78 protein-coding genes (1 of these 78 running past the window's edge) are annotated in these 103194 nt (G+C 53.3%); 38 read left to right on the forward strand and 40 right to left on the reverse strand.

What is annotated here, in order from left to right; translation table 11 throughout:
- The 8 genes from ilvC to MKJ04_RS05090 all read right to left on the reverse strand — a co-directional run.
- Positions 1-259, reverse strand: partial view of a ketol-acid reductoisomerase gene (gene ilvC, locus MKJ04_RS05055; RefSeq protein ID WP_241639891.1) — the 5' end (the start) only. It extends 788 nt beyond the left edge of the window; the window shows 259 of its 1047 coding nt (coding positions 1-259); the start codon lies at positions 257-259; its stop codon lies off the left edge, out of view.
- Positions 260-377: 118 nt separating this feature from the next.
- Positions 378-986, reverse strand: coding sequence for an acetolactate synthase small subunit (gene ilvN / locus MKJ04_RS05060; protein ID WP_241639893.1), 609 nt, complete (start codon positions 984-986; stop codon positions 378-380).
- A 17-nt stretch (positions 987-1003) separates the two neighbouring features.
- Positions 1004-2737, reverse strand: coding sequence for a biosynthetic-type acetolactate synthase large subunit (gene ilvB / locus MKJ04_RS05065; RefSeq protein ID WP_241639895.1), 1734 nt, complete (start codon positions 2735-2737; stop codon positions 1004-1006).
- Positions 2700-4418 carry a dihydroxy-acid dehydratase gene (gene ilvD, locus MKJ04_RS05070; protein ID WP_241639897.1) on the reverse strand — a complete coding sequence of 573 codons (1719 nt, stop codon included), beginning with the start codon at positions 4416-4418 and terminating at the stop codon, positions 2700-2702. Before ilvD ends, ilvB begins: the two co-directional genes overlap by 38 nt.
- Positions 4419-4867: 449 nt before the next feature.
- A complete protein-coding gene (gene leuB / locus MKJ04_RS05075) occupies positions 4868-5986 on the reverse strand; it encodes a 3-isopropylmalate dehydrogenase (protein ID WP_241639899.1) in 1119 nt (372 codons plus the stop codon).
- On the reverse strand, positions 5974-6570 hold the full coding sequence (gene leuD, locus MKJ04_RS05080) for a 3-isopropylmalate dehydratase small subunit (protein ID WP_241639901.1): 597 nt from the start codon (positions 6568-6570) through the stop codon (positions 5974-5976). The genes leuB and leuD overlap by 13 nt, the downstream gene beginning before the upstream one ends.
- Positions 6570-7961: a 3-isopropylmalate dehydratase large subunit gene (gene leuC / locus MKJ04_RS05085; RefSeq protein ID WP_241639903.1), complete on the reverse strand. Its 1392-nt coding sequence runs from the start codon at positions 7959-7961 to the stop codon at positions 6570-6572. Before leuC ends, leuD begins: the two co-directional genes overlap by 1 nt.
- A 1-nt stretch (position 7962) precedes the next feature.
- The gene (locus MKJ04_RS05090) at positions 7963-9129 is read right to left on the reverse strand and encodes a 2-isopropylmalate synthase (RefSeq protein ID WP_241639905.1); all 1167 of its coding nucleotides are present in this window, start codon (positions 9127-9129) and stop codon (positions 7963-7965) included.
- Between the two features lie 166 nt (positions 9130-9295).
- Here MKJ04_RS05090 and MKJ04_RS05095 point away from each other — a divergent pair, with 166 nt between their 5' ends.
- From MKJ04_RS05095 to MKJ04_RS05150, 12 genes are all read left to right on the forward strand, one after another.
- Positions 9296-10840, forward strand: coding sequence for a hypothetical protein (locus MKJ04_RS05095; protein WP_241639907.1), 1545 nt, complete (start codon positions 9296-9298; stop codon positions 10838-10840).
- A gap of 1356 nt (positions 10841-12196) precedes the next feature.
- The gene (locus MKJ04_RS05100) at positions 12197-12436 is read left to right on the forward strand and encodes a hypothetical protein (protein WP_241639908.1); all 240 of its coding nucleotides are present in this window, start codon (positions 12197-12199) and stop codon (positions 12434-12436) included.
- A complete protein-coding gene (locus MKJ04_RS05105; protein WP_241639909.1) occupies positions 12420-12695 on the forward strand; it encodes a DUF5676 family membrane protein in 276 nt (91 codons plus the stop codon). The genes MKJ04_RS05100 and MKJ04_RS05105 overlap by 17 nt, the downstream gene beginning before the upstream one ends.
- Before the next feature lie 6 nt (positions 12696-12701).
- Positions 12702-13979: a multicopper oxidase family protein gene (locus tag MKJ04_RS05110; protein ID WP_241639910.1), complete on the forward strand. Its 1278-nt coding sequence runs from the start codon at positions 12702-12704 to the stop codon at positions 13977-13979.
- 25 nt (positions 13980-14004) lie between these two features.
- Positions 14005-15219 carry a hypothetical protein gene (locus MKJ04_RS05115; RefSeq protein WP_241639911.1) on the forward strand — a complete coding sequence of 405 codons (1215 nt, stop codon included), beginning with the start codon at positions 14005-14007 and terminating at the stop codon, positions 15217-15219.
- Positions 15220-15236: 17 nt separating this feature from the next.
- Positions 15237-15704 carry a universal stress protein gene (locus MKJ04_RS05120; RefSeq protein ID WP_241639912.1) on the forward strand — a complete coding sequence of 156 codons (468 nt, stop codon included), beginning with the start codon at positions 15237-15239 and terminating at the stop codon, positions 15702-15704.
- Positions 15705-15777: 73 nt separating this feature from the next.
- On the forward strand, positions 15778-17055 hold the full coding sequence (locus tag MKJ04_RS05125; protein WP_241639913.1) for an MFS transporter: 1278 nt from the start codon (positions 15778-15780) through the stop codon (positions 17053-17055).
- A gap of 406 nt (positions 17056-17461) precedes the next feature.
- On the forward strand, positions 17462-18481 hold the full coding sequence (locus MKJ04_RS05130; RefSeq protein ID WP_241639914.1) for a type II glyceraldehyde-3-phosphate dehydrogenase: 1020 nt from the start codon (positions 17462-17464) through the stop codon (positions 18479-18481).
- Between the two features lie 934 nt (positions 18482-19415).
- Positions 19416-20078, forward strand: coding sequence for a hypothetical protein (locus MKJ04_RS05135; protein ID WP_241639916.1), 663 nt, complete (start codon positions 19416-19418; stop codon positions 20076-20078).
- A gap of 65 nt (positions 20079-20143) precedes the next feature.
- Complete coding sequence (locus MKJ04_RS05140) at positions 20144-20356, forward strand: heavy-metal-associated domain-containing protein (protein WP_241639918.1); 213 nt, start codon at positions 20144-20146, stop codon at positions 20354-20356.
- Positions 20357-20430: 74 nt separating this feature from the next.
- Entirely contained in the window at positions 20431-20607 is a 177-nt protein-coding gene (locus MKJ04_RS05145; RefSeq protein ID WP_241640010.1) for an SHOCT domain-containing protein, read from the forward strand.
- A gap of 324 nt (positions 20608-20931) precedes the next feature.
- Positions 20932-22938 (forward strand): copper-translocating P-type ATPase, encoded by a 2007-nt coding sequence (locus tag MKJ04_RS05150; RefSeq protein WP_241640012.1) that lies wholly within the window; start codon positions 20932-20934, stop codon positions 22936-22938.
- A 362-nt stretch (positions 22939-23300) separates the two neighbouring features.
- Here the strand turns inward: MKJ04_RS05150 and MKJ04_RS05155 are convergent, their stop codons facing one another.
- Together MKJ04_RS05155 and MKJ04_RS05160 are read right to left on the reverse strand one after the other, a co-directional pair.
- Positions 23301-23927 carry a YdcF family protein gene (locus MKJ04_RS05155; RefSeq protein WP_241639920.1) on the reverse strand — a complete coding sequence of 209 codons (627 nt, stop codon included), beginning with the start codon at positions 23925-23927 and terminating at the stop codon, positions 23301-23303.
- Positions 23928-24077: 150 nt separating this feature from the next.
- Positions 24078-25199 (reverse strand): Gfo/Idh/MocA family protein, encoded by a 1122-nt coding sequence (locus MKJ04_RS05160; protein WP_241639922.1) that lies wholly within the window; start codon positions 25197-25199, stop codon positions 24078-24080.
- Between the two features lie 536 nt (positions 25200-25735).
- Here MKJ04_RS05160 and MKJ04_RS05165 point away from each other — a divergent pair.
- Together MKJ04_RS05165 and MKJ04_RS05170 are read left to right on the forward strand one after the other, a co-directional pair.
- Entirely contained in the window at positions 25736-28312 is a 2577-nt protein-coding gene (locus tag MKJ04_RS05165; RefSeq protein ID WP_241639924.1) for a phosphoenolpyruvate carboxylase, read from the forward strand.
- A 112-nt stretch (positions 28313-28424) separates the two neighbouring features.
- On the forward strand, positions 28425-29309 hold the full coding sequence (locus tag MKJ04_RS05170) for an urease accessory protein UreD (protein ID WP_241639926.1): 885 nt from the start codon (positions 28425-28427) through the stop codon (positions 29307-29309).
- A 32-nt stretch (positions 29310-29341) separates the two neighbouring features.
- On the opposite strand, the gene ureG is transcribed toward MKJ04_RS05170, so the two are convergent.
- The 5 genes from ureG to MKJ04_RS05195 form a co-directional block, all read right to left on the reverse strand.
- Positions 29342-30094: an urease accessory protein UreG gene (gene ureG, locus MKJ04_RS05175; RefSeq protein WP_241639928.1), complete on the reverse strand. Its 753-nt coding sequence runs from the start codon at positions 30092-30094 to the stop codon at positions 29342-29344.
- 101 nt (positions 30095-30195) lie between these two features.
- Positions 30196-30873 carry an urease accessory protein UreF gene (locus tag MKJ04_RS05180; protein ID WP_241639930.1) on the reverse strand — a complete coding sequence of 226 codons (678 nt, stop codon included), beginning with the start codon at positions 30871-30873 and terminating at the stop codon, positions 30196-30198.
- Positions 30874-30905: 32 nt separating this feature from the next.
- Positions 30906-32627 carry an urease subunit alpha gene (ureC, locus tag MKJ04_RS05185; protein WP_241639932.1) on the reverse strand — a complete coding sequence of 574 codons (1722 nt, stop codon included), beginning with the start codon at positions 32625-32627 and terminating at the stop codon, positions 30906-30908.
- 205 nt (positions 32628-32832) lie between these two features.
- Positions 32833-33585 (reverse strand): urease subunit beta, encoded by a 753-nt coding sequence (locus MKJ04_RS05190; protein ID WP_241639934.1) that lies wholly within the window; start codon positions 33583-33585, stop codon positions 32833-32835.
- A 39-nt stretch (positions 33586-33624) separates the two neighbouring features.
- Positions 33625-34230, reverse strand: coding sequence for a HupE/UreJ family protein (locus MKJ04_RS05195; RefSeq protein ID WP_241639935.1), 606 nt, complete (start codon positions 34228-34230; stop codon positions 33625-33627).
- A gap of 495 nt (positions 34231-34725) precedes the next feature.
- Here MKJ04_RS05195 and gltB point away from each other — a divergent pair, with 495 nt between their 5' ends.
- Together gltB and MKJ04_RS05205 are read left to right on the forward strand one after the other, a co-directional pair.
- Positions 34726-39228, forward strand: a complete 4503-nt coding sequence (gene gltB, locus MKJ04_RS05200) for a glutamate synthase large subunit (RefSeq protein ID WP_241639936.1) — start codon at positions 34726-34728, stop codon at positions 39226-39228.
- Positions 39228-40685 carry a glutamate synthase subunit beta gene (locus MKJ04_RS05205; RefSeq protein ID WP_241639937.1) on the forward strand — a complete coding sequence of 486 codons (1458 nt, stop codon included), beginning with the start codon at positions 39228-39230 and terminating at the stop codon, positions 40683-40685. The genes gltB and MKJ04_RS05205 overlap by 1 nt, the downstream gene beginning before the upstream one ends.
- An 84-nt stretch (positions 40686-40769) precedes the next feature.
- On the opposite strand, the gene MKJ04_RS05210 is transcribed toward MKJ04_RS05205, so the two are convergent.
- Positions 40770-41114: a hypothetical protein gene (locus tag MKJ04_RS05210; RefSeq protein ID WP_241639938.1), complete on the reverse strand. Its 345-nt coding sequence runs from the start codon at positions 41112-41114 to the stop codon at positions 40770-40772.
- Between the two features lie 358 nt (positions 41115-41472).
- Between MKJ04_RS05210 and cphA the strand changes: the two genes are divergently transcribed.
- The gene (gene cphA, locus MKJ04_RS05215; protein ID WP_241639939.1) at positions 41473-44109 is read left to right on the forward strand and encodes a cyanophycin synthetase; all 2637 of its coding nucleotides are present in this window, start codon (positions 41473-41475) and stop codon (positions 44107-44109) included.
- Positions 44110-44222: 113 nt separating this feature from the next.
- On the opposite strand, the gene MKJ04_RS05220 is transcribed toward cphA, so the two are convergent.
- From MKJ04_RS05220 to MKJ04_RS05230, 3 genes are all read right to left on the reverse strand, one after another.
- Complete coding sequence (locus MKJ04_RS05220) at positions 44223-44789, reverse strand: T9SS type A sorting domain-containing protein (protein WP_241639940.1); 567 nt, start codon at positions 44787-44789, stop codon at positions 44223-44225.
- Between the two features lie 204 nt (positions 44790-44993).
- A complete protein-coding gene (locus MKJ04_RS05225; protein ID WP_317246704.1) occupies positions 44994-45617 on the reverse strand; it encodes a hypothetical protein in 624 nt (207 codons plus the stop codon).
- 218 nt (positions 45618-45835) lie between these two features.
- Positions 45836-47083 (reverse strand): Ig-like domain-containing protein, encoded by a 1248-nt coding sequence (locus tag MKJ04_RS05230; RefSeq protein WP_241639942.1) that lies wholly within the window; start codon positions 47081-47083, stop codon positions 45836-45838.
- Positions 47084-47883: 800 nt separating this feature from the next.
- Between MKJ04_RS05230 and MKJ04_RS05235 the strand changes: the two genes are divergently transcribed.
- On the forward strand, positions 47884-49341 hold the full coding sequence (locus MKJ04_RS05235) for an aldehyde dehydrogenase family protein (RefSeq protein WP_241639944.1): 1458 nt from the start codon (positions 47884-47886) through the stop codon (positions 49339-49341).
- Positions 49342-49544: 203 nt separating this feature from the next.
- On the opposite strand, the gene MKJ04_RS05240 is transcribed toward MKJ04_RS05235, so the two are convergent.
- The 5 genes from MKJ04_RS05240 to MKJ04_RS05260 form a co-directional block, all read right to left on the reverse strand.
- Entirely contained in the window at positions 49545-49721 is a 177-nt protein-coding gene (locus MKJ04_RS05240; protein WP_241639945.1) for a hypothetical protein, read from the reverse strand.
- Between the two features lie 161 nt (positions 49722-49882).
- Complete coding sequence (locus tag MKJ04_RS05245) at positions 49883-51655, reverse strand: arylsulfatase (RefSeq protein ID WP_241639947.1); 1773 nt, start codon at positions 51653-51655, stop codon at positions 49883-49885.
- A gap of 130 nt (positions 51656-51785) precedes the next feature.
- Positions 51786-53120: an NAD(P)/FAD-dependent oxidoreductase gene (locus MKJ04_RS05250; protein WP_241639949.1), complete on the reverse strand. Its 1335-nt coding sequence runs from the start codon at positions 53118-53120 to the stop codon at positions 51786-51788.
- Positions 53121-53333: 213 nt separating this feature from the next.
- Entirely contained in the window at positions 53334-53669 is a 336-nt protein-coding gene (locus MKJ04_RS05255; protein WP_241639950.1) for a hypothetical protein, read from the reverse strand.
- A gap of 98 nt (positions 53670-53767) precedes the next feature.
- A complete protein-coding gene (locus tag MKJ04_RS05260; protein ID WP_241639951.1) occupies positions 53768-54055 on the reverse strand; it encodes a hypothetical protein in 288 nt (95 codons plus the stop codon).
- 217 nt (positions 54056-54272) lie between these two features.
- On the opposite strand from MKJ04_RS05260, the gene MKJ04_RS05265 reads away from it, so the two are divergent.
- Complete coding sequence (locus tag MKJ04_RS05265) at positions 54273-55769, forward strand: hypothetical protein (RefSeq protein ID WP_241639952.1); 1497 nt, start codon at positions 54273-54275, stop codon at positions 55767-55769.
- 294 nt (positions 55770-56063) lie between these two features.
- Here MKJ04_RS05265 and MKJ04_RS05270 read toward each other — a convergent pair whose 3' ends face one another.
- On the reverse strand, positions 56064-56975 hold the full coding sequence (locus tag MKJ04_RS05270) for a Gfo/Idh/MocA family protein (protein WP_241639953.1): 912 nt from the start codon (positions 56973-56975) through the stop codon (positions 56064-56066).
- 637 nt (positions 56976-57612) lie between these two features.
- On the opposite strand from MKJ04_RS05270, the gene MKJ04_RS05275 reads away from it, so the two are divergent.
- From MKJ04_RS05275 to MKJ04_RS05290, 4 genes are all read left to right on the forward strand, one after another.
- Positions 57613-58098, forward strand: coding sequence for a DinB family protein (locus MKJ04_RS05275; RefSeq protein WP_241639954.1), 486 nt, complete (start codon positions 57613-57615; stop codon positions 58096-58098).
- A 29-nt stretch (positions 58099-58127) separates the two neighbouring features.
- Positions 58128-58478: a YciI family protein gene (locus tag MKJ04_RS05280; RefSeq protein WP_241639955.1), complete on the forward strand. Its 351-nt coding sequence runs from the start codon at positions 58128-58130 to the stop codon at positions 58476-58478.
- A 15-nt stretch (positions 58479-58493) separates the two neighbouring features.
- Entirely contained in the window at positions 58494-58919 is a 426-nt protein-coding gene (locus MKJ04_RS05285; protein ID WP_317246706.1) for an SRPBCC family protein, read from the forward strand.
- Between the two features lie 197 nt (positions 58920-59116).
- Positions 59117-60397, forward strand: a complete 1281-nt coding sequence (locus MKJ04_RS05290) for an RNA polymerase sigma factor (protein ID WP_241639956.1) — start codon at positions 59117-59119, stop codon at positions 60395-60397.
- 491 nt (positions 60398-60888) lie between these two features.
- Here MKJ04_RS05290 and MKJ04_RS05295 read toward each other — a convergent pair whose 3' ends face one another.
- From MKJ04_RS05295 to MKJ04_RS05345, 11 genes are all read right to left on the reverse strand, one after another.
- On the reverse strand, positions 60889-61998 hold the full coding sequence (locus MKJ04_RS05295; protein WP_241639957.1) for a SusE domain-containing protein: 1110 nt from the start codon (positions 61996-61998) through the stop codon (positions 60889-60891).
- Positions 61999-62063: 65 nt separating this feature from the next.
- Positions 62064-63656, reverse strand: coding sequence for a RagB/SusD family nutrient uptake outer membrane protein (locus MKJ04_RS05300; protein WP_241639959.1), 1593 nt, complete (start codon positions 63654-63656; stop codon positions 62064-62066).
- Positions 63657-63668: 12 nt separating this feature from the next.
- Positions 63669-66986, reverse strand: coding sequence for a SusC/RagA family TonB-linked outer membrane protein (locus tag MKJ04_RS05305; protein ID WP_241639961.1), 3318 nt, complete (start codon positions 66984-66986; stop codon positions 63669-63671).
- An 11-nt stretch (positions 66987-66997) separates the two neighbouring features.
- The gene (locus MKJ04_RS05310; protein ID WP_241639963.1) at positions 66998-68029 is read right to left on the reverse strand and encodes a FecR family protein; all 1032 of its coding nucleotides are present in this window, start codon (positions 68027-68029) and stop codon (positions 66998-67000) included.
- 168 nt (positions 68030-68197) lie between these two features.
- Positions 68198-68779 (reverse strand): RNA polymerase sigma factor, encoded by a 582-nt coding sequence (locus MKJ04_RS05315; RefSeq protein WP_241639965.1) that lies wholly within the window; start codon positions 68777-68779, stop codon positions 68198-68200.
- Positions 68780-69323: 544 nt separating this feature from the next.
- Positions 69324-70349: a UDP-glucose--hexose-1-phosphate uridylyltransferase gene (locus MKJ04_RS05320; RefSeq protein WP_241639967.1), complete on the reverse strand. Its 1026-nt coding sequence runs from the start codon at positions 70347-70349 to the stop codon at positions 69324-69326.
- Between the two features lie 54 nt (positions 70350-70403).
- On the reverse strand, positions 70404-71552 hold the full coding sequence (locus MKJ04_RS05325; RefSeq protein ID WP_241639969.1) for a galactokinase: 1149 nt from the start codon (positions 71550-71552) through the stop codon (positions 70404-70406).
- A gap of 324 nt (positions 71553-71876) precedes the next feature.
- Entirely contained in the window at positions 71877-73475 is a 1599-nt protein-coding gene (locus tag MKJ04_RS05330) for an alpha-amylase family glycosyl hydrolase (RefSeq protein WP_241639971.1), read from the reverse strand.
- Positions 73476-73543: 68 nt separating this feature from the next.
- A complete protein-coding gene (locus MKJ04_RS05335; RefSeq protein WP_241639973.1) occupies positions 73544-75937 on the reverse strand; it encodes a glycoside hydrolase family 2 protein in 2394 nt (797 codons plus the stop codon).
- 50 nt (positions 75938-75987) lie between these two features.
- Positions 75988-78582: a cellulase family glycosylhydrolase gene (locus MKJ04_RS05340; protein ID WP_241639975.1), complete on the reverse strand. Its 2595-nt coding sequence runs from the start codon at positions 78580-78582 to the stop codon at positions 75988-75990.
- 124 nt (positions 78583-78706) lie between these two features.
- Positions 78707-81535: an alpha-amylase family glycosyl hydrolase gene (locus MKJ04_RS05345; RefSeq protein ID WP_241639977.1), complete on the reverse strand. Its 2829-nt coding sequence runs from the start codon at positions 81533-81535 to the stop codon at positions 78707-78709.
- A 392-nt stretch (positions 81536-81927) separates the two neighbouring features.
- On the opposite strand from MKJ04_RS05345, the gene MKJ04_RS05350 reads away from it, so the two are divergent.
- The 6 genes from MKJ04_RS05350 to MKJ04_RS05375 all read left to right on the forward strand — a co-directional run bounded on the left by MKJ04_RS05350 (position 81928) and on the right by MKJ04_RS05375 (position 88907).
- Positions 81928-84195, forward strand: coding sequence for a PAS domain-containing sensor histidine kinase (locus MKJ04_RS05350; RefSeq protein ID WP_245402605.1), 2268 nt, complete (start codon positions 81928-81930; stop codon positions 84193-84195).
- Positions 84188-84586 (forward strand): response regulator, encoded by a 399-nt coding sequence (locus MKJ04_RS05355; protein WP_241639980.1) that lies wholly within the window; start codon positions 84188-84190, stop codon positions 84584-84586. The genes MKJ04_RS05350 and MKJ04_RS05355 overlap by 8 nt, the downstream gene beginning before the upstream one ends.
- Positions 84587-84664: 78 nt before the next feature.
- On the forward strand, positions 84665-84949 hold the full coding sequence (locus tag MKJ04_RS05360) for a GNAT family N-acetyltransferase (RefSeq protein ID WP_241639981.1): 285 nt from the start codon (positions 84665-84667) through the stop codon (positions 84947-84949).
- Positions 84950-85189: 240 nt separating this feature from the next.
- Positions 85190-86854, forward strand: coding sequence for a M1 family metallopeptidase (locus MKJ04_RS05365; RefSeq protein WP_410896808.1), 1665 nt, complete (start codon positions 85190-85192; stop codon positions 86852-86854).
- A 272-nt stretch (positions 86855-87126) separates the two neighbouring features.
- The gene (locus MKJ04_RS05370; RefSeq protein WP_241639982.1) at positions 87127-87528 is read left to right on the forward strand and encodes an STAS domain-containing protein; all 402 of its coding nucleotides are present in this window, start codon (positions 87127-87129) and stop codon (positions 87526-87528) included.
- Between the two features lie 110 nt (positions 87529-87638).
- Positions 87639-88907 carry a metal-dependent hydrolase family protein gene (locus tag MKJ04_RS05375; protein ID WP_241639983.1) on the forward strand — a complete coding sequence of 423 codons (1269 nt, stop codon included), beginning with the start codon at positions 87639-87641 and terminating at the stop codon, positions 88905-88907.
- Between the two features lie 399 nt (positions 88908-89306).
- On the opposite strand, the gene MKJ04_RS05380 is transcribed toward MKJ04_RS05375, so the two are convergent.
- Complete coding sequence (locus MKJ04_RS05380; protein ID WP_241639984.1) at positions 89307-90227, reverse strand: mechanosensitive ion channel family protein; 921 nt, start codon at positions 90225-90227, stop codon at positions 89307-89309.
- Between the two features lie 446 nt (positions 90228-90673).
- Here MKJ04_RS05380 and MKJ04_RS05385 point away from each other — a divergent pair, with 446 nt between their 5' ends.
- The 5 genes from MKJ04_RS05385 to MKJ04_RS05405 all read left to right on the forward strand — a co-directional run bounded on the left by MKJ04_RS05385 (position 90674) and on the right by MKJ04_RS05405 (position 97688).
- On the forward strand, positions 90674-92086 hold the full coding sequence (locus MKJ04_RS05385) for a sugar MFS transporter (RefSeq protein WP_241639985.1): 1413 nt from the start codon (positions 90674-90676) through the stop codon (positions 92084-92086).
- Positions 92087-92561: 475 nt separating this feature from the next.
- Positions 92562-94094, forward strand: a complete 1533-nt coding sequence (locus MKJ04_RS05390) for a S8 family serine peptidase (protein WP_241639987.1) — start codon at positions 92562-92564, stop codon at positions 94092-94094.
- Positions 94095-94329: 235 nt separating this feature from the next.
- The gene (locus tag MKJ04_RS05395; RefSeq protein WP_241639989.1) at positions 94330-94953 is read left to right on the forward strand and encodes a DUF1684 domain-containing protein; all 624 of its coding nucleotides are present in this window, start codon (positions 94330-94332) and stop codon (positions 94951-94953) included.
- Positions 94954-95052: 99 nt separating this feature from the next.
- Positions 95053-95916, forward strand: a complete 864-nt coding sequence (locus tag MKJ04_RS05400) for an alpha/beta hydrolase family protein (RefSeq protein ID WP_241639991.1) — start codon at positions 95053-95055, stop codon at positions 95914-95916.
- Between the two features lie 401 nt (positions 95917-96317).
- On the forward strand, positions 96318-97688 hold the full coding sequence (locus MKJ04_RS05405; protein WP_241639993.1) for an ammonium transporter: 1371 nt from the start codon (positions 96318-96320) through the stop codon (positions 97686-97688).
- 141 nt (positions 97689-97829) lie between these two features.
- Here MKJ04_RS05405 and MKJ04_RS05410 read toward each other — a convergent pair whose 3' ends face one another.
- A complete protein-coding gene (locus MKJ04_RS05410) occupies positions 97830-98408 on the reverse strand; it encodes an AraC family transcriptional regulator (protein WP_241639995.1) in 579 nt (192 codons plus the stop codon).
- 151 nt (positions 98409-98559) lie between these two features.
- Between MKJ04_RS05410 and MKJ04_RS05415 the strand changes: the two genes are divergently transcribed.
- Positions 98560-98961: a hypothetical protein gene (locus MKJ04_RS05415; protein ID WP_241639997.1), complete on the forward strand. Its 402-nt coding sequence runs from the start codon at positions 98560-98562 to the stop codon at positions 98959-98961.
- 8 nt (positions 98962-98969) lie between these two features.
- Here the strand turns inward: MKJ04_RS05415 and MKJ04_RS05420 are convergent, their stop codons facing one another.
- Positions 98970-99839, reverse strand: a complete 870-nt coding sequence (locus MKJ04_RS05420; protein WP_241640000.1) for a pirin family protein — start codon at positions 99837-99839, stop codon at positions 98970-98972.
- A gap of 147 nt (positions 99840-99986) precedes the next feature.
- Between MKJ04_RS05420 and MKJ04_RS05425 the strand changes: the two genes are divergently transcribed.
- Positions 99987-100547: a fasciclin domain-containing protein gene (locus MKJ04_RS05425; RefSeq protein WP_241640002.1), complete on the forward strand. Its 561-nt coding sequence runs from the start codon at positions 99987-99989 to the stop codon at positions 100545-100547.
- Between the two features lie 183 nt (positions 100548-100730).
- Here MKJ04_RS05425 and MKJ04_RS05430 read toward each other — a convergent pair whose 3' ends face one another.
- Positions 100731-101432 carry a hypothetical protein gene (locus tag MKJ04_RS05430; protein ID WP_241640004.1) on the reverse strand — a complete coding sequence of 234 codons (702 nt, stop codon included), beginning with the start codon at positions 101430-101432 and terminating at the stop codon, positions 100731-100733.
- A gap of 385 nt (positions 101433-101817) precedes the next feature.
- On the opposite strand from MKJ04_RS05430, the gene MKJ04_RS05435 reads away from it, so the two are divergent.
- Together MKJ04_RS05435 and MKJ04_RS05440 are read left to right on the forward strand one after the other, a co-directional pair.
- Entirely contained in the window at positions 101818-102432 is a 615-nt protein-coding gene (locus MKJ04_RS05435) for a hypothetical protein (protein WP_317246705.1), read from the forward strand.
- A gap of 283 nt (positions 102433-102715) precedes the next feature.
- Positions 102716-103120, forward strand: a complete 405-nt coding sequence (locus MKJ04_RS05440) for a hypothetical protein (protein ID WP_241640008.1) — start codon at positions 102716-102718, stop codon at positions 103118-103120.
- The last annotated feature ends 74 nt before the right edge of the window (positions 103121-103194 follow it).

Raw genomic sequence — 103194 nt, forward strand, 5'->3', positions numbered from 1 at the left:
CTTCCTCTATCGAGAAAAGGGTCTCGCCCTCTACCCAACCGTCTTCCAGCGCTTTTTCCCAAGATGGAGAGTCTTTGCGCTGGCCAACGATCACGTTAAATCCGTTATCCTTCATGTTCAGTGCCTGGCCGGGGCCTTGTACACCATATCCGATCACGGCGATCACTTCGTCCTTCAGTACATCCAATGCTTTCGAAAGTGGGAATTCCTCGCGCGTTACTACTGTTTCGTCTACTCCTCCAAAATTGATAGTTGCCATTTTGATTTAGCTGGTTATAGGTTTATGATTCTTTTACTTTTTTAAGTCGGGGTATGGGCGGGCGGCTACACAGCGGCTTGCCCATACCTCCAGCCAGAGGCATCCCCCTGGGTTTGGGTTACATCGTGAAGATGCTCTCCCCGGTATTCAGGTACTCGTTTTCTTTTACCTCGTCGCTCGGCTCGGCCACCTCAAACTCGCGCAGCTTTCTGTTAAAGCCCTCGCTCCCTTTGATGATGGCGATGCGCGCACTGCGCACAAACTCGATCAGTCCGTAGGGCTGGAGCACCTTGATGAGGTTGTCCGTCTCCTCACGGTGACCGGTTGTTTCGAACACGGTATAGTCTTTCCGGATCACCACGGCGCGGGCACCGTTCTCGCGCAGCAGCCGCTCTACCAGCGCCTTCTCGGCAATCACGTCGGTGGGCACTTTGTAGAGCGCCATTTCCTGCCAGATCACGTCCTCGTTGGTATGGTAGTATACTTTCAGGACCTCCACCTGCTTCTCGATCTGCCGCGTCAGCTTCCGGATCACCTCCTCCGTCTCGTTGATCACGATGTTGAAGCGGTGGATGCCCTCGATCTCTGACGGCGACGTGTTCAGGCTTTCGATGTTCATTTTACGGCGCGAGAAAATAGTCGCGATCCGGTTCAGCAGCCCCACATGGTGCTCGGTGTATACCGTGATGTTAAACTCCTGCCTGTCTATATGATTCTGATTGCTCATACTGTTTCTGCTTCCGCTTATTTCAACCTGATTTCGCTTACACTGCATCCCTGTGGCACCATCGGGAACACGTTGTTCTCCTTGGTCACCATCACCTCCAGCAGATAAGAGCCCTTGTGCGCCAGCATTTCCTGCAGTGCGCCTCTCAGGTTCTCCCGCTCAGAGATCTTCCTGCCCGCAATGCCATACCCTTCGGCCACCTTGATGTAATCCGGGCTGGTGATGTCTACAAACGAGTAGCGCCGCTCGTGGAAGAGCTGCTGCCACTGCCGTACCATCCCCAGAAACTGGTTGTTCACGATGATGATCTTCACATCCACGTTGCTCTGCATGATGGTGCCCAGCTCCTGTATCGTCATCTGGATACCGCCGTCGCCTGCAAAGGCCACCACGGTGCGGTCGGGTGCCCCGAATTTGGCCCCGATGGCGGCAGGCAGGGCAAAGCCCATGGTGCCCAGGCCGCCGCTGGTAATGTTGCTGCGGGTATGGTTGAGTTTGGCGTAGCGGCAGGCCACCATCTGGTTCTGGCCCACGTCGCTCACAATAATGGCGTCGCCGTTGGTGAGCTCGTTTAGCTGCTGCATCACCTCCCCCATCGTCATCTCGCCGGATGTCGGGAAAAGCTCGTCCTGAATGACCTGCTCTACTTCCTGGGCGGTATAGTCCTTAAACTTCTGGAGCCACTCCTCATGCTTTTTCGCGTCCACGAGCTGTGTCAGGAGCGGCAGGGTCTCTTTGCAGTCGCCCCATACCGGCACGGTGGCCTTCACGTTCTTGTCTATTTCAGAGGGATCAATGTCGAGGTGCACCACCTGGGCCTGCTTGGCATACTTGTCGAGGCGCCCGGTTACCCGGTCGTCGAAGCGCATCCCGATGGCAATGAGCACGTCGCATTCGTTTGTGAGCACGTTCGGGCCATAGTTGCCGTGCATGCCCAGCATGCCCACGTTCAGCTCATGGTCGCTGGGCAGCGCGCCTGCGCCCATTATCGTCCAGGCGGCCGGTATACCGCTTTTCTCGATAAAGGCCTTAAACTCCTGCTCCGCTGAACCCAGCATCACGCCCTGGCCCCACAGCACGAATGGCTTCTTAGCCTGGTTGATCAGCGCCGCAGCCTCTTCAATGTACTCCCTGCGCACAATCGGCGTGGGCCGGTAGCTCCGGATATGGCTGCAGGGGGTATGGCCCGTAAAGTTGAACTGCTGCAACTGCGCGTTCTTCGTGATGTCGAGCACCACGGGGCCGGGGCGGCCGCTTTTAGCTATATAAAAGGCTTTCGCCAAAGCGGCGGGTATTTCATTGGCATCGGTCACCTGGTAGTTCCACTTGGTGACTGGCGCGGAGATGCTGATCACATCCGCCTCCTGGAAGGCGTCTGTGCCCAAAAGATGCGCGAAAACCTGTCCGGTTATACATACCAGCGGCGTGCTGTCGATCATGGCATCGGCCAGGCCGGTGATCAGGTTGGTGGCCCCGGGGCCGCTGGTGGCAAACACCACCCCTACCTTGCCGGAGGCCCGGGCATAGCCCTGGCCTGCGTGTATACCGCCTTGCTCGTGGCGCACCAGCACGTGGTTCAGCGCCTCTCTGTAGTCGTACAAAGAATCGTATATCGGCATGATGGCACCGCCCGGATAGCCGAAGATAGTGTCAACGCCCTCCTGCAGCAGCCCCAGGATAAGGGCCTCGCCACCTGATATTGTCTTCTCCTCTTTAGTTAATTCTGGAGCGTGTTTCTCTTGCGTCAACATAAGCTTCTTCTAAATCTGTTATACATCCGTTGCTTGCGTCGCTCACGGTTCTGATATATTTCTGCAGTACCCCGCGCTTCACCCGGGGCTCCGGGGCCACCCACTTGTCGCGGCGCAGCGAGAGCAGAGCGTCATCCACGTTCAGGTGAATGGTGTTGCTGGATGCGTCGAGGGTGATGATGTCGCCGTCTTCCACCAGAGCAATCGTGCCACCGTCAAAGGCCTCGGGGCAGACGTGGCCGATCACAAAGCCATGGGTTCCGCCCGAGAAGCGGCCGTCGGTGATCAGGGCCACTTTGTCGCCCAGCCCGGCCCCCATAATGGCTGAGGTTGGCTTGAGCATCTCCGGCATGCCGGGCCCGCCTTTCGGCCCCACGTAGCGGATCACCACCACGTCGCCTGCCTTTACTTTATTTACTTTCAGTCCTTCGTTCAGTTCTTCTTCGGAGTTGAAGACCACAGCGGGGCCTTCGTATTTCAACCCTTCTTTGCCACTGATTTTGGCCACGCCGCCTTTGGTGGCCAGGTTGCCATACAGAATCTGGATATGGCCGTCGGCTTTGATGGGATTGGAGACCGGGCGTAAGAGGTCCTGCTCCTCGCCCAGCGGCTTCACATCGGCCAGGTTCTCCGCCACCGTCTTGCCGGTCACGGTCAGCAGGTCGCCGTTGATGAGGCCCTCGTTGAGGAGCGTCTTCATCACGGCCGGCACACCGCCCAAGGCGCAAAGGTCCTCCATCAGGTACTTGCCGCTTGGCTTCATGTCGCCGAGCACCGGGATGCGGTTGCTCACCGCCTGGAAATCATCCAGGGTCAGTTTCACGCCTGCGGCGCTGGCAATCGCAATCAAATGGATCACCGCGTTGGTAGACCCGCCGAGCACCGTGATGACCACCATGGCGTTCTCGAAGGCCTCGCGCACCAGGATGTCGCTTGGCTTGATGTCTTTCTCCAACAGGTTTAACAGATAGTGCCCGGTATGCAGGCACTCGTCTTTTTTCATCTGGCTAACCGCTGGCGAAGAGGAGGTATATGGTATGGCCATACCCAAGGCCTCGGCTGCGGAAGCCATAGTGTTGGCGGTATACATGCCGCCGCAGGCACCCGGACCGGGACATGCATTGCGGATGATGCCTCGGTAATCTTCCTCAGAGATATTGTTGTTGAGCTTCTTGCCATAGGCCTCGAAGCACGACACGATGTTCAGTTTCTCGCCTTTAAAGTCGCCGCCCTTTATTGTGCCGCCATATACCATCAGCGACGGTCGGTTCAGGCGGGCCATCGCGATCAGCGAGCCGGGCATGTTCTTGTCGCAGCCCACCACGCAGGCCAGGGCATCGTAGTTGTGCGCCCCCGTGATCGTCTCGATAGAGTCAGCGATCACTTCCCGCGAAACCAGCGAGTAGCGCATGCCCTCGGTGCCGTTGGTGATGCCGTCGCTCACGCCGATGGTATTGAAACGCAGGCCTACCATACCCAACTGGTTCACGCCCTTCTTCACCTCGTCGGCCAGGCCGTCCAGGTGCATGTTGCAGGTGTTGCCCTCAAAGCCCGTGGAACAAACGCCCACGAAAGGCTTGAGCAGGTCTTCCTCCGACAATCCGGAGCCGATTAACATCGCTTGTGAAGCCGGCAGGCTATCGTCTTGTGTGTATATGCGGCTGTATTTGTTTAAGGCCATGGAGCGTGTGTCTGGTTTATGATGTGCGGCAGGCGCTGCGAGCCTTTTTAGTGCCACTCCATCGTTTGTTCTGATGTATGAATGTCTTGTAAGTGATTTACGGTATCCAATTTCCGCCATTCGGTTCTATTGTTCAAACGACCCTTGCAAAACCTTACTATTTCTAAAACCTTAACTAAAGTTGATAACTATCTTATTATCATACGTTTACATTTAGCGGCCATACATTATCTAAAAGAAAAACTGTTCTTAATTTTAAGCTAACTCTACCAGAAATTCCTGCCATACCCCTGCCGTAGCCTCCTGTTTCGTCAATTGGATGCCCTGCCAGCGGGTATACCAACACAGCCGGCAAGCTCCGGTGGTTCTGGGCGGAGGAGTTAAAAAAAACAGCCATCCCGATGTAGAGATGGCTGCATGATCTGTATGCCCTGTTGGGTCAACTGCGTTTAGATGATCGTGCTGAGCCCTACCTCCATGTTGTACTTGTAGGGGCCTGTTTCGGCCCCGTCCAGCACGCAATAGGAGATAAAGGTACCTACCTGCTCAGTGGTATAGGGCGAATGCGCGTTCAGCTCGGGCGTCAGCACTTTCTTCTCCAGGGCATACTGCACGGCATCCTTCACCACAGTGGCTTCCTGCTGCAGGTCGAAGTGCTCCAGCATCATGGCCACGGAGAGGATGGCGGCAATCGGGTTGGCGATGCCCTTTCCTTTGGCCTGCGGGTATGAACCATGTATGGGCTCAAATAAGGAGACCACGTTGCCCACCGAAGCAGACGGCAAAAGCCCCAGCGAACCGGCGATAACAGACGCCTCATCCGAAAGGATGTCGCCGAACATGTTTTCCGTCAGGATCACGTCGAACTGCTTGGGGTTAAGAATAAGTTGCATGGCGGCATTGTCCACGAAAAGGTAGTCTACGGCCACATCGGGGTAGCCTTTGGCGATGCCCTGCACCACCTCGCGCCACAAACGCGACGTCTCCAGCACGTTGGCCTTGTCCACCAGCGTCAGTTTTTTGCGGCGCGTTGCAGCTGCCTGAAACGCCAGATGCGCGATGCGCTCAATTTCCTCGCGGCTGTAAGTGCAGTTGTCATAGGCAGTATCCGCGGTGCGTCCTTTCTCACCGAAATAAACACCCCCGGTCAGTTCCCGGAAAATCAGCATATCGGCCCCGGCAATGCGGTCGTTCTTCAGCGGCGAATGCTCCAACAGCACGTTATATGCCGTAACTGGCCGGATGTTGGCGAAGAGCCCCAGCGACTTGCGCAAGCGCAGCAACCCCTGCTCCGGGCGCACTTTGGCCGAAGGGTCGTTGTCGTACTTCGGATCGCCGATGGCGCCGAGCAGGATGGCATCCGCCTCCAGGCAGGCTTGCAGTGTCTCGTCCGGCAGCGGGTCGCCGGTCTCGTCGATGGCGCAGGCCCCCATCAGGTACTTGTCAAACGCAAACTTGTGGCCGAACCTCTCGGCCACGGCCTCCAGCACCCGGATGGCCTCGTTACAAACTTCAGGGCCAATGCCATCGCCTGGCAACACTGCTATCTTCTTATTTAATACGCCCATGCTCTTGTGCTTTCGTATACTTCTATGGCCTCTTTCTGGCTCACTAAAAAATCTATGTCGTCGTAGCCGTTAATCAGGCACTCCTTCTTGTAAGGATCAATCTCAAACGAAACGCTTTCGTTCCAGGCAGGTATAAAAAGTTCCTGCTTTACCAGATCCACTACAAACTGCGTTTGCGGCTCCTGTTCTACCTGCTCCAAAAGGCGGTGCAGCAGCTCATCCGAAACCTGCACAGGCAGCAGGCCATTGTTCAGGGCATTGCCTCGGAAGATATCCGCAAAATAGCTGGAGATCACCACCCGGAAACCGGCGTCGTGTATGGCCCAGGCGGCGTGCTCGCGGCTGGAACCGCACCCGAAGTTCTTGCCGGCAACCAGTATCTGGCCGCTGTAGCGCGGGTTGTTCAGGGCAAAGCCCATCTTCGGGTTGCCATCGCCATCGTAGCGCCAGTCCCGGAACAGGTTCTCGCCGAAGCCCTCTCTGGAAGTGGCCTTCAGGAACCGCGCCGGGATGATCTGGTCGGTGTCTATGTTTTCTATCGGTAACGGAACTGCGCCCGACTGTATAATCTCGAACTTTTCCATTAATTCAGGTATTTTGTCACGTCAACAATCTTTCCTTCCACGGCGGTGATGGCCGCTACCAACGGGCTGGCCAGCAAAGTTCTGGAGCCGGGGCCCTGGCGGCCCTCAAAGTTGCGGTTGGAGGTGGACACGCAATACGCGCCCGCCGGGATCTTGTCCTCGTTCATGGCCAGGCAGGCACTGCAGCCCGGCTCGCGCAGCTCAAAGCCCGCTTCCGCCAGCAACACGTCGATGCCCTCGGCTATGGCCTGCTGCTCCACGTGCTTCGAGCCCGGCACGATGATCGCCTCCACGTGGCTTGCCTTGTGGCGGCCCTTCACAAACTCCGCCACTACCCGCAGGTCTTCGATGCGGGAGTTGGTGCAGCTGCCGATGAACACGTAATTGACCTCTTTGCCCAGCAGCGATTCGCCGGGCGCAAAACCCATGTACTCCAGCGACTTGTCGAAGCTGGCTGTTTCGCCTGCCGGCACCGTTGTTGGTATGGCTCCCGTTAAGGCAATGCCCATTCCCGGGTTGGTGCCGTAGGTGATCATCGGGGAAATTTCCTCCGCGCTGAAGAAGTACTCCTTATCAAAGGTAGCGCCTTCCTCAGAGTACAGGGTTTTCCAGTAGGCCAAGGCCTGCTCCCAGCGCTCTCCTTTCGGGGCGTGCTCGCGGCCATTCACGTAAGCGAACGTGGTCTCGTCTGGGGCAATCATACCACCCCGGGCGCCCATCTCAATGCTCATATTGCAGACTGTCATGCGGCCTTCCATGCTCAGCGAGCGCACGGCGCTGCCGGCATACTCCACAAAATAGCCCGTGGCGCCACCGGTGCCCAGCTTGGAGATCACGTACAGGATCAGGTCTTTGGCAGACACGCCGCGGCCCAGTTCGCCGTCCACGGTGATGCGCATTTTCTTGGGCCGGCTGATAAGCAGGCATTGCGAGGCCATTACCTGCGCCACCTGGCTGGTGCCGATCCCGAAGGCAATCGCGCCAAACGCGCCGTGCGTGGAGGTATGGCTGTCGCCGCACACAATCGTCATGCCCGGCTGGGTGATGCCCAGTTCCGGCCCGATCACGTGCACGATGCCTTGGTTCTGATGCCCCAGCCCGAACAGTTCTACGCCGTGCTTGGCGCAGTTTTCGGTCAGTTTGTCCACCTGCATGCGCGAGAGCGGCTCCTGAATAGGCAGGTGCTGGTTCACGGTAGGCACATTGTGGTCGGCGGTGGCCACAATCTGGTTTTTGCGGTATAAAGGCAGGTTCCGCGCAGAAATCTCGTCGAAGGCCTGCGGGCTCGTTACCTCATGTATCAGGTGCTTGTCGATGTAAAAAACATCCAGCCCGCCCATTGAGCGGACGACATGCGCCTCCCATATCTTGTCGAATAATGTCTTTTTCATATTAGCTGGCGGCAACCAGGTTTTCTTGTTCCACTAAGGTATGCAAATCGGTGTCCACTACTTCCTTGGTGCGGTCCGCAACCTGCAGGAAAGAGGCATAGGCCCTGTCCAGCGTCGACTTGTCGAAATTGTAACCGATCTTCTGCAGGCGGTACGCCAGCGCGGCACGGCCAGAGCGGGCCGTCAGGACGATGGAGGAATCCGACACCCCGACATCGCGCGGGTCGATGATCTCATACGTCTCGCGGTGCTTGATCACGCCATCCTGGTGGATGCCGCTGGAATGCGAGAAGGCGTTGGAGCCCACGATCGCCTTGTTTGGCTGCACCGGCATGCGCATCATATGCGAAACCATGGACGAAGTCTCGGCCAGTAGTTTGGTGTTCACGTTCGTGTCGAGGTTCAGGTAAGGGTGCTGGCGCAAAATCATCACCACTTCCTCTAAGGCCGTGTTACCGGCGCGCTCCCCTACCCCGTTGATGGTGCATTCTATCTGTCGGGCACCGTTCACCACACCCGCAATCGAGTTGGCCGTGGCCAAACCCAGGTCGTTGTGGCAGTGCGTGGAGAGGCGCACGCGGTCGATGCCTTTCACATTCTCATACAGGTACTTTATCTTCGCGCCATACTCTTCAGGCAGGCAATAGCCCGTCGTGTCCGGGATGTTAAGCACGGTGGCACCGGCCTTCACAGCGGCCTCGCACACTTTGGCCAGAAACTCATTCTCTGTCCGGCCGGCGTCTTCAGCATAAAACTCCACGTCTTCCACAAAGCTCTTGGCCAGGGTCACGGCCGCGATGGCACGCTCCAGCACTTTGTCCTGGGTGCTGCGCAGCTTAAAGTTGATGTGCGAGTCGGAAGTGCCGATACCGGTATGGATGCGGGGGCGGCGTGCTCCCATGAGCGCGTCAGCCGCCACGCGGATATCCTCTTCCACAGCCCTGGACAGGCCGCAGACAGTCGCTTCCTTTGTTTGGCTGGCGATGGCTTTCACCGCCTCAAAATCACCTGGGCTCGATACAGGAAACCCTGCTTCAATCACGTCCACTCCCAGTAGTTCGAGCTGCCTTGCAATTACCAGTTTCTCATCCATGTTCAGTTTGCAACCGGGCACTTGCTCGCCATCCCGCAGGGTGGTGTCAAAGATTTGTATTTTTTGAGCCGACATAGTTAATTTGATCTTGATTCCAGAAATTAATTCAGTACTTAGAGGGCAAGTAATACGAAAAACAGCAGCCACAAAAACTATTTTCAGATAGGCCTGTTATTTCTAATCGCAGAATATACATTCATAACTGACTGACTTGATGCGATTTAACTAATAAAACTATACAATGTCTAACGAAACCACGGATCCTGTTTTTCAGTTAGTTAAATCACTCACCAAAACCGAAAAAAGGCACTTCCGCCTGTTCGCCAAGCGGCAGGGCTCCACGGAGGGGCTTAAATTTTTGCAGTTATTCGACGCCATGGACGGGCAGGCCCTGTATGAGGAGGAGAAGGTGCTGGAAAACGCGCCTGCCGTGAAGAAGACGCAGCTCCCCAACATGAAGGCCAACCTATACAGGCAGCTGCTCTCCAGCCTCCGCCTCTACCATGCCAGCCAGAACACGGACATACAGCTGCACGAGCAGATGGATTATGCGCGCGTGCTGTACAACAAGGGCTTCTACCAGCAAAGCCTGAAGATGCTGGAGAAGGTGAAAGTAAGCGCGCAGCAGGCCGAGATGCCCCATATCGCCCTGATGGCCATTGACTTCGAGAAGCTGATCGAGTCGCAGTACATCACGCGAAGCCTGGAGGGAAGGGCCGAGTCGCTCTCAGCTGAGGCCATTGACACGGCGCAGCACGTTTCGCAAATCCATGCCCTCTCCAATGCCGCCCTGCGCCTGTATGGGCTCTATATCCGGATGGGGCACTCCCGCAATGTGGAGGACTATAACCATACCACGGACTTCTTTAAGGCGAACATGCCGGAAGTAGACTTGACGAGGGCCGGATTTTACGAGAAACTCTACTACTACCAGGCACACGTCTGGTACCATTACATCAACCAGAACTTCAAGTCGTGCTACCGCTATGCCCAGAAGTGGGTGGATTTGTTTGAGCTATACCCTGAGATGAAGTACAAGCAGGACACCCTGTATATAAAAGGCCTGCACAACCTGCTCCTGTCGCTATATAACATGCTTTATTACAGCAGGTTCGTGGAGGTCTTGAAGAAACTCGAGGACTTTTCCGCTGACCCCGACCGGCGTCCCACCCCTAACTCGGAAGTGCTGCTGTTCCTGTTCATTTATACCAACAAGATTAACAGCTTCTTTTTGAAAGGGGAGTTTACGGAGGGATTGCAGATTATACCCGAGCTGCTCGAGAACCTGAACCGCTACCGGTCGCACCTGGATCCGCACCGCATGCTCACGTTCTACTACAAGATTGCCAGCCTCTACTTTGGCAGCGGCGACAACTACAAGGCCATTGAGTACCTCAACAAGATCATCCAGTACAAAGACACCAGCCTGCGGGAAGACCTGCAATGCTTTGCCCGTATCCTGAACCTGATTGCCCACTACGAGGCCGGGGAGGACGAAGGGCTGGAGTATCAGATCCGGTCGGTGTACCGTTTCCTGGGCAAGATGAACGATCAGCAGGAGATGCAGGTCGAGATTTTCCGGTTTCTGCGCAACCTGGGCGACGTGTCGCCAAACGAGCTGAAGGAAGCGTTCATCAACTTAAAGGAAAAGCTGCTGCTGATTTCGGCTGACCCCTACGAAAAGCGGCCATTCCTATACCTGGATATCATCTCGTGGCTCGAGAGCAAGATTGAGAACGTGCCGGTGCAGGATATTGTGAAGCGCAAATACAGACACCTGAAATAACGTCAACCGGTCATTAGCAGCAAGCCGCCAGACTACGCCTTGGAGCAGAAGAGCTATATGTGGTTTCCGGGTGCGCTACACCACTCGCAGGGCCAGATATAGAGGCCACTGGAGAACTTGTCTTTGCCAACACGGTTGAAGACGCTTTGATCGCGTTATGGGCGATAATGCCTTGCGAGGTGCAGAGACTGTCGAAGAAGCGCCTCTTTCTGCCTTATGTGGCGATGTCCTCAAAATCCTCCGCCCGCTCAAAACTACTCAGCCTGTGGAGCCTGTTGCACTCTGCCCGAAAATCAGGTGCTTCTTGCAAATAATGCTCCCTCTACACGCATGCTTCACACTACCTAAGCTGTGAATGATCACTATAAAACCTGATGCGTTTACCTGGGTTTTCAAGCCCATTTTACTCCCCACTCAAAAAGCATGTACTGTCCTTTTTAATGTTTTTACCCAAAAACACTCCTACAAGATTGGTAGCTGCGCTATTTGCTTCAAAGCTATACCTTCGATATAGTTATACCCATATATAATCCAAGTTATACACTTTAAAAAAATATAGAAATGGATTTTTAAAACTTTAGCTTTCTACTTCTAGGACTTTTTTAAGGTATAAAACAAAGAACAGACAAGAATGTCGGGTATCACTTATTAGAAGAATTCCGGGCTAAGTCAAAAGGGAAAGATCATTTTTAAATATGATCAGCGTCACTTTTTAAGAGATGATTACTTTTCATATTTGCCTAACTGTTGCAGCAATTACGCCGCTTAACGAGTAACAGGGTTTAGGGTGTAGTAAAGTAGATAAAGCGAATATGGATTTACACACGCGTTATCTGCTAAGCAGTTTTGGTAAGACGACGGTCACGGGGATAAGCAGCTTGGTTGACAAGGCAGTTGCCCCGCTGCCTCTCTGGGCTGGAGCTAGGCAACCAGGGGTTGTGGAGGCGGGCGGAGAAACCGTGGCCTGCAGAAGAGGGCAGCTTGCTGGTCTATAGATGACTCTAGCATCGGACAACCCACACCAAGGAGCACGTGCTGCTCACGTCCCCCAGCACGATCTCAGCAAGGACAGCTACGTGAGAGGCCACAACCTGATGCCCCCCTGCTCGTGTCGGTCGGCATCTGACTGGAGCGGTGAAGGCTTACATGGAGGTGTTCCGTCCGTTCAGGCCAAGTAGGCTGGGAAGTTTGTCAAGTCTAATCGGCTGCTGGGCCTGAGGCAGGTTTACGTCAGGCAGTGGGTAGCATCACAAAGACATCTCCATAAACGGGGACGCAAGCCCCTTTCAAGTAACTAGCGCTTCTTGAGCCTGATCTTGTATAATGTCAGTCAATAATTTAACTAAAAAATATAAAATGAAAAAGCATATAATCTGGATGATTATCGGCTGTGCCCTTCCGTTACTGCTGATATTTCTCGCTCCGGCCCTGGGGTTAGGCTCGGACACCTCTCTTTTCATCTTCATTGTGGCCATGTTTGCCTGCCACTTGCTGATGCCGATGCATCAGCATGGAGGGCATGAACATACTACTAAACATGATTCGCAATCAGATTCAAAAACTCTAAAAAAAGAAAAGCATGCACACCAGCATTAACATCAGAAAATTTGGATTTGCTGTAGGCCTTACCGGGGCTTTGCTTTATCTGGGCTGCATACTGGTAATGGCAACGGCTGGCCCCGGAGGCACAGTGCAGTTCTTTAACAGCCTGCTGCATGGCCTGGATGTTTCGGCTATCCTCCGGATGGATGTACCCTTGTGGGAAGCAGGCATTGGCCTGGTAGAAACATTTGTGCTTGGCTGGCTGATTGGCGCCTGCATAGCGGGTATTTATAGTGTTTCAGTCAAAAAATAATTTAAAATGGACAGACGTGATTTTTTAGCAACCGGGGCAATGAGTACTGCGGGTGTGGTATTTTTCCCTGGTGATCTTTTAGCAAAGGAAGCAAGGATAAACGCGCCTTCAAAATTCCCTAATCCCATACCATTTAAAAAAGTGGGGGAATGGAAAGAGTTTGATCTCTACCTGGATATTAAAGTTCATGAGCCCGCCCCCGGATTTCAATACCATACACTCGCGTTTAATGATATGATTCCGGGTCCGGAAATCAGGGTGCAATATGGAGATAAGGTGAGGGTGAAGTTTAACAATAAAACAGGCCTGAACCATACCATACACTGGCATGGCCTGCACGTGCCTTGGCGTATGGATGGCGTGCCTTTTGTCACCCAGCTCCCGGTGATGCCCCAAACCGAATTTGTATATGAATTCGAGGCGAAGCCTGTAGGCACGCATTTTTACCACTGCCATTGGGGTACCCTGATGCATATGCAGGCAGGGATGTATGGCAGCATAATCATAGAAGACCCCAGTGATCCAATCAAAAAGCAGTTTAACTATGAAAGGGAATATACATTGGTTTATTCCTCTCATGATGTGAATTTCATCAGGACAGAGATGAACCGGATGCTTAACCGCATGAAAGAAAGGAGCTACCTGATGAAAGAAGGCCGCTTTGACCATGAACGCTGGGCCGTTTTTGATAACCGGAAGCAGTTGGAAGAATCCATGAAAAACGGATATAAGCCTCCCTATACCTTATCTCGCAGGGCTCCCGCCGATCTACCTGAATCCAATTGGTTTACAGTGAACGGCAAGTCTTATCCTGACACACCCTATTTGTTTATCAAGTCAGGAGAAAAAATCAGGGTAAGACTAATCAATGCAGGGGCGGTAGATCATCATCTTCACCTCCATGGACATGATTTCTGGATGGTAGCCGATGATGGGATTCCCTTGCCACAGCCATGGCAACGAAATACTGTTGCGCTTACCCCTGGTAAAACCTACGACATTATTATAGAAGGCAATAACAGGGGCATCTGGACATTCCATGATCATGACACCAGAAAGGTAACCAACAATGGCCTTTATCCGGGTGGAAATCTACTGGCACTGGTATATGAAGATTTACCGGCAGAAGAACTCATCATCTCTACATATAGCGGCAACGAGATGTTTAAGGGTGTGAATAACATGGCCGGTCATGAAGGAATGGGGATAGAAAATAAAGATATGGATATGAAAAAAATGATGTTCGGCGAAGATAAACTCCCAAAAATAGCTTTAGACCAATAAAATTTCAGAAATATAACTTAAAAGCATGAAAACAATATTTTTTATATCGATGGTGGTATTACTTACCTCCCCTTTCGCCGCAAGGGCACAAAGTGAGGGGGAAGAAGTTTTACCGCAGATAGAAATCGGCTTTAAGACCATCACCACAGGAAACTATTACAGCAACAAAGGCAGGGCATCACTGGATATACCCGTTTTGAACGAAGGAGACCAGGTATTAACAGATTTCTCTGATTCGTACCTGATGCTAGGCGTCAGCCAGAAATTGTACCATGGCTGGCGAGGCCAAATGGTGCTCGGCTTCACATTTCCCGACGTAAACTCTGGTTTAGGCCAGGTGTTCTATAACCAGATCATGTTACAGGTGGATAATCAGAAGAATATGATTAAACTGGGCAGAAGCACTTCTCAAACCACCCTTACGGAGTTTTCCACCTTCAGGGATGATGACGCAGTCCTGTATAACTATGTACTTAATCCTTTTTCAGGAGGCATCAACTCTCAGGATAACCAATATGCGAATGTGCTGGAATATACCCGGATCCTCGGGCAAAGGTTCTATCTCACGTTTCACGGGGAGAACTACATGGATTTCCAAAACCCCAATCAGCTTGATATAAACGGCTTAGGCGGGTCGGTGGTGTACCGGGTGCCCGGAAGTCAGGTATGGAACCGGAATGTGTTGCAGCAGGTCGGTTTTAGCGTGAACAACTTTATCGATACACCCACAGACCAAGATAATGGCAATAAAAAAACGCTCACTAATTTGATAGGGACTGCCACCTTCAATCTTTTACCAGACCCCATAAACTTTATTGATTTTAAAACGCAGATAATCAACAATATCGGATTAAATGAGGTAAAAGATATTACCGATTATACCAGTTACAGCCGCACCAAGAGCACTGCTGTTTTTGGGATGCTGCGCTACCTGAACCGCAAACTGGAAAGGCCGAGATACCAGCTGTCTGCTGGTTTTGGATACAAGACCTTCTCTGATGTGGGGAAAGACACCAAACAATGGATGCTGATCTCCAATTTATTTTACCGGGTTGGCAATAACTTCGATCTGTTATTTCAATATAAATACAATCAGAACGAAGGGGCATTAAGGCCATTATTAGGAAACAACCAGCAGCGTTTCCAGATGGGCATAGCTTATACATTCAGTAAAATATTTAATAACCAGTTTGACGACAGGAATTCCATTCTCAACCTTGAACATGGCTATATCAGATAAAAACAATTCTTAAAATCATGAAAATATTATTAGCGACTGATGGGTCTAAATACAGTAAAACAGCAACCGAAGAAATAGCCGGCAGGACTTTTCCAGCAAATTCAGAATTAAGAATCATTTCTGTTGTCGAAAGCTCTCCAGACTATATGTATAGCCCGTTCATTGGTGGCATGGAAGGTTACTATCAGGAAGCTGATTCAATAGCACAAAAGGCTGCGAAAGAAGTAGTTGAAACAGCAGCTGAGTTAGTAAGAGAGAAAAACTCAAGCCTCTTAATATCCACTGCGGTAATAAAGGGTCCTCCAAAACAAGTTATTATAGAAGATGCGGACTCCTTTGTTGCCGATTTGATTGTGGTAGGATCACATGGCCGGAGAGGGTTAGAAAAGTTTTTGCTTGGATCGGTCTCCCAGTCGGTGGCTTTACATGCCAATTGCTCTGTAGAAATTGTGCGCACAAGAAGGTTAAAACCCGAGGATCAGTAGCGTGGATTCTGCCCAAACAAATAGGGAAGCATCACAAATACTGGTAAGAATTTTTGATCAAATCAAGAACCGGATGAAAAAGATCAATAGCAATTTACTGATTTCAATGCTATGCCTTTTTGTGGTGATGATAGGTTATGGCGTCCTGATGCCCGTACTGCCCTTTTTTATTGAAAGGTTGATGACCGGGGTTGCTGTGAGGGAAAACATTGCTTTCCATTTCGGCATATTGACTGCTATCTATCCGGTGGCCCTAGTTTTTACCGCCCCTTTCTGGGGAAGGATTGCTGACCGAACGGGCCCAAAGATGCCCATCATTTTGGGATTAGGCGGTTTTACTTTGATGCAGGTCATCATCTCATTTAGCACAACGCTGACCATGCTGTATGTTGCAAGAATTTTGGGAAGTCTGTTTTCTTCATTCTTAGTTCCAGTGATCATTGCTAACATCACCGCGATCACCCAAAAAGCCGACCGCACAAAGGCAATGGCCTGGGCAGGGACAGCAGTGAGTGCCGGTGTGGTGATAGGCCCCGGAATAAGTGGTCTACTGACACAAAGTGATCTTCATCTCAGATTACAGACAATCCATATAATGTTCAACCGCTTCAATGTTCCCTTTCTGACACTTGCAATTTTGGGGGCACTCACACTGGCTGTAGCTCTCGTGTTTCTAAAAAACAAAAAACAAAGCGTGGTTGAACTAACAAGCAGTAAAGGCCATGTTCTTTTTCCACCGGGCAAATGGCAGCTCTTCAGGGAAATACTCTTGTTATCCCTTGTTATTCAATTGGGTATCACCTCCTTTGAAAGTGTTTTTCCCCTGTTCATTAAAGATGGCGGAAGTTTCTCCGTAGCATTTGTTGGAGCAAGTTTACTAGTCTGTGGTTTAGTGATGGCCATCCTGCAACCCGTTGTCGCTAAATGGGGAACCGTAATTATTCCAAATCCCGAAAAACAGATTGCTGCCGGCTTACTGATCGCTGGGCTGACACTGCCCTTATTTGTATTGAGTGAATCGAAAATAGCCCTCTTTCTGTTAATAGGCATTTTTGGATTAGGGGCTTCTTTGGTCATCCCTAATCTATTAGCTCGCGTGTCTTTAAAAGACGAGAGTTCATCAGGATGGGCAATAGGTATGCAGTCTTCATTTGGGGGGATAGGTCAAATAGTTGGACCTGTAACCGGTACAGCGTTATACATGCTCAGCCCATCCGTTCCGTTTTTTGTTACGGGGGGCTTGCTTATTGCGACCTCCTGTGTTGAATTCTATGGTTTTTCGGGAAAAAGCTTCAGCGTATTTGACCACTTAATCAAAAAAAGAAAGATCCACTTAAAAGCAAAACATTGAACACTGTGTCCCAAGATGTGTAAATCAAAAATTGGCCAATCCCTCTGGCGGCATTTGAGTGAACAGGTACGTCATTCCGTTGATCAGCTTGCTTTGATAGCGCCAGTGTATGCTTGTCTGGTGCAGGTTCCCTGATCATCTTTTCGAAGGCCGCTGATTTAACTGTTTTAACTGAGCAGACACAGGTTATTTTGAGGGGGCTGAAATGGCTGGCAATTTAATTTCCTGCAAAACTATATCAGTATACCTGTTCCAATATGGGCACATTCGCATGAACTGGCTTTGGAGATGTGGTTCCTGTAGTCATACCGACAAGGATAGTGGTCATTTTGTAAATGGGAAGAGGTTTTGTGAAGGTGGCCTTTTGGCTTTCTACTATGTATACTTCAATTAAAAAATAAAAAATATGAAAAAGAAAATCGCATTAATCGGATATGGGGTAATTGGCAAAAGGGTGGCAGATGCCATTGCTTTACAGGATGATATGGAACTAAGCGGAGTTTGTGATGTCATCAGCGACTGGCGCATTCAAACCGCGGCAAATAAAGGATATTCCATTTATGCTGCTACAGCGGATGCTCAGGCACAGATGAGAGAGGCGAACATCCCAGTCGAAGGAAGCATGAGTGATCTTTTGGGTGAAGTGGATCTGGTAGTGGACTGCACACCTAAAAAGATAGCTGTTCAAAATGTGGCTTTGTACAAGGAGCGTAACATCAAATTTATTCTGCAGGGAGGTGAAAAGCACGAAACAACTGGCCATTCATTTAGTGCAGAAAACAATTATATCTCAGCTTTAAACCGGCAGAGCACACGGGTGGTATCCTGTAACACCACTTCTATCATCAGAACGCTTTCGGCTTTAAAAAGGGCCGATCTGCTTGAAAGTGCCCGGGGAACCTTGTTGCGCAGGGCTACAGACCCATGGGAAAGTCACCTGGGTGGTATTATGAATACCCTTCTGCCAGAAAAAGACATTCCCAGCCACCAGGGGCCTGATGCCCAGAGTGTAGATCCGGAACTAAATGTCATTACCATGGCAGTGAAAGTACCGGAAACACTAAGTCACCTGCACTTCTGGAACGTCAAACTTAACCATAAAACTTCTAAAGAAGAGGTGCTGGAGGCATTTAAGACCTCTACCCGCATAACTCTACTCAATTACGCAGATGGCTTGGTATCCAATAATACCATCAAAGAAAAATACCTTGACATGGGCAGGCCATGGGGAGATATGTATGAAGTAGCCCTTTGGCAGGATATGCTGAAAGTAGAAGGAGACGAGCTTTTTTATGCTTATGTGGTGGATAACCAAGCTATAGTGATACCAGAAACCATAGATGCCATAAGGGCACTCACGGGACTGGAGGAAACTGCTGTAAACTCAATTCTCAAAACAAATACAAGCATGGGCATCCAGAAGTGATTGAAAGGGCGCTATGCAGTTTGGCAACTTTAAACAGATACCTCTTAATTACGCAAATGATAAGCATAGTATAAATATGAATTATACTATGCCCATTCAGAATTATTTTGAAAACAATGGGGTATTAAATCCGGAGATTTAACAGAAGGGAAACGATATACATGTAGTTTTCCGCGCTGTAAATGATGGAAATTTTTCTGCCCTAGGATACGCAAAGACGGGTGGCCCAACCGATATTATCGAAAGGCATCGGAAACCGCTTATTACAATCGAGTTTGACTATGAACGGTATGGGGCGGAGGGTCAGTGAGATCTTCCCTCCCATCTAGTTTTAGATCCAAAGGATGATTTTGAAGTGAAACATTAAGCAGCAGGATGCCCCCTTGGAAACCCAAGTGGTATGATTGGTGATTTATCACGGGCCCAGCGAAGCTACATTTTGGGAAACTTACTATGCTGCCGCCCCATTGTTACGATTGGATAAACCCAAAATTTAAAATTTAAGACTGCCTGTTTTTAATTACTTGTAAACTGCAGATCACTAACTGTGGCGGAAAACCCACAAACATATTAAACAGGGCTTTCGCATCTAATCGAAACACGGAGCGAAAGCAGCCTGCCGTTATTGTGTGTTCTCACCAACAACTTGTTGGTCAAAAGACGCAACGAGGGCAGCTTTGCGAAAGTCCTGTAAAATTAAACTTTAGTAGTTCATAATAAAAGCTTGTAAAGATTAAGGTTGCTTTTAGGGATATAATTGATCTGACATAAAGAGTAAAATAGATTTTTTATTTGCATTAATTCATGAATATCAGTCCTATCATAGATACTGAACATCCGCGAATGAACACTAAACAAAATTGCAGAATATTTTAAGAACCTTAAACGGTCGATACAATCTTCTCATACACCAACACAAATTAGGTATAATGCCATGAAAGCTAAATACTTTATATTTTATATACTATGGCTCACTCCTTCTATAATACTGAAAGCCCAGTCTAAGGAAATGTTCATTGAACAGATTTCAGGTAAAACCATGGTAAGAGAAAATTTTGAGGGCGGACAGCTCACTGGGAAACAAATTTTTACTGCAGAAAAAATGGAGCAGAGAGGAAAGCTTTTTTTTGTGGATATAAAAATCAAAATATATGATGAAGCGCAAAATTTAGAGTCTGTTCATACCACAACTTACCAGTGCAGGCCTGACGAATCTGATGTGCTTTTATCCGTATTCGCGCTCAACCCTAAAAAGCAAGAGATTGCAGTGTCAGCGAAATCAGGTGATTTTAAAAAAATGTATGATCTCAATCCCACTAGAATGCTACGCAGCCTAAGCTTGACCCTATATATCGAAACGGGCCTACTCAATTTTCTTGGCTCTAAAAACAATGTAACTATCAATAACCGATCGCTTAAAAAAAATGCTACTGGCTGGAGTATCACTGAAAGCATTCATATTCAAGCCTATGTGTTAGGGTTTAAAATTAAAAAAATTGATTACGAGGCGACAGAATATTTAACTAAAGCAGGCTTGTTGGAAAGGCAGATTTTCAAACAGCAAAATGGTGATTATTTTACAATAACCTATAATTAAAAAAAAACACTCGGGTGTAGCTGGACAGCAGACCCATCATTTCATCGTTATAAACAATTTAAATCATGAGAAAACCAATCACTAATAACTACCTAATAAAAGGTATGAGTTGTGGCGGCTGTGCTGCAACAGTTCAACGAAAATTATCCGCTATACCCGGCGTGAACGCTGTAACAGTTGATCTTGCAAGCATGAAGGCAGAGATCACCTCTTATGAGGCTATAAAAAGTGAGGTACTACTGGATGCAGTGAGTAAAACGCATTACAGTATTGCTTAGCTGAGTTCAAATAATTAACTATATCCATTAAATATATTCTTATGCACATGTACAATGGTTTTCATTTTGGAGGAATGCACCTGATATGGTGGATCCTGTGGATTATACTGATATTATGGATTTTCGCAACGCCCTATGATGTGCCTGGTCAACGGAAAAAGAAAGATACGCCACTGGAAATATTGCAAAAGCGGTTTGCCTCAGGGGAAATAACAGAAGAGGAATACCTGAAGCGAAGAGAAATATTGTAAGAGTGGGAAAAACAACTCAATAAGCAAAAGAGGAGCTAAGTTACCAGGAGATAGCAGTTAATAACCATTAGAATACCTAAAAATTGGTTTTTTCGAACAGAGAACCCTAAGAATTCACAAAGGTATATCTTAACAAGTAAAGGTTAGCGACATAGTTTATTAAAATTAACTATCATGGAAGATCACAAAAACCAGGCGCATCATCCCCATGAAAATGGAAAGGAGTCTTTTAAAGAAGAAGCACAGGAAAGAGCGGATGATTTAAAGAGTGCTTTAACAGAAAAGACAAAACATGGGCATGAGGCAGCCATGGACCAAAATGAAATGGACCATTCAAAAATGGACCATGACGACATCCCGATGGGCATGGAAGGCCATGACCATCATAAAATGATGATTGCCGATTTTAAAAAGCGGTTTTGGATAACGCTGGTCCTGACCGGGCCCATCCTGTTTCTTTCCCCAATGATTCAGGACTTTTTCGGTTATGCGTTTTTGCTTCCCGGCAACCCCTATATCCTGTTTGGCTTATCCAGTATTGTTTATTTCTATGGGGGCTGGCCTTTTCTGAAGGGCTTCTGGTCCGAAGTGAAAAAAGCGTCCCCGGGAATGATGACTTTGATCGCGATGGCCATCAGTGTGGCCTATTTTTATAGTTCGGCAACCGTTTTCGGTTTACCCGGGGTGGATTTTTTCTGGGAACTGGCCACACTGATCGCGATCATGCTTCTGGGGCATTGGATAGAAATGAAAAGTGTGTTGGGGGCGTCCAAAGCGCTGCAACTACTGGTAAGCATGATGCCCGCAGAAGCACACCGGGTGAAGGGCGATGTTATAGAAGATATTAAGCTGGAAGCCTTGCTGAAGGATGATATCATTCTCATCAAGCCTGGCGAAAAGGTGCCGGCAGACGGGATCATTACTGAAGGAAGCAGCTATTTAAACGAATCCATGCTCACCGGCGAATCAAAGCCTGTTAAAAAAGAACTGAATGAAAAAGTGATCGGCGGGTCTGTGAACGGAAATGGTTCATTAAAGGTCAAGGTTGAGCATACAGGCAAAGACAGTTACCTGAACAAGGTGATTAAAATGGTAGAGGATGCCCAGAAAACCAAATCCAAAATGCAGAACCTGTCAGACAGGGCGGCAAAGTGGCTCACTTATATCGCGTTGGCTATTGGTTTCGGCACGTTGGCCACCTGGCTTATGTTAGGCTTCCCTTTTGTATATGCGCTAGAAAGAATGGTTACTGTCATGGTGATCGCCTGCCCGCATGCCTTAGGCCTGGCTATACCTTTGGTGGTGGCTATATCCACGGCGGTATCTGCCCAGAATGGCTTATTGATCCGCAACAGGACTGCATTCGAGGAATCCAGAAAAATATCTGCCTTGCTGTTTGATAAAACCGGAACACTTACCAAAGGTGATTTTGGGGTGACCCGGATAAAATCTGTTGACAGTGCCTATCCTGACCAGGAAATTTTACGCCTGGCAAGTGCTCTGGAGCAGAGCTCAGAACACCCTATTGCAGTTGGAATTATTAAGAAAGTAAAAGAAGGGAAGATCAGCATACCCAAGCCAGAACGATTTAAAGCCATCACAGGCAAAGGAGTGGAAGCCAATGTAGAAGGGAAAGAGGTAAAAGTGGTTAGCCCGGGATATTTAAAGGATGAAAAAATAACTATTCCTGAAGATGCCTATAGCGATGCCGCAGAAACAGTTGTTTTTATCTTGATTGATGGGGCGTTGGCAGGTTATATTGCCCTTTCTGATGAGATCAGGCCAGAATCTGCCGAAGCTATAAAAGTATTTAAAAAGAATAACATCAAAGTATTGATGGCAACTGGCGATAACGAAAAAACCGCCAAAGCTGTTAGCGATAAACTTGGTTTGGATGGATATTATGCTGAAGTGCTTCCTCATCAAAAAGTGGAAATAGTTAAAGAACTCCAAGGAAAAGGCGAATTTGTGGCTATGACCGGCGACGGTGTGAACGATGCACCCGCATTGGCACAGGCCAATGTGGGTATTGCGGTAGGTTCAGGCACCGATGTCGCCGCCGAAACAGCCGACATCATCCTGGTAAACAGCAACCCTCAGGATATTGCCAATCTTATCCTTTTCGGTAAAGCCACTTACCAGAAGATGATTCAGAATCTGATTTGGGCCACAGGTTATAACGTGATTGCCATTCCTCTTGCTGCCGGTGTGCTTTATTCTTCCGGTTTTGTTTTAGGCCCTGCGGTAGGTGCGGTGTTTATGAGCCTGAGTACTATAATCGTAGCCATTAATGCACAACTATTAAAAAGTAAGATCGGGAAAAAGGAATAATACAGAAATGTGAATCAATTAAGGTTTAGAGCTGGGACCTTGAATAAAAAGCTGCAAGAGCATTTTATGCTCTACATAAAAACTGACGTGACGCAGCATCAATCAAGAGGTGTTGCCCTAACGTGGGAACAGGTGTGTTAAGAGACGTGGATTTACATACAGATTTTCAGCTCAGCTGTTTAGGTAAGACGACGGCCACAGGGCTAATCAGCCTGCAGGATAGGGCGGCTTGATGGTCATAGATGACCCTTCCTTGTTAAAGCCCACACTAATGAGAACGTGCCGGTGCAGGAGATTGTGAAGCGCAAATACAGACACCTGAAATAGGCGTGAGCCCGACAATCAAAAGCAGGTATAGCTGGCTAAAGCTGCCCAAGGTCACGCTTGTTGAGGTAGGCGATGGCTTCGTCTACTGCGATAAGATCGCCCTGGGTATGGTATTTCCGGATACGCTCCATCTCCCCGGCAATGAGTCCGGCCCGGGCATCCTGCACCTTCCCCTGCGAGTGGACGACCTCCTCTTTCCAGGGCATGGGTTTGCCGGGCTGGCTGTAGAGGTATAGCTCCGGGTAGATTTCTAGCGCTGCGGTTACGGCGGCCATAAACGCGCGGGGCTGCTGGAAGGGTGCCGCCGTCACGATTACGCGTCTGTACTTTTGCTCCCTGGCGTGGTGCATCATCGACTTTGCCTCAATCAGGGTATGGAGCAGGTCTGTGTCTGCCGGCACCGGTTCCACTGGCTCCAGCAAATCCTGTTTCATCCCGGCTTGCATCAACGCTTGCTTCCATACCTTAAAGCCCGGATAACCGCTCATCGGGCCCGTGTGCAGGAACATTACTTTTTTTATGTGCTCCTGCATGAGCAAACTGTGCACAGCGGCAAAAGCCGATTCCTGATTATCTTCGGTCTGTCCGAAAAGGAAAAGGGCGTCTGCCGGTTCAGCGGGCAGGGTATCGCAGAGGGTCCGGATAATCAGTTCTTCTAGCATAGCTCCTCCTATACGTCAGGCGTCTTTCGCGGATGCCTGCCATACAGGAAAAGGAAAGCGTTTTGCGTGCTGAAACAGCTATGAAACTGATTTCAGTTTAGCCGTGCCAAGGTGAGTCGATGAATCTTTTCAGCAACGCATACCCCATCATTATTTTAAAGCTACTTTCTCCCCCGTTTTCACGGCCCGGTAAATGGCATCAATTATTTTCAGGTCTTTCACTCCCTCAGCGCCGTCTACGGGCACTACAGGCTGCTTGCCCTCCAGAATGATGGCGGCCATCTCGTCCATCTGAACGGTCTGGTGTGTCTTGTGCGGCTGGGTGAGCTCGCCTTTGTTGGTGCGGCCCTGGATGGGGCCATAGCCTGTGGCTGGTTGAAGCTCGGCATACCCCTCCTGCCCGTCCAGGAAAAAGCGGTCCAGGAAGTTCATGTTATACGTGGACAGGCAGGAGGCCACCGCCCCGCTCGGGAAGCCGAACTGAAACTGAATGGTCTCGTCTACGCCCTCCTTAAATTTCTCCGGATCAGTTTTGGTTTCCTGCGCCGTGACCCATACCGGTTCCTCCCCCACCATATAGCGCGCGCCGTTCACGGCATAAATCCCGATGTCCATCATCGATCCGCCGCCAGCCAGTTCCTTGTTCAGGCGCCACTGGCTCGGGTCGCCGATCTTAAAGCCGGTGAGCCCCTGAAAGAACATGATCTTGCCCAGCTCGCCCTCCTTGCGCATCCGGATAATCTCCAGCGTCTTCGGCTCAAAATGCATCCTATACCCCACCAGCAGCTTCACGTTTGCCTGCTTGCAGGCATCCACCATCTCCTGCCCCTCTTTAGCGTTCACGCCCATTGGCTTTTCACAAATCGCGTGCTTGCCTGCCTTTGCCACCCGGATCACCTGGTCGTGGTGCAGGGCATTGGGCGTGATCACGTATACCGCGTCTATGTCCGGGTTATTCCTGATGCGGTCGAAGTTCTCGTAGTTGTAGCAGTTTTTCGCCGGGATGTTGTATTTGGCCTGCCACGCTTTCACTTTAGACGGCGTGCCGCTGATCACCCCGACCAGCTTTGCTTTGGTGGAAGCCTGCATGGCCTCTGCCACCCGCGTACCGTAGCTGCCCAACCCCATGATCGCGACGCGCAGCACAGGCCCCTGGTAGGGCGCTTTATCAAAATCAAAAACCGAAAGGGTTTGAGATCCGGCCAGGGTCATAAATGGCAGCCCGACAGCTGAGAAAGTAAACTTCTGTAAAAAGTCACGCCGTGAATTCATAGGTTTCGCTTTAGTGATAAACTGTGGGAAAGATTAAATCCGGTAATAGCTCTAAATTAATCCAATATATAAATAAATGTAATAAAATAAGTTACAAATTGGAATACACTGTGTCTTTTATACAGTTACTTATACCTGCTCCTTAGCCGTTAGCGGTATGGAGAAGACAGGACACAAGGTATGAAAGTAGGTAAACAAACGGAGTGTAGCTATACGTCACCACGCTATAAATCTGCCTAACAACGGAACTCGGCGCGCGTTCGCCTTGCGGCACCAAACCGCCCCGGCCACGTATGAGACGCTATTGCCATGGGGGGGAGCGCGGACGCGGCAACCGCAAAAATTTGATTCCGCAGCATTAAAAACTATATTTGAAGAAGGACACCGGCTCAACAGCACGCAAATACACCAGAATAGTCCTTTTGTTAAAGTTTTGCCCCTAAAATGCAGGGTTGTTAACAAAACCTTGCTTATATTGCAATAACTTTAACAATAAAACCAAAAACAATATTTCATTGCAAAAAACTACGCAACTCATGGATGGTTCTTCCAACAGCACAATACAAGCCTACAACAAGCAGGTAGGTCTCCGGTTTCAGTTATATAATAGCCTGTTCACGGCGCTGCCTTTCCATAGGGTGGAGAAAACGGGCGTGCTCCTGACCATTTTCCTGCTGCATTGCGAAGAAGGATACGCCAAGGGCCAAAGCCCTGTGGAGATCATCAACTCTTTTGTCAAGCAGCATACCTCCTACCACGGCGACAAGGAATTGATCGACCTGCTCTTCCGCTTTGTGCAGTACACCGAACGGCAGGTGGTGCTTTTTGACGCGCTGGAGGATGCCGCCTACCGCGACATACATGACATGCAGGGGGCGGGCACGCTCAAGCAGTTGCAGGGAGAGGTGCTGCAAAACAAGAAAACAACCGAGTTGGCAGATAAGCTGAAGGATTTCTCGGTACGATTGGTGCTGACGGCCCACCCAACGCAGTTTTACCCAAGCGAGGTGCTGGGCATCATCAACGACCTTTCGAAGGCGCTGATGAACGAAAATACCCCGCAGATTAACAGCTACCTGCAACAGCTGGGCAAAACGCCGTTTTTCAAGAACGAGAAACCAACGCCATACGACGAGGCGGTAAACCTGATCTGGTACCTGGAGAACGTGTTTTACCTGGCCGCCGGCAATATCCTCTCGTTCATGAAGAATGAGCTGCCCGACGTGGTAAGCCCCACCAACCCGATCGTCCGTTTTGGCTTCTGGCCCGGCGGCGACCGCGACGGAAACCCCTTTGTGAGCGCTGACATCACGCTGCGCGTGGCCGAGGCCCTGCGCGGCGGCGCCCTCAAGTCATACTACCTGGATGTGCGACGCCTGAAGCGCCGCCTCACGTTTAAAGGCGTGGCCAACCTGGTGCTATCGCTGGAGCAGAAGCTATACAACAACCTGTTTGTGCCGAACCACGAGCTGGATATATCGAAAGAAGAAATCATCTCCTCGCTGCAGCAGATTCGCACTATCCTCAAAGAAGAGCACAACAGCCTTTTCCTGAACATGGTGGAGAACCTCCTGCGCAAAGTGCAGCTGTTCGGATTGTTCTTCGCCTCCCTGGACATTCGCCAGGACAGCTCGGTGCACACCGAACTGCTGGAGCTGCTGGCCGATACAGGAAACGCACTCCCCGCAGACTATGCCTCCCGCTCAGACCAGGACAAAATCGCGGCGCTACTTGAGGTGCGCTCCGCGGCAGACGCCACGCTGCTGGACAACGAGCTGCACCGTGACGTGCTCGGAAGCATGCGCGCCATGAAAACCATACAGGAGACGAACGGCGAGATTGGTTGCCACCGCTACATCATCAGCCATTCCACCAGTGCCCTCGATGTGATGCAGGCCTATGGCTTGTTTCTGCTGAGTGGCTGGAAGCCCGAGGAGATGAGCCTGGACATTGTGCCCCTCTTCGAAACCATAGATGACCTGCAGAACGCCGCCGGTGTGATGTCTGCGCTCTATGAGAACGAGGCATACCGCCAGCACCTGCAGAAGCGCGGCAGCATCCAGACAATCATGCTCGGCTTCTCGGACGGCACCAAAGACGGTGGCTACCTGATGGCCAACTGGGGCATTTACAAAGCGAAGGAAGAGCTGAGCGCCATCTCTAAGCAGTATGGCGTGGAGGTGATCTTCTTCGACGGCAGAGGCGGGCCTCCGGCAAGAGGAGGAGGCAAAACGCACCAGTTCTACGCCTCTATGGGCCCGAACATCTCCAACAAAGAAATCCAGCTCACCATACAGGGCCAGACGATCAGCTCGAACTTCGGGACGGTGGACGCTGCGCAGTATAACATCGAGCAGCTGATGCACGCCGGAATCCGGAACACGCTGTTCGCCTCGCAGAGTGCCACGCTCACGCCGGAAGAAGAGGAGCTGCTGCAGCGCCTGTCGAACGAGAGCTTTGAGAAGTATAACACGCTCAAAAACCTCCCGAACTTCCTGGAGTACCTCAACTATGCCAGTCCGTTGCGCTACTACGCCGAGGCGAACATCGGAAGCCGACCGTCGAAGCGCAAGCCGGGCAAACTGAACCTCAACGACCTGCGCGCCGTGCCGTATGTGGGCTCATGGAGCCAGCTGAAGCAAAACCTGCCGGGCTATTACGGCGTGGGCACAGCCCTCCAGCGACTGGAAGAAGCCGGCAAGTGGGAGGAGATCGTGCAGCTCTACAACGGCTCGCTGTTCTTCAAAACCCTGATGGACAACTGCGAGATGGCGATGACCAAATGCTTTTTCCCGCTCACCGCCTTCCTGTCCAGCCACCCGAACTACGGTGCGCTCTGGAACATGATCCATGATGAGTTTATGCTGACGAAGGGCTATATCCTGCGCCTGACGGGAGCCTCGGAGTTGATGCAGGACAAGCCGGTCAATCTGCTTTCCATCCAGATGCGCCAGCGCATTGAGCTGCCCCTGCTCACCATCCAGCAGTATGCCCTCACCAAAATCAGGGAAATGGAGGAGCAGGACGTGCAGGGCGACCACAAAGGCGTGTATGAGAAGATGGTGATGCGCTGTTCGTTCGGCATTATCAACGCAGAGCGGAATTCTGCCTAAGTTTCATACCTTCCCATACCCATCAAACCAAGACCAGCTTATGCAAATGAGCTGGTCTTGATGTATAAAGCAGGTGTATAATTCTCTTTTCTCTCCGTTTCGCTTACTCCGTATGTTCCCACAGCCAGCCTCTCCCCTTCTGAACGCCTCTCCCGACTGGAGCGCTGTGGAGGTAGAGGTGGTGCGCGGGAAATCGAGGGTGGTGGGTTGCAGGAGCAGGCAGCCGCTCAAAATCCTGAACCCGGCCTCGCACCAGGCAAGCTGCCATGTGGTGCTCTCTAACTTTGGGGGAGGGATGGTGTCCGGCGACCAGATACAGCTGCAGCTCCGTTGCGGCGCAGGCTCCCGCCTGTTTCTCAGCACACAGGCCAACGGCAGGATCTTTAAGTCGGTGGACGGGGCCGAGGCATGCCAGACCATTGCGGGCACGCTGGCCCAAAATGCGCTGGCCGTCCTCTTCCCGGACCCCGTGGTGCTGCAGGAAGGGAGCCGCTACCGGCAGGTGCAGCACTGGGATATACAACCCAAAGCGGTGTTGCTGGTCATCGACTGGTTTCACTCGGGCCGGATGGACACCGGGGAGCGCTTTGCCTTTCACTCGTTTTTCTCGGAGCTGAGGGTGACATCGGCCGGCAAAACACTGCTGCTCGACCGCTTTTCTTTTCAGCCCCGGCAGCACATCGCCTCCGCTCCCGCCAACTTCGGGGAGTACCAGACCATATTTTCAGCCTACCTGGTGGGCACGCCGGGCGAGGCTCTTTTTGAGCAGCTTGGCGAGCGCCTGCTCCAGCTCAGGATGCCGGAGCGCACGGCCCTCCACTTCGATATGACCAACAGGAACTTTGTGCTCTCTGTCGTGAAAGCGAAAGCGGGGGTATACCTGCTGCGGGCCATGGCCAAAACCCGTCAGGATCTGCAACCGCTCTGCGATGCGATTCTTTCGGCACTCGCTACCGACGCATACCTGGGGTATAACCCGCTGCAGCGGAAGTACTGATAGGGTATAAACAGGGTATGGCCAACGGGCAATCAGCGGCGGTCTTCGCGCACCGACAGCAACGCATTTTCTTTGGCTTTCAGGATGTGGGCGATGATCTCGTCCAGGCCGTCGCCATGCAGGGCACGCGCAAAAACAAAGGGACCATCGCCACGCATCTTCCGGGAGTCCCGCTCCATCACCCCCAAATCGGCACGCACCAGGTCTTTCAGGTCGGTTTTGTTGATGACCAGCAAGTCAGACTGCGTGATGCCGGGGCCTCCTTTTCTCGGAATCTTATCCCCTCCCGACACGTCAATCACATAGATGGAATAGTCTACCAGCTCCCGGCTGAAATGCGCGGCCAGGTTATCGCCCCCACTCTCCACAAAGAGCAGGTCTAAGGTATAGGCGAACTTTTCCATGAGTCCCTCCAGGGCATCCATGTTCAGGGAGATGTCTTCGCGGATGGCGGCGTGTGGGCAACCGCCCGTTTCCACACCCACAATGCGGTCTTCGCTCAGGGCGCTGTGCCGGATCAGGAACTCGGCGTCCTCACGGGTAAAGATATCGTTGGTGACCACGGCCAGCTCATACGTGTTCCGGAGGCGTTCGCAGAGCGCTTTCAGCAAGGCCGTTTTGCCCGTGCCCACGGGGCCGCCTATACCCACCGTGAACGCCCGTTTCCTGAAGTTGCGGTATACCGGCAGCTTGCGCGTTTCCCGCAGCTTGTAATCCCCCGGAGAGTCGTATGCCTCGTGGGTATGCCCGTGCAGCAAAAGCGCTAATTTATCGACGAATGCCATGTATGTAATTGTTAAATTGTTGGTTGTTTAATTGTTGGTTGTCAGAAGACTATGTATAAATATTTGCATAAGATGCCTCTTGTAATAGCGCTGTAATCTCCCTAGTTCTGGAATAGCTTCGAGTAAATATCCTCGTGGAATACCTGCGTGGTATCCAGCAGGAAGGCTGAGCGGCAGGCTTGGGTATAGGGCACGCCCTGGGCCTGTGTCAGCAGCTCCTCGAAAACGGTATAAAAGTCGTGCTGCAGCTTGTGGCCCTGCATCGGCCCGAGAAACCCCAACCGGATGGCGGCGCTCACCTGATCCCGAAGCGCCATGTGCAGGTACATGGTCTGTGCATCCTCCAGCGTAAAGCCCACCCTTTTCAGGCAAAGCGCATACACCAGCACAAAATGCAGTGGCAGGCCTTTGGCCGAAAACCACTCCCTCAACGCTCCCAGTCCCGCCTCGGGGTAAAACGAGGCGAGCAGGTTAAGCCAGTTTTTGCCCTGCACGATGCTTGCCTTGTGTATCGCGGGCACCAGCATCATCGCGTCATACTCCCCGGCTATACATTCCAGCGCCATACCCGGTGCGTCGGCGTCCGACTGGAAACAGGCGTGTATAAACGGGAAATCCATACTTGCCGCCTGCTGCAGAAAGGCATACAGGTGGTTGCGCAACGCAAACTGGTCCCGGATCAGGCCAAAAGTGATGCTGCTCTCTAGCCCATAGGAATAGGCAAACGAGCCGGTCGGGATAGCGGAATCCACTAAGTGCAGCAGGCGGGCGAATTTCATAGGGTGGTTAAAAACATTCGGAAACGCATCGGCTAAAACAGGTTATACAGCTGGGCCAACGGCAGCTTGGTGGCAGGCTCGCAAGTAATATGGACACCGTCCACAGTCACTTTGTACGTTTCGGGGTCTACCTCAATTTGGGGCAGGAAATCATTCAGGGCCATGTCCTTCTTCGTCACGCTGCGGCAGTTCTTCACCCCTACCACCCGCTTTTGCAGGCCGTAGTGCTGCTCCACGTGCGCCACCGACGCCTGCGACACAAAAGCCAGCGAGGTAATGCCGATCGCGCCGCCAAAAGCCCCGAACATGGGCCGGGAGAAAGAGGGCTGCGGGGTGGGTATAGACGCGTTCGCATCGCCCATCTGCGCCTGCACAATCACGCCGCCTTTGATGATCATCTCGGGTCTGGAGCCAAAAAAGGCCGGTTTCCAAAGCACAAGGTCTGCCAGTTTGCCCACCTCCACCGAGCCAACCTCCTCCGAAAAGCCGTGCGCCCGCGCCGGGTTGATGGTATACTTGGCCACGTAGCGCCTCACCCGGAAATTATCGGCCTTTCCCTCCGGGGCAGCATCCTCCGGAAGCGGACCGCGCTGCTCCCGCATTTTGTGGGCTGTCTGCCAGGTGCGCGTGATCACCTCCCCTACCCGGCCCATGGCCTGCGAGTCGGAGGAGATGATGGAAAGCGCCCCCATGTCGTGCAGGATATCCTCGGCAGCAATCGTCTCGCCCCGGATGCGGCTTTCGGCAAAGGCCACGTCCTCGGGTATGTTCTTGTCGAGGTGGTGGCAGACCATGAGCATGTCGAGGTGCTCGTCTATCGTGTTCACGGTATAGGGGCGGGTCGGGTTGGTGGAGGACGGGATGACGTTGGGCTCGCCGCAGATCTTGATGATGTCCGGTGCGTGGCCTCCCCCTGCCCCCTCGGTATGGTAGGCATGTATGGTCCTACCCTTGAAGGCTGCCGCGGAGGTTTCCACGAAGCCGCTCTCGTTCAGGGTGTCGGTATGGATGCACACCTGCACATCGTACTGCTCGGCAATCGTGAGGCAATTGTCGATGGCGGCGGGTGTGGTGCCCCAGTCCTCGTGCAGCTTAAACCCGAGCGCCCCGGCCTCCACCTGCTCCCGCAGGCCCTCCGGCCTCGAGGAGTTTCCCTTGCCGAGGAAGCCGAAGTTCAGGGGGTATGCCTCTGTGGCCTGCAGCATCATCCGGATGTAAAATGCGCCAGGAGTACAGGTGGTGGCATTGGTGCCCGCCGCGGGCCCCGTGCCGCCGCCTACCATGGTCGTTACCCCCGACGCCAAGGCCTCGTTAATCAGTTGCGGGCATATAAAGTGGATGTGGCAGTCGATCGCCCCCGCCGTCAGGATGAGCCCCTCGCCAGCCACCACCTCTGTCGTGACGCCCACCACCATGTGCGGTGTGATGCCAGGCATGATGTGCGGGTTTCCGCCTTTCCCGATCCCCACAATCCGGCCTGCTTTTATACCGATGTCAGCCTTAAAAATCCCGGTATAGTCAAGGACGAGGGCATTGGTGATGATCATGTCCAGAGCATCGGCCTGCGACACGCCCGCCGCCTGCCCCATGCCATCGCGCAGCACCTTGCCCCCGCCAAACTTGCATTCCTCGCCATACACGCAGAAGTCCTGCTCCACCTCCACAAACAGGCTGGTGTCGCCCAAGCGGACTTTATCGCCCACGGTGGGCCCATACATATCGGCGTAAGCCCGGCGGTCTAGTTGTAAGCTCATGTTGTGAGATGGTTAAATGGTTTGACGGCTGAATGGTTAAATGGCTAAATGGTTGAATTGCTTAATGGTTAGATTGTTAAATGGCTGAATGGTTAAATGGCTATTTTGAAAACCCAAATTTAAGTTAGCTGGATGTTTCAATTCCATACCCCCACAGCACACCCCGATCAACGAAAAACGATCAACTAAAAACGATCAACGCCTTTCATTTAGAGATAAAACCGGCATCCTTCGCCCGCTCCAGCGCGGCTGCCTTGTTCGCGTCGGAGAGTTCTCCTGCTGTCAGGTTGTTGCCCCCGTATACCACCCGCTCGCCGGCCAGGGCCACCAGCTGCACGTGCTTCCGCTCGCCCGGCTCAAAGCGCACCGCGGTCCCGGCGGGGATGTTCAGGCGGTAGCCGAAGGCCTGTGCCCGGTCAAAATCGAGCGCGGCGTTTGTTTCGAAAAAAGGATAGTGTGAGCCTACCTGCACCGGGCGGTCGCCCCTGTTAGTCACGTCGAGTTCCACGGTTTCGCGGCCCTCGTTCAGCGTGAGCGCCCCATCGCTTAACACATACGCTCCAGGGTCCGGGTTCACCACGTTGTCGTGGGCCACCTCCCGCCGCTCGTACGAAAGGCCCGAGCCATACAGCGCAAGCTCCGGGAAGCCAAGTTCGCGGCAGATAGGGTGATGCACCGTCACCAGTTTGGTACCGTCCGTAAACGTGCCCTCCACCTGCACCTCCGTTAGCATGTCGGCCACGCCGGGCATCACGTCATTCATACCCAGTATTTTCTTGCCCTTGTCCATCAGGGTAGCCACGCTCTCGCCATCGCGGATAAACTCCAGCAACTGAGTGGCAATCAGGGCAACGGCCTCGGGGTAGTTGAGCTGCAGGCCGCGTGCGTGCCGCTTCTGCGCCACAAACCCGGCATTGTGCAGGAGTAGCTTGTCGATGTCTTTTGGGGAGAGGTGCATGGATGGCGGAAGTTAGGTTAGAATCAAAATGAGCAGGATTTAGAGGAGTAGGTTCTGGTACATCATCCAGCCGCCATACACGATGCAGACCAGCGAAGACACAACCACCGCCCCGAAGCGCAGGGTTCCGTTTAGCTTCATGCGCCGCGTATATGGCACGCTGAAAAGCCAGGCTGCCACTAGCATCCCCAGCATCGAACCGATGCCAAACAATAGCAGGTAGGTAACGCCAAGGTAGGGGTCCTGCAGCTCGCTCAGAACCAGCAGCACCAGCGCGCCGCTTCCGGCAAGCCCGTGCAGCAGGCCCACTGAGTAGGCCATGCTGTGCTGGTAGCGGGAGGCGCCGGCTTTGGGCAACGGCTGTTTTTTCAGCAGCCTGCTGAGGCCCATGACCACCAGCACAAACCCCACAAAAGCCTCGAAGTAACCAGAGGTAAGAAACGTGACGCGGCTCAATAGCACCACGCCCCCCACCAGCACCAGCGTAGTGGTATGGCCCAGCCCCCAAAACAGGCCGTCCTTCAGGGCCAGCATCACGCTGTCGCGCCTGGTGATGATGTTGCCTACGGCAAGCAGGTGGTCGGCCTCAAACGCATGCCCCACCCCGACAACTGCTGCAAATAAGAGGGGTAACAGTGCTTCCATATGCTTGCCTTAGTTTGCCATACACACAGCTATTACCAAGTATACTTAACAAAAAATCAAAAAACAACTCTTATTATTAGAACAACCCTTACAAATAAAGGTATCTTTATTGAAGCACAACAATACCAGGTTAGCTAAAACGTGGTACTATCCAAAGATTACTTACAATCCAGTTTGGCAAGTTGCCGGAAACGGGCGACTTGTTAACAGCTGACGTACCGACCATATCAAAAGCCCTGTTTTGCACCGTTTGGTTACGGTTTCTAAAAAAAGCTTCAAAATTTGATTATTGCCAAGCTTGCAACACAGTAGGCGGATTATAGGCCCTATTTTCACAATTAAGCAGGTTAAGGGCTTTTTCGTTGACGTTTTGTTATCAAAATTCGCTCGTTCCATACAATATCTATAAATACTCTTTTGTTTTTTGACGATTCGTGTAGTAAATTATGAATTCGTTTACACAAATAAGTAAGTGTTAACCTCAGTTTACATTAGATGAATCAAGACAAAACCATAAATGCCGGGTTGTACAGATCCGAGTTTGAGCATGATGCATGCGGGGTGGGGTGTGTAGTGAACCTGAACGGGAAAAGAGCCCACAGTATCGTGAAAGACGCACTCACCATGCTGACGAACATGGAACACCGCGGGGCCACAGGTAGCGACGCCGAGACTGGCGACGGTGCCGGTATCCTCGTGCAGCTTCCGCACGATTTTTTCAGGAAGCAGTTAAGTGAATTTGCAATCAAGCTCCCGCAGGAAGGCGGGTATGGCGTGGGGATGATCTTTTTCCCGTCTGTGTATGAGGTGCGGGACAAGTGTCGCCAAACCGTCAACCAGTGCATCCGCCAGCTGGGCTTCGACCTGCTGGGCTACCGCCTGGTGCCGGTAAACGGCCGCGTGCCCGGCCACGAGGCAAAGGCTGTGGAGCCATACATAGAGCAGGTGTTTGTGCAGCCCGCCAACCCCGACCTAAACGAGGACGAACTGGAGCGCAAACTCTTTGTGCTGCGCAGCATGATTACCCATGAGATCAAAAAAACGGTGAGTGGGGAGAATGGCATGTTCTACATCGCCAGCCTCTCTTCGCGCACCATTATCTATAAAGGGCAGCTGAAAACAGATCAGGTAGAGAAATATTACCACGACCTGCGCCACCCGGACTTTAAGTCGGCGCTGGCGGTGGTGCACTCGCGTTTCTCCACCAACACCTTCCCGAACTGGAAACTGGCACAGCCTTTCCGCTTCATCGCGCACAACGGCGAGATCAACACGATCCGCGGAAACGTGAACAAGATGAAGTCGAAGGAGGCCCTGATGTCCTCGCCTTACTTCACGGAGGAGGAGATGAAGTGGCTCCTGCCGATCACCAACCCGGGCAACTCCGACTCCGCGAACCTGGACGCCATGGTGGAGCTACTGACCCTGTCGGGCCGGCCGCTGCCGCACGTGATGATGATGCTGGTGCCCGAGGCATGGCAGGACAACCCGTTTATGGATACCTACAAAAAGGCGTTTTATAAATACCATGCGGCCCTGATGGAGCCCTGGGATGGCCCTGCCGCCCTATTCTTTACCGACGGAAAGCAAATCGGCGCCACCCTGGACCGGAACGGTCTGCGCCCTGTGCGCTTCTGCGTAACGCAGCAAGGTCGCCTGATCATGGCCTCCGAAGCCGGTGCGTTGCCCGTGAACCCGAAAGACGTGGTGCGCCGCGGCAGGCTGCAGCCCGGTAAAATGCTGCTCGCCAACCTGACGGAGAACAAGATATACGAAGACGAGGAGATCAAGCGCCTGGTGTGCGACGACAAGCCGTATTTCGATTGGATTCAGCAGAACCGCATCAAGCTGCACACGCGCCCCGAGCCGGACTATTGCCTGAGCAGTGTGAAACCGGAGGTGCTGCAGCAGCGTCAGAAAGCCTACGGCTATACCTACGAAGATCTGAAAATGATCATCAAGCCGATGGCGTCCACGGGCAAAGAGCCGCTGGGCAGCATGGGCTCCGATGCACCGTTGGCGGTGCTGTCGCTGCAAAGCCAGCACGTGTCCAACTACTTTAAGCAGCACTTCGCGCAGGTGAGCAACCCGCCGATTGACCCGATCCGGGAGCGCCTGGTGATGTCGCTGTTCACCCGCCTTGGCGAGTCGCTGAACGTGCTGGACGAAACACCGGCCCATACCCGCCAGATCCATATCTCGCACCCGGTTCTCAGCCACGGCGATTACAACAAAATCATCAACCTGAAGAGCGAGGGATTCGACCACGCCGTGATCGATGCCACCTTCACCACCACCGAGGCAGGTGCGCTGGAGAAAGCCCTCGACACGATCAGCGCGGCCGCTGAGGCAGCCGTGCGCGACGGGAACAAAATCCTGATCATCTCCAACAGAGCTATCGGCCCCACGCGTGCAGCCATACCGTCTTTGCTTGCCGTTGGGGCTGTGCATCACCACCTGATCCACAAGCGCATCCGCACGAAAACGGGTCTAGTGGTAGAGGCTGGCGATGCTTGGGAAACACACCATTTCGCCACCATCATCGGGTATGGCGCAAGCTGCGTGTACCCATACATGGTGTACGACACGATCCAGAACATGCTGGAACACGATAAGCTGGACACCAGCCTTCCGTTTAAGCACTATGCAGACCAGTTTATCTATGCCGTGGGCAACGGCCTGCTAAAGATTCTCTCCAAAATGGGAATCAGCACCCTGCAGTCGTACCAGAGCGCCCAGATATTTGAGTGCCTCGGCTTTGGCCAGGATGTGATCCAGAAGTGCTTCAAAGGCACGATCAGCCGCCTGGACGGACTCAACTTCGAGGACCTGGAGAAAGAGGCCCTGACCAAGCATCAGTCCGCGTTCCTGGATGAGATTCCGATGCTGGAGACGGGTGGCTACTTCCAGTGGAGACGGCGCGGCGAAGAGCACCTGCTCCGCCCGGAAGTGATCCACTTGCTGCAGAAATCCACGCGCCTAAACGATTATACCCTCTACCGGCAATACTCGACCCTCGTGCGCAAGCACCAGGAGTCGACCATCACGCTGCGCAATCTCTTTGAGTTCAGGAAGCGCCAGTCGGTGCCCCTGGAGGAGGTTGAGCCTGCCGAAGCCCTCCTGAAGCGCTTTGCCACCGGGGCGATGTCGTTTGGCTCGCTCTCGCACGAGGCGCACAGCACGCTGGCTATCGCCATGAACCGCATCGGCGGCAAGAGCAACAGTGGCGAAGGCGGGGAAGACGAGGCACGTTACGAGATAAAGCCGAACGGCGACTCGGAGCGCTCGGCCATCAAGCAGGTGGCATCCGGACGCTTCGGCGTGACGAGCCACTACCTGGCCAATGCCGACGAGATACAGATAAAGATTGCCCAGGGCGCTAAGCCAGGGGAAGGCGGCCAGCTGCCCGGCCACAAAGTAGACAAATGGATTGCGCGCGTGCGCCACTCGACACCGGGAGTAGGCCTGATTTCGCCGCCACCGCACCACGACATCTACTCGATCGAGGACCTGAAGCAGCTGATCTATGACCTGAAGAACGCCAACCCGAACGCCCGCATCAACGTGAAGCTGGTGTCGGAGGCGGGAGTGGGAACCATTGCGGCAGGCGTGGCCAAGGCCAAGGCCGACGCGATCATGATCGCTGGCGCCGACGGCGGAACGGGTGCAAGCCCGTTGAGCTCTATCCGCCACGCCGGACTCCCCTGGGAGATTGGCCTGGCAGAGGCACACCAGACGCTGGTGAAAAACAACCTGCGCAGCCGCGTGGTGCTGCAGACGGACGGCAAAATTATGACAGGCTATGACCTGGCGGTGGCAACACTGCTGGGTGCCGAGGAATTTGGCGTGGCCACGGCCGCCCTGATTGCGGAAGGCTGTATCATGATGCGCAAGTGCCACCTCAACACCTGCCCTGTCGGCATTGCCACCCAAAACCCGGAGCTGCGCCAGCTGTTCACCGGCGAGCCGGAGTATGTGGTGAACCTGTTCCAGTTTATGGCAGAGGAGCTGCGCGAGATAATGGCATCTCTGGGCTTCCGCACGCTGAACGAGATGGTAGGCCAAAGCCAGGTACTGAAGGTGAAAAACAACCTGAACCACTGGAAGCTGCGCAACCTGAACTTCGCCCCGATTCTGCACAAGGAAATCGTGCCGAACACCGTGGGGATTTACAACCAAATCCACCAGGTACACGACATCGACCAGGTGCTGGACCGAAAGCTGATCGAAGACTTCAAGAAAGAGAAAAACGAGGTAGAGTACCGCATCATCAACGTAGACCGCTCTGTGGGCGCCATGCTCTCCTATGAGGTGTCGCTGCAGTATGGCAAGGCCGGTTTGCCGGAAGACAGCTTCAGAGCCACTTTCCAGGGCTCTGCGGGCCAGACCTTCGGTGGCTTCCTGGCACCAGGCCTGACCTTCCGTCTTGTCGGAGAGGCCAACGATTACCTGGGCAAGGGCCTGTCGGGCGGCAAGCTGATTCTGCAGCCGTTTGAAGGCACCACCTACGTGGCGCATGAGCACATCATCACCGGCAACGTGGCCCTGTATGGCGCCACTTCCGGCACGGCATACATTAACGGTATGGCCGGTGAGCGCTTCTGTGTGCGCAACTCAGGTGCCGAGGCAGTGGTGGAAGGCATCGGAGACCACGGCTGTGAGTACATGACAGGCGGTAAGGTGCTGGTGCTGGGCAATGTGGGCAAGAACTTCGCGGCCGGTATGAGCGGCGGAACAGCCTTCATCTACGACCCGGCCAACAGCTTCCCGGAGCAGTGCAACCTCGACATGGTGGACCTGGAAGACCCGGATGAAGCCGATCTGGCCTGGATTGAGCAGAAACTGAAGGAGCACGCCGCCTATACCGGCAGTGTGCTGGCACAGCAGATGCTAAGCGCCTGGCACGCCGACCAGAAGTTCTTCCAGAAAGTGATGCCGCATGACCTGAAAAAGGCCATGCAAGTAAACGAAACTGAAATGCTTAAAATAGTAGCCTGATGGGAAAAGCAGATGGATTTTTAAAATATAACCGCGAGCTGCCACAAGCCCGTGACCCGAAGGAAAGAATAAACGACTCCAACGAGATTTATACCGCCTTCCCGGAAGAGAAGACAAAGCAACAGGCTGCCCGTTGCATGGACTGCGGCGTGCCTTTCTGCCACAGCGGCTGCCCCCTGGGCAACCTGATTCCGGACTTTAACGACGCCGTGTACGATGGCGAATGGGATCGCGCAGCGCAGATTCTCTACAGCACCAACAACTTCCCGGAGTTTACGGGGCGCATCTGCCCGGCACCGTGCGAGTCGAGCTGCGTGCTGGCCATCAACAAGCCAGCCGTTGCCATCGAGCACATCGAGAAAGCCATTGCCGAGAAATCGTTTGAGCTGGGCCTGGTAAAGCCCCAGCCGCCAAAGCACCGCACCGGCAAAAAAGTAGCCGTGATCGGCTCAGGTCCTGCGGGCCTTGCGGCCGCCGCGCAACTCAACCAGGCCGGGCACGAAGTGCACGTGTATGACAAAGACGACAAAGCGGGCGGGCTCCTCCGCTATGGTATACCGGACTTTAAACTGGAGAAATGGACCATCGACCGTCGCCTGGACATCCTGAAGGCCGAAGGCATCCGCTTTCACCTCGGCGTGGAGATCGGCACCGACACAACCATTAAAAAGCTGCACCGCAAGTACGACGCCGTGTTGGTAGCCATCGGCTCCACCAAGCCGCGCTTGCTCGACATCCCCGGAAACGACCTTAAGGGCATCCATTTTGCGATGGAGTACCTGACGCTGCACAACCGCCGCGTTGCCAATGAGGAGATTCCGGCAGAGATAGACCTCCACGCCCAGGACAAGCATGTGCTGGTGATTGGCGGAGGTGACACCGGCTCTGACTGTGTGGGTACTGCCAACCGCCATTTCGCGCGCTCTATCAGCCAGTTGCAGTACCGCACCATGCCATCCGACACGCGTGCGCCACACAACCCGTGGCCAGAGTGGCCCATGACCTATTCCTCCTCGAGTTCCCATGACGAAGGCTGCGAGCGCAGCTGGGGCTGGCTGACGAAGGAGTTTGTGGGCGATGAGAATGGCCACGTGACAGGCCTGAAGGTGGTAGAGCTGGAATGGAAATCCAGCCGGGAGTATGATGAGAAGGCCGGAAGCGAGCGCATCCTGCCCTGCGACCTGGCCCTGATCGCGATTGGGTATGAGCGCCCGATGCACGACGACTTCCAGGCAAGCTTCGACTTCGAGTTCGACAGTCGCGGCAATTTCAAGCTGCAGGACTGGCAGACCAACATCCCGGGTATATTCTCTGCCGGCGATGCCTGCCGCGGCCAGTCGCTGGTGGTATGGGCAATCTCCGACGGGCGCGAAGCGGCCCGGGCAATGGATATATACCTAATGGGTGCCTCAGAGCTACCGTCGAAAGAACTGTCGCAACTGGTGCTGGGCAGCTAAGGCTCCTGCCCCATACCCAAAGTAAAAAAAACATCAGCCCCTGGTTTAAGCACTGGGGGCTGATGTTTTTTTGTGGCTGACTGTTCAGTATCCCTGAATTTCGATCGGTAGTGCGTCTTCCACGGTAATCGTGACGGCCACGTCAAGCGGCGAGTCCCAATCGACATGCAGATAAAACGCCACACTGCCGGGGCTGCCTCTGAATTCATTCTTTCGGGGCGAGATATTGGATACCCACACAGAGGCAGCCCCGAGGTGATAGAAGAAGTTCTGGCCGGGAGGGGTTGGGCGTCGCTGGGTAGTGCCAAAGCCCACCTCGGCTGCGGTTATATGGATAACTGACCGTGCTGTGATACGGTCGTCCCATTCGAAAAAACAAGCCACCCGGCCTTTCACGCGACGGATAACCCAACGTATTGAAGTTCCCATGAGCACACCTGCTTACATAAAACGATATCTCCTTCTATAGCAGACGTTTATCGCCATAATAAGTTAAGAATCAGTTGAATAAGTCAAGCCTGCCCCGCTGGAGTTTTTCACAAGGTATAACGCGAAGGAGGCCTGTCTCCTCCCCTTTCAAATCCTGTCCAGAATTGCCCATGGGCACAGGTCCAGCTCAAGCATGCCGCACTTATCCTGTCGAAGGTGCAATTTGCCTCCTCACCACTGCCAAAGCACTGCTTCCCCACGTATAGCTACAGTAAAGACAAATTACCTGCTTTAAGGTGTTCTATGGCATTCACTTCCTGATTCCTCATAGCCACTAGAAAGTTTATACCTGTTACATATGAAAATTGAAGCGCTGGGCATTATGCGGGGACCAAATTACTGGTCTATTAAACATCCCAAAATCATCGTTCTGAAACTAAACATGGAGGAGCTGCAAGAGCTGCAGACAGACGCATTGCCGCAACTGCCGCAGAAACTGCAGAAAATATTCCCGGGCATGGTGCGGCACCGGTCTTCCGAACGCACCGAGGGGGGCTTTTTGCGCCTGGTGCGGGTCGGCACCACATTCAGCAAGGTAGTGCAACACATTGCGCTGGAATTGCAGACCATGGCAGGTATGAACTGTGGCTATGGCCGATGCTACGCCGCCAAAGAGCCCGGCATGGATTACGTGGTTTTCTCTTACCAGCAGGAACGAGCCGGGGAATATGCCGCTGAGGCGGCTGTGCGCATCACGGAGGCGCTGGCAAAGGGAGAGCGGGTCAGTGTGATTCAGGAGGTGGCCAGGCTGCACCAGATTCGGGAGGACGAGTACTTTGGCCCGAGCACCGAGGCCATTGTGCAGGAAGCCGTGTCGCGCAACATCCCCTATCTCCAGAACAAGACCAGTGGCCATATACAGTTGGGCTATGGGATGCACCAGAAGCGCATTCAGGCTGCCATTACCAGCAACACGTCTTACTTTGCCGTGGAATATGCCGGCGACAAGAACGCCACCAAGCTGATGCTGGAGGAGGCAGGCATCCCGGTGCCCCGCGGCCTGACGGTTACCAACGCTGCCGAACTCGAGGAAGCCGCGCAAGAGCTGGGATACCCTCTGGTGACCAAACCCCTGGACGGCAACCAGGGCAAGGGCGCCACCATCAACATCCTGCAGTGGAAAGAGGCGCTAAATGGGCTTGCGGAGGCACAGCGTTTCTCTACTGAAGTGATCGTGGAGCAGTTCATCAGCGGCCACGACTACCGCCTGCTCGTGATAAACGGCAAGTTCGTGGCCGCCGCCAAGCGCACCCCCGCCCTGGTGGTGGGCAATGGGCACTCCACGATCCGGCAGCTGGTGAACGCGGTGAACAAGGACCCGCGTCGGGGGGTGGGCCACGAAAAGGAACTCACGCACATTAAGGTGGACAAGTTGACCCGAGGAATTTTGCGGGAACAGGGCCTCACGCTGCGGTCGGTGCTGCCGGAGGGGGAGATTTTATACCTGAAAAACACCGCCAACCTGAGCACGGGCGGCACCGCCGCCGACGTCACAGATCTCGTGCACCCTTACAACGTGTTGATGGCGGAGCGGATTGCCGGCACGGTTGGGCTTGACATCTGCGGCATCGATGTGATGACCACCGACATCGCCATACCCCTCCCGGAAACAATGGGTGCCGTGATTGAGGTCAACGCCGCTCCTGGGCTGCGCATGCACATCTCCCCCACAGAGGGCCTGCGCCGTAACGTGGCCGAGCCGATCATTGACATGCTCTTCCCCTACCGGAGTCCGTCCCGTATCCCGATCATCGCCGTGACTGGCACCAACGGGAAAACCACCACCACCCGCCTGATCGCGCACATACTGAAGTTTAAGGGCCACAAGGTTGGCTTCACCACCACCGACGGCATATATATACAGGACAGGAAGATCATCAAAGGCGACACAACGGGCTCGATCAGCAGTGAGTTTGTGCTCCGGGACTCCACCGTGAATTATGCCGTGCTGGAGTGCGCCCGTGGCGGGCTGCTGCGCTCCGGGCTAGCGTTTACGCAGTGCGACATTGGCATCGTCACGAACATTGCGGCCGACCACCTCGGGCTCCGCGACATCCACACGGTTGAGGAGATGGCAGATGTGAAAGCCGTGGTTCCCAAGACGGTTTGCCGGGACGGGTACGCTATCCTGAACGCCGACGACGACCTGGTGTATGCCATGGCCGCAGGGCTGCGTTGCAAGGTAGCGCTCTTCAGCCTGGAGGAAAGTAACCCCCGCATTCAGGACCATATAGCCAAGGGAGGGCTGGCCGCCGTGCTGGAAGACGGTTTTATATCGATCTTCAAAAACAGCTACAAAATTCGGGTAGACAGGGCGGCCGACGTGCCGCTTACCTTTGGCGGGAGAGCCGCGTTTAACGTGGAGAATGTATTGGCGGCCACGCTGGCCGGGTATGTCTCCCACCTCGAGGTAAGCGAGATTAAAACCGCGCTACGCACTTTTATCCCGTCTTCCGAAACCACGCCCGGGCGCATGAACCTCTTCCAGCTGCCGAAGTATGAGGTGCTGATCGACTATGCCCACAATGCGGCCGGTATGCAGGCCATCAGCGAGTTTATCGACAAAGTGAAGGCCTATCCCAAAATCGGGATTCTGGCAGGCATCGGCGACAGGCGCGACGTGGACACGCGCGATATGGGCCGGATTGCCGCCAGCGTATTCGACGAGATCATCATCCGGCAGGACACCGACCTGCGCGGCAAGTCGGGCACCGAGATCAACGCGCTTCTGAAAGAGGGTATTCTGGAAGCGAAGCCTGACATCAGACTCAAAGAGATCAACCACGAACTGCGCGCCCTGGCCTATGCTCTGGAGTATGCCCCCGAAGGGGCTTTCATCGCGCTTTTCGCCGAGAACATACCCGAGGCGGTGAAACTGGTAGAGAGTTTCCGCATTATCCAACACCGCGAACAGGCCGCAACACAACTTAAATAACACAGTAACTAAACCGGGGATGCGTTCCTGCTGCTATAAGTCAAATGCAGTAGGAATGCATCCCCGGTTTTATAGGCACTGCGGACTGTTTATCCGGACCTGACAGCACCTTTTTATTGCACCAAAAATTTCCTGTACCGCACCACGCCTGTCTGGGTTTGCAGTTTAATGAAGTATAGTCCCTGGTTCAGGTGTCTGTTCAAAGTAACTTCCGTTTTTATACCCCCTTGCGCATCGGAATGGGCCAAGTTCGCCTGCACGAGGCGTCCGGCGGCATCCAGCACTGCTACCGAGACAGGCGCGTTCATACCTACCCTTTGCGCCGTAATATGTATGCTGCTGCCCCTGTTCGGGTTCGGGTATACCTCCAGGTTATCGCCAAACGTGCTTTCATCGGGTAGCGCCAGCGCGGGTGAGCTGCTTTGGGCAGTCATGGTCGCCGGCGTGTTGGCCTTCAGCAAGGTCAGGTAAGGCTTGCCCTTTCCGTTGCCATCATAGTACTCCGTGATGTACAGGTTGCCTGTCCGCTCGTCTTCCACAATATCCAGCGGATTAGCGAAGGGCTTCCGGAGTCCGGGTATCTGGCTTCCGGTCACGGCACTGACAATGTCCTTGCTGGTACCGCCCGGTTGGAGCAGGATGATGTCGTCGCCTCCGCTGAAACGGCACACCAGCAGCATTCCCTTGAGCTTGCCATCAAATGCATTGCTCTTGTATTCCAGAATGCCATTTGGCGAGATGTTCAGCCCGAAATCATACGCCCATCCCCTGAAATTAGGTTCTTTGGGCGTCCCGACCGGGTACCCATATTTCTGCCCGTTGGCGGTCCATACTACTTCGCCAGGGTCAACGCCCGAGGTGGGGTTGCCCCCGGCGAGGATGTACTAGTTGCGCAACGGGTTCGGGTGCCCGTAATACCCCCCTTTTTTCACCCGGAACAGGTAATCATTCTGGGTGTCCCGCACATCGAACATCGCGCTGACAGTGGGGCCGGTATACGCCTGCCCATTCGACCAAGCAGTTCCTGTTTTTAACTCCGGGGTGTTTCCGCCGGCCGCAGACCCGTTGGTGGGCACATACAACTCACCGTTAGAATGCCATACCAGGTCATAAGCGTTGCGGAGGCCTTTGGCATATATGGTAAGCGGTGCGCCTGTTGCGAAGGGATTGTACGTGCCACCGCCGTCGCTGGTCTTTACGTCAATAGGCAGGGGCAACTGCTTTGCAAGGGCGATGTCCAGGCGCAGCACTGCAGCCGTCAGGAGGCGCTCCGGCCTGTTTCCCCACGCGGCGTCGGGGGCTCCCATCGCAGAGTTGCTGCCCTGGGTAAAGTACAGGGCATTGTCCGGGCCAAAATCGATGGGGTTCGTGGAGTGGTCTTTATAAGAGCGAGGCAGATTAATCACGTAATCCTGCAGTTGTGGGCTGGCTGGGTTGTTCAGGTTCATCCGGGTAATTTTCCCGGTCCAGTCTGGCACGGCGCTGAATGCAGGCGATGAATGGCTCATCCAGGCAATGAGGTTTGAGGCCGTGGCTGTCGGGTCGAAATGAAAGCCGATTAGCAGCCGGGAGGAAGTGCCAAAGGGGGAAATGGTGACGCGGTTCCGGATCGTGCCATCCGCATTAATGTCCCAGCGCTCTATTTTCCCGCCAGAAGTAACGGCGTATAACCGGCGGTCGGGGCCTATGGCCAGCGTGGTGAACCCGTAGCTGCCAAAGCTGTTGTCTACCAGCGTCTGTATGGTAAAGGATACCCTTCCAGGTCAGGAGGTGTGCCCTCTGACGAACTGGTGGTTGTGAAGCGTGAGGCGAAGGGGATCATGGCATAGCCATTCAAATCTTTAACCTGATCCGTGATCTGGAACTCATACGTCGTGCTGACGGCGAGCGTGGCGGAGAGCGTAATCGCGTCTCCGGCGGCGGTCGTGTTCACGGCAGTGCCCGACACCTGGCTCAGGCCCGTGCTGGTAACCCGAAAAAGTTTTACCGTGCTGGTATTCACGGTGGCACCGTCTATAGACTTGCCACTGGGGAAGGCCAGGTCAACCGCCACCGACTGATCGAGCGGCACATTTGTGGCCCCGTCCGCTGGGCGCACCGCTGTCACGTACGGCCGTGGGGAAGATGCAACCTCCTTCACAGATAATTCATCGAAGGTATACGTCACAGCCTGAGTGGCATTGCGGTGCGTGGCATACAAACAGGCATATGCAGTGCTGGCTGTCAGCCCCATTCCGGTAATATTTAACCCCTTGGTAGTGTATGCGGCCCCTACGTTTACATACGTGGTGCCGTCAACTGAATAGAACCCTTCTGCTGTGTTGGTCGCCAGGTCTATTTCCAGCCGTAGTCTGACATTCTGGTTGTCAAGGCCGGAGATGGTGGAGGTGATGCGTTGGTCTGCCGTGCCCGAAACATCATTGGTTTCCTTTCTTAACTCCACTTTATTACCCGTAACGACTAATTTCAGGAAGGTCTTGTCGTTTAGCCCAAACCAAATCCCTCCCTGCTGGCCAGCGCTTCCGTTGTAAGGTTTCAGGATTAAAAGGCCTAGCTGGAGTTTCTTGCGCGAATCCACCTGCACGCCCAGGGTATTCAGCTGGTTGTTGTTGGTAATGTAGGCAATTCCCTTGTTCGAGGTCACTTTCAGCGTGCCGGAACTCACGGACAGCCTGCCAGACTCGTAGGCCTTGATTTTCTTGTTACTGGGCTTTCCATCCGCAGACAGCCTGCTTCCAGAGTAAGGTACCACCATCCGAAAGCCGGTACCTATACCGTTCTTATCGACCATAGTGCCAGAGACGTTGCCGCTAAACGTCAGGTTTACCGGCAATGCGGCCTGCAACTGGTTACAAGGGAGTGTGCTGTAAGGCGCGCAGCTTTGGGCTACTGCCGGAGGCGCTGCAAACAGGATAAAGCCGATAAAAAATAAAGCCCACTCGCAAAAATGGGTAATTGTAGATTTGCTTTTCATGTTAGTCTTTGGTTAAAACAAGGAGATGTTGATCTGTAGCAAGAAAAATCCGGCATAATAAGCCGTGGATGGGAAGACTGTATCTGCGAAAACATGTTAGAAAAAGAGAGTTTAACACGTTACCCCTATATGGGCAGCAGACCTAAAGATGTCAGAAAACCAGGCAATTCATACCGGTCATTTCGGAGGAGCAGAAAATAAGGCAGCAGGTAAAACACTGCTTTCAACGCTATAGCACTCATTGAAACTGATACTGGATACAGCCGCTCACATTCGTTATTTTTGTTTTTAGAGGTATGAGTAAAGTACTAAAATACAAATCCCTCCCTGGTATGAAGCACACTGGCTTTATATAACTTAAAGACAATCTTAAAAATATTCTGGTTGAAAAATTTACACCCTACCCATATTGTTTATAAACATATTATACAACACTCTTTATCAATACGATAAAGCATGAAGAACAATCAATTCATTACAATTAAAAATTATTTAGATGCTTTTTAGGCTTTGAAATATTTCAAATAAGACAGACATCCTGATTAAGTTTGCCTCTTCATTCAAACTTTTCATGACGCTTGCTATATATAAATAATCATAATAAAAGGTTTTTGCGAATCTGTAAATAGCGTACTTCGAGCCATTTTTAAAAAATATGCTTTTGCGGCAACCGAGAATGTACGGCTTCATACCTCATTGTAACAAAAGCACGCGGGGGTGCCCTTAAACGACACTAAACAATTATGCGGGTTGAACTGTAAACGTATGTATACACACACAATTTAATACCTCACCTTTCTATGGAAGCATATACCAACCTCAACAAACAATATATCGCCGGCGAGTGGACAGACGGCACAGAAGGCCATACCCTCGAAAACCTCAACCCCTTCGACGACACAGTGCTCAACACCTTTCAGGGGGCAGGCACCGACGATGTGGACAAAGCCTTTAACGCCGCCAAAGATGCCGCGAAAGCCTGGCGCGACACACCCCCTACCGAACGGCAGCAGATTATGCTGAAAGCCGCCAGCCTTTTGCAGGACCGGAAAGACGAAGTAATGGAGTGGCTGATGAAAGAGGTCGGAAGCACCTCGCTGAAAGCCGAGATAGAGCACACACAAACCTGCAACATGCTGCTGGAGGCCGCTTCGTTCCCGATGCGGATGCAGGGGTATACCATTCCTTCCTTCACGCCGGGCAAGCAGAGCCTGGTATACCGGAAAGCGTTAGGCGTGGTGGCCATGATCAGCCCCTGGAACTTCCCGCTATACCTCTCGATGCGCACCGTGGCGCCTGCCCTGGCGGTTGGCAACGGCGTAGTGATGAAGCCCGCCTCCCAGTCGCCGGTTACCGGCGGCACGTTTATCGCCAGGCTGTTTGAGGAGGCCGGTGTGCCGCGGGGCGTGCTCAATGTGGTGGTGGGCAAGTCCAGCATCATCGGCGACTATGTGGTGGCGCACCCTGTCTCCAACCTGATTTCGTTTACCGGCTCTACCCCGGTAGGCAAAGGCATCGGGAAGCTGGGCGGGGAAGGCCTGAAAAAGCTGGCGCTCGAATTGGGCGGAAACAACCCTTTGGTGGTGCTGGAGGATGCCGATGTGGCCCATGCCGTGGATGCCGCCATTTTTGGCCGCTTCATGCACCAGGGCCAGATCTGCATGTCCACGAATCGGATTCTTATACACGAAAAGCTGCACGATGCGTTTCTGGAGCAGTTTGTGGCTAGAGCGAAGGCCCTGCCCTACGGAGACCCTGCCAAAGCAGAAACCGTTGTAGGTCCGCTGATCGACAACAAGGCGGTAAAGCGCGTGTTGGACCTGATTGACCGGGCCGTGAAAGCAGGCGCGAAAATAGAAACTGGCGGCGAGGCAACCGGCAACGTGGTGCACCCCACCGTGCTGTCGGGCGTGACGAAAGACAACCCGCTTTTTCAGGAAGAAGTGTTCGGGCCGGTTGTCGGGTTAACCACCTTTAAAAGCGATCAGGAGGCTATTGACCTGGCCAATGCCACGGAGTATGGCCTGAGCTCGGCGCTCCATACCAAAGACCTGCAGAAAGGCCTCAGGCTGGCCAGGCAAATTGAGGCGGGCATGGTACACATCAACGACCAGTCGGTGAACGACGAGATGAACACGCCTTTCGGGGGCGAGAAGAACTCCGGTATCGGGCGCTTCGGGGGCCAGTGGATTCTGGAGGAGCTCACCACACTGCAGTGGGTCAGCTACCAGGACGAGTTCCGGGAGTATCCTTTCTAAATCCTTGGTAAACAGAGAAGCCGCTTTTAAAAGCGGCTTCTCTGTTTACCAAGGATGCCTTCCCAACGACTCTTCACATGACATGGGCAAATGTATTTCGGCAGCCAGCATCAAGTTTTGGAAGACCGTAACATCAAAACAAGTGCTACAAACCATAATTGGGCCGTTAAAGAGCACTTTATATTGAACCCAGCGCCATGCAGTTAAGCTGACTTATCGTACAGATACTTTGCGAGGCTCGGCACAAAGACAATTGCAAACAAACCCATACCTAACTGCAGAAGTCCATCAGCCCCCTGAAGGTGCAACAGTTTGAACAGGATACTCAATGTAGTAAGCGACACCGACACTGCACCAGAAATAAACGCTATTTTTTTCATGTTGATTATCAGTTGCTGTTTGGTTCTAATGCAAGCTAACGAAAACCCGATCAGTTGACTCCAAACTGGAGTTGATGTTCTATCTGTCATGTATGGGTTTGCGTCACAAGGCTCGACTTCCGGCCGATATTCTCCTGCCGGTATGGGTATGCTTTCTGGCCTTATTGATTCTCTACGAACTTTAGACGCAGTCCTTTTACTTCGGCCACGTTTTCATTTTTTACGCGAAGGGCTTTTAGCTTTACTACGTGTTTGCCCGCTGGGATTTGAAACGTACCGATGCGCAGAGCTTTCCATTCCTGCATTTCATACGCTTCCTTTCGGGGCACTCTGTCCGGACTTGGCAGTTGTTCCGAGGAAAAGGGCTCCCGGATGGAGACAGCTTTGCTTTGCTTCCCGATGCTGCACACAATCCGGGAACCCACGTTTTCGTCGGCGCACAAGTACTCCATTTCAACGAGATATTTCCCCGGCTTTTGGCAATCAATCTCCCAGTACAGGCTATCCTCGGTGCCAGGCCATTTCTCTACCCAGTCATGTGCCCAGCCATGGCCCTCCTTAAACCTGATTCCTGCAGAAAGTGTGGCCTCATAAACGGGCAACGTTACTCCCATGGCCGAAAGCACAAGGGGCCTGTCAAGTTTTAGAGAGGAGGTAGCGCCGTTAAACCACTGCTGATACGCTTTTGTATACTGGTTGGCAAGCGCCGTTTTTTGCCGCGAGAGATCATTTTTTTCCTCGGGATCCTGCAAGAGATCATATAACTGGGGACTGCCGCTTTCATAGGCAAAACGATACTGACTGTCGCGGAAACCTCCGGAGTTGATCGTAACCGGCACCTCCATGAAGTTGACGTGCGTAAATATTTTCCTGTTAGCGGCTGGGGGCTCGCTGCCCCGCAAAATCATCGGGGCGAAGCTCATTCCGTCAAGTGGCTTGCCTGGCACGGCCTCCAATTGGCACATCTCAAAAAGGGTGGGATAAAGATCGACATGGGCCATCGGCGTTTCCATGATTTTGCCAGCCGGGATATGGTTTTTCCAACTGATAAAGAACGGGACACGCACACCACCCTCGTGCACACTGCCTTTGATGCCTCGCATCGCACCATTGTACCGAACGCCGTTTGGCCCGTTGTCAGACAGGAAAATGACGATGGTGTTTTCTTCGAGATGCTTATCTTTCAGGTAACGCAACACCCTGCCCACATTATCATCCACATTTTCCACCATGCCATAGATGCTTGCCAGTTCATCGCTCAGGCCCTTGGCTTTATACTTCTCGAAGTAGGTATCGGGCACCTGGTGAGGGGTATGCGGCGCGTTGTAGGGGATGTAGCAGAAGAAAGGTTCCTGTCCGCTGGAAGCCATGAACTGCAGGGCGGCATCTGTCAGCACATCCGTGATATAGCCTTTGGTCTTTACTGTTTTGCCGTTGTGGTCCAGGTCGGTGTTGAAATAGTTTGACCAGTGCCCTGCGCTGAAACCCAGGAATTCGTCGAACCCCTGATCATTGGGACGGTTGGGATAGTGCTGGCCGTTGTGCCACTTGCCAAAAATACCGGTTTTATACCCATTGGCCTTAAACAGCTCGGCAAGCGTGGTTTCATCCGTGTCCATTACCTCCAGCCCTTTCGAGACAGATACGACCCCGGTCTGCAGACTATACCTACCTGTTAGGATGCTTGCCCTCGACGGAGCGCACAGGGGGCTTACATAAAAGTTCTCAAAGCGTTCTCCGCTTCTGGCCAGCTGATCCAGTTGAGGGGTTTCTACCCAAGGGTTGCCATGCAAGCTTAAGTCCCCCCATCCCTGGTCATCGGTCAGGATAAGCACCACGTTCGGTTTTTTCTGCGCGATGGCTGACGTGGCAAAAAGCAGAAAGAGAAGGGCAATGGTATACCGTACGCGTCCTCTGTGTTCCTGATGTTTCATATAGCCTTGCTTCATTCGGGTGTATGGAAATGCCCTGCGCGTGGTTTCGCGGCGGCGCACAAACGCAATGACCGAATATACTATAATGAATTGAAAAAAGCAGCCTACAAATTAGTACACCACCACAACGCTATACCACTGCCTTCTCCGAAATCGTATCCTCAACCGGGGTATTCTCCTGCTTCTGGCCCACGATAAACCTGTTGCCGGTATCGTAAGTAAAGTAGCTCCAGAGCCAGTTCATCGTCACGACCAGCTTGTTGCGGAACCCTATCACCGACACCAGGTGGATAAACATCCAGATTAGCCAGGCCATAAACCCCTGCGTTTTGATCTCCTTTTTTCCGAGCTTCAGGTCGGCCACCGCGCGGTTGCGGCCCACTGTGGCCATCGAGCCCTTGTCGTTATAGGTAAAAGGCTCCAGGGGCGTGCCCGCCAGCAGGTGTCCGATGTTCCTGCCCAGCAGGCGGCCCTGCTGTATCGCTGCCTGCGCCAGCATGGGGTGCCCCTGCGGGTTCTCCTCCGTCACCATGGCTGCGAGGTCGCCGATGGCGAACACGTTTTCATACCCAGACACGCGGTTGTATCGGTCTACCAGCAGGCGACTCCCGGGCAAAATGCTCTCTGGCCGGATGCCCCGCACGGGAGCCCCGGCTACGCCCGCCGCCCAGATCAGGGTGCGTGTCACGAGGGTCTCGCCTGTGTCTAACGACACGGTATAGCCGTCGTAGGATTTCACGCGGCGATTCAGCCATACCTTCACGCCAAAATCCTCCAGAAAACGCAAGGCTTCCCGCGAGGCCTCTCCCGACATCCCCTTCAGCAGATGGGGGCCGCTTTGGATCAGGTGAATGTCCATGTCCCGGAAGTTGAGCTCTTTGTAGTCGTTCGGGAAGACGTGCTTCCGCAGCTCGCTCAGCGCCCCCGCCAGTTCCACTCCCGTCGGCCCGCCGCCCACGATCACGTAATCCATCAGGCTGTTTTTCTGCTCCTCATCGGCTACCTGCAATGCCTTCTCAAAGTTTTGCAGCATGGTGTTCCGCAAGATCAGGGCATCGTCCAGGCTCTTCATCGAGATGGCCTTCTCCTCCATCACCTTGTCGCCGAAAAAGTTTGACGTCGCGCCGGTGGCCAGCACCAGGTAATCATACTCGATCAGGCCAATCGTTGTCTCCACCATGCGGTTGCCTGTGTCGATGGATTCTACCTCGGCCAGCCTGAAATAGAAATTCTCCTGGCCTTTGTATATTTTCCGGAAAGGGTGTATGATGGAGTCGGCCTCGACGCCCGCGGTAGCCACCTGGTAGAGCAGCGGCTGAAAGGTATGGTAGTTCTCTCGGTCTACGAGCACCACTTGCACTTCGGTGTGGCGCAGGGCTTTCGCCAGCTCGATGCCGCCAAACCCGCCCCCGATAATGAGCACACGCGGCTTGCCGGTATGGGCTATTCTGGTTTCTTGTGTCATGTAATCTACTCGTAAATCAGGGGAGGTTAACATTGGGTATGAGGGTATGCGCAAACCGGTAACAGCCAGGAGCAGTTATACCCCGGTGCGCCCAGTATACTACGGAAGGCGCAGGCGCGTGTTCTGTCTGTCAGCAGCGATGACCGCAAAGTAGATGCGTCTAAGATACGAGGTTAGCCGCGGGGCCATATCACGCATCAGCCTGTGCGGGCGCTATTCCCGCGTGTCGAGGTTCTTGCCCAAGTCCCGTACCTGACTCATGAAAGTTTCGATTTTATCGTCGGCATACGTGCCGTAGGCGTCTGAGAGAGTGCCCTTTGCGCCAGTGGCGGTCTCCAGCACATAGAGGATTGCCATGTCGTCGGGGTTGCTTTCGCCCTCGAAGCGGTAGAAGTTCACGATCTGCACTTGGCCCGGCTCGAATTCCTGCGTCCCGTCCGTCGTGCTCAGGCGCCCGTTTTCGGTCACTCTAAAGTCCTGAACGTAGCCTCGCTCCCGCACCTGGGCGAGCACCGTGATTAAAGGGGTTAAATCGTTTGTGTCCTGCATTGCGCTATCGGTATGAAGTGGTATAAACTACTCCCTATACGCAAAAGCAGGACAAGGATACGCACCGCACAGCAGCAAATGGCACCAGAATCTGCGCCTTATGGCCGCTCTAGCTGCCCGACGATGCGCTCGCAGAGCTCATGGGTCAACAGCGCGTCAGTAGCCGAAACTTGAGGGGTTTGCCCTGTCTTCACAGTCTGGATGAAATCCTCTACGATCTGCTCGAAGCCGCGTTTGTGCAGCATGGGCTCCCAATCGCTGCTGCCGGGCCGCGTCTCATCTCCCCCCTTCCGGATCACCAGGTCAGAAACCTGCAAGGCCATGCGTTTCTCGCCCGCGCTCATCACCTCCACCCGTTCCTCCGACGCGCCGCTGTCGCGGTTCATGATGCCGATGTAATGTTGGCACTACTTCTAAAAAGCTGATAAGTTCAGATAGGATGTTACTTTTTAAGTGATTTTCTAGGGTGTAATTCAGGTCTTTCACCATGATTTAATGTTTTTAGCGAGTAAAGGTAAGTTACCTATAGAAGTATATATTCCTTTTTTAGTAATTAATATCTAATCAAATTGATGGATCTTATTACATACTTAACTCAATATTATGAAGAAAATTTATTACATGTTAATCGGCTTCCTACTGTTAGGTGGAGCATCAGCTTGTCAAGAAGAAGAGGTAATGGCACCGGGTTCTGCAGCTCCCTTGGCTACGTCAAGGACTTTATATGCCATTCCCTCATACTCCTTAGACTGGGAAAATATTGATTATATGCCATGGCCTAACAATGATGCTCCTAGAGTACCATGGGAGGTCACCACCAGTTACATTCCGTTTGATATACGCTTTGATTATAAAAAAGAAGACGGATGGGAATTACTTTACAGTACATTCAGCTCTAATAGAATCGAGAACGATCTATACTTTATACTATACAATAAGTATAGAGGAGTGATGCGCCTTTATTACTTATCAGATCCTGGTTTGCAAGAGAGTAGCTATATGGTGAGTACATTGAGAAAAGAAGGGCCTGCAGCAGGAAATTCTCCTTTACTCAACTTCTCTGACCAAGAAGTTGTAGACTTCAATGTTAAATCACCTTTTGCATCTAGAACAGAAGAAGCACAATTTAGCGGCAGAGCGTGGTATGCTTTTGAATATGAAGTGCCTTATGACCCAAGCATTGCATCTGGTAACTACAGTAATTTTTCAATGAATTGGCGCATAAATTCAGTTAACATTTCAAAATTAGAAATTAATGGTCGTGGAGCTCTTGAAGGTAAGGTGCCTTCAGTGTCATCGCCAGGTATTAACTTGAGTTTAAGCTCCAATTTCACAAATAAATCTAATAGCGGTGTACAGATTACAGGTCCTACAGTAGTTGAAAATGGTGGATCGGGAGGAGGCTCAGGATCATGGTTTACTGACGCAATCAAAGCGGGATTGTCTAAAGCCCTAACAAATGGTGTATCAGGAATTGCAACAAATATTCTGAGTGGTATCTTCACGAAGAAGAAGGATAATACGGCAAATATAGCAACTATGAAACTTAAAGCCACTATGACTTACACAGGGACAGTGCAGTCAAGTTCGGGTTTAGATAATTTTGCATTGCCACTCCCTGGGTATGGCGATTCGAGGTATCAGAACACTTATAATAAAATTCCTGGTATATTTTACATATCAGGAAGACCTACTGTACAGCAAAAGATTTTACATTATGCTAAAAAGACCGAGTGGGGCGGTGGTTATGATTTAAATGGAAGTTATTATACGAATACATATAGTAATCCTTCTAATTTTCAACTCATTTACAATCCTGAAATTCTTAAAATTGCCTCCATACAAAATGTTAGATATGAAATGATTTTGCTAAATTCTGGAGAGATAACCTCTGGGCAGATAGAAACGATCGGAGACAAAATGTACGCTGTTGGATTGATAGCAGGATATAAATCAGATCAGGAACCTTCTACAGAGGGATTTGTTGGCCTGCGAGTGTCTTTTAAAGTAGTGCCTAATGACGGCTCTCCAGCTGTTTTATTAGTTAAGACATTTAAATGTAATATCAATACTACGACAGAAATTATACCATATCAATAAAATCGGTATAGAACACGTGATCTTTTGAACAACAGCCGCTCAACTCCAGTGCGGCTGTTGTGGTTATTGCATATACGGTTGTATATCATAACAGAGTGCCCTTCCACATTTACTTAATACTCGAGAGTGCAGCCACCTCCTTATGTACCTAGTAAAGTACCCTAGCCAAGCGCGTTAAATCGTTTGTGTCCTGCATTGCGCTATCGGTATGAAGTGGTATAAACTACTCCCTATACGCAAAAGCAGGACAAGGATACGCACCGCACAGCGGCAAATGGCACCAGTATCTGCGCCTTATGGCCGCTCTAGCTGCCCGACGATGCGCTCGCAGAGCTCATGGGTCAACAGCGCGTCAGCAGCCGAAACGTGAGGGGTTTGCCCTGTCTTCACAGCCTGGATGAAATCCTCTACGATCTGCTCGAAGCCGCGTTTGTGCAGCATCGGCTCCCAATCGCTGGTGCCGGGCCGCGTCTCATCTCCCCCCTTCCGGATCACCAGGTCAGAAACCTGCAAGGCCATGCGTTTCTCGCCTGCGCTCATCACCTCCACCCGTTCCTCCGACGCGCCGCTGTCACGGTTCATAATGCCGATGGCGGTGGCCCCATTGCTGGCTGTCATTTGCACCGTGACGTGATAAAGCAGCCCATCCTCTACTTTCCCGCGCACGAGAAGCTCCGCTACGGGGTATGGGAAAAGGTAGCGCAGCGTGTCCGCCACATGGATAAAATCGTCGAAGACAAAGGTGCGGATCGGGGCGGGTTGCGCCACTCTGTTTTTCTGCATCAGCACCATATTGGGCGCTTCCAGGCTCCTGAGTTGCTGGTACGCAGGGGCATACCGCCGGTTAAATCCCGCCATCAGCACCAGGCCCTGCGTTTCGGCAAGGGTAACCAGCTGCTTCGTGGAGGCGAGGTCGTAGGTGATAGGCTTGTCGACGTACACGTGTATGCCGCGGCGCAGCAGTTGCTCCACCAGTTCGGCGTGCGCCTCGGTGGCCCCATGCACAAAGGCCCCCTTTATACCGCTTTCCAGCAGCGACGCCAGGCTTGGATGCAGGTGCAGGAACCGGTACTGAGCCCCAATGCGGGAGAGCTTTTCCGGGTTTCGGGTATGGAGGTGCACTTCCACATCCGCGCGACTGCTCACCACGGGCAGGTATGCTTTGCCGGCAATGTCGCCAAGGCCAATGATTCCTATTTTCAGCATGTTTCTATGTTTGGGCTTTCGTGCAATCCCCTGCTATACCCGCGTCTGCGCGCTTGGGTTGGGTTACAGCGAATGTAACAAGGCTGTAGCTGAATAGCCATACCTGCCCTGATTATTTCAGTGGGTGGTCCGTCCAAATCCTGCACGGAAGGTGCGATGAAGCTGGCCCATACCCAGCCGTGCTCCTCAAGGCAACTTAGGAAGAGACAGCGCAATCAGGCGTATACCAAATAGCGATGTTGCAGGGGGGCTGGTATAAAACCGCTTATTTTTTCATCAACCAGGACTTTCGCATCTAATCGAAACACGGAGCGAACGCAATCTGCAGCCTGCCGTTGTTGTGTGTGCTCACCAACAACTTGTTTGTCAAAAGACGCAACAAGGGCAGCTTTGCGAAAGCCTTGTCAATATTATTTATACCTGCTGTTACGGAATGCCCTCATTTGTCTTTCTTTGAAGGGGGCTTTTTAAACCGTGCTGCTCTATTGCGTAACATCGGCTATACATGCACTTATGTTAGATCGATCTATTACAAAAAGAATTTTCGAAAAAAGTGCGGGGCTTCGGTCCAAATTTGCTGATGCTGTCCGTCATTAGGGTATAAAACAGTTATCTTAATTTATCTAACGACATCAAAATGGCCAATGCTATCCATCAATCCGAACTGATCCTGAACATGAACAGCCGCTTGTTTCTCAACTCCCTGGAGGGTGTTACAGAAGAGCAGGCAACCGAACGCATCAGCGACCACAACAACCCCCTGATATGGTTGGCGACGCATACCGTTTGGGCGCGCTACAACATGAGTATGCTGTTGGGCAAACCGGCTGAACACAACCCTTATGATGGCAAGTTCGATAACTTCAGGCCATACGATGCCGCAGAGGATTACCCCAGCCTTGCGGAGGTAAATGCTGAGTGGCAGAAAGCAACCGCTCTGCTGGCCGAGGCCCTGCAAAGCGCAAGCGAAGCGCACCTTGCCGCCGATTGCCCGATAAAGAGCCCGATCGGCGACTTTACCAACGCCGGCACGTTCGCCTTCCTGGTACAGCACGAAAGCTATGACATCGGCCAGATGGCTTTCCTGAAGAAGTACCTCACCAAAGAGGCCATGAAATACTAACCTTACTCGAACCATTTAAAGCAAAAACCATGAAAGAGTATCTTTTATTATTCAGAGGAGGCGATAGCGGCGAGATGCAGCAATCGCCGGAGCAACAGCAGCAGCACATGCAAAAGTGGATGGCCTGGATGGGCGCCCTAACCGAAGAGGGAAAGTTTGGCGGTGCGCAGCCGCTAAAACCTGACGGCAGAGTGATTACCGGCAGCCAGAAAGTAGTGACCGACGGCCCGTTTATGGAAGGCAAGGAGATGGTGGGCGGTTACCTGCTGTGCAAAGCCGACACGTATGACGAGGCGGTTGCGATTGCCAAAGGATGTCCCATACTGGAGTTCGACAACGGAATGGTGGAAGTAAGGGAAGTGCATGAGTTAAAAATGTAAGCAGCCTTGGTTGATGTGACTACCTGCGCCGAGATACGCTGCCCTTTAGGCAAGGTGTCTCGGTTTGCAGCAAACCCGGACAATGCTCCCCTTTGGTATGATAATATCAAATCTGTGGAGTGGAAGACAGCGAAAGAACTAACCGTGGGGGCCCAGGTGGCCTTCGTGGCCCATTTCCTGGGCAAGCGCCTGGCCTATACCTACACCATTCGCACCCTGACGGATACCAGCATGGTGATGGCAACCAGCGAGGGGCCGTTTCCGATGGAGACAACCTATACCTGGGAAAGCCTGGATGCGCACACCACCCGAATGACCCTGCGAAACAGGGGCGTGCCCTCCGGCTTCTCGAAAATCTTTGCCCCGCTGATGGGCTTCATGATGAAGCAGGCCAATAAAAAGGACCTGAAGAAACTGAAGCAGATCCTGGAGCAGGCATAGGAAACTGCCTGTTTCTAGACCAATTTGATTACCAGAATTTACGTTTGTTTTTATAGGAATAGAAACGGTTATTGGACTCATTTCTAATTTTTAATTTGGCGAAGCATGGGCTACATGCAAAACGAAGCCCTTGCGTATAAATCATACAGAAAGCAGGGTGCTTTTCGCTTATTTTGCTTTACACAACCGTATCGCGCTTGACCACTGACCAGCTGCATATCCATACCATCTCTGACCACCTTTTTCGGCACGAGGCCGGTAAGATGGTGGCCGTCCTGACAAAAGTCTTCGGCACAGAGAACCTGGAACTCTCCGAGGATGTGGTGCAGGAGGTATTTCTTACCGCCGTACAGGTATGGGCCCTGAAGGGTTTGCCGGAGAATCCCTCGGCCTGGCTGATGCACGCCGCGAAGAACAAGGCAATCGATGCCATCCGGCGCAACAAGTTCTCGTCGCGCATGGATTTCTCAGCGACCGACAGGAAGCTGCTGCAATCTGAATACACCATGGCTACCCAGATAGAAAAGCTATGGCAGGAAGACGAGATCCGGGATGACTTGCTGCGGATGATGTTTGCCTGCTGCCATCCGGAGGTCGCCGTTGAGAGCCAGATCACGCTGATCATGAAAACGCTTTGCGGCTTCTCTACCCACGAGATAGCCAAGGCATTCCTGACCAGCCACGACACCATTTCGAAGCGCCTCTACCGCACCAAGGCGTTTTACCGGGAGCGAAAAATCAAGCCCGAATTTCCGGCAGCCGACCAGCTGAAAGGAAGAACAGACGCCGTGCTGAAGGCGATCTACCTGTTGTTCAACGAAGGGTATAACTCCACCGTTTCCGACCAACTGATCCGAAAGGACCTGCTGGGGCAGGCCATGTACCTGTGCAAACTGCTCTGCGACACGCCCCATACCCAGCTGCCGGAGGTATATGCCGCCATGGCCCTGATGTGTCTGCACGCTGCCAGGATCAACAGCCGTGTCAGCCCCGAGGGCGAGCTCATCTTACTGGCGCATCAGGACAGGGCTACCTGGGATCGCGAACTAATCAGAGAGGGGAACGCATACCTCAACAAAGCCGCTTTCGGCGAGAGCATCAGCTCCTATCACATTGAAGCGGCCATCGCCTACGAGCACTGCACAACGATTGACTTTAACGACACGAACTGGCAGCGCATCCTGGCTTACTACGATTTGCTAGTGCAGGTAACCCCGACCGCCATGGTGGCCCTGAACCGTTTAGCCGTTATTTTCAAACTTAAAGGCCCAGGGGCGACTTTTGAGGAAATAGCACAGTCGGGCTTCACGAAAGAATGGGAAAAACTATACCTCTACCATAGTCTGTTGGGAGAACTATACCTGGCTACTGACACAGCACAGGCGGTGACGCATCTGCAAAAAGCCATATCCCTGACTAACTCCGAAGCGGAGAAAAATCTGCTCCGGAAGAAGGTAGCGCATGCACAGCAAGTCTAAATTCCAGCGAAGTTCGGAATAGAAACCTCATACCCGCAGAGTGGGATTCGGCTTGTATAAAAGCGCTTGTATTGAAGTAGGTCGAAATACCCCACCATTTCCGTATACAAACACTAGCGCAAGCGTCCGCTTGTGCTGCTATGTTGGGCGGTGTCTGTCAGGTTGGATTTGCATTGTGATACCGTTCTCAAATAGATTCTGCGCATGTGAAAGTGTTTGTGCAAAACAACCCACCCCTACCCCTCCCAAGAGGGGAATTGCACTAATGAATGGCAAGGCTGTATGCGTTCATCATTTGATATTGGTATGAGATAGGCACAAGCGGACGCTTGCGCCAGTAAGAGCCATAGCGAGCACTTTTCCATTGAAAGTTTAAGCATAAAAAAAAAGCTACCCCGGAAACCAGCGTTTCCAGGGTAGCTTTTTGTGTTTTAAATAAAATGTAGGTTACCAACCATTGCCGCTCAAATACGGCGGGAGGTATGGGCAGCTTACTTTTTGATCAGGACGTAGTTGCCTGTCAGGTCGTTGAAGATGATGCGGTAGGTGCCGGCGGCAACTTTAATGTTATCGCTGTTCTGGCTGCCTTTGCCGTAGATAGCTGCTTGGTCTGCTCCTGCTCCCCAGTTTACGCTCCAGTCTTCCGCAATACGGAACTTCATCTCCGTTGCTTCCGTGAAGGTGTGCTCCAGGCTCCAGTAATGCGGGTTAAAAGTAGAGTTTTCCATCGGGATGATGCTACTCCAATCCGTGAACGGACCGATAAGGCCGATAGAGCTATACGCTGTTGCCCCGGCAGCATTGTATGGTGTCAGGGTAAAGGTATTGTTGCGGAGGTTTAGCGCAGCCGTATAATACCCGTCAGCCGCCACACTAAACGTGCCCGGGTCTGGGTCTTGCTCGGTTTCGCGGAAAGCAACGCCTGTTGCCGTTCCATCGCTTCCCCACTGTGGGGCCCATAAGCCGTCTTTCTGCACAAACTTCAGCGCGCCCGCTTTCAGGTAACCCGTATAGGTAAACAGGAACGGATTTGCCTCGCTGCGGAACATGGGCGTACCGCCCGGGTTGTTCCATCCATTTTTCGTGGCGTCGCCTACCATATACACTGTCGCAAACTTAGGCTTGTCCAGCCAAGGCGTCAGCGACATGGTGATGGTGTTGGAGTATACCGGCGTTTGGTTATCGCCAAGGTGCGGGAACAAGCGCACCAGCACCGTGCTGGCCTTGCCTGGCTCTAACTCCATGCGGTTGAGAAGTGCGTTCAGCTCACCGTGGGTGAAGGCTTTCTCTTGGCTGCTGCCAATCTCAAATTCCTCTGGGCTCGCAAAGTTATCCCCCTCTGTATCGAACTGCAGGATGTAATTCACAGCACCGCTGTGGCTCACCGACGGGTCAGACCAGGTCAGGTCCATCGGATTCCAGGAGATAGTGAGGGCGGTTTCCTCCGCCTGCGCTTCCACCAACACAACCTCTGAAGCCGAGGCCGTGATGGTTGGGGCACCCCCCACGGTAACGTTAACCTGCTCCTCATCCTTTTCGCAAGACACCAGGACCAGCGACATCAGGCAGAGCAGCGATAATTTATTTAACCAGATTTTCATATAGATACATTAAAAAAGTGAAGGAACGGCGGCACCCGATCAGGCACCGCCGCATATCCTGTCTATTAATACCCTGTGTTCTGAACCAGATTCGGATTCGCGATCAGGTCAGCGCTCGGGATCGGGTACAGCGTTCGGTAAGCATCTACTGCTTTGCCTGCACGCACCCCGCCTTTCCAAGGCCATACATACTCGCTTCCGGTAAACAGACCGTAACGAATCAGGTCTGTTCTGCGCTGTGCCTCCCAGCTGAGTTCACGGGCGCGCTCATCCAGGATGAAGCGCAACGTGAGGTCGCCGTCTGAGATATTGCCAGCCGTGCCATTGTAGGCCCGCACGCGCAACGCGTTAACCAGGGAAAGCGCTGTTGCCCGGTCGCCACCTGTTCCGCCACGGAGCACCGCCTCGGCATACATCAGGTATACATCCGCCAACCGGAACATCGGGTAGTCCGTGTCAACGAACACTTTGCCCGGATGCGCGCCTGCCTGACCGGTAGAGGTCACGTTCTTGTATTTAATCAGCGGATAGCCGCTTGAGAACTGGCTTATCTCCTCGATTTCCTTTGATTGGCCATCGGTATGGAACCTGCCGCGCTCGTCAACAGCCCCGTCAGTGCCCGGATACAGATTAACGATGGCCGACGTGGTGCGCAACCCGGACCAGCCGCCGTCGATACCGAACGCGGGCGCGCTCATAGAACCACCCACAGAAGCGTGCACCAGGTAGGTTGTGCCGCCATAGGTCTGTGTTCTGAGACCGTCGAAGGTGATCGGGAAAATAATGCCTTTCGCCTTGTTGTTGTCAGCCAGGAACAGGTTGCCGAAATCGGGCTCGAGGGTATACCCGGCATCTATCACCTTCTTGGCAAAGGTAACGGCCTCGGTATACTTGGGCTGCCCGGCGTATACATCTGCGTTCAGATACAGTTTGGTCAGGAGCGTCCAGGCGGCTGCCTTGTCGGCACGCGCATACTCGTTTTGCATTGGGTCCTGCAGGTCGTCTTGCACGTCCAGCAACTCCGACTCTATGTAACTAAACAGCTCAGCTCTGGAGATTTGCTCCGGGAAGAAAGAACCCACTTTGTCATTTTCCGTCACGAACGGCACGTTCCCAAACAGGTCGAGGGCATGGTAGTAACTGAGTGCCCGCAAATAGCGCGCCTCGGCATGAAACAGCCGGGCCATCTCGGCGTTTGCACCCGTGATGCCGCGCTCCGACAGTTTAGCATCTGTGGTCTCGCGGATAAACTCATTCGACAGCGTCACCTGATAGTAGATACGGGCAAACATGGCTGTGATGAACTGGTTGTTCGGTGTCCAGTCCATGTCGTGCAGGTCCGGCAAACCGGCATCACCCCACCCGATCACCGCCTCGTCCGTCGGAAGTTCCTGCAGCTGCCAGTACTGGCGCAGGTATGAGGAGAAGCCCTCATCACCGCCTGTGATATCCGGGTCGCCGGCAGGGCCTACCTGACCCGTAAGGGCATAGCCGGCATACACCTTGGCCAGCACCGCTTTGTAGTTGCTGAAGTCTTTGTACACCGACGCTGAGGTAACCTCATACGGTGGGGTCTGGTCCAGATCTCCGGTACAAGAAACAGCCGACAGGCCAAGAATGCCCGACAGTATGATGCTTGCTATATAATTCTTTTTCATTTTCATCTATTATTAAAAGTCAAGGTTTACACCCAACGACATAATTCTTGGTCTTGGATAAAAGTTATTGTCGATACCGCCGGTTACCTCAGGGTCCAGGCCATCGTACTTCGTGATCACGAAAACATTCTGTCCGCTGGCCGTCAGGCGCAGGTTCACTTTTTCGTTCATGATGCGGCCAAAGTTATACCCCAGGTTGATGTTGTCCATGCGCAGGAAAGAAGCGTTCTCCACAAAGTAGTCTGAGTACTGACGGTTCGGGTCGTTAAGGCCCACAAAGCCAAACTCCGAAACAACACTCGGGATCGTGAGCAGGTAACCTTCCCAGTCGAGGTTGTTGTAGAAGGCGTTCGCTTTGATGTTGTTGTAGGCATAGCTACCCAACGCACCGCGCAACACAAAGCCCAGGCTCCACTTGTCGTAAGAGAACTGCGAGCTCAGGCCAAGGAACACTTTCGGCTCCGGGTTTTTGTAGCGATACAAGTCCTGGTCCGTGATTTCGCCGTCGCCATTCAGATCGGCATACAAGCCCTCAATCGGTCGGCCGTTGTCATCATACACCTGCTTGTACAGATAGTATGCGTAGGTTGGGAAACCAACCGTGTGCACCTGGATCGTGTTACCCACGCCACCGCCAATGCCGCCTACCGGTATACCCACGGCATCCTTGTCCTCGATCTTACTCAGGCTAGTGATCTCATTGATGTTGTAAGTAGCGTTCAAGCCGATATCCCAGTTAAACTTCTCCGTGTTCACGGCATTGAAGTTCAGAACAGCCTCCAGACCGCTGTTCTCGATGCTTCCCACGTTGGTATAGAGTCTGTTGGTGAGATTAGAGCCAGCTGGCACCGGTATGATGGCGAGCAGGTCCTCAGTCTTCTTGAAGTAATAGTCCAGGCTACCGGAGATACGGTTGTTCAGCACACCGAAGTCGATACCGGCATTGTAGGTCGTCGTTTCTTCCCACTTGATGTTCTCGTCATATCCCTGCGGGCGAAGCGTGGTGTAGAACTTGTCTCCGAACTGGTAGCTGGCTTCCTGGTTGCTGGGCACATAGCGCGCCAAGTATGGGTAGTATCCCCCAATGTCCTGCTGGCCCGTGATACCATACCCTACGCGTAGCTTTAAGTCAGACACTGCGGGAATGCTTTGCATGAAAGGCTCCTCCACGATTCTCCAGGCCAGGGCCAGGGCCGGAAACGTGCCCCAGCGGTTGTCCGGGCTGAAGCGCGATGAACCGTCTCTTCTTACAGTGGCCGTGAACAGGTAGCGGTCGTTGAAGGCATAGTTCACTCTTCCAAAGAAAGAGACCAGCACATTGTTCGTCTCACCAGGTATAGGCGCACGCGTAACGGTGTCGCCAGCTACGTTAAACGTGGCAAAGGCCGGCGATTTAGCGTTGAATTTCTGGTATGAGTAACCCGCTGTCACGTCTACCCGGCTTTTGATGGCCTCATACTCTTTGGCATAGTTCAGGTAAAAGTCCAGCAGGTTGTTCGTCTTTGTCTGCGCATACTGCGAGACGCTTCCGCCCTGGGTATAGACAGATGCCAGCGTGGCAGGCAAAAACACCGAGCCCTCGCTATCCGACACATCATAGCCAAGGTTCAGATTCGCCTTCAGCTCCGGCATGAAATGGAACTTGTAGTCGAGCTGCAGGTTACCGATGCTTCTTTTCACATCGCTCTTGTCGTCTGTCTGCTCTAACGTACTGAGCGGGTTGCGCGGCGCCTGGGTATTGATTTCGCCGCCTGCTTTTACCCATTCAAAATAACCGCCGAACAGGTTGTCCTCATAAGGGCTTTGGGTTGGGTCGAAAGCCACGGCTGCGCCGATAACGCCTTCATTGGCGAACTGGCTTCTGGAGCTGATGCCTTTCACGTTGAGGTTCACCTTCAGGTGATCCTGGAAAAACGTTGGGTTCAGGTTCACGCTGGCAGAGGCACGCTTCAACTCAGAGGTAAGCAGGATACCATCCTGATCCAGATAACCCACGGAAACGCGGTATGGGATATTTTTAAGCGACCCACTCACACTCAGGTTGTGGTCATGGCTGATGGCGTCCCGGAAAATCAGTTCCTGCCAGTTAGTATTGGCATCGCCGAGCAACGGAATTGTCTCATCGTTGCCATACTGGCGAACTGCAGAACGGAACTCATCCCCGCGCAGCACATCTACCTGGTTGCGCAACTGAGAGATAGAAGCCAGTGAGCTCAGGCTCACTTTCATCTTGTCTCCTGCCTTGCCTTTCTTCGTGGTGATGATAATTACACCGTTAGACGCCCTGGAACCATAGATGGCCGTGGCAGAGGCATCTTTCAGGATGTTGAAAGACTCAATGTCGTTCGGGTTGATGAGCGACAGCGGGTTGGGGGAACCAGCAACAGAGCTGTTGTCAATCGGAACGCCGTCAATCACGATCAGCGGGTCGTTGCTGGCGTTCAGCGAGGAGCCGCCACGGATACGGATCCTGCTGCCAGAGCCCGGCGCGCCGCCGTTCGAGGAAATCTGCACACCGGCTACTTTACCGGTGATGAGCTGCTCCGGGTTAGTGATGTTACCCTGCTGGAAATCGTCCTGCGTTACAGAGGTAACAGAACCGGTCAGGTCGCTTTTCTTTTGGGTACCATAGCCCACCACAACCACTTCCTGCAGCGCTTTCGCGTCCTCACCGAGTGTTACGTTCAGCGTTCGCTGGTTTCCAACGGCTACTTCCTTGTTAGAATAGCCGATGTAAGAAAACACGAGCACCGCGCCCGTCTCCGGAACCGCGAGTGTAAAGTTGCCGCTAACGTCCGTAGCTGTGCCGCGTGTTGTGCCGCGCAGTACCACCGTCACGCCCGGCAAGGCCACACCAGAATTGTCGGTTACTTTACCGGTCACGGTCACATCTGCCTGCGCCTTCGCGCCTGTGCCCATACGGGCTGGGGCGGGGGCGTTGGCAGGCTTTGCCGCAGGCTGTGCGTTCTCTTTGTAGATGATGTACACCTGGTTCACCTTCTTGTAGTTCAGGCCGGCTGGCACGAGCATACGCGTCAGCAGAGCCTCTGCGCTGGTCTCGCCCTCCAGCGACACAGGTACCCGTAACTGCAGGTTTTGCGCCACATCGGCCTTGTACGAGAACTGAATGCCAAACTTGTTGCGCAAGTCTGTGAGCGCTGCCTTCAACGATTTGTTGGTGTACCCCTGTTCCCTCTTGCTGACATTCGCAGCTAGTTCCAGCTGGATGTCAGTAGCATACACATGCGTGGCAATGCCTGGAAGGCTAAAGCCGCACAACGCAGCAGAAAGGCCGATGGCCCGTAACCTACTGGTATATTTATTTTGCATAAGAAAAATTGTTATTTATTAGGTAGACGTATTGTGATTGTGTTGTTCTGTGTTGTAATGGCCGTGCCCAGCGTTTCCGACACTGTCTCCAGGATGCTTTCCACTCCCCTGTTGTCGAGGTTGGCGGTAAGCCTTTGGTCTGCCAGCGAGGCGTCCGCGATGACTACCTGGTAACCATACACCTCCTCCAGCATCGCGGCGATCTCCTGCAGCGGGGTGTCTTCAAATATCACCCTGTTATCCTTCCAGGCCGTGTACAGCTCGGGACGCACCTGCTTTCGGGTCAGGGTGCGCCGGGCTGTGCCCGCCAGTTCCACGAGGTCGCCGGGCTGCATGATCAGCTGTTGCGCAGTGTGCTTTTCGCCGTCGTAGCGGAGGCGCACTTTGCCCGATGCCAGCACCACGCGGTTTTCTTCGCCACGGCCGGTCACGTTAAACTCAGTGCCGAGCACCTCTACCTGCGAGCCGTCTGGCGTCTCGACGACAAACTTCTGGTGGTTGCGCTGATGCGTGACCGAGAAATAGGCCTCACCGCTCAGATGCACGAGCCGCGGCTCATTGGCCGACCAGGCTTGGTAGGTAACGGATGAGTTCGCGTTTAGCACCATCACCGAGCTGTCCGGCAGCAGGATCGTGCGCTTCTCACCGAACGCCGTGGCATGCTTCATTGTCTCCGTCCGTAACCCCATGAAGAGGTATAGACCAGCCACTAAAAGCAAAAGCCCTACTGAGGCCGCCACCAGCATGCCCCGCTGGAGGCCAAAGCGATAGGCTACCGTGCCCGAGTTGGCATGCTGCGCGGTGTGCATCTCCTGTTGTAGTCGCTGCCATACCGCCGCCGTGTCTGTTTCCACCAGCGGGTATTCGTCCTCGGAGAGGAGGAGCACCAGTTCCCTGGCTTCCAGCACAGTCTCGCGCTTGAAAGGGTACTGCTGCAGCCATTCCCCCCAAAAGGCATCGCTCTCGGGGGTGGGGGCTATCACCCAGGTTATAAAAAAAGTGTCTGCGGCAAAGTCTGTGGCGCTTGCAAGCGGGTAATTCATCTGGCAATTAGGTATAGCACTGGGTGTTTCACTGTATGGAGCAGTCGCTCACTACTAAGAATAGACAGGGTGCGCGCAAACTATCCCTTCCTCCCTGAAATATTTATACACTTTTTTAGCAAAGGGACTGGAAACCGCCACTTCGGAAAGCGGCATGGAGGGGAGATTTTAAAATATGGAGGCGAATAGCACCGGGAGCGCGCACACCAGCACCCGCTTGAGCAGGTGCTGCAGTTTATCGAGGGCCTTATAGTTTAGCTTATAGGCAGATTCCTGCGCAATACCCATGATTGAGGCGATTTCCTCGTACTTCAGGTTGGCGTAATATTTCAGGAAAACAACCTCGCGCTGCCGGGATGGCAGTTTCTCGAGAACCGCGCTCAGGCGCTTTTTTGTGTGCTCGGAGCCTTGTTCCGTGATCAGGTCTTCCTCGTAAGAAGCTTCGAGCTCGAAACAATAATCCTCTGGCAAGGCCTCGTGCACAGGCTGGCGGCTCAGCTTTTTCAGCAGTTCGGAGCGCATAGCCTTTAGCAGATAGTAGGTGACGTTGGCCGGGGTAGACAGGTTCGCCTTGCTTTTCCATAGCGTAAAAAACACCTGCTGCAGGCTGTCTTTCACCATCTCCCGGTCTTTGGTCACCCTGTTGCCATAGCGGAGCAACACCGGAGCAAACCTATGGTATAAAAGTGTAAAGTCAGCTTCGCTGCCTTGCATAAAGTTCGACCACAACTCACGTTCACTTGCTACCATATCGGAAGTATCTCTATCTATCCCTTACGCTCCACCAACGCATGAACGGCTATCGGAAATAGCCGTCAAACCCTGGAGTAACTGTGCAAAATTCAAGAACTATATTTATAAAAACAACTAATTCTGGAGCGTGGTCAAAATTTATTGAGTAACAACTCACTTACACTAAAGGTATTCATTTAAGGGAGATAACGCACAATATGTTTAAAAAAAGAGCAAAAAAGTATTGCTATTATTTTCGAGGCTTACTTAGGAGCTTTAACGATGTGAGGCCAGGTACTAAATAATGTCGCAAATTTGTGTGCCAAAATTAGTAAATCTGTATGCTCCTATACTTCGGTGTATAAACACAGAGAATCCGCATGCCCATACCCCTCTATTTTTCCCGTTGTTCCTGGTCCCTATCCGTAGCCGATAACGGGTATAGCAAAACCCCATGTACCTGGCTTTGAAGGCCTGGCACATGGGGTTCTGATCAGAAAAATATCATTATCATACCGGAAGCTGCGTACGCTACCCTGATTACAGCCTGTGTTGCAAAGGGCTAGATCAGGCTTCTCAGGCGCTCGGCACTGGATTCCGGGGTAACGTCGCGCTGCGGATCGCCCATTAATTCGTAACCCACCATAAACTTCTTCACGGAGGCCGAGCGGAGCAGCGGCGGGAAAAAATGCATATGCAGGTGCCAGCCGGGATGCTCCTGCCCATCGGTCGGGCTTTGGTGAATGCCGGACGAATACGGGAACGACACCTTGAACACCTTGTCATACACCATCGTCAGGTGCTTGATGGCATCGGCGAAGGCATTTTTCTCCGCTTCGTCCATCTGGCCTAGGTGCTGCATGTGCCGCCGTGGCAGAATCATCGTCTCGAAAGGCCATACCGCCCAGAACGGCACCAGCGCCACAAAAAACGGGTTCTCGTATACAATGCGGGTTTTCTCTTCCAGCTCTATCGCCAGGTAATCCTCCAGCAGGCTGCGGCCATTCGCTTCGAAATAAGCGGCCTGCTGTGCGGTTTCTTTTGCCGGTCCGCCGGGTATGGAACTCTGTGCCCAGATCTGGCCGTGCGGGTGCGGGTTGCTGCAGCCCATGGTCGCGCCTTTGTTCTCGAAGATCTGCACATGGTTGATGAAGTCGAGCATGCCCAGTTCCAGATACTCCTGTTGCCAGAGGTCCACCACTTTTCGGATGTCCTCCACCTCCATGTCAGGCAGCGTCACGTCGTGGCGCGGCGAGAAACAGATCACTTTGCAGATGCCGCGCTCGCTTTCCGCACGCAGCAGGCCGCCCTTCGTGAAGGAACCGGCCGGTGTGGTGGGCTGCAGCGCGCCAAAGTCGTTATCGAAGGCGTAAGTGGATTTGTAGTCCGGGTTGTGCTCGCCGTTGGCCCGCTCGTTGGTAGGGCAAAGGTAACAGCCTGGGTCGTATTCGGGGCGGTCGTCTTTCTGCACGTCCTCTTCCTGCCCCTGCCAGGGCCGCTTGGCCCGGTGTGGCGATACCAAAACCCATTCGCCGTTGAGGGGGTTATATCTGCGGTGCGGGTGTTCCGCTAAATCAAAAGCTGCCATAATGTTGTGTTAAAGTTGAGGGCTGCCCCGCAAAGGGCGGCCGGGTTTCAGACGTTACGCGGCAAAGCTGCTTCCGTCCACGATCTCAGCGACATATGTTTTAAGCGTAACGCCGAACTCCTGGGTATACGCATCCTCCATCTGCTTTACAAACGCATCGAGGGCATCCACCCGAACAAGGTTGATGGTGCAGCCGCCAAAACCGCCGCCCATCATGCGGGCACCCAACACAGCCGAAGACTTCTTCGCCTGCTCCACCAGATAATCCAACTCGGGGCAGCTTACCTCGTAGTCGTGCTGCAAACCGGCGTGCGAGGCGTACATGCGCTCTCCGAATGCGGCCATATCGCCTTTCTCCAAATCGGCACAGGCGGCTTCCACGCGGTTGTTCTCGCTCACCACGTAAACGCAGCGCTTGTACACTGTCGGGTCGAACTCCTGTTGGTGTTTGGCCAGCATGTCCAGGGTTGCGTCGCGGAGGCTATTCACTTCCGGATAGTGCTTTTTGAGGAGCGCCACGCCCGTCTCGCACTCCTGGCGGCGCGTGTTATAGGCCGACGAGGCTAGCGAGTGCTTTACCTGCGTGTCGCAGAGCACGATGCGATACTCCTCCATCGCGAGGTTGTAATAGGTATACTCCAGCGAGCGGCAGTCCAGTTTGATGGCGTGGTTGCGCTGGCCGAACATACTGGCAAACTGGTCCATGATGCCGCACATCACGCCGGCATACTCATGCTCGGCCTTTTGCGCCATCTGCACGAGGGTAAACTTATCCAAGCCAAAGCCGAACAGCTCGTTCAGGCCAAAAGCCAGGCCGCATTCCACCGCCGCCGACGAGGAAAGCCCCGCCCCGATCGGCACGTTACCGCCAAACACCAGGTCGAAGCCCTGCACCTGGTGTTCCGTCTTCTGGAACTGCGCGATCACGCCCAACAGGTAATTGGCCCAGTCGGTATCGGATGGCTTGATGGTATCCAGATCAAACTCCACGCTTTCATTTAAGTTGAAGGAATAAGCCCGGAAAGTGTTGGACTGGTTGGGGGCAATGGCAAAAAATATCTCTTTGTTGATGGCTGCCGGAAGCACAAAGCCCTCGTTATAGTCGGTGTGCTCCCCGATCAGGTTTACCCTGCCCGGCGAACGCACCACAATTGGCTCTTGCTCAAACAACTCCTGAAACTTTTCCTTTATTTCGTTAATCATCGTATTATCTTGTTCTACCACAATTGCAGTACGTTATTATAGATTTTCCATTTTATGAAGCGATAAAGTTAATATGTATTAACACAATTCGCCATTAACCATCGAATTTTAAACGTTAGCACCACACTATTTTCCCAGAGCGCAATGTCAGAATATAGCCCGACAACCAACCAATTAAATTAGCTGACGGGCTATACCTATAGTTCAGGGCTTTCGCATCTAAACGGAACACGGAGCGAAAGCAGGCTGCCGTTGTTGTGTGTTCTCACCAACAACTTGTTGGTCAAAAGACGCAACAAGGGCAGCTTTGCGAAAGTCCTGTAGTTATTTAACTAAAAGCACTGAGCCGTTCGCAGGCAACGTTATCTGCTGCTTTCCCCTGCTAAACGGCTTGCTCTGGAACATCACTTTTTGATACGGCTCCAGATCAGCAGGCAGTGTAAGTGTTACGCCGATGTCAGACAGGTTGTGCAGCACCAGAACGGACTCTTCTCCCTGCTTCCGGAGGAAGGCGCTGACACTTTTTGGGCCCAGGTCAAGCGGCTCCACGCTTCCGTAAGTCAGCGCGTTGCTATGGTTGCGCAGGCCGATCAGGGTTTTGTAGTGGTTCAGCATCGAGTTCGGGTCCTGCAACTGCTGGGCAGCCGGCGTCACGGTCTGGTCGGTGCTGAACTTAGGCTCCTCCCAGGTGGTGCGGCAAGCATCGGCCTCTTTTTTATCCCACAGAAACGGCTCCCGGATTAGCGGGTCTGGCTTGGTGCCGAGCATCCCGATCTCCTCGCCATAATAGATATAGGGAGAGCCCGGCAGGGTAAGCAGCAACGCAGCAGCCATTTTGCCTTTCTCTTTGTCACCGTTCAGTTCGCTCAGGATACGGTTCTGGTCGTGGTTGCTCAGGATAGTGGCGTCTATAAAGTCAGGGTTCACATTTTTATAGTAGTCCATGATGTGGCCATGCTTGATCGCCAGCGAGTCGCCCTCTCCCTGCTTCAATGCCTTCAAAATTGCCCAGCTCATCTCGAAGTTAAACAGGGCTGGCAGGCCTTTGGTATAGGGGGCCACGATGTCCGCGGGTGCCCATACCTCACCTACCAGGTATACATCTTTCTTGGCCTTCTGCATCTCCTGCTTAAAGTCTACCCACCACTTGTGGTTGTCATCAGGCCGGTCGTCCGGGAAGATATGCCGCGCCGCATCCAGGCGGAAGCCGTCCACGCCCACCTCGTTCAGCCAGAACCTCCCGATCTTATACACCTCCTCGCGCAGGGCCGGGCTGTCGAAGTTCAGGTCGGGCATGCCGCCGTAAAAGAAGCCGTAGTACAGGTAGTCGCTGCCCTCCACATTGTGCCACTGGTTCACGTTGTCGGAGTCGCCGCCGGTCACCTTGCCCTCGCCTTTTGTCTGCGGGTCGTCTTTGTGCGCCCATACATAGTAGTCGCGGTAGGGGCTCTTCGGGTTCTTCTTGGCGTCCTGGAACCACGGGTGATCCACGCCCGAGTGGTTCAGCACCATGTCCATCACCACGTGGATGCCCCGCTCGTGGGCCGCTGCGATAAACTGCTTGTAGTCTTCCATCGTGCCGTAATCCGGGTGGATGCCGTAGTAATCCGTCACGTCGTACTTGTGGTAAGACGGCGATGGGTTCATCGGCATCAGCCATACCGCCTCCACCCCCAGCTCTTTCAGGTAATCCAGCTTTGAGGTCATCCCCTTGATGTCGCCGATCCCGTCGCCGTTTGAGTCGCAGAAGGACTGCACGAAGATCTCGTAGGTCACGCCGCGCGGCCACTCGCTGGCTTTCTCCTGACTTACCGCCGTTGCCGGGGCGGTAGCGACCTGCTGGGATGTATCGGTTGAGCTACACCCTGTGGAAAAGGCTAGGGAAGCCGCCAGTGCCAGGTGTAAGAGGTTGGTTTTTTTCATGTGATACTTCGGTTAAATGATTGTTAAATCGGCTAGTGCTGTTGGAATGCTTTATCGGCGAAAGACAGTTACTTCACGGCTTTCACCTGCAGCGTGGTTGTAGCGGGTGTAAGTCCTTTGCCGCTGGCGGAAACCTTGATCTCCCCAGCCTTCTGGCCCACTTTCAGCAGCATGGTTGCGATACCTGCCTCAGCAGCCACCGTATTCGTGGCCACAATCTCCGCGTCACCAGCCTCTACTTTAAAGTTCACTTCCTGAGAATTCCCCGGTACGGTATTGCCTTTCTCGTCGGTGATATACGCATATACGAACAGCAGGTCATTCGTTCCGGCTGTCGCCTCTTTCCCGCTGATGTCGGTCTGCAGTTTTAGCTTGGCGGCCGCGCCCGGAGTGCTTTGCTGGGTTTCCACTGCCTTCTGTCCGTTTATATACCCCACGGCCCTCAGGGTGCCGGCTGCGTACTTCGGCACCTCAAACGTAAAGGGCGGGTGGTTCAGGTGCGTGGATACTTTGTTCTTGTCCGGTTTCTGGCGGGCAATGGTCTTTCCGTTCAATTGCAGTTCCACCTCGTCGGTGTTGCTGTATACCTTCACGGTCTTCAGCGCAGGGTCGTTCCAGAAGTTAGCGATAAAGATCATCGGCTTCCCGAAAACCGCATCCGCCTCCAGGTTGGGGCCTTGCTGACTTTGGTAGAAGTAGTAGGCAAACTTAGGCAGTCGCACGATGTCCATAATGCCCGAAGACTCGATGTCCGGGGCATAGCCGCGCTTGTAGTCATACATCAGCCAGTTGGCGTCGCCCACTGCCGGGCCCTGCAGGTTGCTGTTGTGGGCCTCCTGGTAATTGAGGGCCTGCTGCAACAGGCGTTTCTGACCGGCTCCACGCAGCTGGCGCGAGGTACGGGCCTCCTCGGTCAGGTCGGCATACTCTTTCTGGTTAAAGCCTGCGTTTTGCGCATAATACTCCCAGTCGCCATACTCGGCGATAAAGAGCGGCTTGTCTTTGCTGTACTTGTTCCAGTAGTCCGGTGCCTTGCCATGCTGGCGGGCAGGGATGAAGATATCGTAGGCATAATCCATCCAGCCGCTGGTATAGGTGTCCGCGAAGGGCAGTTCCTCGTGCAGGGCCTTGTGAGTGGCATCCATAAACGGCTTGCTCATACCCGACTCGTTCAGGGAGGCTTCCCAGGCGATAACGGAGGCATGGTTGCGGTCGCGGCGGGCCATCTCCCGCGTGTCCTGCAGGCTGTTTTTCTGGTAGGCCTCATTGCCGAAGAACTGCCAGCCAGGTATGGCATCCATGATCAGGAGACCAAGTTCATCGGCGGCATCCAGGAACGCCGGCGACTGCGGGTAATGGGAAGAGCGCACGAAGTTAAAGCCTGCCTCCTTTATTTTGTAGGCGTCGCGGTAACGGGCGTTGTCAGACATGGCGTAGCCCACATACGGGTACTCCTGGTGGCGGTTGGTGCCTCTCAGGAACAGCTTTTCGCCGTTCAGGTAAAAGCCATCAGCAGCAAACCTGATGGAGCGAACGCCTGTCCGGATATCCTGCTGATCGATCACCTGGCCATCCTGCACCAGTTCCACAGTTAGGGTATAAAGGTAGGGCGCATCCGGTGACCACAGCTGTGGGTTTGTAATGTCGAGTTTCTGCTGGAACGTACCGAACGTACCGGGCTCCACTGCCAGCGGCTCCGCCAACGACTCGGCCACCGTGTTTCCCTGCTTGTCTTTCAGCAAAGTTCTTACCTGCGCTCGCTTTGCCTTAGGGTGGTCGTTTTTGATCTCTGTCTGCACCGATAAGGTGGCTTTTTCGGCGCTTACCGCGTCGTAGTGGAGCAGCACGCCCCCTCCGGCCACACGGTTGGCGGCAATCGGGTCGGAGATGTAGAGTTTGTCTTTTGTGATGAAATAGGCGTTGCGGTACAGGCCGCTGTAGTAATTAAAGTCCAAGTCGGCGATTGGCTTTCCGGGCGGTACCACCGGGTTGTCGGTGTTGTCAAGCTTCACAAGCAGCGTGTTTTCCTCCCCAAACTTTACCTTATCGGACAGGTCGATGTAAAACGGCAGGTAGCCGCCCAGGTGCTGAAAAATATGCTCGCCGTTGAGGTATACATCTGCTACCTGCATGGCGGCCTCAAACTGCACCGCCACATGGCGGCCCTTATCGGAGGCGGGCACATGGAAGCTCTTGCGATAGAACGCCTGGCCCTGCCACTGCTGCTCCGTCTTTTCGATGGCCTCAAGCCGCGCCGTGTGCGGCAATGATACCTGCTCCCACTGCTCCTGCCCCATACCCGTGTCGGACAGGCGGCTGCCGGCATTGGTGGTATCCACGTCGCGCACAAACTGCCAGCCGTTGTTAAAGTTTTCTATCGTGGGCAGTTGGGCCTGCGGACTTTCGGCAGGGCTTTTCTGTGGCGTCTGGCAGGCAACGGCCAGCACGCACAGACCTATCATACAAGCAAAATTTCTGAACATCAGTTGGTGGGGTATGGTATGGTTTAAATCTATTTGTTCGTTTTCTCTAACCAAACAGCCTCTATTTCGAGGGTATATGGGGCTTGGGTATCCGCCTGCGCATCCCCCTTGCCTATTGTCATCTCAAACCTCTCGGCGTTGCCGATGTTAAAGGCCGCCGCCTTGCCCGGTTTAAACCAGAAAGGATGAAAGCCGGGGTATGGGCGTGGCAACAGCATATAGGCCGCGGGCTGCAGGCTGCTTAACGGAACCTCAATATCCTGGTAAGTATCCGTCAGGGTGACAGGGGCAGCATAGCCAGCGGCATCGTCTGTGATCAGGGCAACTTTTGCCTGCACCGGGGCTGCACTTGTCGTGCGCGCCCGGATCACCAGCCTGTCATAGGCTGGCAGGTCGGCAAGGCGGCCAGCCACTTTATCACCGAAATAATACTGGAAGCCCATCACGCCCTCCTCAGGAAGTTTTTTTGCCACTAGCCGGAGCGCCAATTGGCCAGGCTTCTCCCCGGTCAGGAACTGCCGCTCGTCTTCGCGCCACAGGTTGGGGTATACAAAAACGTCCTGGTCGTGGGTGGCGTTGAACAGTTCCAGGTTTCCTTTTTCGGAGGCGACAAAGGTTTGCCAGGTGTCATCGGCTACATAGTCCCAGGCCCACGGGCTGCCTTTGTGGTTCCCCGGAAACGTCACGAACTCGCCTCCTGCTGTCTCGGTCACGATCCGGTAACGGAACACGCCCGGCGTCATGAAATCGGCGGGCAGCTGCGCCTGGTAGGTATAAGGTGTCGCCTGCGTCATCGGAACAGTTTTATACCCTCCTGCCAGGTTGCTTGCCACCAGGCTCACCTTTGCATCGGCCGCTAGGCCCACGATCTTGGCAGTCAGGGTAAGGGGTTTGCCAGGGGCCGCTTCCGTGTAAGGCGCGTGCGATACGTATACCTCGCTGGTGCGCGCTTTCGGGGCCACAAACTCACGCAGCTTTATCGCCCCGACACCTGCGCCTGCATTCAGCCATTTGTCTGCGCCGTTCGTCTTTTTTGTGATCAGGTAGGTTCCCGGCTGTATCTGAAAGGAGCTTCCTTCGGCAGTTGCCTGGTAGGTGTTCCCCTCATTTATACCCTGTACCCGGAAGCCATTGCCCAGGTCCGGCAGGTTGAGTTGCATCGGGTGCGTGCCCCAGGCAATGCGGGTCACGGTTTTATCAGGAGAGGCTTTGGCAAACGGGTCCCGGACGTGTATGGCATCGGGCATGACCTCCAATCGCCAGGTGCCGTTGGCTAGTTTGTCGAGGAAGTAGGCACCCGTGCCGGTATAAGTTGCCACCGGCGAGCTTCCTACGCCGGCAATGTGCTCCAGCCTGCTCATTTTGGCCGGTTTTGTTTTGGTGGAGTTGGAATAGTAGAACTTCTGCGGCGCGTTCATCTCGCTCAGGTCCTGCTTGTAGCTCAAACGGAACACATCAAAGATAGAGTCCTGGGGGTATGCGCCATATTTTTTGCCGCGTGGCAGGGTATGGAACGCCTCGGAGGCAATCATCATGCTCACGGCCTTGGAGGGGGTATAGGCCAGGTTCAGGTAATGCGTCTGGTATTCGGTGTTGCCGTAGGCGGTCGCCATGGGGTCGTAGGCAAACTGCGTGGCCCACTGGAAACCGGCGCCGCGGAAACTGCGCGCCATGGCCGGGTACATCACCGACTGCAGCACATCCCCGGCATCGAACTCATATACCATGCGGGCCTTGCCAGCGTATGCGGCCGTGGTGTCAAACGGAATATGGTACTGGTCTACGTGGGGCAGGTAATTGCCTTTCAGGGTGCGGTTTGCCACCAGGCCGGTCGGGTACCACTGGAAGCTCACCCCGTCGATGTTGGACTTCGCCACGGCGTCGGCATAGGTCGGCGACTCGCTGATGTTGTAGAAAAGCGGCTTGGTCCAGCCTGCGCCGCGAGCTGCCTTTACCATGCGGTTCACGTACTCGGTGGCGCGCGCCTTGGGCCCGCTGTGCTTGGGCTCGTTGTTGATCTCGGCGGCGATGATGTCGGGGTCGTTCTGGTAGGTAAGTTTGGTATAGGGGTTTACGTGCTTGAAGAACTGCTCCAGGTAACGCTCCTGCGCCACAAAGGCCTTCTCCTCCGTCACGGCCTGCTGCTTGTTGTAAATGCTCGAGAAGCCCGCCGTTTTGGTATCCGGCTCCGGGTATCCGGCTCCCCAGTAAGCGATGGGTGTCACGAGTATTTTGATGTTGCGCTCTTTCAGTTTCGCCACCAGGTAATCGAACAGGCGCAGGTGCTCGTTGTCGAGCAGATTGCCCACGGAGTCCGAGATCTCGGTGTCCCATACATGCACCCGGAAGGCATCGAAGCCCAGGCGGGCGAAGTGGTATACATCCTGGTCTATGGCCTTCTCCAGATCCACGTTCAGGGCTTTGTGCGAGCGGTAGCCGTAGGCGAAGGGCACGGTATAATTCACGCCGAAGAAGTTCGCCTCTTTGTTATCCTTCTGCCAGCGCATCACGCCCTGCTTGTCTACATATATACCCTGCTTTTGCTGGCTATAGGCGGTAAACGAAACGAAGCAGAACACGAGTAAAAAGGCCAGCCTGCTGAAAGGTATTTTGGAATAAGCCATAGTTTTTTAAAAAATCCCGCGCCTCATGTACTGCACACAAGGCACGGGATCCGGTATAAAAGGTTAAAGTTAGTACTGTATAGATTTTGGACTGCCCTGCGGCAACCTGCCACAGGACACTCCGTTACTGCGCGAGTTTCACCATTTTCCGGACACTCTTCTGACCGCCCTGCTCTACCTGCAGGTAATACAGGCCGTTTGCCAGTTGCTGCAGGTCCAGCGACTCCAGCAGCGTTTGCTGCGCTTTCATCACCTTCTCAGCACGCAGCACGCGGCCCGTCACGTCCAGCACCTTTAGCTGCACCATGCCACGGTAGCTGTTGGTTAGTTCGATGCGGGTGATCGGCTGGATCGGGTTGGGGTATACCATCAACGAGCGGATATCTGCCAGTTCCTCTTCGGCATCCAGCACCACGCGCTGCCAGGGCAGCAGGTTGGCTTTCGGGGCTGGCAACTGAACAGAGGTGAACAACCTGAACTCGCCCGGCAGCAGCGCGATGCTTTCGTCGGCCACGGTCACGTTCACCTCATCCCCCGTGAAATAGTCGTACCAGGTGCCTGTGGCCGGGAAGTTGGCGACCGGGATCTGTCCCTTCACATCGAAGTTGCCGATCATAAACACCGTCATGTCGTTGCCGCGCAGGGTGAGGCGCTTCACCAAACCATCGTAGGCCAGCGTAAAGTCGGCGGTGCTGAAAGCGGGTTGTGTGGTTTTCAGCTTGATCAGGGCAGCGTACACGTCGTAGAGTTTCTTCCGCTCCAGATCGTTCTGGTATTCCCAATGCAACGGCTTGGCGCCGGTTCGGCCGTTCTCCTCTATCGACACGTCATACCCCAGCTCGCCAAACTGCCAGAGCAGTTTCGGTCCCGGTACGGTTAGCCCAAAGGCAGCGGCCAGTTTCGCCCTGTTCAGGGCTGTGGTCAGGTTGCGGGTATCGTAGCCTGCGGAGGAACGCCCGTTTTGCTTCACGTCATACACCAGCCTTTCCTCGTCGTGGCTCTCGATATAGCCTACCACATGCGGCTTCTGCCAGCCGCGCTGCTTGTAGGAAATCCACTGCGGGTTGGCCTCATCTCCTTTGGCAAGCGAGCGAAAATCGTAGTTCAGGTTGCCCCAGAACAGCATGCCGTAGTCAGACAGCTCCTTCTCCTCGCGGTTATCGGCAAAGTGCTCCAAAATCACATAGGCGGTTGGGTCCGCCTCCCGGATCTCGTCATAAATGGTTTTCCAGATGGCCACGCGGCTTGGGTCGTAAGCACTCCACTGGCCCACGTTGTCGCCGGAGTTGTTCTGGGTAAAGCCTTTCGAAAGGTCGAAGCGGTAGCCGTCGAACTTATACTCCTCGAGCCAGAACTTGGCCACGCGCTCTACAAAAGCCTTGGTGGCCGGGCTCTCGTGGTTAAAGTCGAAGAACACGCTAAAAGGGTGCGTGGCCTTGGGGTTGAAGAAGGGGCTGTTCGCGGCTGGCCTTCCCTGGCTTTCGTCCCAGTAGAGGCGCACGTACGGAAATTCGTAGTCGGCCTGGTTCAGCACCATGTCCAGGATCACGGCGATTCCGGCCTGGTGGCAGGCGTCAATAAAGGCTTTCAGGTCTTCGGCGGTGCCATAGGCTTTGTCCGGAGCAAAATAGAAGATGGGGTTATACCCCCAGGAATCGTTACCCGAAAACTCCATGATCGGCATCAGCTCAATGGCATTGATGTTCAGGCTCTTCAGGTAAGACAGCGTATCGGCAAGGGTCTTGTAGTTACGTGTCGCCACAAAGTCGCGCACCAGCAGCTCATAGACCACTAGGCTCTCCACCGCAGGGCGCTCAAAGTTCGTCACCTTCCAGGTATAAGGTTGCTGGTTGGTCTGCAGCACCGACACAATGCCGGAGGCGGCTGTCGGGTATGGCTTCAGGTTGGGGTAGTTGGCGTTGGTCAGGTACTTGTCGTTGTTGGGGTCGAGGATTTTCTCGGCGTATGGGTCGGCCACGGCGATGGTGCCGTCCACGAAGTACTGGTAGGCGATCTCCTTGCCGGCGGGCAAATTTTGCAGCCTGATCCAGTAGCGGTTCCCGTCGGGCGTGCGGTTCAGGAGGTACTCCGGTGATGGTACCCACTTGTTAAACTCCCCGATGGCGTACACGAAGTTTTTGTCCGGCGCGTACAGCGACAGCAGCACCTCGGTCGGGCTGATATAGTTGATGCCGTCTTTCATACCGGCGGGCAGGGCGGCCACAGTCGGTGTCGGCTCTACCAGAACGTAGAGCGTGTCGCGGGAGGTTTCGGTGGCGGTCTTTGCCTCAAACACCAGGGTATGGCGGTTGCCTGCCACTGCGCCCGCGTTGAGGGTATAACTCAGCGCTTGCTTATCGGTTTCCGTCGCCACCACGGTGTTGTTCAGTTTGAGGGTGAGGATGGCGGATGCCGATGAAGAGGCCTGCACCGGTATGGACGCGTTGGGCGCCGTGAAAAGGAAGGATTCCGAAGGCTGGGTGAACACTGCTGTCAGCTCGTCGGGGTATACCCGCACGAAAAGATCCTCGGTCTGCGCCGTGCCGTTTCCGTTCTTCAGCAGCAGGCCCAGGCGGCGGATGGGGGTACCGGCGGGCACGCCAAAATACTCCCGTGGCACCAGCGTAATCTGCCAGCGGTTGTTGCCCAGCGAGGTCATTTTCCCTTTTTCGAAAGGCAGGTTGAAGGCGGTCTGCCCAGCGGGCTGGTACTCAAAGGCCTCACCCGTTTCGGTAGAGCCCGCACCAGACCAAAGGTATACATCGTTTGTTTTTCCCAGCAACCCTTTGGCACGCCCGTCCGTCGATTTCGAAACATCAAAAGTCAGGGTTACCTCCCTGTCTGCCGTTGGGAAGGCGGGCACCGTGGTAACCACCTGGCCCAGGGCATTCAGGCAGAAACAGGTCAGGAAAAGCAGCAGCAAACTGGATTTTGTACGCGTAAAAGTATTCATAAGCACCGTTGTTCTTAAGTTAGCGTTGTCAATTGTAGGGCGGTCCTCATCTGTACAAGGCCGGGGTCTATATTAGAAGAGACTGCTTCAGCTAAGAATATCCCTTTCTAGGGGTGAAATTTCATAATAAAATTTTGGGTAGCACTATTCACATGAAAGAAATCAATGGGACTGGCAGCTCGCTTATCGCTTCAAGATGACACTGTTCCATGAGTTTGGGCACTACATAGCAGCTTTATAAATTTAACTATATCAAGTATTTACGTAAATCTTTTCCTATATAAAACTTTATACTTCATATACACGCTCTAGATATTATATTAGCACCATAATACAATTATACTCCAGTTCTATACACACTAGCTAGTGTTTAAACAACTTAATCATAGGTCATGGCCCGGCTGCATACGAACCCGACGTTTAATCCTCTCCCAGCGAGGAGCTTTACAACCCAGCTAAAGCCAGCGTGTGTAGGGGCTCCGCATGCTTCTGCGTTTTACCAAACTCTAATCTCGCATTGCTCCGATTTCATCTCTGTGTTCGACGAGAAGGGCATTTATACCTATCTGGGCAATTCCGTAAAGGCACAGTTGGGGTATGAGGTGGAGGAATTGCTGGGAACCGCAGCACTCGCTTGCGTACACCCCGACGACCTTGCGTATATGACAGAGGCCTTCGCGCTGCTTCGCCAGGTGCCTAACGCACAGCTCAGGCGATTCCGGTTGCAGGAAAAATCTGGGGAGTGGCGCTGGATGCAGGGCATGCTCACAAACCTGCTTCAGGACCAAAACGTTGAGGGGGTGCTAATGGTGTTACAGGATGTGACAGCGCTGGTAGAGGCGGAAACCAGCAAAGCACATTACCAGGCATATTTTGAATCGCTCTTTTTCGGGCATCCGGAAGCCGTATTCGCCCTTGACGGCCTGGGGGCTTTTACAGAAGTGAACAGCCAGGTGGCGGAGCTAACAGGTTACACGAGGGAAGAGACGCTAGGAGGTCACTATCACCGCTTTGTGCATCCGGACTTTATCCAGCACGCTGACGAGATGTTCCGGCAAGCGCTTGCTGGCCACGCCCAACACACGGAGCTTTCCATCATCAGCAAGCAGGGGCAACTTAAATTGCTGTTCATCACCCTGGTCCCGGTGTACGCCGAGGGTAAGGCCGTAGGGATACAGGGGATTGCACAGGACATCACGTTAGCAAAGAAGTCCCAGCAATTGCTGAATGAACAGACAACGCAGCTCAACAATATTGTGGAAAGCATCCCTGATCCGTTTTTTGTAGTGGATGATGCATGGCGCTTTGAGTACGTGAACACAGCTTTTGCAAGCTTCCTCGGAAAACCCCGCACAGAGACTGTTGGTAAAAGTATACTTGCACTCCATCCTAGTATAGAAGATACCTTATTCTTTGAAAAATGCCAGGAGGTTGCAGCGCACAGAACGACTGTTAACTTCGAAGAGTCTTACCCCTCAAGCAAGTTCGAAACAATCAGGTATAGCATTTTCCCGATAAAAAATGGCATAGCGGTTCATTTCGAGGACTTCACTGCCCAGAAAGCCATCCTGCAGGAATTGGAGAAACTCTCGCTTGTGGCAAGCAAAACCACAAACGGGGTCGTTATCATGGATGCACAGTGCCGGATAGAGTGGGTAAACGACGGCTTTTGCCGCCTCACCGGCTATACCCGCGCCGAGGTCGCGGGGAAAGTGCCCAGCGTGCTGCTGCAGGGCCCCGAGTCGGACCCCGCCGCTTCCCGCCGCATTCGGGAGAAGTATGAGTCGCAGCAGCCTTTCTCAGAGGAAATCCTGAACTACAGGAAATCCGGGGAGAAATTCTGGTTCGCGATCGATGTCACCCCGATTTTTGATGCGCAGGGCCAACTGACGAATTATATCGCCATCGAAACGGACATTACCGAGAAAAAAGATAGCGAGGCGAAGCTGACGAAGCTTGCCAGCGACCTGCTACGGCAAAACCTAAACCTGCAGCAGTTTGCCTATATGGTGTCGCATAACCTGCGGGCGCCGGTGGCCAACATCATCGGCCTGACCTCGCTCCTGAAAAAGTTTGACATGCGCACCGCCCCTTACGATAAATCGCTGGAGAAGCTGGAGTATTCCGGGCACCAACTGGACACTGTGATTCGGGACATCAGCACGATCCTGACCGTTCGGGAGGCCGTGGGCGTGTGCCAGCCGGAACCGGTAAACCTGCTGGCCTTGTGCCGGGAGGTGCTTGCGCCATTCGAGGAGCAGCTCCAGGAATGCAAAACCGAGCTGAAGCTGGAGGTGGAGAGCCGCTTCGAGGTTTTATCGATCAAAGCTTACCTCTACAGCATCCTGTATAACCTCATCTCCAATGCAATCAAGTTCAGAGCAAACGAGCGGCCACTGCTTATCCGTTTGGGCATTGCCTGGGGCATGCACAGCTATGTGCTCACTTTTTCCGACAATGGCCTTGGGATGGACCTGCATCAGGCGGAGGACCAGCTCTTTAAACTCTATACCCGCTTCCACCCCGACATACCCGGAAAAGGCATTGGGCTATACCTGGTGAAAACGCAGGTGGAAGCATTGGGAGGGAAGATTAGCGTAAGCAGTGCCCCGGGCATAGGCACCACCTTCACGATTAGCTTGGGCGAGGAACATGTATAAGAAAGTATTCATCGTGGACGATGACGAAGTGAGCACCTTCCTGACCGAGACGGCACTGGACGCTGAAGGCTTTGCGCAAGCGTATGAGAGCTTCGTTTCCGGGAAACAGGCTTTGGCCGTTCTGCTGCCGCTGCTGGAAACCCGGGACGACAACGCACTTCCCGACCTGATCCTGCTTGACCTGAACATGCCTGCTCTCACTGGCTGGGACTTTCTGCAGGCCCTGCATCCCTATGCCGGGGTGCTGCAGCAACAGTGCCGCATCTACATTTTGTCGTCCTCCGTGGACGAGTCCGAGATGGAGCGGGCAAGCCAAAACAACCTCGTGGCCGGTTTTCTGCAGAAGCCCCTCTTGGAAGACACGGTCAGGAAGCTGCTGCACGGCTATTGAACATCCCCAATCTCCATAAAAATCCGAACGCCCTGCCCTGCGGCGCGTATATGCCTGAAGTTTTAAATACTGAAAACCATGGATGAAGCGATAATTCACGATGAAGAAGACCTCCGTTTTTATGTGATAATAGACGGGGATGAGGCCGAGCTGACCTATACCTACCCCGAGAGCGGGGTAATGGACTTTGACCACACGTTTGTGCCAGACGGAGAGCGCGGAAACGGCTTCGGCGACAAGCTGGTGCAGCAGGGCCTCGATTATGCCCGCTCCAGACAGTACCAGATCATACCCTCCTGCCCTTTTGTGGCCGGATACATCAAGCGGAATGCCCATTACGAGGATCTGGTGCAGTCAGAATAGCCTGCGTCGCATAACGCATATTCCCTGCAGCCGGGCACCTTGGTGCCCGGCTGCTCTGTTTTTACCCTTACGCCACACGGTGGGCCGCTTGCAAGAGTTTCACAATGGGGTATGCCGCTGTTTATGGGACAGCCGTTTGGCATAGCCCTTACAAAAACTTACCTTAGCTTTGGCATCCAGCCGACCGAAAGCACATATACCCGCCCCTGCCAAAAAAAGACACGGCGCGCCATGAACATGATGAAAACACGTAAAGCCATACCTATCCTTCGCTCTCTTTTGGTGGCAGTGGGTCTCTGCATGGGCACTTTGCAGGCCAGTGCACAGGAAGTACCCACTTTTACCCGCCAAGACACGCTCCGTGGCAGCATCACCCCGGAGCGGGCCTGGTGGGACCTCACCTATTATCACCTCAACATAACAGTGAACCCGGCGGACAGCTCTATCCGGGGAGTCAACACCATTCAGTACAAGGTGATCGGGCCGCAGCAGCGCATGCAAATAGACCTGCAGCCCCCCATGCGTCTGGAGAAGGTGGTGCAAAATGGTGTAGCGTTGCCTGTGCAGCAGGACGGGAACGCCTATTTTGTGCAGCTTCCGGAGCAGCAAACCGGCACAACCAACAGCGTGGAGGTATACTATGGCGGCAAGCCACAGGTGAGCGTTAACCCACCCTGGAGCGGCGGCCTGACCTGGCGCCACGACAGCAACGGCAAGCCTTTCGCGGCGTCCTCGTGCCAGGGCGACGGTGCCAGTCTGTGGTGGCCCTGCAAAGACCATATGTATGATGAGCCGGACAGCATGCAGATCAGCGTGACCGTGCCCAAAGGCCTGATGGACGTGTCGAACGGGCGCCTGCGCAGTGTTGAGCGACACCCGGACGGCTCCAACACCTTTAACTGGTTTGTGCGCAACCCGATCAACAACTACGGCGTGAACGTGAACATTGCCGACTATGTGCACTTTGGGGAGCAGTACCAGGGGGAGAAAGGGCCTCTGGACTGTGATTACTACGTGCTCCGCGAGAACCTGGAGAAGGCCAAAAAGCAATTCAGGGACGTGCCGCGCATGCTCAAGGCCTTCGAGCACTGGTTTGGGCCATACCCCTTTTATGAGGACAGTTACAAGCTGGTGGAGGTGCCTTACCTGGGTATGGAGCACCAAAGCTCCGTGACGTATGGCAACCGCTACCGCAACGGCTACCTGGGCCGCGATCTGAGCGGCTCTGGCTGGGGCAACAAGTTCGACTTTATCATCATACATGAGTCGGGCCACGAGTGGTTTGCCAACAACATCACCTACCAGGACATCGCCGACATGTGGATCCATGAAAGCTTCACGGCTTACTCCGAGGCCCTGTTTGTAGATTACCACTATGGCAAAAAAGCGGGGGCAGATTACGTGATTGGCACCCGGGCAAACATCCAGAACGACCGCCCTATTATCGGGTATTACAGCGTGAACAACAGCGGCTCCGGCGACATGTACTACAAGGGTGCCAACATGCTGCACACGCTCCGCCAGTTAGTGCCCGACGACGAGAAGTGGCGCAGCATCCTGCGCGGGCTCAACAAAGACTTTTATCACCAGACCGTCACTACGGCTCAGATCGAGACCTACCTGAGCGAGCACATTGGCCGCAACCTCACCCCGGTGTTTGACCAGTACCTGCGCGATGTGCGCATCCCGCGGCTGGAGTACCGAAACGAGGGAGGCAAACTACAGTACCGCTGGGCCAACACTATCGCTACTTTTGACCTGCCCGTGAAGGTAAGGATGGACGGCAAAGAGAAATGGCTGGAGCCCACCACTGCCTGGCAGCAGTTACCCGGGGCCTCCCGAAAAACCACTCTGGAAACTGACCGGAATTTCCTGGTATCGACGGCTCCCCTGAAAGCACGCTAACACAGAATTGGATCCTAAAAAGCGCTTCGAAAAACACTTTATCACTTCATTCGCATAACTCTACTGTTCAGTTAATTACACAAATCACAACAGAAGATAGCCGGAATAGATCGAAAAAGAAATTCTTTCTTGCCATGTTACGACATCCTATTATTTATAAAAATAATTACAGACGGAACCTTTAAAAACAGCGTATGGTTAAGTAGCTGCATGTTTGCAAGAGACAGGGTTCTCTTGTGAGGATCGTTCATTAAAGTTTAGGCTATAACGTTATGAACTCATCTTCCCACCATTTCACTGCTGAAGTACAGCCTTTTAAAAAAGGGCAGTTAATACGCCTGAAGGGGGAACTGGATGCGCATTCTGCCGTTATGGCAAGCAACGTGCTGGAAAGCACCCTGGCGTCCGGAACAGACTACCTCCTGATTGACTGCAGCCAACTCGTGTATATTTCCTCGGCGGGCGTTGGCGTCATTATTTCTGCTTACCATCTTTGCCTGATGAAGCAAACCTGCCTCACGCTTTTCAGCATGCAGCCAAAAATTAAAAATGTGTTTGAGGTACTGGGTATGGACAAGGTCCTGAACATGGCCCTCACCCGGGAGGAGGCCATTAAAATGGCAGACTCGTTACAGCATGCCAACTCATTCCAGAAAAAAAAGTCCTATAATTAAGAGGCTGCCCTCCCCTCCGCAGCTTTTTTCTCATTAACCGCATACGCTTGCGTGCACAGTATGGACTTTATTGCCTATTTTAGGCTTGCGTCCATCACAACCTTACCTGCATGCACCGCCTGAAACTTCTCTTTCTGCTATGTAGCCTCTTTTACGGCCACCTCGTCCTTGCCCAAACCCAGGACACCTATTATCTTCTGAAACCTGACCGTGTGTTCGACGGGGAGCGCATGCACCCGGGTTGGCAGGTACTCGTGAAGAACAACCGCATCGAGGCTGTGGGCCCTGCGCTTGTGGCTCCGGCGGGGGCTACCCTGCTCGACTTAAAAGGACAGACCCTGCTGCCAGGTATGATTGAGGGGCATAGCCATTTGCTGCTTCATCCCTATAACGAAACTTCCTGGAACGACCAGGTACTGAAAGAGTCGCGGGCTGAGCGCGTGGCTCGGGCCACTGTGCATGCCCGGAATACGCTGCTGGCCGGTTTCACGACGGTGCGCGACTTAGGAACGGAGGGAGCGGGGTATGACGACGTAGGCCTGAAGCAGGCTATTGAAAAAGGGGTGATACCGGGGCCGCGCATGCTGGTGGCCACCAGGGCCATCGTCGCGTCGGGTAGCTACGGGCCCAAAGCGCTGAGTTACGAGATCGAAACGCCCCTGGGGGCAGCGGTGGCAGACGGGCTGGAGGGGCTGACGCGCGAAGTCAGGACGCAGATTGGCAAGGGGGCCGATGTGATAAAGGTATACGCCGATTACCGATGGGGACCTGACGGTGCGGCGGCTCCCACCTTCACCACGGACGAACTGAAGAAAATAGTGGAGGTGGCCAGTGCGGCAGGCAGGCCAGTGGTGGCACACGCCTCCACGCCCGAGGGTATGCGCCGCGCCATTGCTGCCGGCGTATCCACCATTGAGCACGGCGATGGCGGGACCAGGGACATTTATCGCATGATGCAAAAAAACAACATCGCCCTCTGCCCTACCCTTGCTGCCGGAGATGCCATAGAGCAATACCGCGGCTGGCAAAAGGACACGCAGCCAGAACCGGCGCGGCTGCAGGAAAAACGCAAAAGTTTCCGGGCGGCGCTGGACGCCGGAGTCACGATCCTGATGGGGGGAGATGCCGGGGTTTTTAGCCATGGCGACAATGCCCGTGAAATGGAGTTGATGGTAGCCTATGGCATGACGCCCTTGCAAGTGCTGCAGGCGGCCACGTCAGTAAACGCGGAGGTTTTTGGGATCGGGGATAAGGTAGGACGCGTCCGCCCCGGGCTCCTCGCCGATCTGGTGGCCGTGACCGGAGACCCCACCGCTGCCCTACAGCATCTGCGCAGCATAACACTCGTGATGAAAGACGGGAAGGTATACACGCCCTGAGTTATTAGGTCACGCCTACGCGACCTCAACATGGACCGTTTATACCGCTGCTATACCTGCCGTCAATAGCTGAACTTGGGAATATAGCGGTTTTTTCAAAACTTGAACAGCCTTGTGTAATAGCTTGCTTTGCGCTCCACGCCTGGGGTAGGGGCCCTTCTTAAGCTGGGGCGCGTTTTCCCGCTCGGCACTGTGTAGTTGAAGCTGCCTTTGCCCTGCTCAGGCTGTCTCACTGCGTTCGGCACCGCAACACCTACAAATAGAGGGCCCCTACCCCCGGTGCCTCCCGGAAAAACTGGGAATCATTTTGCCCTGATTTAGTTAAATTATACTTCTCCAAAGCAAAAAAACTTATTCAAAACCACATTAACGTACAGTGATTACTGAGTTCCCGTTAATTTAAAAAGAGAGAGGCGTTTCCGGCGGCGGACCGTCTGTGCCTTTGTAAAACCGTGTGGCGGGTACAGCGAACTGGATGTCGGGGGCGGCGAGGAACTGGGTGAGCACCTCTTCCCAGATCAGGTGCGCGCTCTGTCGCCTGCGCATCAGTCCGCACAGGTAGCGCATGGTTAGCAGGATGCCACGCTCGCCCACCGTCGTGAAAAGCCGGGGCTGCAAATCCTCGTAGAAAATCAGGTGGCGCTGCGACTGCCGCCTGACCTGCTGCTGGGCCGCGTCGCTGAGCTGTTCCGCATGCCTGGCCACCACCTCTTCCAGTATCTGCTTTGCCTTCTGCCAGTTGCTCTCAAAGGTAATGCATACCGGCACTTCCTGCCACACAAAGGGGAAACCGTAGTTGTAGTTCGCCAGCGGCACGGTAAACACCTGCCCGTTTGGCACGTGCACGATGCGGCCGGTCGCCTGATCGGCTGCCACCCAGCCCCTTATCTCGTTCAGGGTAAACTGAAAAAGCCGGATATCGATCACATCGCCTATCGTTTCTCCGATCTGAATGCGGTCCCCGATGCGCAAAGGCCGTTTCCATACGATAAAGAGCCAGCCTGCCATGTTCAGGAGCGGCTCGCGCAGTGCCAGCACCAGACCGGCAGACAATAGCCCCATAAAAGTGGCGATGGACTCAAACCCGTTGAACCATACGTTGGAAAGAATCAGGATTGCCAGCCCCGTGGCCACATAGTCGGTGAACCTCCGCCACTGAAACTGTTTCCGGATGTCTTTCTCACGCCTGAATATCCCCCAAAGCAGCAGCCGGCTCACCAGCCAGAGCATCCCCAGCACCGCCACAGAGTAGAACACATCGTGGTAAAATTCCGCGGTCAGGCCTGTGGTTGCCTCCAGCCAATGTATGATTTTGCGCATGCACCTGCTTACGGAAATCCGGGGTCAGTAAGTTTTTGTTTCGCTCAATTTCGCGGCCACTGGCGGCAGTTGCTGGCATTTGTAAAAGAAAGCGTATAACTTGACCTTCGTAACCATTACTCCTTAAACATTACAGCAACTGAGAGCCGATTTTTTTGCGGCGATTGCCTGATACATGCCGTCAGGCGGGTATCTTTCAGGAGCTTGTGGGCACGCCCTTACCGCATACCCCATGCGTTTGGGGCGGTGTTTTTGGGAAGGCTACAGCGTTGCAGGCAATTGTCGCTCATGCGAGGGGGATTTCAGCCGGAAATTTGCCCGGCATGCGCAGCGAATTACCAGCGAAGCGCTTTGCGGGCTAAACTGACCCACTAATAGGATTCCGCAGGCAGTGTTCAGTATGTAAATAACAACCAACTATACTCTTTCATACCGACTTTACATTTATGGCTGTAATTACCCCGCAAACACAAAAGGAATACACCGCTGCGCCGTCGCGCAACTACGGTGGCCCATTGACTGTCGTGACCCTGCTATTCTTTATGTGGGGATTTATCACGTGCATGAACGACATCCTCATCCCGAAGCTCCAGGAGGTGTTCACCCTGCAGCTCTGGCAGGCAATGCTCATCCAGACGGCTTTCTTTGGGGCCTACTTCATCATCTCGCTTCTGTATTTTATTTTCTCGGTCACGAAGGGAGACCCGATCCAGAAGATTGGCTACAAAAACGGTATCATCATTGGCCTGGTGGTGGCGGCTATCGGCTGTGCGCTCTTCTACCCGGCAGCCAGCCTGCTGAGCTACGGGTTCTTTTTGATGGCGCTTTTCATACTGGCCTCCGGCATCACCATCCTGCAGATCGCCGCTAACCCCTATGTCGCCATCCTGGGACCGCCTGAGGGAGCCGCCAGCCGCCTGAACATGACGCAGGCGCTGAATTCGCTGGGCACAACCGTGGCCCCGATCATCGGCGGTTACCTGATTTTTGAGGGGGTGAGCGCGGTGCAGCACAGCGGCGCCGACTCCGTGAAACTCCCCTACCTCGGCTTGGCAGCCACCCTGCTGGCCATCGCCGTGCTGATCAAAATCTCGAAGCTGCCCCGCATCCAGAACGACGAAGAGCAGCTGGCACCCGACGCAGGGGCGCTGAAGTACCGCCACCTTGTGCTGGGCATCATCTGTATTTTCATGTATGTGGGCGGCGAGGTAGCCATTGGCAGCACGCTCATCAACTTTTTCCGCTTGCCCGAAATCGCTGGTATGAACGAAACCCAGGCTGGCCATTACCTGGCCTTTTACTGGGGAGGCGCCATGGTCGGCCGTTTCTTCGGGGCCGTGGCGCTGGCTCAATTCCGTAACAACAGTTACAAGTATATGATTATCGGTCTGATCGCCGCTGTGGCTTTCGGCGTGCTGTATGCCGTGTATGGCCTGGAGGAGGCTTTGGTTGCCCTTGGGTTGATCGCGCTTAACTTTGCAGTGCTGCTGCTGGGCAGGTTTATACCGAGCAGAACGCTTGGCTTCTTTGCCACCACGGTGCTGGCGCTGCTTCTGATGACGGCCTTTGCCGAGGGCTCTGTGGCCATGTGGTCGGTCATCGCCATCGGCCTCTTCAACTCGATCATGTTCCCGACTATTTTCACGTTGGCTATTGAAGGGCTCGGCATCCATACCAGCCAGGGGTCTTCGCTGCTCGTGATGGCGATTGTGGGTGGCGCGATTATCCCTCCCCTTCAGGGGCTGGTGGCAGATGCCTCCGGCAACCTGCAGCTTTCCTTCCTGGTACCGATGGCCTGCTACGCCTATATCGTATACTATGGCTTTGTAGGCTCTAAGTTTAAGCCAGCGACCAGGTAAGCACATCTTGATTTTGACAGCAGGAGCTTGTCCGGTAAGACCCGGGCAGGCTCCTGCTGTTTCCAGCCCCGCCGGATTATACCCATCCCAGATACCAAGATTCTGCCAACTGCTTGCCATTAAGCAATTTACCTACCCCTGCAGCCCCAAAGACTCATCAGGATTTGAAATTGAATTATTCGTAACAAAAGATTAATGAGAATTGCATCATTTGCGTGTTCACCATACTAAATATTAGATATAACATATATTTATAGGCGCTTGTGTTTCCCTGTTGCTTCCAACATTCCAAAGCTGTCAAGCTATTTCCAGTAATACAGGGGTATAAAACTATATAGTTAACTGTATTTCAATAACTTATAATATACATAGAATTTATATATATAGATTGAATAAAAAAATACCTATAAAACATTACACTTTTTTAAATATTATCACTATACTTATACTCTCTTACAAATAAACCAAACTACTCATGATCACAAAAATTACGAAGCAATTTACGTACTCTGTGCTTGCAGCGGCCCTCGCCTTTAGCTGTACACCCGACACAGAGCAGGCCAACCCAAATGCCAGCTTAAACGCAGAAGCAAAAATCAGTGCCATGAACAATGGATCTTTAGGCACATCCGTGAGGTTTAAGTCCGGGCATTACATTGTTATCGGCTCCGCTAACACGCTCCCGGCAGATTTGGAGAGCCAGGTGAAGTCGATGAAAGGAAACGTGACGGGCCTGCTGAAAGAGGTGGGCATCGCCACCGTTTCCTCCTCTGACCCTGAATTCGCGGCAAAAGCCGGCAAGATCAAAGGCGTAAGCAGCGTAATCAAGGACCTGGACATCCAGTGGCTGAACCCGGAGACTGAGAAAGTAATCGAGTTTGATGCGGAAGCGTATGGCAACCCACCGTATAGCGGCGACGATGATACGTACTTCGACCTGCAGTGGGGCCACGACGCCGTGAATGCACCAGAGGCCTGGAACGCCGGTGCCCGTGGCAAAGGCGTGCGTGTGGCAGTGCTGGACAGCGGCTTCGACCTGGATCACCCGGACCTGGCGGCGAACATAGACCTGGCAGCCAGCGCGAGCTTTGTGCCAAACGAAAAACTGGAGTATGCGCTCCCAGGCGTGGGTAGCCACGGCACCCATACCTCGGGCACCATCGCTGCCGCTGACAACGGCATCGGCACCATTGGGGTGGCCCCGGAGGCAACCCTGATCCTGGTGAAGGTGTTGCGTGACTCAGGCTCGGGCTCTTTCTCGTGGATGCTCAGCGGCATTATGCACGCCGTGAACCAGGGCGCAGACGTGATTAACATGAGTCTGGGGGCAGCCTTGCCTCGAAACGGCAAGTACCTCGACGATAACGGCACGCCGGAGGATACATCGGACGACTTTATCGTGAACGACACGAAAGCCACGCAGGAACTGATTAACGCCATCAGCAAAGTGACTACCTATGCCACACAGAAGGGCGTGACGCTGATCGCTTCGGCTGGCAACGACGCCAACAATGGTAACAAAGACCAGTCGCTGGTACACATCCCGGCAAGTGCGCCAAACGTGATTTCGATCTCGGCCACAGCGCCGCGCGGCTGGGCGCTGAACCCATTGACCGCTAACCTCGATTTTCTGGCTTCTTACTCCAATTACGGCACTCCGGACGTTGACTTTGCCGCTCCAGGTGGGGATTATGCCTACGAAGGCAACGAGATAGCCAAAATAGGACCTGTAACGCAATACGCGTACGTGCTTGACTTCGTGTTTAGCACAGGCAGCAGCCTCGTACCTGGCAGAGCCTCTTACTATTGGTCAGTGGGCACCAGCATGGCCGCACCGCACGCGGCTGGCGTAGCCGCCCTGATCATCGGGCAGAACGGTGGCCAGATGGACCCTGCCAAAGTAAAAGCAGCTATGCGCGCCTCGGCCGATGACTTGGGCAAGCCGGGCCGCGACCCGTACTATGGCTATGGCCGACTGAATGCCTTTAAGGCGGTGACTTCTATGTAAGTTGATTTAGGATCGAAACTTTGAAAGGCCCGGCAGGTAAATCTTGCCGGGCCTTTTTTTGGCTGGATGCACGCCTGTAGCTTGTCAGCAAAATAAGGCAGAGAAGATTACCTTGCGGCAATGGGGCACATACCACCAGGTTCTTCCAGACTTTATACCCATTGTTTCAACCATATTCAGTTCAGCGGGCTTTATCAGATTCGGCACTTATATTTGTGAATTCAAACCGCACAGCATGATAAAACAAGTACTCCTTGCCTTGTTGCTTATTGCCTATCTCGGCCCTATCGCTCTGGCGCAACAGGTTATACCGGTCTATATGCAGCAGATCAATCGCTTTCAGGAAGAGCTAAACGCGGAATATGCCGACACGGCTACCTCACCCCTACCCAAAGCGCAGATCGCGGGCTTCAAAGGCCTTCCTTTCTTCCCGATTGACAGTGCATACCGTTTAACGGCGACATTTGTCCGTACACCGGGCCAACTTGCGTTTTATATGCCGACCACCACTGGCAACCGCAAAATGTATGAGAAGTATGGTGAAGTGCATTTTATCCTCCACGGAAAAAAGCAGATGCTGACGGTATACCAAAGCCATACCCTGCGAGAAACAGCAGCGTACAAAGACTACCTTTTCCTGCCTTTCACGGACCTTACGAACGGGCACGAATCCTACGGGAGCGGCCGGTTCATGGACCTTCGGATACCGGAGGGGGATACCATCACGCTGGATTTCAATAAAGCCTACAACCCATACTGTGCCTACAGCGAAGGGTATAACTGCCCGATCCCGCCGAGAGAGAACCGGTTGAAGGTTGCGGTCAGGGCAGGTGTAAAGGCCCCGGCGCAAGCGCATTGACATTGCCAGGGCTTCTGGCAGGAAAGTATTATTTTTGAGCTGATCTACGTCTCCCCTATGTTCCGAAAAAGTTACTGTTTTATCTTAACGCTTATCGTTTTGGCAACCACCCATACCTATGCCCAAGGGCAACAACCAAAACTCGTTTCGTGGCAGGAAGTGGCTGATTTGCCTGTTCCGCCCGCCGATCATGTACTTGCTTATGGCCCTGATTCGCTCCAGTTTGGGGAACTGCGGCTGCCGCAGGGCAAGGGCCCGTTTCCGGTAGTGGTTGTGGTGCACGGGGGCTGTTGGCTCGCAGCGTACGACCGGCAGTATATGGCCCACCTCAGCCAGGCGCTCACCCAGGCCGGGTATGCCACCTGGAACCTGGAGTTCAGGCGCGTGGGCGACTCCGGAGGCGGCTGGCCGGGCACTTTTCTGGATGTGGCCCAAGGCACGGATCACCTGCGCACCCTCGCAAAAAAATATCCTATGGATGTTAAAGAGACGGTAGTGATCGGCCACTCGGCGGGAGGCCACCTGGCCCTTTGGCTGGCGGCACGGCACAACCTGCCTAAAGGGAGCCCGCTATACATAAAAAAGCCCCTGAAACTGAAAGGCGTTGTTGCGCTGGCCGGCATACCCGACTTGGAGACGTACAGCCAGCAAGAGGGCAGTTGTAACAAGGCCGTGCCGGAACTGATGGGTGGGATGCCTGCCGAACAAGCCGCGCGCTATGCCGAAGCCTCCCCTTCCAGGCTCTTGCCGCTAAAAGTCCCGGTGCGCCTTGTGCAGGGTAGTTTAGACCCAATCGTGCCCGTAACGCAAAGCAGCCAGTTTGAAGCACAGGCCCGCGCAGCAGGAGACGATGCAACACTTATCCTCTTGCCCAACGCCGGCCATTTCGATCTGGTTGCCCCGCAGTCGCCGGTACAGCAACAGGTGCTGCAAACGGTGCACGAGCTGTTCCGCTTAAAATAGCTTCCTTTCGCATACACTCTTTAAAGAGCCAAAATCCTGAAGCCGTTTGCACTGCTTGCATGGTGCGGCGCAAATAGCTTCAGGATTTTGGCTGTATGACCAGGCACGAGCCATACTCCTTCTGCGAATCACTTAAGTGTACGGCTTCGGAATACTAGGTTAACATAATATACAAACTAAAGGATTAATTGCTCAAAAAGGCTGCCTCATACATCGCTTACATCCCAACTATGTGTTTAAACAGCCGTGCCAAAATGGGCTCATAATAGAATCTATTTTAAAAAAATATCATAAATAAGTTTACATTAAAAATAATTTAGTAATAAATTAGGCTTTTGATTACATAATTATAAATTCCTGGCGGGGATCTTCTGGATATTTGCCTACAATTTTTTAACCTGATGACAAGAGGTTTATCTAAAATTCCTTTCCTGCTACTGAGTTTGGTGGTCGTGGCAGCACTTTTTATACCGTCTGTTCCTGAAGCTTTCAATAGCGCCGAAATTAACCAGGCCGACACTGCCTGGATGTTAACTTCCACAGCCTTGGTGCTGCTCATGACGCCGGGCCTTGCTTTCTTTTATGGCGGGATGGTACGCAAAAAGCATGTGCTGTCTACCATGCTCCAAAGCTTTATATGCATGGCCATCGTGACGGTAATCTGGGTGGTGTTTGGGTTTAGCCTGGCTTTCGGCGAGTCTATAGGCGGCATTGTCGGAGACCCCAGAACCTTTTTTATGATGAAGGGAGTGATTGAAGGCGCTCCCTGGCCTGCTGCCCCTACCATTCCGCTTCTGCTTTTTGCCATGTTCCAGCTGAAGTTTGCCATCATCACCCCTGCCCTAATCACGGGTGCCTTTGCCGAGCGCATCCGGTTTATCTCCTACACCATTTTCATCGGACTTTTCTTTGTGTTTATATATGCCCCGCTGGCCCATGCCACCTGGCACCCGAACGGGATACTGCTGCAACTCGGCGTGCTTGATTTTGCGGGTGGCACTGTCGTGCATATGTCTGCGGGCTGGGCGGCGCTTGCCTCTGCCATCTTCCTGAAAAGGCGCCATGACGTGAGCAGCCACAAGCCGGCACATATCCCGTATGTGTTGCTGGGCACGGGCCTGCTGTGGTTTGGTTGGTTCGGCTTTAACGCAGGATCGGCCATGGGGGCCAACTCACTGGCTATTATAGCCCTCGCCACCACCACCACCGCATCTGCCGCTGCTGCCCTGGCCTGGATATTCTTTGACGCCATCATGGGCCGTAAACCGTCAGTGATGGGAACCTGCATCGGGGCTGTGGTGGGATTAGTGGCAGTTACCCCTGCCGCCGGTTTCATCACCATACCTCACTCCCTGGCGATCGGGGTTATTGCGGCCGTTGTGAGTAACCTGGTTGTGGAGTGGCGCACGCGCACCTCGCTGGATGACACGTTGGATGTGTTCCCATGTCACGGAGTGGGTGGTATGGTTGGGATGCTCCTGACAGGGGTTTTCGCGAACCAAGCCATAAACCCCGCCAACGAGACGGGCAACGGCTTGATTTTCGGCGAGACAACGCTATTTATCGTCCATCTCGTTGCCCTGGTAGGCGTTTCAATATTCGCTTTCGGAGGGTCCTGGATACTGCTTAAAATAACCGACATGATTTCTCCGCTGCGCGTGACGCAACAGGAGGAAATGGCGGGCCTTGACCTGAGCCAGCATGATGAGAGCCTGGACGAGGGAGCGGCAGAAGCTTTTGAGAAACAAGAGGCGCATTTGGCAGTATCTTAACTGCCCATACCCTACATAAACAAGGCCATGCTCTCACGAAGGGCATGGCCTTATTCATGTATGCGGACTCAGGACAGGATGCTACATTCGTCCAAAAAGCAACCCTGGGCACCTGAGATAACTCCCAGATATAAGTCCGGGTTACTCCTGCACTTTGTCTATATTTTTGCGCTTCTCTGCCTTCAACTGCTTGAAGTGACTTGGGGTAAGCCCCGTGATTTTCTTGAATTGATTGGAGAGGTGCGCCACGCTGCTATACCCCAGCCTGTAGGCGATTTCCTTTAGGCTGAGTTCGTTGTAGGCCAACAGCTCCTTTACCCGCTCGATACGTTGCAGGATAAGGTATTTCTCAATCGTGATGCCTTCTACAGAGGAGAAAAGCGCACTGAGCGAATGGTACTCGGTCCCGACTTTTTCAGCGATGTAATCAGAAATGTTTACCTTCAGCTCAGCCGCTTCGTCCTGATGCACAAGCTGAATAAGCGCGAGCTTTACCTGCTCAATCAGCTTCGTTTTCCTGTCGTCCAACAGCTCAAAGCCGTTAGCAAGCAACACCTCCCGGAGCTCAACCAGGTCAGCCGCTTTGCCTGAAGACGCGACCTCTGCCTCGCCCAGGCCCACATGCGGGACGGTATACCCCAGCTTTTCGAGCTCTTCTTTTACCACCCGCTTGCAGCGGTCGCATACCATGTTCTTGATATATAATTTCGTTGTTGCCATGTTGCAAATTTATCACAAAATTAATCTTACGCATCCTCTCGTAACACGACGTATACTCTATATAGCAGTCCTAGTTCAATCCTTTACTGTAGCGATAACCTGACATTGCAACTCGATTTTCGCTATATTCGCACTTCAAAATACTTTTATTATGCCTGCTCCTGTATCCGACTATTTCCAAATAACCAGTTGTGAGGAAGGCGGGTTGTTGCACACCCGGTGGCTACGGAGCGTTAATCCTGATGAATACCGCACAGGTGTGCGGTTGGTGAAGGAGCTAGTGCTGGAAAACAATATAAGGGCCTGGCTAACGGACTCTCGCAAACTAAACAGTGTCCCGTTTGCAGAACAGCAGTGGCTGAAGCGTGAAATAGCCCCTGCCGTGGTGATGACCAAACTTGAGAAGATAGCGCGCGTGTTCACCGAGGACGTTTTCCACTACATCGCGTTCGAAAACCTTACGCAGGTTATCATTGAAGAACACCGAAAGACACTGCTTATCGGGCAGTTCACCTCGGTGGATGCAGCGCTGGCCTGGCTACAGATGGAGTAAATCCTACGTCAGTCCTCGACCAGAATCCCCATTTTCCCTTGCTGGTAGTCCCGCATAGCCTGCATCAACTCTGTCTGCGTGTTCATCACGAATGGGCCGTGCGACGCCACTGGCTCCTGCAGTGGCTCGCCGGCCAGCAACAGCAGTCGTGTGGCGGCCGTCGCCTTGAGTGTGCAGCCTTCTCCGTCCTGATGCAAAAGCACCAGATGGTGCCCCTCCACCAGTCCATACCCCTCAACAGACACGCTTCCATCCAGGAGGTATAGAAAGGCATTGTAATGCGCGGGTATCGGGAAGGCGTACTCTGCCCCCTCCCGCATTTCAATCCGGAGTGCGAGTACCGGGGTCGGTGCTGTGATCGGCCCTTTTACTTCCTCAAACTCTCCCGAGACCACTTTTACCTTTGTCGTTCCCCCTTCCAGTTCCAGCACTGGGGTGTCTTCGGCTTGCAGCGGTATGTACTGGGGCTGGTTCATCTTGTGCGTTTTGGGCAGGTTCACCCACAACTGAATAATCTCCTGCACCCCGCCATGCGCGTGTATGTCTGCCGGGGGGCGCTCGCTGTGCACGATTCCCATCCCGGCGTTCATCCACTGGGTGCCGCCCGCATACACCACGCTGTTGTTGCCGCGAGAGTCGCGGTGGTGCACGCCGCCCTGATACACAAACGTGACCGGTGAAAAGCCGCGGTGCGGATGCGGCCCCACGCCGGAGCGGTGCGGAACCAGATGCTCTGGCAGTTTGCTGACGTGGTGGTGCAGCAAAAGAAAGGGATCTATCTGCTCGATGTGTTGCGTGGGGAAAGGCTGCCGCACGGGCATCCCGCCCATGTCTACTATTTCGGCGTGCAGCAATTTGTTGACGGATCTGTTTTTCATGGCGTATTGGCTTAGGTATACTATAGTTTACGCAGTGCGCCTGCGTTAAGTAAACAGTGCAATAATCAAGGGTCCGAAAATATATTAATCATACTATAAATCCAGGAAGCCACAAAGGGGCGTAAGTGGGCTATAAATAAAAAAACAATGAAAAAGACATTCGTAATGATGGCCCTGGTAGCAGGCGCTTTTGCTGCAGCCCCTGTAGCTTCTTATGCCCAAAGTACTGTTATGGTAGGTGGCGAAGTGATGTACCCATCAAAGGACATCATCGACAACGCAGTGAACTCCAAAGACCACAAAACGCTGGTGGCGGCTGTTAAAGCGGCTGGCTTAGTAGAAACCCTGAAAGGCAAAGGCCCTTTTACCGTGTTCGCACCAACTGATGACGCTTTTGAGAACCTGCCGGAAGGCACTGTGGAGACGTTGCTGAAGCCCGAAAACAAAGGCACCTTGACAAGCGTGCTCACGTATCATGTGGTGTCGGGACGTATAGACGCTGCCGAGCTGATGAAGCAAATCAAGGCCGGAAAAGGCCAGGCAAAACTGAAAACCGTAGCTGGCGGCACCCTGACAGCGACCATGAACGGCGCTAAAAATGTGCAATTAACAGACGAGAATGGCAACAAAGCCAACATCTCGGTGTATGACGTCTATCAGTCGAACGGCGTGATCCATGTTCTGGACCGTGTGCTGCTGCCAAAATAAGCTAAACAGCATTTGTGGTTTACCAAAAGAGCACTTTCTCCGGAAAGTGCTCTTTTGCATTTGATAGCACCCATGTTTTATACCTCCCTCCATACATAGTCCATGGGTATGCCGGTTTTCCAGGCACAAGGGCCGGATTGTTAAGTAAAATCCGGCCCTTGTTTATGTATCATCAGGGTATAGCTACCAGTTGAACCATTTATTGTGCTTGCCCTTATCGGCATCCCGATGTGCATCCCGGTTGGGGTTTCGGCGGCGGTAGTGCTCCTCAAAACTGTCTGTGTAGTCGTGCTGGTTGCCTTTATACGCAGCCCTGTTATTGTCATGAGAGAAATTCCTTTGGTCACCGCCATACCCTGAAGAGGAGCTTTCGTGGCGGGCATTGCCACCACTTCCACTCATGGCGCCATAGTCGGAAGAGCCGCCAAAGGAGCCATGGGCACTGTAATTAGCCCCTCCAAAACCTGATCCGCTGTAGCCTCCTGGTCTTTGTGAATTGAGTCTCTGCTCCTGTTGCGCACGGCGTTCGCGCTGCATCTCACCTGCAGGGTTGTGCATGCGGCCTGAGTCAGGTGCTCCCCCGAAACTGGAATAGCCATACCCCTGCCGGATATCCCCCAAAGCATCGCGTTCGCCTCGGGTATTTTGGTGATAGTTGCGTTCCACGTCCTCATCCTGGTGGCGGTAGCTGCGTGCCCGGTCGTAATCAGCGTCACGCTCATAGGCTGCGTTTCTGTAAAAATTGTCGTTCCCGTCTCTTGGATGGTGGCGTTGCTGGTAATGGCGCTCAAAATCCCCTGTCAGGTCTTGTTGGCGATGATCACGGGAATCATACTGCCAGTTCCGTGCTTGATCGTCCTGTTGGTCTCTGTCATTCCTTCTCATAGTCTTTGGGTTGGGTTTAATCCTCTTTCCCTTTTTTAACGCAAGAACACCGCATCGGTTTTACCAGCCGGGCTGCCGCCATTTTGCATCGCTACATTCTCCCTGTACAGATGCGCTTCGCTACAGGCTCCGCTTTTATACCGGATAAAATGTTGCTTCTCCCGGATGTTTCTGGAGGTATAGCAAAGCCAAAAAACCCATACTGATATAGCGCATTTCTTTGTCTGCAACACAGCAAAATCATAGACCGACCAATGGGAAAAGTATATCAAATATGAGCACAAGAGTTTATGTATAATTTTGTTATATTCAAACATATATTTTCACTTAACCTGCTTATTTTATGAAAACAAACATCAGGAACTTGATGGCAACGAGTGCATGTATGCTACTTGGTTGCAGTGCCTTCGCGCAAACCTCAACGGGAACTGTCGTGCTGAACGGACGACTTAGCTTTTCGAACGAGGCTAAGGAATATCAGGAAACAGGGTATAAAAATACCTGGCGCGGCATCACTGTTGCCCCCGCAATAGGCTATTTTATACATGATGGTCTTGAAACCGGTATAAGTTCGGGTATAAACAAGGTATTTTCTAAAAATCAGTTCAAGACGGAGGAGACTAAGCTTAAAGTCAACAACTACAGTATAAATCCCTATATCCGGAAATACCTTGCGATCACGGACCAACTGCAACTGCATGGCACCGGGTATGTGTCTCTGGGTTTCGGAAACAGCAAGTACCAATCTGAAAGCGATGCATCGCCTAAGCTGAGCCATACAACCACAAGCTACGGCATTGGCTTTTATCCGGGCCTGACTTATTTTGCCACTCCAAAAATTGGATTCACAGCCTCATTCGGGTCACTTGCTTTCAGTAGGACGAAGCAGCGCCCAGAGGAGGATGCCGACGTAACTGAGTCTATCACTTATAAATCTTTTACGGCGGCACTGTCCCCGAATAGTGTCAGTATCGGGTTCGGTTATTACATAGGCCAGTAAATATGGGAACCATGAAGAAACTATGGGTGGTCCTCGCGGTTCTCGCCTTTGCCCGGCATGTGCAGGCACAGCTCCCAACGGGTACCGTAGCCCTGACCGGCGCATTCGGGTACGCTCATTCTAAAGGGACGGAGGATGGAAAACAAAACGGCGAAATACGTACACCATAGCGCCCTCTACGGGATATTTTATAAAGGAAAACCTGGAATTGGGGGCGGCCGTGAATTTCCTCAATACTACATATGACCTAGTCTCGCCGGAAGGAGACTTCACGTATAACGCCATGGAGAAACGACGCGCACAGCTTTTCAGGGTGTATGCCCGGCAGTACAAGTACCTGACGGAGAAGCTTGCTATACATGGCACTGTGTCGACAGGGTACCAAAACAGCACTTCTAAAAACAAAAGTAGCGTTGACTACCTGGATGGCACTGGCTCGGGACAAGCCACAGAAACCCAGGCTAAGTCGTTTATGGTGGGCTTTTCCCCGGGCTTCACGTTTTTTGCCTCTAAAAAAGTGGGACTGAACCTGACCCTTGGGGCCTTGACTTATAGCCACAGCCAATCAGAAGAGAGATCAGTGAATGCCAGCTCCCCAATCGAACCATACAAAAGCAACACTGTGGAACTTGACTTTTCCAGTATGAACCTGAACCTTGGCCTGTCTTACTATATGGGCAGGAATTAATTAGTCGCTCCTTAAAAACGATATAAATCCTTATTTTTCAACATGTTGAGGTGTAAAACTTATGGTTTTCAGGG

It is taken from the genome of Pontibacter sp. E15-1, from assembly GCF_022601975.1.
Taxonomy (GTDB): Bacteria; Bacteroidota; Bacteroidia; order Cytophagales; family Hymenobacteraceae; genus Pontibacter.

What these genes read in the sequence shown, in the direction of transcription:
- MKJ04_RS05160 (WP_241639922.1), bottom strand. Translation starts at nt 25,199, where the DNA reads ATGAATTCACGGCGTGACTTTTTACAGAAGTTTACTTTCTCAGCTGTC.
- leuB (WP_241639899.1), bottom strand. Translation starts at nt 5,986, where the DNA reads ATGGGCGTATTAAATAAGAAGATAGCAGTGTTGCCAGGCGATGGCATT.
- MKJ04_RS05265 (WP_241639952.1), top strand. Translation starts at nt 54,273, where the DNA reads ATGAAGAAAATTTATTACATGTTAATCGGCTTCCTACTGTTAGGTGGA.
- MKJ04_RS05135 (WP_241639916.1), top strand. Translation starts at nt 19,416, where the DNA reads ATGAAAGCTAAATACTTTATATTTTATATACTATGGCTCACTCCTTCT.
- MKJ04_RS05310 (WP_241639963.1), bottom strand. Translation starts at nt 68,029, where the DNA reads ATGAATTACCCGCTTGCAAGCGCCACAGACTTTGCCGCAGACACTTTT.
- MKJ04_RS05425 (WP_241640002.1), top strand. Translation starts at nt 99,987, where the DNA reads ATGAAAAAGACATTCGTAATGATGGCCCTGGTAGCAGGCGCTTTTGCT.
- MKJ04_RS05415 (WP_241639997.1), top strand. Translation starts at nt 98,560, where the DNA reads ATGCCTGCTCCTGTATCCGACTATTTCCAAATAACCAGTTGTGAGGAA.
- MKJ04_RS05355 (WP_241639980.1), top strand. Translation starts at nt 84,188, where the DNA reads ATGTATAAGAAAGTATTCATCGTGGACGATGACGAAGTGAGCACCTTC.
- MKJ04_RS05165 (WP_241639924.1), top strand. Translation starts at nt 25,736, where the DNA reads ATGGATGGTTCTTCCAACAGCACAATACAAGCCTACAACAAGCAGGTA.
- MKJ04_RS05225 (WP_317246704.1), bottom strand. Translation starts at nt 45,617, where the DNA reads ATGAGCCATTCATCGCCTGCATTCAGCGCCGTGCCAGACTGGACCGGG.
- MKJ04_RS05170 (WP_241639926.1), top strand. Translation starts at nt 28,425, where the DNA reads ATGTTCCCACAGCCAGCCTCTCCCCTTCTGAACGCCTCTCCCGACTGG.
- MKJ04_RS05385 (WP_241639985.1), top strand. Translation starts at nt 90,674, where the DNA reads ATGGCTGTAATTACCCCGCAAACACAAAAGGAATACACCGCTGCGCCG.
- MKJ04_RS05110 (WP_241639910.1), top strand. Translation starts at nt 12,702, where the DNA reads ATGGACAGACGTGATTTTTTAGCAACCGGGGCAATGAGTACTGCGGGT.
- ilvD (WP_241639897.1), bottom strand. Translation starts at nt 4,418, where the DNA reads ATGGCCTTAAACAAATACAGCCGCATATACACACAAGACGATAGCCTG.
- MKJ04_RS05090 (WP_241639905.1), bottom strand. Translation starts at nt 9,129, where the DNA reads ATGTCGGCTCAAAAAATACAAATCTTTGACACCACCCTGCGGGATGGC.
- MKJ04_RS05430 (WP_241640004.1), bottom strand. Translation starts at nt 101,432, where the DNA reads ATGAGAAGGAATGACAGAGACCAACAGGACGATCAAGCACGGAACTGG.
- MKJ04_RS05125 (WP_241639913.1), top strand. Translation starts at nt 15,778, where the DNA reads ATGAAAAAGATCAATAGCAATTTACTGATTTCAATGCTATGCCTTTTT.
- MKJ04_RS05205 (WP_241639937.1), top strand. Translation starts at nt 39,228, where the DNA reads ATGGGAAAAGCAGATGGATTTTTAAAATATAACCGCGAGCTGCCACAA.
- MKJ04_RS05320 (WP_241639967.1), bottom strand. Translation starts at nt 70,349, where the DNA reads ATGGCAGCTTTTGATTTAGCGGAACACCCGCACCGCAGATATAACCCC.
- ilvB (WP_241639895.1), bottom strand. Translation starts at nt 2,737, where the DNA reads ATGTTGACGCAAGAGAAACACGCTCCAGAATTAACTAAAGAGGAGAAG.
- MKJ04_RS05380 (WP_241639984.1), bottom strand. Translation starts at nt 90,227, where the DNA reads ATGCGCAAAATCATACATTGGCTGGAGGCAACCACAGGCCTGACCGCG.
- MKJ04_RS05150 (WP_241640012.1), top strand. Translation starts at nt 20,932, where the DNA reads ATGGACCATTCAAAAATGGACCATGACGACATCCCGATGGGCATGGAA.
- MKJ04_RS05390 (WP_241639987.1), top strand. Translation starts at nt 92,562, where the DNA reads ATGATCACAAAAATTACGAAGCAATTTACGTACTCTGTGCTTGCAGCG.
- MKJ04_RS05365 (WP_410896808.1), top strand. Translation starts at nt 85,190, where the DNA reads ATGAAAACACGTAAAGCCATACCTATCCTTCGCTCTCTTTTGGTGGCA.
- ureC (WP_241639932.1), bottom strand. Translation starts at nt 32,627, where the DNA reads ATGAGCTTACAACTAGACCGCCGGGCTTACGCCGATATGTATGGGCCC.
- MKJ04_RS05275 (WP_241639954.1), top strand. Translation starts at nt 57,613, where the DNA reads ATGGCCAATGCTATCCATCAATCCGAACTGATCCTGAACATGAACAGC.
- MKJ04_RS05270 (WP_241639953.1), bottom strand. Translation starts at nt 56,975, where the DNA reads ATGCTGAAAATAGGAATCATTGGCCTTGGCGACATTGCCGGCAAAGCA.
- MKJ04_RS05155 (WP_241639920.1), bottom strand. Translation starts at nt 23,927, where the DNA reads ATGCTAGAAGAACTGATTATCCGGACCCTCTGCGATACCCTGCCCGCT.
- MKJ04_RS05235 (WP_241639944.1), top strand. Translation starts at nt 47,884, where the DNA reads ATGGAAGCATATACCAACCTCAACAAACAATATATCGCCGGCGAGTGG.
- MKJ04_RS05230 (WP_241639942.1), bottom strand. Translation starts at nt 47,083, where the DNA reads ATGAAAAGCAAATCTACAATTACCCATTTTTGCGAGTGGGCTTTATTT.
- MKJ04_RS05325 (WP_241639969.1), bottom strand. Translation starts at nt 71,552, where the DNA reads ATGATTAACGAAATAAAGGAAAAGTTTCAGGAGTTGTTTGAGCAAGAG.
- MKJ04_RS05145 (WP_241640010.1), top strand. Translation starts at nt 20,431, where the DNA reads ATGCACCTGATATGGTGGATCCTGTGGATTATACTGATATTATGGATT.
- MKJ04_RS05190 (WP_241639934.1), bottom strand. Translation starts at nt 33,585, where the DNA reads ATGCACCTCTCCCCAAAAGACATCGACAAGCTACTCCTGCACAATGCC.
- MKJ04_RS05255 (WP_241639950.1), bottom strand. Translation starts at nt 53,669, where the DNA reads ATGCAGGACACAAACGATTTAACCCCTTTAATCACGGTGCTCGCCCAG.
- MKJ04_RS05210 (WP_241639938.1), bottom strand. Translation starts at nt 41,114, where the DNA reads ATGGGAACTTCAATACGTTGGGTTATCCGTCGCGTGAAAGGCCGGGTG.
- MKJ04_RS05350 (WP_245402605.1), top strand. Translation starts at nt 81,928, where the DNA reads ATGGCCCGGCTGCATACGAACCCGACGTTTAATCCTCTCCCAGCGAGG.
- MKJ04_RS05250 (WP_241639949.1), bottom strand. Translation starts at nt 53,120, where the DNA reads ATGACACAAGAAACCAGAATAGCCCATACCGGCAAGCCGCGTGTGCTC.
- MKJ04_RS05180 (WP_241639930.1), bottom strand. Translation starts at nt 30,873, where the DNA reads ATGAAATTCGCCCGCCTGCTGCACTTAGTGGATTCCGCTATCCCGACC.
- ureG (WP_241639928.1), bottom strand. Translation starts at nt 30,094, where the DNA reads ATGGCATTCGTCGATAAATTAGCGCTTTTGCTGCACGGGCATACCCAC.
- MKJ04_RS05370 (WP_241639982.1), top strand. Translation starts at nt 87,127, where the DNA reads ATGAACTCATCTTCCCACCATTTCACTGCTGAAGTACAGCCTTTTAAA.
- MKJ04_RS05240 (WP_241639945.1), bottom strand. Translation starts at nt 49,721, where the DNA reads ATGAAAAAAATAGCGTTTATTTCTGGTGCAGTGTCGGTGTCGCTTACT.
- MKJ04_RS05195 (WP_241639935.1), bottom strand. Translation starts at nt 34,230, where the DNA reads ATGGAAGCACTGTTACCCCTCTTATTTGCAGCAGTTGTCGGGGTGGGG.
- MKJ04_RS05340 (WP_241639975.1), bottom strand. Translation starts at nt 78,582, where the DNA reads ATGGCTTATTCCAAAATACCTTTCAGCAGGCTGGCCTTTTTACTCGTG.
- MKJ04_RS05315 (WP_241639965.1), bottom strand. Translation starts at nt 68,779, where the DNA reads ATGGTAGCAAGTGAACGTGAGTTGTGGTCGAACTTTATGCAAGGCAGC.
- MKJ04_RS05120 (WP_241639912.1), top strand. Translation starts at nt 15,237, where the DNA reads ATGAAAATATTATTAGCGACTGATGGGTCTAAATACAGTAAAACAGCA.
- MKJ04_RS05330 (WP_241639971.1), bottom strand. Translation starts at nt 73,475, where the DNA reads ATGAAAAAAACCAACCTCTTACACCTGGCACTGGCGGCTTCCCTAGCC.
- MKJ04_RS05335 (WP_241639973.1), bottom strand. Translation starts at nt 75,937, where the DNA reads ATGATAGGTCTGTGCGTGCTGGCCGTTGCCTGCCAGACGCCACAGAAA.
- MKJ04_RS05095 (WP_241639907.1), top strand. Translation starts at nt 9,296, where the DNA reads ATGTCTAACGAAACCACGGATCCTGTTTTTCAGTTAGTTAAATCACTC.
- MKJ04_RS05260 (WP_241639951.1), bottom strand. Translation starts at nt 54,055, where the DNA reads ATGAACCGCGACAGCGGCGCGTCGGAGGAACGGGTGGAGGTGATGAGC.
- MKJ04_RS05360 (WP_241639981.1), top strand. Translation starts at nt 84,665, where the DNA reads ATGGATGAAGCGATAATTCACGATGAAGAAGACCTCCGTTTTTATGTG.
- MKJ04_RS05105 (WP_241639909.1), top strand. Translation starts at nt 12,420, where the DNA reads ATGCACACCAGCATTAACATCAGAAAATTTGGATTTGCTGTAGGCCTT.
- MKJ04_RS05245 (WP_241639947.1), bottom strand. Translation starts at nt 51,655, where the DNA reads ATGAAACATCAGGAACACAGAGGACGCGTACGGTATACCATTGCCCTT.
- MKJ04_RS05140 (WP_241639918.1), top strand. Translation starts at nt 20,144, where the DNA reads ATGAGAAAACCAATCACTAATAACTACCTAATAAAAGGTATGAGTTGT.
- MKJ04_RS05345 (WP_241639977.1), bottom strand. Translation starts at nt 81,535, where the DNA reads ATGAATACTTTTACGCGTACAAAATCCAGTTTGCTGCTGCTTTTCCTG.
- MKJ04_RS05405 (WP_241639993.1), top strand. Translation starts at nt 96,318, where the DNA reads ATGACAAGAGGTTTATCTAAAATTCCTTTCCTGCTACTGAGTTTGGTG.
- MKJ04_RS05420 (WP_241640000.1), bottom strand. Translation starts at nt 99,839, where the DNA reads ATGAAAAACAGATCCGTCAACAAATTGCTGCACGCCGAAATAGTAGAC.
- MKJ04_RS05305 (WP_241639961.1), bottom strand. Translation starts at nt 66,986, where the DNA reads ATGCAAAATAAATATACCAGTAGGTTACGGGCCATCGGCCTTTCTGCT.
- cphA (WP_241639939.1), top strand. Translation starts at nt 41,473, where the DNA reads ATGAAAATTGAAGCGCTGGGCATTATGCGGGGACCAAATTACTGGTCT.
- MKJ04_RS05440 (WP_241640008.1), top strand. Translation starts at nt 102,716, where the DNA reads ATGGAGAAACGACGCGCACAGCTTTTCAGGGTGTATGCCCGGCAGTAC.
- MKJ04_RS05115 (WP_241639911.1), top strand. Translation starts at nt 14,005, where the DNA reads ATGAAAACAATATTTTTTATATCGATGGTGGTATTACTTACCTCCCCT.
- MKJ04_RS05280 (WP_241639955.1), top strand. Translation starts at nt 58,128, where the DNA reads ATGAAAGAGTATCTTTTATTATTCAGAGGAGGCGATAGCGGCGAGATG.
- MKJ04_RS05435 (WP_317246705.1), top strand. Translation starts at nt 101,818, where the DNA reads ATGCTACTTGGTTGCAGTGCCTTCGCGCAAACCTCAACGGGAACTGTC.
- MKJ04_RS05295 (WP_241639957.1), bottom strand. Translation starts at nt 61,998, where the DNA reads ATGAAAATCTGGTTAAATAAATTATCGCTGCTCTGCCTGATGTCGCTG.
- MKJ04_RS05100 (WP_241639908.1), top strand. Translation starts at nt 12,197, where the DNA reads ATGAAAAAGCATATAATCTGGATGATTATCGGCTGTGCCCTTCCGTTA.
- MKJ04_RS05410 (WP_241639995.1), bottom strand. Translation starts at nt 98,408, where the DNA reads ATGGCAACAACGAAATTATATATCAAGAACATGGTATGCGACCGCTGC.
- leuD (WP_241639901.1), bottom strand. Translation starts at nt 6,570, where the DNA reads ATGGAAAAGTTCGAGATTATACAGTCGGGCGCAGTTCCGTTACCGATA.
- MKJ04_RS05220 (WP_241639940.1), bottom strand. Translation starts at nt 44,789, where the DNA reads ATGCTGCTGGTGTGCCGTTTCAGCGGAGGCGACGACATCATCCTGCTC.
- MKJ04_RS05130 (WP_241639914.1), top strand. Translation starts at nt 17,462, where the DNA reads ATGAAAAAGAAAATCGCATTAATCGGATATGGGGTAATTGGCAAAAGG.
- MKJ04_RS05300 (WP_241639959.1), bottom strand. Translation starts at nt 63,656, where the DNA reads ATGAAAAAGAATTATATAGCAAGCATCATACTGTCGGGCATTCTTGGC.
- leuC (WP_241639903.1), bottom strand. Translation starts at nt 7,961, where the DNA reads ATGAAAAAGACATTATTCGACAAGATATGGGAGGCGCATGTCGTCCGC.
- gltB (WP_241639936.1), top strand. Translation starts at nt 34,726, where the DNA reads ATGAATCAAGACAAAACCATAAATGCCGGGTTGTACAGATCCGAGTTT.
- MKJ04_RS05395 (WP_241639989.1), top strand. Translation starts at nt 94,330, where the DNA reads ATGATAAAACAAGTACTCCTTGCCTTGTTGCTTATTGCCTATCTCGGC.
- ilvN (WP_241639893.1), bottom strand. Translation starts at nt 986, where the DNA reads ATGAGCAATCAGAATCATATAGACAGGCAGGAGTTTAACATCACGGTA.
- MKJ04_RS05375 (WP_241639983.1), top strand. Translation starts at nt 87,639, where the DNA reads ATGCACCGCCTGAAACTTCTCTTTCTGCTATGTAGCCTCTTTTACGGC.